At 71.2% G+C, this 108311-nt stretch carries 115 protein-coding genes, 2 tRNA genes, 3 pseudogenes and 1 riboswitch (1 of these 121 running past the window's edge); of the genes and pseudogenes, 81 read left to right on the forward strand and 39 right to left on the reverse strand.

All coding sequences use genetic code 11. The features are described 5' to 3' along the window. Positions 1-184: 184 nt before the first annotated feature. Positions 185-1531 carry a UDP-N-acetylglucosamine 1-carboxyvinyltransferase gene (murA, locus tag ACF1DX_RS00250; protein WP_391789014.1) on the reverse strand — a complete coding sequence of 449 codons (1347 nt, stop codon included), beginning with the start codon at positions 1529-1531 and terminating at the stop codon, positions 185-187. Between the two features lie 254 nt (positions 1532-1785). On the opposite strand from murA, the gene ACF1DX_RS00255 reads away from it, so the two are divergent. The 10 genes from ACF1DX_RS00255 to ACF1DX_RS00300 all read left to right on the forward strand — a co-directional run bounded on the left by ACF1DX_RS00255 (position 1786) and on the right by ACF1DX_RS00300 (position 14766). Next, positions 1786-2358, forward strand: a complete 573-nt coding sequence (locus ACF1DX_RS00255) for a YqgE/AlgH family protein (protein WP_391789015.1) — start codon at positions 1786-1788, stop codon at positions 2356-2358. A gap of 30 nt (positions 2359-2388) precedes the next feature. Next, positions 2389-2670, forward strand: coding sequence for a DUF3039 domain-containing protein (locus tag ACF1DX_RS00260; RefSeq protein ID WP_073931595.1), 282 nt, complete (start codon positions 2389-2391; stop codon positions 2668-2670). A gap of 225 nt (positions 2671-2895) precedes the next feature. After that, entirely contained in the window at positions 2896-4188 is a 1293-nt protein-coding gene (locus tag ACF1DX_RS00265) for an extracellular solute-binding protein (RefSeq protein ID WP_391789016.1), read from the forward strand. Then, positions 4185-5171: a carbohydrate ABC transporter permease gene (locus ACF1DX_RS00270; protein WP_391789017.1), complete on the forward strand. Its 987-nt coding sequence runs from the start codon at positions 4185-4187 to the stop codon at positions 5169-5171. The genes ACF1DX_RS00265 and ACF1DX_RS00270 overlap by 4 nt, the downstream gene beginning before the upstream one ends. A 29-nt stretch (positions 5172-5200) precedes the next feature. Further along, positions 5201-6046, forward strand: a complete 846-nt coding sequence (locus tag ACF1DX_RS00275) for a carbohydrate ABC transporter permease (RefSeq protein ID WP_391789018.1) — start codon at positions 5201-5203, stop codon at positions 6044-6046. A 1-nt stretch (position 6047) separates the two neighbouring features. Then, a complete protein-coding gene (locus tag ACF1DX_RS00280; RefSeq protein WP_391789019.1) occupies positions 6048-7706 on the forward strand; it encodes a beta-N-acetylhexosaminidase in 1659 nt (552 codons plus the stop codon). A 321-nt stretch (positions 7707-8027) separates the two neighbouring features. After that, complete coding sequence (locus ACF1DX_RS00285; protein ID WP_391789020.1) at positions 8028-8921, forward strand: FAD binding domain-containing protein; 894 nt, start codon at positions 8028-8030, stop codon at positions 8919-8921. Continuing rightward, positions 8918-11047, forward strand: coding sequence for a 2Fe-2S iron-sulfur cluster-binding protein (locus ACF1DX_RS00290; protein WP_391789021.1), 2130 nt, complete (start codon positions 8918-8920; stop codon positions 11045-11047). Before ACF1DX_RS00285 ends, ACF1DX_RS00290 begins: the two co-directional genes overlap by 4 nt. Then, entirely contained in the window at positions 11044-13362 is a 2319-nt protein-coding gene (locus ACF1DX_RS00295; RefSeq protein ID WP_391789022.1) for a xanthine dehydrogenase family protein molybdopterin-binding subunit, read from the forward strand. The genes ACF1DX_RS00290 and ACF1DX_RS00295 overlap by 4 nt, the downstream gene beginning before the upstream one ends. A gap of 228 nt (positions 13363-13590) precedes the next feature. Further along, positions 13591-14766, forward strand: a complete 1176-nt coding sequence (locus ACF1DX_RS00300) for an SUKH-4 family immunity protein (RefSeq protein ID WP_391789023.1) — start codon at positions 13591-13593, stop codon at positions 14764-14766. 161 nt (positions 14767-14927) lie between these two features. Here the strand turns inward: ACF1DX_RS00300 and ACF1DX_RS00305 are convergent. Next, positions 14928-14999 (reverse strand) — tRNA-Cys (locus ACF1DX_RS00305). Positions 15000-15220: 221 nt separating this feature from the next. Between ACF1DX_RS00305 and ACF1DX_RS00310 the strand changes: the two genes are divergently transcribed. The 6 genes from ACF1DX_RS00310 to ACF1DX_RS00335 all read left to right on the forward strand — a co-directional run bounded on the left by ACF1DX_RS00310 (position 15221) and on the right by ACF1DX_RS00335 (position 20996). Further along, entirely contained in the window at positions 15221-16672 is a 1452-nt protein-coding gene (locus tag ACF1DX_RS00310) for an MFS transporter (RefSeq protein ID WP_391789024.1), read from the forward strand. A gap of 48 nt (positions 16673-16720) precedes the next feature. After that, on the forward strand, positions 16721-16921 hold the full coding sequence (locus ACF1DX_RS00315) for a hypothetical protein (protein WP_391789025.1): 201 nt from the start codon (positions 16721-16723) through the stop codon (positions 16919-16921). Beyond that, on the forward strand, positions 16918-17292 hold the full coding sequence (locus ACF1DX_RS00320; RefSeq protein ID WP_391789026.1) for a type II toxin-antitoxin system death-on-curing family toxin: 375 nt from the start codon (positions 16918-16920) through the stop codon (positions 17290-17292). Before ACF1DX_RS00315 ends, ACF1DX_RS00320 begins: the two co-directional genes overlap by 4 nt. Positions 17293-17410: 118 nt before the next feature. Then, complete coding sequence (locus ACF1DX_RS00325) at positions 17411-19204, forward strand: DEAD/DEAH box helicase (protein ID WP_391789027.1); 1794 nt, start codon at positions 17411-17413, stop codon at positions 19202-19204. Positions 19205-19480: 276 nt separating this feature from the next. Further along, the gene (locus ACF1DX_RS00330) at positions 19481-20122 is read left to right on the forward strand and encodes an IclR family transcriptional regulator (protein ID WP_391789028.1); all 642 of its coding nucleotides are present in this window, start codon (positions 19481-19483) and stop codon (positions 20120-20122) included. Positions 20123-20204: 82 nt separating this feature from the next. Further along, entirely contained in the window at positions 20205-20996 is a 792-nt protein-coding gene (locus ACF1DX_RS00335; RefSeq protein ID WP_391789029.1) for a S16 family serine protease, read from the forward strand. Here the strand turns inward: ACF1DX_RS00335 and ACF1DX_RS00340 are convergent. Genes ACF1DX_RS00340 through ACF1DX_RS00360 form a run of 5 tightly spaced genes read right to left on the reverse strand, consistent with a single transcriptional unit; the run spans position 20993 to position 25284 of the window. Further along, positions 20993-21961, reverse strand: coding sequence for a glycine betaine ABC transporter substrate-binding protein (locus ACF1DX_RS00340; RefSeq protein WP_391789030.1), 969 nt, complete (start codon positions 21959-21961; stop codon positions 20993-20995). The genes ACF1DX_RS00335 and ACF1DX_RS00340 overlap by 4 nt on opposite strands. Next, positions 21958-22851: an ABC transporter permease gene (locus ACF1DX_RS00345; RefSeq protein ID WP_391789031.1), complete on the reverse strand. Its 894-nt coding sequence runs from the start codon at positions 22849-22851 to the stop codon at positions 21958-21960. Before ACF1DX_RS00345 ends, ACF1DX_RS00340 begins: the two co-directional genes overlap by 4 nt. After that, a complete protein-coding gene (locus ACF1DX_RS00350) occupies positions 22848-24116 on the reverse strand; it encodes a betaine/proline/choline family ABC transporter ATP-binding protein (RefSeq protein ID WP_391789705.1) in 1269 nt (422 codons plus the stop codon). The genes ACF1DX_RS00345 and ACF1DX_RS00350 overlap by 4 nt, the downstream gene beginning before the upstream one ends. A 19-nt stretch (positions 24117-24135) precedes the next feature. Further along, positions 24136-24783 (reverse strand): ABC transporter permease, encoded by a 648-nt coding sequence (locus ACF1DX_RS00355; protein WP_391789032.1) that lies wholly within the window; start codon positions 24781-24783, stop codon positions 24136-24138. Between the two features lie 30 nt (positions 24784-24813). Beyond that, on the reverse strand, positions 24814-25284 hold the full coding sequence (locus tag ACF1DX_RS00360) for an Lrp/AsnC family transcriptional regulator (RefSeq protein WP_344559271.1): 471 nt from the start codon (positions 25282-25284) through the stop codon (positions 24814-24816). 122 nt (positions 25285-25406) lie between these two features. Here ACF1DX_RS00360 and hppD point away from each other — a divergent pair, with 122 nt between their 5' ends. Next, on the forward strand, positions 25407-26555 hold the full coding sequence (gene hppD, locus ACF1DX_RS00365) for a 4-hydroxyphenylpyruvate dioxygenase (RefSeq protein WP_391789033.1): 1149 nt from the start codon (positions 25407-25409) through the stop codon (positions 26553-26555). Between the two features lie 494 nt (positions 26556-27049). Here the strand turns inward: hppD and ACF1DX_RS00370 are convergent, their stop codons facing one another. Then, positions 27050-28462 carry a tetratricopeptide repeat protein gene (locus ACF1DX_RS00370; RefSeq protein ID WP_391789034.1) on the reverse strand — a complete coding sequence of 471 codons (1413 nt, stop codon included), beginning with the start codon at positions 28460-28462 and terminating at the stop codon, positions 27050-27052. A 103-nt stretch (positions 28463-28565) separates the two neighbouring features. On the opposite strand from ACF1DX_RS00370, the gene ACF1DX_RS00375 reads away from it, so the two are divergent. From ACF1DX_RS00375 to ACF1DX_RS00385, 3 genes are all read left to right on the forward strand, one after another. Next, complete coding sequence (locus ACF1DX_RS00375; RefSeq protein WP_391789035.1) at positions 28566-29981, forward strand: FAD-binding oxidoreductase; 1416 nt, start codon at positions 28566-28568, stop codon at positions 29979-29981. A 115-nt stretch (positions 29982-30096) separates the two neighbouring features. Then, the gene (locus ACF1DX_RS00380) at positions 30097-31611 is read left to right on the forward strand and encodes an RDD family protein (protein ID WP_391789036.1); all 1515 of its coding nucleotides are present in this window, start codon (positions 30097-30099) and stop codon (positions 31609-31611) included. Positions 31612-31698: 87 nt separating this feature from the next. Continuing rightward, a complete protein-coding gene (locus ACF1DX_RS00385) occupies positions 31699-32385 on the forward strand; it encodes an RDD family protein (RefSeq protein ID WP_391789037.1) in 687 nt (228 codons plus the stop codon). Between the two features lie 3 nt (positions 32386-32388). Here ACF1DX_RS00385 and ACF1DX_RS00390 read toward each other — a convergent pair whose 3' ends face one another. Then, positions 32389-32706, reverse strand: coding sequence for a hypothetical protein (locus ACF1DX_RS00390; protein WP_391789038.1), 318 nt, complete (start codon positions 32704-32706; stop codon positions 32389-32391). A gap of 389 nt (positions 32707-33095) precedes the next feature. Between ACF1DX_RS00390 and ACF1DX_RS00395 the strand changes: the two genes are divergently transcribed. Together ACF1DX_RS00395 and ACF1DX_RS00400 are read left to right on the forward strand one after the other, a co-directional pair. After that, positions 33096-35453 (forward strand): immune inhibitor A domain-containing protein, encoded by a 2358-nt coding sequence (locus ACF1DX_RS00395; protein WP_391789039.1) that lies wholly within the window; start codon positions 33096-33098, stop codon positions 35451-35453. A gap of 122 nt (positions 35454-35575) precedes the next feature. Beyond that, the gene (locus ACF1DX_RS00400) at positions 35576-35905 is read left to right on the forward strand and encodes a hypothetical protein (RefSeq protein WP_391789040.1); all 330 of its coding nucleotides are present in this window, start codon (positions 35576-35578) and stop codon (positions 35903-35905) included. 168 nt (positions 35906-36073) lie between these two features. On the opposite strand, the gene ACF1DX_RS00405 is transcribed toward ACF1DX_RS00400, so the two are convergent. After that, the gene (locus tag ACF1DX_RS00405) at positions 36074-36667 is read right to left on the reverse strand and encodes a nicotinamidase (protein ID WP_391789041.1); all 594 of its coding nucleotides are present in this window, start codon (positions 36665-36667) and stop codon (positions 36074-36076) included. A gap of 171 nt (positions 36668-36838) precedes the next feature. Beyond that, positions 36839-38185, reverse strand: coding sequence for a nicotinate phosphoribosyltransferase (locus ACF1DX_RS00410; protein ID WP_391789042.1), 1347 nt, complete (start codon positions 38183-38185; stop codon positions 36839-36841). Between the two features lie 109 nt (positions 38186-38294). On the opposite strand from ACF1DX_RS00410, the gene clpS reads away from it, so the two are divergent. The 7 genes from clpS to ACF1DX_RS00445 all read left to right on the forward strand — a co-directional run bounded on the left by clpS (position 38295) and on the right by ACF1DX_RS00445 (position 43214). Continuing rightward, positions 38295-38612: an ATP-dependent Clp protease adapter ClpS gene (gene clpS, locus ACF1DX_RS00415; protein WP_073931623.1), complete on the forward strand. Its 318-nt coding sequence runs from the start codon at positions 38295-38297 to the stop codon at positions 38610-38612. A gap of 71 nt (positions 38613-38683) precedes the next feature. Beyond that, a complete protein-coding gene (locus ACF1DX_RS00420) occupies positions 38684-39286 on the forward strand; it encodes a DUF2017 domain-containing protein (protein WP_391789706.1) in 603 nt (200 codons plus the stop codon). A 400-nt stretch (positions 39287-39686) separates the two neighbouring features. After that, entirely contained in the window at positions 39687-41111 is a 1425-nt protein-coding gene (locus ACF1DX_RS00425; protein WP_391789043.1) for an amino acid permease, read from the forward strand. Between the two features lie 132 nt (positions 41112-41243). After that, the gene (locus ACF1DX_RS00430; protein WP_391789044.1) at positions 41244-41666 is read left to right on the forward strand and encodes a Mov34/MPN/PAD-1 family protein; all 423 of its coding nucleotides are present in this window, start codon (positions 41244-41246) and stop codon (positions 41664-41666) included. 113 nt (positions 41667-41779) lie between these two features. Then, on the forward strand, positions 41780-41875 hold the full coding sequence (locus ACF1DX_RS00435; RefSeq protein WP_324617155.1) for a putative leader peptide: 96 nt from the start codon (positions 41780-41782) through the stop codon (positions 41873-41875). Positions 41876-41978: 103 nt separating this feature from the next. Further along, positions 41979-42257: a MoaD/ThiS family protein gene (locus ACF1DX_RS00440; RefSeq protein ID WP_073931626.1), complete on the forward strand. Its 279-nt coding sequence runs from the start codon at positions 41979-41981 to the stop codon at positions 42255-42257. Positions 42258-42263: 6 nt separating this feature from the next. After that, positions 42264-43214 carry a PLP-dependent cysteine synthase family protein gene (locus ACF1DX_RS00445; protein WP_030868663.1) on the forward strand — a complete coding sequence of 317 codons (951 nt, stop codon included), beginning with the start codon at positions 42264-42266 and terminating at the stop codon, positions 43212-43214. Between the two features lie 64 nt (positions 43215-43278). Here the strand turns inward: ACF1DX_RS00445 and ACF1DX_RS00450 are convergent, their stop codons facing one another. After that, entirely contained in the window at positions 43279-43416 is a 138-nt protein-coding gene (locus ACF1DX_RS00450) for a hypothetical protein (protein WP_391789739.1), read from the reverse strand. A gap of 202 nt (positions 43417-43618) precedes the next feature. Here ACF1DX_RS00450 and ACF1DX_RS00455 point away from each other — a divergent pair, with 202 nt between their 5' ends. Continuing rightward, positions 43619-44371 (forward strand): MBL fold metallo-hydrolase, encoded by a 753-nt coding sequence (locus ACF1DX_RS00455; RefSeq protein ID WP_391789045.1) that lies wholly within the window; start codon positions 43619-43621, stop codon positions 44369-44371. A gap of 73 nt (positions 44372-44444) precedes the next feature. On the opposite strand, the gene ACF1DX_RS00460 is transcribed toward ACF1DX_RS00455, so the two are convergent. Both ACF1DX_RS00460 and ACF1DX_RS00465 read right to left on the reverse strand, forming a co-directional pair. After that, positions 44445-45695: a PTS transporter subunit EIIC gene (locus ACF1DX_RS00460; RefSeq protein ID WP_391789046.1), complete on the reverse strand. Its 1251-nt coding sequence runs from the start codon at positions 45693-45695 to the stop codon at positions 44445-44447. 209 nt (positions 45696-45904) lie between these two features. After that, the gene (locus ACF1DX_RS00465; protein ID WP_391789047.1) at positions 45905-47218 is read right to left on the reverse strand and encodes a PTS transporter subunit EIIC; all 1314 of its coding nucleotides are present in this window, start codon (positions 47216-47218) and stop codon (positions 45905-45907) included. Between the two features lie 185 nt (positions 47219-47403). Between ACF1DX_RS00465 and ACF1DX_RS00470 the strand changes: the two genes are divergently transcribed. From ACF1DX_RS00470 to rdgB, 4 genes are all read left to right on the forward strand, one after another. Beyond that, positions 47404-47637: a glucose PTS transporter subunit EIIB gene (locus tag ACF1DX_RS00470; protein ID WP_010039992.1), complete on the forward strand. Its 234-nt coding sequence runs from the start codon at positions 47404-47406 to the stop codon at positions 47635-47637. A 76-nt stretch (positions 47638-47713) separates the two neighbouring features. Then, entirely contained in the window at positions 47714-48451 is a 738-nt protein-coding gene (gene rph, locus ACF1DX_RS00475) for a ribonuclease PH (protein ID WP_391789048.1), read from the forward strand. Between the two features lie 144 nt (positions 48452-48595). Continuing rightward, on the forward strand, positions 48596-48994 hold the full coding sequence (locus ACF1DX_RS00480; protein ID WP_391789049.1) for a hypothetical protein: 399 nt from the start codon (positions 48596-48598) through the stop codon (positions 48992-48994). A gap of 33 nt (positions 48995-49027) precedes the next feature. Next, on the forward strand, positions 49028-49630 hold the full coding sequence (gene rdgB / locus ACF1DX_RS00485) for an RdgB/HAM1 family non-canonical purine NTP pyrophosphatase (protein WP_391789050.1): 603 nt from the start codon (positions 49028-49030) through the stop codon (positions 49628-49630). Between the two features lie 41 nt (positions 49631-49671). Here rdgB and ACF1DX_RS00490 read toward each other — a convergent pair. The 4 genes from ACF1DX_RS00490 to bcp all read right to left on the reverse strand — a co-directional run bounded on the left by ACF1DX_RS00490 (position 49672) and on the right by bcp (position 51659). Continuing rightward, positions 49672-49754, reverse strand: a tRNA-Leu gene (locus ACF1DX_RS00490). 13 nt (positions 49755-49767) lie between these two features. Further along, on the reverse strand, positions 49768-50436 hold the full coding sequence (locus tag ACF1DX_RS00495) for an HNH endonuclease (protein WP_391789051.1): 669 nt from the start codon (positions 50434-50436) through the stop codon (positions 49768-49770). Then, positions 50433-51056 carry an HNH endonuclease signature motif containing protein gene (locus ACF1DX_RS00500; RefSeq protein WP_391789052.1) on the reverse strand — a complete coding sequence of 208 codons (624 nt, stop codon included), beginning with the start codon at positions 51054-51056 and terminating at the stop codon, positions 50433-50435. Before ACF1DX_RS00500 ends, ACF1DX_RS00495 begins: the two co-directional genes overlap by 4 nt. 135 nt (positions 51057-51191) lie before the next feature. Next, on the reverse strand, positions 51192-51659 hold the full coding sequence (gene bcp, locus ACF1DX_RS00505; RefSeq protein ID WP_391789053.1) for a thioredoxin-dependent thiol peroxidase: 468 nt from the start codon (positions 51657-51659) through the stop codon (positions 51192-51194). A gap of 155 nt (positions 51660-51814) precedes the next feature. Here bcp and ACF1DX_RS00510 point away from each other — a divergent pair, with 155 nt between their 5' ends. The 3 genes from ACF1DX_RS00510 to ACF1DX_RS00520 all read left to right on the forward strand — a co-directional run bounded on the left by ACF1DX_RS00510 (position 51815) and on the right by ACF1DX_RS00520 (position 53029). Next, entirely contained in the window at positions 51815-52144 is a 330-nt protein-coding gene (locus tag ACF1DX_RS00510) for a DUF3618 domain-containing protein (protein ID WP_391789707.1), read from the forward strand. A gap of 45 nt (positions 52145-52189) precedes the next feature. Further along, the gene (locus ACF1DX_RS00515) at positions 52190-52546 is read left to right on the forward strand and encodes a GroES family chaperonin (RefSeq protein WP_391789054.1); all 357 of its coding nucleotides are present in this window, start codon (positions 52190-52192) and stop codon (positions 52544-52546) included. Between the two features lie 66 nt (positions 52547-52612). Then, positions 52613-52674, forward strand: a riboswitch (guanidine-III (ykkC-III) riboswitch). A 34-nt stretch (positions 52675-52708) separates the two neighbouring features. Continuing rightward, on the forward strand, positions 52709-53029 hold the full coding sequence (locus ACF1DX_RS00520) for a DMT family transporter (protein WP_390815125.1): 321 nt from the start codon (positions 52709-52711) through the stop codon (positions 53027-53029). Positions 53030-53045: 16 nt separating this feature from the next. Here ACF1DX_RS00520 and ACF1DX_RS00525 read toward each other — a convergent pair whose 3' ends face one another. Beyond that, entirely contained in the window at positions 53046-55394 is a 2349-nt protein-coding gene (locus ACF1DX_RS00525; RefSeq protein WP_391789055.1) for a transglycosylase domain-containing protein, read from the reverse strand. Between the two features lie 223 nt (positions 55395-55617). Here ACF1DX_RS00525 and ACF1DX_RS00530 point away from each other — a divergent pair, with 223 nt between their 5' ends. The 4 genes from ACF1DX_RS00530 to ACF1DX_RS00545 all read left to right on the forward strand — a co-directional run bounded on the left by ACF1DX_RS00530 (position 55618) and on the right by ACF1DX_RS00545 (position 59066). After that, positions 55618-56418 carry an ABC transporter permease gene (locus ACF1DX_RS00530; RefSeq protein WP_391789056.1) on the forward strand — a complete coding sequence of 267 codons (801 nt, stop codon included), beginning with the start codon at positions 55618-55620 and terminating at the stop codon, positions 56416-56418. A 49-nt stretch (positions 56419-56467) separates the two neighbouring features. Then, positions 56468-57232, forward strand: a complete 765-nt coding sequence (locus tag ACF1DX_RS00535) for an ABC transporter permease (protein WP_391789708.1) — start codon at positions 56468-56470, stop codon at positions 57230-57232. Between the two features lie 6 nt (positions 57233-57238). Continuing rightward, positions 57239-58216: an ATP-binding cassette domain-containing protein gene (locus ACF1DX_RS00540; RefSeq protein ID WP_391789057.1), complete on the forward strand. Its 978-nt coding sequence runs from the start codon at positions 57239-57241 to the stop codon at positions 58214-58216. A 73-nt stretch (positions 58217-58289) separates the two neighbouring features. Then, the gene (locus tag ACF1DX_RS00545) at positions 58290-59066 is read left to right on the forward strand and encodes a DUF1707 domain-containing protein (RefSeq protein ID WP_391789058.1); all 777 of its coding nucleotides are present in this window, start codon (positions 58290-58292) and stop codon (positions 59064-59066) included. 156 nt (positions 59067-59222) lie between these two features. Here the strand turns inward: ACF1DX_RS00545 and ACF1DX_RS00550 are convergent, their stop codons facing one another. Continuing rightward, positions 59223-60596, reverse strand: coding sequence for an SGNH/GDSL hydrolase family protein (locus tag ACF1DX_RS00550; RefSeq protein WP_391789059.1), 1374 nt, complete (start codon positions 60594-60596; stop codon positions 59223-59225). A gap of 232 nt (positions 60597-60828) precedes the next feature. Between ACF1DX_RS00550 and ACF1DX_RS00555 the strand changes: the two genes are divergently transcribed. Next, positions 60829-62211: a DUF445 domain-containing protein gene (locus ACF1DX_RS00555; RefSeq protein ID WP_391789060.1), complete on the forward strand. Its 1383-nt coding sequence runs from the start codon at positions 60829-60831 to the stop codon at positions 62209-62211. A 306-nt stretch (positions 62212-62517) separates the two neighbouring features. Next, entirely contained in the window at positions 62518-64035 is a 1518-nt protein-coding gene (locus ACF1DX_RS00560) for an MFS transporter (protein ID WP_391789061.1), read from the forward strand. Positions 64036-64059: 24 nt separating this feature from the next. Here the strand turns inward: ACF1DX_RS00560 and ACF1DX_RS00565 are convergent, their stop codons facing one another. Further along, on the reverse strand, positions 64060-64362 hold the full coding sequence (locus ACF1DX_RS00565; protein WP_391789062.1) for a hypothetical protein: 303 nt from the start codon (positions 64360-64362) through the stop codon (positions 64060-64062). A gap of 215 nt (positions 64363-64577) precedes the next feature. On the opposite strand from ACF1DX_RS00565, the gene ACF1DX_RS00570 reads away from it, so the two are divergent. From ACF1DX_RS00570 to ACF1DX_RS00590, 5 genes are all read left to right on the forward strand, one after another. Continuing rightward, complete coding sequence (locus tag ACF1DX_RS00570) at positions 64578-65006, forward strand: Hsp20/alpha crystallin family protein (RefSeq protein WP_391789709.1); 429 nt, start codon at positions 64578-64580, stop codon at positions 65004-65006. A gap of 180 nt (positions 65007-65186) precedes the next feature. Next, positions 65187-65663 carry a DUF2267 domain-containing protein gene (locus ACF1DX_RS00575; protein WP_391789063.1) on the forward strand — a complete coding sequence of 159 codons (477 nt, stop codon included), beginning with the start codon at positions 65187-65189 and terminating at the stop codon, positions 65661-65663. 192 nt (positions 65664-65855) lie between these two features. After that, positions 65856-66230, forward strand: coding sequence for a VOC family protein (locus ACF1DX_RS00580; RefSeq protein ID WP_391789064.1), 375 nt, complete (start codon positions 65856-65858; stop codon positions 66228-66230). A gap of 59 nt (positions 66231-66289) precedes the next feature. Continuing rightward, complete coding sequence (locus ACF1DX_RS00585; RefSeq protein WP_391789065.1) at positions 66290-66874, forward strand: sugar O-acetyltransferase; 585 nt, start codon at positions 66290-66292, stop codon at positions 66872-66874. Between the two features lie 15 nt (positions 66875-66889). Continuing rightward, positions 66890-67435, forward strand: a complete 546-nt coding sequence (locus ACF1DX_RS00590) for a TetR/AcrR family transcriptional regulator (RefSeq protein ID WP_391789066.1) — start codon at positions 66890-66892, stop codon at positions 67433-67435. 55 nt (positions 67436-67490) lie between these two features. Here the strand turns inward: ACF1DX_RS00590 and ACF1DX_RS00595 are convergent, their stop codons facing one another. Then, entirely contained in the window at positions 67491-67916 is a 426-nt protein-coding gene (locus ACF1DX_RS00595; RefSeq protein ID WP_391789067.1) for an ester cyclase, read from the reverse strand. Positions 67917-68356: 440 nt separating this feature from the next. On the opposite strand from ACF1DX_RS00595, the gene ACF1DX_RS00600 reads away from it, so the two are divergent. From ACF1DX_RS00600 to ACF1DX_RS00625, 6 genes and pseudogenes are all read left to right on the forward strand, one after another. Then, the gene (locus tag ACF1DX_RS00600) at positions 68357-69391 is read left to right on the forward strand and encodes a peptidoglycan-binding protein (protein ID WP_391789068.1); all 1035 of its coding nucleotides are present in this window, start codon (positions 68357-68359) and stop codon (positions 69389-69391) included. Between the two features lie 149 nt (positions 69392-69540). Then, complete coding sequence (locus tag ACF1DX_RS00605) at positions 69541-69669, forward strand: hypothetical protein (RefSeq protein ID WP_391789069.1); 129 nt, start codon at positions 69541-69543, stop codon at positions 69667-69669. Positions 69670-69740: 71 nt separating this feature from the next. Continuing rightward, the gene (locus tag ACF1DX_RS00610) at positions 69741-69929 is read left to right on the forward strand and encodes a hypothetical protein (protein ID WP_391789070.1); all 189 of its coding nucleotides are present in this window, start codon (positions 69741-69743) and stop codon (positions 69927-69929) included. 369 nt (positions 69930-70298) lie between these two features. Continuing rightward, a complete protein-coding gene (locus tag ACF1DX_RS00615; RefSeq protein WP_391789071.1) occupies positions 70299-70649 on the forward strand; it encodes a hypothetical protein in 351 nt (116 codons plus the stop codon). A 149-nt stretch (positions 70650-70798) separates the two neighbouring features. Next, positions 70799-71386, forward strand: coding sequence for a L,D-transpeptidase (locus tag ACF1DX_RS00620; RefSeq protein WP_391789072.1), 588 nt, complete (start codon positions 70799-70801; stop codon positions 71384-71386). Between the two features lie 43 nt (positions 71387-71429). Then, positions 71430-71672: pseudogene (locus ACF1DX_RS00625) on the forward strand (hypothetical protein); the annotation flags it as partial. A 241-nt stretch (positions 71673-71913) separates the two neighbouring features. On the opposite strand, the gene ACF1DX_RS00630 reads toward ACF1DX_RS00625, so the two are convergent. After that, on the reverse strand, positions 71914-72324 hold the full coding sequence (locus ACF1DX_RS00630; RefSeq protein WP_391789073.1) for a RidA family protein: 411 nt from the start codon (positions 72322-72324) through the stop codon (positions 71914-71916). 79 nt (positions 72325-72403) lie between these two features. Between ACF1DX_RS00630 and ACF1DX_RS00635 the strand changes: the two genes are divergently transcribed. Next, the gene (locus ACF1DX_RS00635) at positions 72404-72775 is read left to right on the forward strand and encodes a winged helix-turn-helix transcriptional regulator (RefSeq protein WP_391789074.1); all 372 of its coding nucleotides are present in this window, start codon (positions 72404-72406) and stop codon (positions 72773-72775) included. 172 nt (positions 72776-72947) lie between these two features. On the opposite strand, the gene ACF1DX_RS00640 is transcribed toward ACF1DX_RS00635, so the two are convergent. Continuing rightward, the gene (locus ACF1DX_RS00640; protein WP_391789075.1) at positions 72948-73676 is read right to left on the reverse strand and encodes an SDR family oxidoreductase; all 729 of its coding nucleotides are present in this window, start codon (positions 73674-73676) and stop codon (positions 72948-72950) included. Positions 73677-73751: 75 nt separating this feature from the next. Here ACF1DX_RS00640 and ACF1DX_RS00645 point away from each other — a divergent pair, with 75 nt between their 5' ends. Continuing rightward, positions 73752-74129, forward strand: coding sequence for a MerR family transcriptional regulator (locus ACF1DX_RS00645; RefSeq protein ID WP_391789076.1), 378 nt, complete (start codon positions 73752-73754; stop codon positions 74127-74129). Between the two features lie 123 nt (positions 74130-74252). Here the strand turns inward: ACF1DX_RS00645 and ACF1DX_RS00650 are convergent, their stop codons facing one another. Beyond that, positions 74253-75158, reverse strand: a complete 906-nt coding sequence (locus tag ACF1DX_RS00650; RefSeq protein ID WP_391789077.1) for an alpha/beta fold hydrolase — start codon at positions 75156-75158, stop codon at positions 74253-74255. Positions 75159-75243: 85 nt separating this feature from the next. Between ACF1DX_RS00650 and ACF1DX_RS00655 the strand changes: the two genes are divergently transcribed. The 9 genes from ACF1DX_RS00655 to haaN all read left to right on the forward strand — a co-directional run bounded on the left by ACF1DX_RS00655 (position 75244) and on the right by haaN (position 83358). Continuing rightward, positions 75244-75810 (forward strand): CGNR zinc finger domain-containing protein, encoded by a 567-nt coding sequence (locus ACF1DX_RS00655; RefSeq protein ID WP_391789078.1) that lies wholly within the window; start codon positions 75244-75246, stop codon positions 75808-75810. Positions 75811-75939: 129 nt separating this feature from the next. Next, a complete protein-coding gene (locus ACF1DX_RS00660) occupies positions 75940-76317 on the forward strand; it encodes a hypothetical protein (RefSeq protein WP_391789079.1) in 378 nt (125 codons plus the stop codon). Positions 76318-76515: 198 nt separating this feature from the next. Next, on the forward strand, positions 76516-77082 hold the full coding sequence (locus ACF1DX_RS00665; protein WP_391789080.1) for a DinB family protein: 567 nt from the start codon (positions 76516-76518) through the stop codon (positions 77080-77082). A gap of 63 nt (positions 77083-77145) precedes the next feature. Beyond that, positions 77146-77559 (forward strand): hypothetical protein, encoded by a 414-nt coding sequence (locus ACF1DX_RS00670; protein ID WP_391789081.1) that lies wholly within the window; start codon positions 77146-77148, stop codon positions 77557-77559. A gap of 109 nt (positions 77560-77668) precedes the next feature. After that, a complete protein-coding gene (locus tag ACF1DX_RS00675; protein ID WP_391789082.1) occupies positions 77669-78064 on the forward strand; it encodes an Imm7 family immunity protein in 396 nt (131 codons plus the stop codon). A 518-nt stretch (positions 78065-78582) separates the two neighbouring features. Further along, positions 78583-81363, forward strand: coding sequence for a cyclophane-containing RiPP biosynthesis TPR protein HaaT (gene haaT / locus ACF1DX_RS00680; RefSeq protein ID WP_391789083.1), 2781 nt, complete (start codon positions 78583-78585; stop codon positions 81361-81363). 111 nt (positions 81364-81474) lie between these two features. Beyond that, a complete protein-coding gene (gene haaA, locus ACF1DX_RS00685; protein ID WP_391789084.1) occupies positions 81475-81675 on the forward strand; it encodes a HaaA family cyclophane-containing RiPP peptide in 201 nt (66 codons plus the stop codon). Continuing rightward, positions 81672-82859, forward strand: a complete 1188-nt coding sequence (locus ACF1DX_RS00690; RefSeq protein ID WP_391789085.1) for an FxsB family cyclophane-forming radical SAM/SPASM peptide maturase — start codon at positions 81672-81674, stop codon at positions 82857-82859. The genes haaA and ACF1DX_RS00690 overlap by 4 nt, the downstream gene beginning before the upstream one ends. Next, a complete protein-coding gene (gene haaN / locus ACF1DX_RS00695; RefSeq protein WP_391789086.1) occupies positions 82846-83358 on the forward strand; it encodes a cyclophane-containing RiPP N-acetyltransferase HaaN in 513 nt (170 codons plus the stop codon). The genes ACF1DX_RS00690 and haaN overlap by 14 nt, the downstream gene beginning before the upstream one ends. Before the next feature lie 308 nt (positions 83359-83666). Here haaN and ACF1DX_RS00700 read toward each other — a convergent pair whose 3' ends face one another. Beyond that, positions 83667-84044, reverse strand: coding sequence for a nuclear transport factor 2 family protein (locus ACF1DX_RS00700; RefSeq protein WP_391789087.1), 378 nt, complete (start codon positions 84042-84044; stop codon positions 83667-83669). A gap of 140 nt (positions 84045-84184) precedes the next feature. On the opposite strand from ACF1DX_RS00700, the gene ACF1DX_RS00705 reads away from it, so the two are divergent. From ACF1DX_RS00705 to ACF1DX_RS00715, 3 genes are all read left to right on the forward strand, one after another. Next, entirely contained in the window at positions 84185-84430 is a 246-nt protein-coding gene (locus tag ACF1DX_RS00705; protein ID WP_391789088.1) for a hypothetical protein, read from the forward strand. Positions 84431-84839: 409 nt separating this feature from the next. Then, on the forward strand, positions 84840-85682 hold the full coding sequence (locus ACF1DX_RS00710; RefSeq protein WP_391789089.1) for a phosphotransferase family protein: 843 nt from the start codon (positions 84840-84842) through the stop codon (positions 85680-85682). Between the two features lie 528 nt (positions 85683-86210). Then, positions 86211-86642, forward strand: coding sequence for a hypothetical protein (locus tag ACF1DX_RS00715; RefSeq protein WP_391789090.1), 432 nt, complete (start codon positions 86211-86213; stop codon positions 86640-86642). 55 nt (positions 86643-86697) lie between these two features. Here the strand turns inward: ACF1DX_RS00715 and ACF1DX_RS00720 are convergent, their stop codons facing one another. Then, the gene (locus ACF1DX_RS00720) at positions 86698-86916 is read right to left on the reverse strand and encodes a DUF397 domain-containing protein (RefSeq protein ID WP_361740565.1); all 219 of its coding nucleotides are present in this window, start codon (positions 86914-86916) and stop codon (positions 86698-86700) included. Continuing rightward, positions 86917-87762 (reverse strand): helix-turn-helix domain-containing protein, encoded by an 846-nt coding sequence (locus tag ACF1DX_RS00725; protein WP_391789091.1) that lies wholly within the window; start codon positions 87760-87762, stop codon positions 86917-86919. It lies immediately after the preceding gene. 216 nt (positions 87763-87978) lie between these two features. Here ACF1DX_RS00725 and ACF1DX_RS00730 point away from each other — a divergent pair, with 216 nt between their 5' ends. Then, positions 87979-88599, forward strand: coding sequence for an ATP-binding protein (locus ACF1DX_RS00730; protein ID WP_391789092.1), 621 nt, complete (start codon positions 87979-87981; stop codon positions 88597-88599). Between the two features lie 96 nt (positions 88600-88695). Here the strand turns inward: ACF1DX_RS00730 and ACF1DX_RS00735 are convergent, their stop codons facing one another. From ACF1DX_RS00735 to ACF1DX_RS00755, 5 genes and pseudogenes are all read right to left on the reverse strand, one after another. Continuing rightward, positions 88696-89553 (reverse strand): DUF6551 family protein, encoded by an 858-nt coding sequence (locus ACF1DX_RS00735; RefSeq protein WP_391789093.1) that lies wholly within the window; start codon positions 89551-89553, stop codon positions 88696-88698. 561 nt (positions 89554-90114) lie between these two features. Then, positions 90115-90354 (reverse strand): hypothetical protein, encoded by a 240-nt coding sequence (locus ACF1DX_RS00740; RefSeq protein WP_391789094.1) that lies wholly within the window; start codon positions 90352-90354, stop codon positions 90115-90117. A 169-nt stretch (positions 90355-90523) separates the two neighbouring features. Beyond that, positions 90524-90826 (reverse strand): hypothetical protein, encoded by a 303-nt coding sequence (locus ACF1DX_RS00745; protein WP_391789095.1) that lies wholly within the window; start codon positions 90824-90826, stop codon positions 90524-90526. Positions 90827-90886: 60 nt separating this feature from the next. Beyond that, positions 90887-91153, reverse strand: a pseudogene (locus ACF1DX_RS00750) (transposase); the annotation flags it as partial. 280 nt (positions 91154-91433) lie between these two features. Continuing rightward, on the reverse strand, positions 91434-92348 hold the full coding sequence (locus ACF1DX_RS00755; protein ID WP_391789096.1) for an alpha/beta hydrolase: 915 nt from the start codon (positions 92346-92348) through the stop codon (positions 91434-91436). 107 nt (positions 92349-92455) lie between these two features. Between ACF1DX_RS00755 and ACF1DX_RS00760 the strand changes: the two genes are divergently transcribed. From ACF1DX_RS00760 to ACF1DX_RS00770, 3 genes are all read left to right on the forward strand, one after another. Continuing rightward, positions 92456-92902, forward strand: coding sequence for a MarR family winged helix-turn-helix transcriptional regulator (locus tag ACF1DX_RS00760; protein WP_391789097.1), 447 nt, complete (start codon positions 92456-92458; stop codon positions 92900-92902). Between the two features lie 58 nt (positions 92903-92960). Continuing rightward, a complete protein-coding gene (locus tag ACF1DX_RS00765; RefSeq protein ID WP_391789098.1) occupies positions 92961-93152 on the forward strand; it encodes a hypothetical protein in 192 nt (63 codons plus the stop codon). 96 nt (positions 93153-93248) lie between these two features. Next, positions 93249-94085 (forward strand): MBL fold metallo-hydrolase, encoded by an 837-nt coding sequence (locus ACF1DX_RS00770; protein ID WP_391789099.1) that lies wholly within the window; start codon positions 93249-93251, stop codon positions 94083-94085. A gap of 25 nt (positions 94086-94110) precedes the next feature. On the opposite strand, the gene ACF1DX_RS00775 is transcribed toward ACF1DX_RS00770, so the two are convergent. Continuing rightward, positions 94111-94569 (reverse strand): DUF3592 domain-containing protein, encoded by a 459-nt coding sequence (locus tag ACF1DX_RS00775; protein WP_391789100.1) that lies wholly within the window; start codon positions 94567-94569, stop codon positions 94111-94113. 385 nt (positions 94570-94954) lie between these two features. Between ACF1DX_RS00775 and ACF1DX_RS00780 the strand changes: the two genes are divergently transcribed. Further along, the gene (locus tag ACF1DX_RS00780) at positions 94955-96211 is read left to right on the forward strand and encodes a serine hydrolase domain-containing protein (RefSeq protein WP_391789101.1); all 1257 of its coding nucleotides are present in this window, start codon (positions 94955-94957) and stop codon (positions 96209-96211) included. 218 nt (positions 96212-96429) lie between these two features. Here the strand turns inward: ACF1DX_RS00780 and ACF1DX_RS00785 are convergent, their stop codons facing one another. Further along, positions 96430-97443 (reverse strand): SEC-C domain-containing protein, encoded by a 1014-nt coding sequence (locus tag ACF1DX_RS00785; RefSeq protein ID WP_391789102.1) that lies wholly within the window; start codon positions 97441-97443, stop codon positions 96430-96432. A gap of 130 nt (positions 97444-97573) precedes the next feature. Beyond that, entirely contained in the window at positions 97574-98995 is a 1422-nt protein-coding gene (locus ACF1DX_RS00790) for an MFS transporter (protein ID WP_391789103.1), read from the reverse strand. 143 nt (positions 98996-99138) lie between these two features. Here ACF1DX_RS00790 and ACF1DX_RS00795 point away from each other — a divergent pair, with 143 nt between their 5' ends. The 5 genes and pseudogenes from ACF1DX_RS00795 to ACF1DX_RS00815 form a co-directional block, all read left to right on the forward strand. After that, positions 99139-99675, forward strand: coding sequence for a winged helix-turn-helix transcriptional regulator (locus ACF1DX_RS00795; RefSeq protein WP_391789104.1), 537 nt, complete (start codon positions 99139-99141; stop codon positions 99673-99675). A 46-nt stretch (positions 99676-99721) separates the two neighbouring features. Next, positions 99722-100051: a DUF6412 domain-containing protein gene (locus ACF1DX_RS00800; protein WP_391789105.1), complete on the forward strand. Its 330-nt coding sequence runs from the start codon at positions 99722-99724 to the stop codon at positions 100049-100051. 96 nt (positions 100052-100147) lie between these two features. Beyond that, positions 100148-100864, forward strand: a complete 717-nt coding sequence (locus tag ACF1DX_RS00805) for a YidC/Oxa1 family membrane protein insertase (RefSeq protein WP_391789106.1) — start codon at positions 100148-100150, stop codon at positions 100862-100864. Between the two features lie 147 nt (positions 100865-101011). Beyond that, positions 101012-101869 (forward strand): fumarylacetoacetate hydrolase family protein, encoded by an 858-nt coding sequence (locus ACF1DX_RS00810; RefSeq protein ID WP_391789107.1) that lies wholly within the window; start codon positions 101012-101014, stop codon positions 101867-101869. Positions 101870-101877: 8 nt separating this feature from the next. Beyond that, positions 101878-102015 (forward strand): annotated as a pseudogene (locus tag ACF1DX_RS00815) (trypsin-like serine protease); the annotation flags it as partial. Between the two features lie 81 nt (positions 102016-102096). Here the strand turns inward: ACF1DX_RS00815 and ACF1DX_RS00820 are convergent. Next, positions 102097-102606, reverse strand: coding sequence for a heme-degrading domain-containing protein (locus ACF1DX_RS00820; protein WP_391789108.1), 510 nt, complete (start codon positions 102604-102606; stop codon positions 102097-102099). Further along, positions 102603-103670, reverse strand: coding sequence for a Gfo/Idh/MocA family oxidoreductase (locus ACF1DX_RS00825; protein WP_391789109.1), 1068 nt, complete (start codon positions 103668-103670; stop codon positions 102603-102605). Before ACF1DX_RS00825 ends, ACF1DX_RS00820 begins: the two co-directional genes overlap by 4 nt. Positions 103671-103747: 77 nt before the next feature. On the opposite strand from ACF1DX_RS00825, the gene ACF1DX_RS00830 reads away from it, so the two are divergent. Then, on the forward strand, positions 103748-104887 hold the full coding sequence (locus ACF1DX_RS00830; protein WP_391789710.1) for an ROK family protein: 1140 nt from the start codon (positions 103748-103750) through the stop codon (positions 104885-104887). A 223-nt stretch (positions 104888-105110) separates the two neighbouring features. On the opposite strand, the gene ACF1DX_RS00835 is transcribed toward ACF1DX_RS00830, so the two are convergent. After that, positions 105111-106619, reverse strand: coding sequence for a PQQ-dependent sugar dehydrogenase (locus ACF1DX_RS00835; protein WP_391789110.1), 1509 nt, complete (start codon positions 106617-106619; stop codon positions 105111-105113). A 310-nt stretch (positions 106620-106929) separates the two neighbouring features. Here ACF1DX_RS00835 and ACF1DX_RS00840 point away from each other — a divergent pair, with 310 nt between their 5' ends. After that, complete coding sequence (locus tag ACF1DX_RS00840; protein WP_391789111.1) at positions 106930-107709, forward strand: HAD-IIA family hydrolase; 780 nt, start codon at positions 106930-106932, stop codon at positions 107707-107709. Between the two features lie 90 nt (positions 107710-107799). Then, positions 107800-108311: the 5' portion of a class F sortase gene (locus tag ACF1DX_RS00845; RefSeq protein ID WP_391789112.1), read on the forward strand. 94 nt of this gene lie beyond the right edge of the window; only the first 512 of its 606 coding nucleotides appear in the window; the start codon lies at positions 107800-107802; its stop codon lies beyond the right edge, outside the window.

The raw sequence follows: 108311 nt of genomic DNA on the forward strand, positions 1-108311 counted from the left end.
GCCGGGGCGGTGTTGCCGGGGCCGGGGTGGCGTGGTGGGCGGGATCAGCCCAGGGCCTTGCCCGGGAGTTCCACCTTCGCGCCCAGTTCCACGAGCTTTTCCATGCTGTGTCCTTCCGGGGGGCGACCCCCGGACCCCCAGCCGGGGCGGTGTTGCCGGGGCCGGGGTGGCGTGGTGGGCGGGATCAGCCCAGGGCCTTGCCCGGGAGTTCCACCTTCGCGCCCAGTTCCACGAGTTTTTCCATGAAGTTCTCGTAGCCGCGGTTGATCAGGCCGATGCCGTGGACGCGGGAGGTGCCCTGGGCGGCGAGGGCGGCGATGAGGTAGGAGAAGCCGCCGCGCAGGTCGGGGATGACCAGATCCGCGCCCTGGAGCTTCGTCGGGCCCGAGACGACCGCCGAGTGGAGGAAGTTGCGCTGGCCGAAGCGGCAGTCGGAGCCGCCCAGGCACTCGCGGTAGAGCTGGATGTGCGCGCCCATCTGGTTGAGCGCGGAGGTGAAGCCCAGCCGGGACTCGTAGACCGTCTCGTGGACGATGGACAGGCCCGTCGCCTGGGTCAGCGCGACCACCAGCGGCTGCTGCCAGTCCGTCTGGAAGCCCGGGTGCACGTCCGTCTCCAGCGCGATGGACTTCAACTGCCCGCCGGGGTGCCAGAAGCGGATGCCCTGGTCGTCGATCTCGAAGGCGCCGCCGACCTTCCGGAAGGTGTTCAGGAACGTCATCATCGAGCGCTGCTGGGCGCCGCGGACGTAGATGTCGCCCTCGGTCGCCAGCGCCGCGGACGCCCAGGAGGCGGCCTCCAGGCGGTCGGGCAGGGCACGGTGGGTGTAGCCGCCGAGCTTGTCCACACCGGTGACGCGGATGGTCCGGTCGGTGTCCATCGCGATGATGGCGCCCATCTTCTGCAGGACGCAGATCAGGTCCTCGATCTCCGGCTCCACCGCCGCGTTGGACAGCACGGTGACGCCCTCCGCGAGGACCGCCGTGAGCAGCACCTGCTCGGTCGCGCCGACCGAGGGGTACGGCAGCCGGATCTTGGTGCCGCGCAGCCGCTGCGGGGCCTCCAGGTACTGGCCGTCCGCCCGCTTCTCGATCGTCGCGCCGAACTGCCGCAGTACGTCGAAGTGGAAGTCGATGGGCCGGCCGCCGATGTCGCAGCCGCCGAGGCCCGGGATGAACGCGTGCCCGAGCCGGTGCAGCAGCGGGCCGCAGAACAGGATCGGGATCCGCGAGGAACCGGCGTGGGCATCGATGTCAGCGACGTTGGCGCTCTCCACGTGCGTGGGGTCGAGCACCAGTTCGCCGGGCTCCTCGCCCGGACGGACCGTCACGCCGTGCAGTTGCAGCAGACCCCGTACGACCCGGACGTCGCGGATGTCAGGGACGTTGCCCAGGCGGCTCGGTGCGCTGCCCAGCAGCGCGGCGACCATGGCCTTCGGTACGAGGTTCTTCGCACCGCGGACACGGATCTCGCCCTCCAGCGGGGTCCCGCCGTGGACAAGCAGTACGTCATCGACGTCGTTGACGGTCATGAATCTCGCGTTCCGTGGGGAGTGGGGCAGGGGCCAGAAGGGAAAGGGTAATCGCCCCCGGCCCCCCTTCCGTAAGCCCGAGGAGGGCTCCGGAACGTCATGGGTCTGTCACAGTACGGAGGGTTCGTCGCCGGGCACGCGGGGTCACCGCCCCCGCCGTGCGCCGGGCGTGCTCCGGTCCGCCCTGAGCTGCGTTCACTCGCGTACCCCCGTTGCCTCCCCACGCGGGAGCGAGATGCGGGATCATGTCTGGCATGACCGAGGTGTCCTCGCTCACAGGGCGGCTGCTCGTGGCCACTCCCGCCCTGGCGGACCCGAACTTCGACCGCGCGGTGGTGCTCCTCCTCGACCACGACGAGGAGGGCTCCCTCGGTGTCGTCCTCAACCGTCCGACGCCGGTGGACGTGGGCGACATCCTGGAGGGCTGGGCGGACCTGGCCGGCGAACCGGGTGTCGTCTTCCAGGGCGGTCCGGTGTCGCTGGACTCGGCCCTCGGGGTCGCCGTCGTTCCCGGCGGTACGGCCGCGGAGGCCGCGCCGCTGGGCTGGCGCCGGGTGCACGGCGCGATCGGGCTGGTCGACCTGGAGGCCCCGCCGGAGCTGCTCGCCTCCGTCCTCGGCTCGCTGCGCATCTTCGCCGGGTACGCCGGCTGGGGTCCCGGCCAGCTCGAGGACGAGCTGGTGGACGGTGCCTGGTACGTCGTGGAGTCGGAGCCCGGTGACGTCTCCTCCCCGTCCCCGGAGCGGCTCTGGCGCGAGGTGCTGCGCCGCCAGCGCAACGAGCTGGCGATGGTGGCCACGTATCCGGACGACCCGTCGCTCAACTGATGCGTGCGGGCTTCAGTACCCTTGGCAGTTATGAGCACTCTTGAGCCCGAGCGCGGGACTGGTACGGGGACCCTCGTCGAGCCGACGCCGCAGACCTCCCACGGCGACGGTGACCACGAGCGCTTCGCCCACTACGTCCAGAAGGACAAGATCATGGCGAGTGCCCTCGACGGGACCCCCGTCGTGGCGCTGTGCGGCAAGGTGTGGGTGCCCGGCCGCGACCCGAAGAAGTACCCGGTGTGTCCCATGTGCAAGGAGATCTACGAGTCCATGGGCGCCGGCGGCGACGACAAGGGCAAGGGCGACAAGTAGTCCGTCCCCTCCCCTCCGTCGGTCCGGTCCTCTCAGGCCCCCGGGGTGCGCTTTGCGTGCCCTGGGGGCCTTTGCGCTGTCCGCGCGTTGCGCAGGGTGCGTCCGCCGGTCACGGAGTGGTGGAGACCTCTTGTGGCGCGGTTCACCCAGTCCCTAACCTCCGGTGTGTTGTGCACAGCGAAACCGCCATTGCGTATGTTGCAACGCGCTCGGAGGAGCAACTCCATGAAGCTGTCCGCCCGCCTGGTCGCCGTCGCGGCCGTCCTCGCCACCGCCGCCTGCGCACCCCAGACCTCCGGCACCTCCTCCTCCGACAAGGACGAGAAGACCGGCACGCTCCGCGTCTGGCTCTTCCAGGAGGTCAACAACAAGCCCAAGGAACAGGTCGTCGACTCCGTCCTCACCGCGTTCGAGAAGGCACACGACGACACCGACGTCACCGTCGAGTACATCCCCGTCGAGACCCGCGCCCAGCGCATCAAGGCCGCCTTCAACGACCCGAAGTCCGCGCCCGACCTCATCGAGTACGGCAACACCGACACCGCCGGTTACGTGAAGGACGGCGGACTCGCCGACATCACCGAGGAGTTCGGCGCCTGGGACGAGGCCAAGGACACCGACCCGACCGCCAGACAGTCGGTCACCGTCGACGGCAAGGTCTACGGAGCCCCGTACTTCGTCGGCGTCCGCGCGCTCTACTACCGCACCGACGTCTTCGACGAACTCGGCCTCGACGTCCCGAGGACCCAGGCCGAACTGATCTCCACCGCGAAGGAGATCCACACCGCCAGGCCCGGGCTGTACGGCATCGCGGTCGGCGGCGCCTACACCTACGGCGCGATGCCCTTCATCTGGGCCCACGGCGGCGAACTCGCCACCGGCAAGGAGGGCTCGTACGCCTCCGCCATCGACAGCGCCGCATCCCGCAAGGGCATCGAGGCGTACGCCTCCCTCTTCGGCGACGACAACTGCCCGGCCGCCAAGTGCGCCGGGATGGGCGGCAACGACACGGTGACCGCCTTCGCCGCGGGCAAGGCGGCCATGGCGATCGGCGGCGACTTCAGCCACGCGGCCGTCGAGGCCGGGAAGGTCAAGGGCAAGTACGCCGTCGTGCCGCTGCCGGGCGTCGAGGCCGGGTCCATCGCCCCCGCGTTCGCCGGCGGGAACAACCTCGGCGTGCTGAAGTCCACCTCGCACCGCACCCTCGCCGTCGACCTGATGAAGCGGCTCGCGTCGAAGGAGGCGCAGGGCGCGCTCTTCGAGGGCATGGGGTTCCTGCCCACCTTCTCCGACGTGCGGGAGCAGGTGGCCGCGAAGGAGGCCTTCGTGAAGCCGTTCGTCGAGACGCTGGCGGCCGACACGAAGTTCGTGCCGGCTTCGGCGGCGTGGGCGCGGATCGACTCGTCGCTGGTGCTGCCGACGATGTTCCAGGAGGTCGTGAGCGGTAGGAAGAGCGTGGCCGCCGCCTCGGCGGACGCGGCGAAGAAGATGAACGAGGCGTTCGGATCCGCCGGATGACCGTGCCTACGAGTTCGAGGGCTGTGAAGCCCGGGCGGGTGCGGGTGGTCCGTGGTTCCTCGCGCCCACGCGGCGGCAGCCGCGGATCCAGTACAGCCCCGCGCCCCTTTCGGGGCTCCAGCACCCCTTGGCTCTATCTCGCGCCCGCTCTGGTCGTCCTCGGGGGGCTGCTCGCCTACCCCGTCTATCAACTCGGGCTGATCTCGCTCTTCCACTACACCCAGGCGCAGGTCAGCGGTGGGGAGCCGACCACCTTCGAGGGGTTCGGGAACTACGCCGAGCTCTTCGGGGACGCGCGGTTCTGGGAGGTGCTGCTGGCCACCGTGGTGTTCGCGGCGGCCTGCGTGGCCGGCACGCTGGCCGTGGGGTGCGCGCTCGCCGTGCTGCTCACCCGCGTGCGGGCCGTGCCGCGGCTGGCGTTGATGCTGGCCGCGCTCGGCGCGTGGGCGACCCCGGCGATCACCGGGTCCACGGTCTGGCTGTTCCTCTTCGACGCCGACTTCGGGCCGGTCAACCGGGTGCTGGGGCTCGGCGACCACTCGTGGACGTACGGGCGGTTCAGCGCCTTCTTCCTCGTCCTGCTCGAAGTGGTCTGGTGCTCCTTCCCGTTCGTGATGGTGACGGTCTACGCCGGGATCCGCGCCGTACCCTCCGAAGTGCTGGAGGCCGCCTCCCTGGACGGGGCCTCGCAGTGGCGGATCTGGCGCTCGGTGCTCGCGCCGATGCTCCGGCCGATCCTGGTCGTCGTCACCATCCAGTCGGTCATCTGGGACTTCAAGGTCTTCACCCAGATCTACGTCATGACGAACGGCGGGGGCATCGCCGGCCAGAACCTGGTCCTGAACGTCTACGCCTACCAGCAGGCGTTCGCGTCCTCGCAGTACAGCCTCGGCGCGGCGATCGGCGTGGTGATGCTGCTGATCCTGCTCGCCGTGACGCTGGTGTACCTGCGGCTGCTGCGCCGCCAGGGGGAGGAACTGTGAGCCTTGTGAGCAGGAACGGGAAACCCCGGGTGAATCCTGTGCGCCGGTCCGTACGGCGTCCGGGGCGGCTGGCGGCCGAGTCCGCGGCGCTGCTGACCGCCGCCGTGGTGGCCTTCCCGCTGTACTGGATGGTGCTGAGCGCCTTCAAACCGGCCGGGGAGATCGAGTCGGCCGAGCCGCGGCCCTGGACGCTCGCGCCCACACTGGACTCGTTCCGGCGGGTGTTCGGACAGCAGGAATTCGGCCGGTACTTCCTCAACAGCGTCGTCGTCGCTCTCGCCGTGGTGATCGCCTCCGCGCTGATCGCCTTTCTCGCCGCGACCGCCGTGACGCGATTCCGGTTCCGGCTGCGGACCACCTTGCTGATCATGTTTCTGGTGGCCCAGATGGTGCCCGTGGAGGCGCTGACCATCCCGTTGTTCTTCGTCATGCGGGACTTCGGCCAGTTGAACACGCTGTGGTCGCTGATCCTGCCGCACATCGCGTTCTCCCTGCCCTTCGCGATCTGGATGCTGCGGGGGTTCGTGAAGGCCGTTCCACAGGCGCTGGAGGAGGCCGCCTACATCGACGGGGCGAGCCGCGCCCGCTTTCTCCGGCAGATCCTTTTCCCGCTCGTCCTGCCGGGCCTCGTGGCCACCAGCGTGTTTTCGTTCATCTCCACCTGGAACGACTTCCTGTTCGCCAAGTCCTTCATCATCAGCGACATCTCGCAGTCGACCCTGCCGATGGCGCTGCTGGTCTTCTACAAACCCGACGAGCCGGACTGGGGCGGGGTCATGGCGGCGTCCACGGTGATGACGATTCCGGTACTGGTCTTCTTCGTACTCGTACAGCGACGTCTGGTCTCCGGACTGGGCGGCGCGGTAAAGGACTGACATGACCGACGTGACCTCGACCACTGACCTCGTCCCCGCGCCCCGGGCCGTGGAGGGGCCGATGCGCTGCGGTGTCGAACTGACCCCCGCCACCACCCTGTGGGCCGGGCCCGGTACGGAAACCACCGAACGCTGGCTGCGCTCCACACTCGGACCCGCCCTGGGGCTGCCGCTGCGGCCGGGCCCCGAGGACACCCGCGACAGCCTGCGGCTGCGCGTCGACGACACGCTCGACCCCGAGGCCTACCGCCTCGCCGTCGTCACCGACTGGGGCATCGAGATCACCGGCGGGAGCGCCGCCGGTGTCTTCTGGGGCGCCCAGAGCCTGCGCCAGCTGCTCGGGCCGGACGCCTTCCGCAAGGCGCCCGTGCGGCCCGGCATCACCCGTGGAATCCCGCACCAGATCATCGACGACGCGCCCCGCTTCCGCTGGCGCGGACTCATGCTCGACGTCGCCCGGCACTTCATGCCCAAGGAAGGCGTGCTGCGCTATCTCGATCTGATGGCGGCGCACAAACTCAACGTCCTCCACTTCCACCTGACGGACGACCAGGGCTGGCGCATCGAGATCCAGCGGTATCCGAAGCTCACCGGGACCGGATCCTGGCGCGCCCGGACGAAAATCGGCCACCGCGCCTCACCGCTGTGGGACGACAGGCCGCACGGCGGTCACTACACCCGGGACGACATCCGCGAGATCGTCGCCTACGCCGCCGAGCGGCATATCAGCGTGGTCCCGGAAATCGACGTACCCGGCCACTCGCAGGCCGCCATCGCCGCGTATCCGGAACTCGGCAACTCCGATGTCATCGACACCGCCTCCCTGACCGTCTGGGACACCTGGGGGATCAATCCGAACGTACTCGCCCCCACTGACAACACCCTGCGCTTCTACGAAGGGGTGCTCGAGGAAGTCCTGGAACTCTTCCCCGCGGACGCCGGCCCGTTCTCGCCGTTCGTGCACATCGGCGGCGACGAATGCCTCAAGGACCAGTGGCGCGCGTCGGACGCCGCGCAGAAACAGATCGGCAACCTCGGACTGCCGGACGAGGACGCGCTCCAGTCCTGGTTCATCGGGCACTTCGACAAGTGGCTCGCCGCGCGGGGGCGGCGGCTGATCGGCTGGGACGAGATCCTGGAGGGCGGCCTGGCACCGGGCGCCGCGGTGTCGTCCTGGCGCGGCTACTCCGGCGGGGTCGCCGCCGCCCGCGCGGGGCACGACGTGGTCATGTGCCCCCAGCAGTACGTGTACCTGGACTACCGTCAGGACGCGGGCCCCGACGAGCCGGTGCCGATCGGGTACGTGCGCACCCTGGAGGACGTCTACCGGTTCGAGCCCGTGCCGTCGGAGCTGACCGGCGAGGAGGCCGCGCGGGTGCTGGGCACCCAGGCCAACGTGTGGACCGAGGTGATGGAGGACCCGGGGCGGGTCGACTACCAGACGTTCCCCCGGCTCGCCGCGCTCTGTGAGGTCGCCTGGAGCGATCTGCCCGCCCCCGCCGACCGGGACTTCGCCGGCTTCGAGCGGCGGATGACCGCCCACTACCGGCGCCTGGACGCCCTCGGGGTCGCCTACCGGCCGCCCACCGGACCGCTGCCCTGGCAGCGGCGTCCGGGCATCCTGGGGCGCCCGATCGACGGCCCGCCGCCGGGCCTGTAGCCGGCCCGTTCCGGGTTCCCGGCGCGGGGCGGCCCGCCCGGCGCCGGGAACCCGAACGGGGTGTGCGCACCTGTTCGGCCCGTGCCGAACGGGTCATGCGAAACGGGTGGAAAAGTCACCGAAGAGTGTCGATCCCGAGCGCATCGGTGATGTGGGGCGAAATCGACCACGTCCGGGGTGAGGTGGGCGAATGCCTCCTAGCGGACCCCCGTCCTCGGCACCTGCCAAGATGTGCCAGAGTTGCCACGTCCGCCCTGTCAGGCCGTACGGTACGGCAGCACAGGTGGGACCAGGTGGGGCAGCGGGAAGGGGCAGCCGGACTTGAGTACGCACGCACCGCAGGCGGCGCAGGCCGTGACGCTGCCCACGACACTCGACGAGGCCGTGGCGGCCCTCACGGCGATGCCCGCCGCCGTGCCCGTCGCGGGCGGCACCGACCTGATGGCCGCCGTCAACTCCGGGCAGCTCAGGCCCGCCGCGCTGGTCGGCCTCGGCAAGATCAGCGAGATCCGCGGCTGGCAGTACCTGGACGGGCACGCGCTGCTCGGCGCCGGTCTCACCCACGCGCGCATGGGCCGCCCCGACTTCGCCGCCCTCATCCCGGCGCTCGCCGCCTCCGCGCGGGCGGCCGGACCGCCGCACATCCGCAACGCGGGCACGCTGGGCGGCAACATCGCCTCCGCCGCCCCCACCGGGGACGCGCTGCCGGTGCTGGCCGCGCTGGAGGCGACGCTGATCATCGCGGGCCCGGGCGGAGTCCGCCGCGAACTCCCGGTGTCGCACCTGCTGGCCGGAATGGACCTGCTGCGCCCCGGCGAACTCATCGGCTACGTGCGCGTGCCGCTGCTGCACGCCCCCCAGGTCTTCCTGAAGGCGACCGGCCGCACCGGCCCCGGCCGCGCGGTCGCCTCCGTCGCCCTCGTGCTCGACCCGGCCCGCCGCGGCGTGCGCTGCGCGGTGGGCGCCATAGCGCCGATGCCGCTGCGGCCCCTGGACGCCGAGCAGTGGGTCGCGCAGCTCATCGACTGGGACAACAACCGCGCGATCGTGCCCGAGGCACTGGAGGCGTTCGGGGAGTACGTCGCCGCGGCCTGCATCCCCGACGCCGCCCCCGGCGAGGACGGCACCGTCCCACCGCTTCCGCCCGCGGTACTGCACCTGCGGCGCACCGTCGCCGCGCTGGCCCGACGAGCACTGGGGAGGGCGCTGTCGTGACCGACGACCAGCACGGACAGGGCACGCCCCCGGGCGGCAGCCGCTGGGACCCGCTGCCCCAGGGCGACTACGACGACGGCGCCACGGCCTTCGTGAACCTCCCCGAGGGCGGCATAGACGCCCTGCTGGACGCCATGGAGAGCCCGCTCGCCGCGCCCGGCCACGGCTACGTGCCGCCGCAGATCACGGTCGACCCGGCGGCCGGCGCGGGCACCGACCCGGCCGCCACCGGCTCCTGGGGAGTGCCCGGCGCGCCCGTCGACGGCGCCCAGTGGCACGACCCGCAGGCTCCCGGGGCGGGCGCGGCACCGGGGGACCGGTTCACGTACAACCCCGGCGCGACCGGGCAGTGGGCCTTCGAGGAGCCGGCCGCGGAGAACCAGGCGCCGGGGCACGACGTCACCGGCCAGTGGTCGATCCCCGTGGCCGACGGCGACCTGCCGGACGAGTCGGGCGAGTTCACCACGTCCTCCCTGGTCGAGCAGTGGGGCGGCACCCCGCCGGCCACCCTGCCGGGCGGCGCCCCCGCCCCCTGGGCGCCCACGGAGGCCATCGGCCGCCCGTGGGGGCCCGGCGTGCCCGGGGTCCCGCAGGACGAGGACCAGGAGCCGCGGGGCGGCGAACACGCCCCCGCGCGGGACCCGCGGGAACCCGGTCCCCGGCCCCACACCGACGCCCCCCAGCAGCCGCCCGGCGCGGTCGCGTACGGCGGACAGCCCCTGCCCGCCGCCGAACCACTGCCGTACGCCGAGCCCGGCAACCGGGACGAGGCCCCCGCGGCCCAGGACGTGTACGGCGGGACGCCGGCCCAGGGCACGCCCGTACAGCCGTACGCCGAGCCCGGCAACCGGGACGAGACCCCCGCGGGCCAGGACGTGTACGGCGGGACGCCGGCCCAGGGCACGCCCGTACAGCCGGCCGGCGAGCACACGCCGGAGCGGCCCGGAGCGGATGCCGCTCACGGGCGGCCGGACGCCGGCCCCGCGCCGGAGCCCCCGGGCACGCCCGCTCACACCGCGGAGTTCCACGGCGAGCCCGGCGGCCGGGGCGACGGTCCCGCGCCCCGGCAGCCGTCCGGGCACGCCGGTGTTCCCCAGCCGTTCGCCGCCGGGGGGTACGCGGAGCCGCGGTGGCAGTCCGGAGCGGAGGCCGCCGAGGGCGCCTCGGCCGGACCCCGGGAGCACCCGCACCCCGGCGTCCAGGACGCCCCGGAGCCCGCTCCCGGGGCCGGTGAGGGCTCCGAGGCCGCCGAGGACACCCACGGGGCCCCCGAGGCCGCCGAGGGCCCGTCGGAGCCCTCCGCGGGCCCCGCCGAGCCCGCTCCGGACGCGGAACCGGCGACAGGGCCCGCCGACCCCGGGTCCCCGGACACCGGCACGGCACCCGGCGCTTCGGACGCCCCGGACACTCCGGACGCCCCGGACACTCCGGACACTCCGGACGCCCCGGACGGCCGGGGCGAGCCGGTCGCACCGCACGACGACCACCCCCTCGCCTCCTACGTGCTCCGCGTCAACGGCACCGACCGGCCCGTCACCGGCGCCTGGATCGGCGAGTCGCTGCTCTACGTGCTGCGCGAACGGCTCGGTCTCGCCGGTGCCAAGGACGGCTGCTCCCAGGGCGAGTGCGGGGCCTGCAACGTGCAGGTCGACGGCCGGCTCGTGGCGTCCTGCCTGGTCCCGGCCGTCACCGCGGCCGGCAGCGAGGTCCGTACCGTCGAGGGACTGGCCCGGGACGGCCATCCCTCGGACGTGCAGCGGGCGCTCGCGCGGTGTGGCGCCGTGCAGTGCGGCTTCTGCGTGCCGGGCATGGCGATGACCGTGCACGACCTGCTGGAGGGCAACCCGGCGCCCACCGAGCTGGAGACCCGCCAGGCCCTGTGCGGCAACCTCTGCCGCTGCTCCGGCTACCGGGGCGTGGTGAACGCCGTCCAGGAGGTCGTCGCCGAACGCGAGGCGTACGCCGCCTCCGACGAGGACGACTCCGACGACGAGGCGGAACCGCCCCGCATCCCGCACCAGGCGGGCCCCGGCGCCGGCGGCGTCAACCCCGCCGCGTTCGGCACCCCCGGACCCGACGAGCAGCCCCATGACCAGCCGTACGGCGAGGACGGAGGCCAGGCGTGACCGACGAAGCAGCCACCGCGCAGGCCGTACGGGCCGCGGAGGCCGCCCCCGAGCCGGAACCGCTCCCGCACGGGCTCGGCGTCTCCCTCCCGGCCGCCGACACCCGCGCCAAGACCGAGGGCACCTTCCCGTACGCCGCCGACCTGTGGGCCGAGGGCCTGCTGTGGGCGGCCGTGCTGCGCTCGCCGCACCCGCACGCGCGCATCGTGTCCATCGACACCACCCACGCGCGGGAGATGCCCGGCGTCCGCGCGGTGGTCACGCACGAGGACGTCCCCGGCGACCCGCTGCACGGCCGCGGCACGGCCGACCGCCCGGTCTTCGCCTCCGAGGTCGTACGCCACCACGGCGAGCCCATCGCGGCCGTCGCCGCCGACCACCCCGACACCGCGCGGATGGCCGCCGCCGCCGTCATCGTCGAGTACGAGGTGCTCGACCCGGTGACCGACCCCGAGCAGGCGTTCGAGGCCGAACCGCTGCACCCCGACGGCAACCTGATCCGGCACATCCCGCTGCGCCACGGCGACCCCGACGCGGCCGGCGAGATCGTCGTCGAGGGCCTGTACCGCATCGGCCGCCAGGACCCCGCCCCCATCGGCGCCGAGGCCGGTCTCGCCGTGCCCCGCCCGGACGGCGGCGTCGAGCTGTACCTGGCCTCCACCGACCCGCACGGCGACCGGGACACCGCCGCCGCCGCGTTCGGCCTGGCACCCGACCGGGTGAAGGTCGTCGTCACCGGGGTGCCCGGCGCCACCGCCGACCGCGAGGACCGCGGCTTCCAGCTCCCGCTCGGCCTGCTGGCGCTGAAGACCGGCCTCCCGGTGAAACTCGCCGCCACGCGCGAGGAGTCCTTCCTCGGCCACACCCACCGCCACCCCACGCTGCTGCGCTACCGCCACCACGCCGACGCCGAGGGCAGGCTGGTGAAGGTCGAGGCGCAGATCCTGCTCGACGCGGGCGCCTACGCCGACACCTCCTCCGACGCCCTGGCCGCCGCCGTCGCCTTCGCCTGCGGTCCGTACGTCGTGCCCAACGCCTTCATCGAGGGCTGGGCCGTGCGCACCAACAACCCGCCCTCCGGCCATGTGCGCGGCGAGGGCGCGATGCAGGTGTGCGCCGCCTACGAGGCGCAGATGGACAAGCTGGCCAAGAAGCTCGGCGTCGACCCGGCGGAGCTGCGGCTGCGCAACGTGATGGCCACCGGCGACGTCCTGCCCACCGGCCAGACGGTGACCTGCCCGGCCCCGGTCGCGGAACTCCTGGAGGCGGTCCGGGACTTCCCGCTGCCGCCGCTGCCCAAGGACACCCCCGAGGACGAGTGGCTGCTGCCCGGCGGCCCCGAGGGCGCGGGCGAACCGGGCGCGGTGCGCCGGGGCGTGGGCTACGGCCTCGGCATGGTGCACATGCTCGGCGCGGAGGGCGCGGACGAGGTGTCCACGGCCACCGTGCGGGTCCAGGGCGGCGTGGCGACGGTGCTGTGCGCGGCCGTGGAGAGCGGCCAGGGCTTCTCGACGCTGGCCCGGCAGATCGTCCAGGAGACCCTCGGCGTCGACGAGGTGCACGTGGTGCCCGTCGACACCGACCAGCCCCCGGCGGGACCGGGCTGCCGGGGCCGGCACACGTGGGTGTCGGGCGGCGCGGTGGAGCGCGCGGCGAAGATGGTCCGCACCCAGCTCCTCCAGCCCCTCGCGCACAAGTTCGGCATGTCCACCGAGCTGCTCCAGATCACCGACGGCAAGATCACCTCGTACGACGGTGTGCTGTCCACGACCGTGGCCGAGGAGCTGCACGGCAAGGAGCTGTGGGCCACCGCCCAGTGCCGCCCGCACCCGACGGAGCCGCTGGACGCCTCCGGTCAGGGCGACGCCTTCGTCGGCATGTCCTTCTGCGCCATCCGCGCGGTGGTCGACGTCGACATCGAGCTCGGCTCGGTACGGGTCGTGGAGCTGGCGGTCGCCCAGGACGTGGGCCGGGTGCTGAACCCGGCGCAGCTGGCCGCCCGGATCGAGGCGGGCGTGACCCAGGGCCTGGGCGCCGCGCTCACCGAGAACCTGCGCACGCCGCGCGGGTTGGTCCGCCACCCCGACCTGACCGGTTACGCCCTCCCGACGGCGCTGGACGCGCCGGACGTCCACATCGTGAAGCTGGTCGAGGAGCGGGACGTGGTCGCGCCGTTCGGCGCGAAGGCGGTCAGCGCGGTGCCGGTGGTGACCTCGCCGGCGGCGATCGCGTCCGCCGTGCGGGCCGCCACGGGCCGCCCGGTGAACCGGCTGCCGATCCGGCCGCAGGCCGCGGTGGTGACGGCCGGGGGCTGAGCGTCGTTCCGGGTGATTCTCCCGGGGGAGGCAACGCGAACGGTCATTCAGGCGTCTTGTGTGACGGGGGCGTCGCGTCCGCCGCCCTCGGTCCGGGGCGTTGTCAGTGGTGCCGCGTAGTGTTCCGAGAAGTGGGGGACGGCTGACGGGTCCGGAAGGGCCGGGCCGTCCTGCCCGGGGCGGTACGTTCGCGGGCCCGGGACCGAGCACACGTATCGCGGGGGAATCATGAGCACGACCGACACCGCTGTCGCGACGGCGATCACACTCACCGGCGCCGGCCTCGATCCCTTCATCACGCACGCGCCCACGCGCGACTGGCTGACCGGTCCCGGACTGCCCTCCGACAGCGGCCTGTTCGGTTTCGCGGAGCTGGCGCGGCCCGGCGGCCCGCGCACGGTGGGCGACTCGACGGACGGCCCCGGCGGCCGGCTCTCCGCGGAGCTGCGGGACCAGCTGGTCATTGGCGGACTGCTGGGCCCGGCCGCTCTGGAGACGGAGTCGGTGCTGCTCGACGGGGCGACCGGCGAGGTGTCCACGACGTTCCTCCTCCCCGACCGCCCCGACCTGATGGACCGCCGCCCGCTCGCCCCGTCCCTGCCGACGCTGGTGCGGTTCGCGGCGGCGACGGACGAACTGGCCGGCCTGCGCGGTCAGTTCGCCGCCTACGCGGGCCGGTACGGCACCAAGGCGGTCGCGGAGGCCTCCCGGCAGCTCCTGGCGGTCTTCGAGGAGGGCACGGACGGCGAGCCGGCGCCGTTCTGGCGGATGGCCGCGCTGATCAGGCCGCTGGCCCTGGTGGCGGGCCCCGGCACGGCCTCGGGCCTCGCCCTGGACCTCCCCCTGCGCCTGCTGGACGACGAGTTCGGCCGGGGCGGAGTGGTCCGCTTCGAGGAGGTCGACTTCCCCGCGACGCTCGCGCACGAGCCGACCCGCCGCTTCCTGCGCGAGACGGGCCTGCCGGAGGACGGCTTCCTCTTCCAGCTGGACACCGACCTGCCGCTGCGCACCCTCGCGGAGTACTACGCGGACGAACGCGAGCCGGCCGACGCGCTGCCGCCCGCGCGCGCCGGGCACCTGATACGCCTGGGGTATCTGATCGAGGACACCGCGCTGGTCGTCGACGGAGCGACGGGAGCGGTCCTCAGCTGGAGCGAGACGGACTGCGTCCTGTCGCCGCTGAACACGGACATCTCCACGCTCGCCTTCACGCTGTGGCTGCTCCACCGCGAGCACGCCATCGACGAGGCGTCGGGGCATGCGCTGACCAGCGATACGTACGACCAGCTGGCGTTGACCATGTTGCAGGTGCTGTCGTCCATCGACCCGACGGGGACGACGCCCGACACGGACTGGCACTACTGGACGGAGCTGTTCCAGGACGAGGCGGGCGGTGTGCTGTAGCGCTCCGCTTCGGGGGCGGTCGTTGTGCCGTTGGTCGGCTGCGGTGCCGTCGTGGCGGGTCGCGCCCGCGCGGCGGAGCCGCATGTCGACACAGCCCCGCGCCCCTGAGGGTGCTGACGCGGAGGGGCGGGGTGCTCTGGAGAGCACCCCGCCCCGTGGGGAGGCCGTGGCGGGAATTGAACCCGCGTACCTCGCTTTGCAGGCGAGTCCCTGGGCCACTCGGGCACACGGCCGTGTCGGTGGCCGGGCGCCGCGTGGGGCGCCTCGCCGTTCCGAACCGGTGTGATGACCGTACGGGGGGCCGGGCGTGGCGGGGAAGGGAAGGCCGGGGGCCGCAATGCGACCGCCACACGCCGTTCATGAATGACGGCGCCGGTCCTACGACCAAGGTCCCGGTGCCGGCCCCGACCCCCGACAGGGGTCAAACCGTGCCGTGGCCCTTACGCTGGCGGTCATGACCGCCCCGAACCCGCGTGACACCGATGTCACCGAGCCCGCCGCCCCCTCTCCGGCCGCCGCCCCCGACGAGACCGTGCTGAGCGGCCCCTACCGGGCGCTGAGCATCGGCATCGTCTCCGTGGTGCTGCTGATCGCCTTCGAGGCGACGGCGGTGGGCACGGCGATGCCGGTGGCGGCGCGGGAGCTGGACGGGGTGCCGCTGTACGCGTTCGCGTTCTCGGGGTACTTCACGACCAGCCTCTTCGGCATGGTGCTGTCCGGCCAGTGGTCCGACCGCCGGGGCCCGCTCGCACCGCTGACCTGGGGCATCGCCTCCTTCGCGGCCGGGCTGCTGCTCGCCGGGACGGCCGGGGCGATGTGGCTGTTCATCCTGGGGCGGGCCGTGCAGGGACTCGGCGGCGGACTGGTGATCGTCGCGCTGTACGTGATCGTCGGACGGGCCTACCCGGAGCGGCTGCGGCCTGCGATCATGGCGGCGTTCGCGGCGAGCTGGGTGGTGCCGTCGATCGTCGGCCCGCTGGCCTCCGGCGCGGTGACGGAGCACATCGGCTGGCGCTGGGTGTTCCTCGGCATCCCGGTGCTCGTGGTGTTCCCGCTGGCGCTCGCGCTGCCGCAGATACGGCGCCTGGCGTCCGGCCCGGTGAACGGGGACGCGGACGAGCCCGCCTCCTTCGACGGCCGCCGCATCCGGCTGGCCCTGGCGATCTCGCTGGGCGCGGGCCTGCTCCAGTACGCCGCCCAGGACCTGCGCTGGATGTCCCTGCTGCCGGGCGCGCTGGGGGTGGCCCTGCTGGTCCCGGCCGTGCTCGGCCTCCTCCCGCACGGCACCTACCGCGCGGCGCGCGGGCTGCCCTCGGTCGTCCTGCTGCGCGGGGTCGCCGCCGGCTCCTTCATCGCGGCGGAGTCCTTCGTCCCGCTGATGCTGGTCACCCAGCGCGGCCTCAGCCCCACCCTCGCCGGCTTCTCCCTCGCGGCGGGCGGCGGCACCTGGGCGCTGGGCTCCTGGGTCCAGTCCCGGCCCCGTCTGGAGTCGTACCGGGAACGCCTGATGGCCCTCGGCATGGTGCTGGTGGCGGCGGCGATCGCGGCGGCCCCCAGCGTGCTGATCGAGGCCGTGCCCGCCTGGACGGTCGCGGTCGCCTGGGCCTTCGGCTGCTTCGGCATGGGCCTGGTGATCTCCTCCACCAGCGTCATGCTGCTCAAGCTCTCCGCCCCCGAGGAGGCCGGCACCAACTCCGCCGCCCTCCAGATCTCCGACGGCCTGTCCAACGTCCTTCTGCTGGCCGCGGGAGGCGCCGCCTTCGCGGCCCTCGGCGGCGGCACGGTCAGTCACGCGGCGACGGAGGCCACCGGCTCCCACCCGGCCGCCTTCGCGGCGGTGTTCCTGCCGATGGCGGCGGTGGCGCTGGCGGGGGTGTGGGTGGCTGTGCGGGTGCGGGAGCGTTGATCCGCAAACCGGTCGTCACCAGGTGATCGCCGACAGTAGTCTCCTGCCATGTCCGAACTGGCTCTCCGTCTCGACCCCGATGTGCACCAAGCTCTCCACGACCTCGCGGACGCACAGGACCGCGCCCCGGAGGAGATCGCACGGGAAGCGCTGCGCCGCCACCTGCACGAGGAGGGCAGGCTGGTACGTGCCGTCGCCGAGCGCATCGCGCGGGAGCACGCCGAGCTGCTGAGGAGGCTCGGCGAATGACCCGGCACCTCACAGTCGACGAGGTCACCGCCATCGCCGAGGTCGCCTTCGGCGGGCAGCCGCCCGAGACCCGGGCGCCGGGGCTGCTCGCCTCGGCGGTGCACCGCCCACGCGCCCGCATGTTCGGCACCACGGCGTACGGGGACCTGTACGAGCAGGCCGCGGCGCTCCTCCACGCCATCGCGACGAACCACCCGTTCGTCGACGGCAACAAACGCACCGCCTGGCTGGCCACCGCCACCTTCCTCGCGGTGAACGGCGTCGACCTCGTCGGCGTGGACCAGGACACGGCGTACACGCTGGTCGTCGATGTGGCCTCCGGGGCGGCGAGCGATGTGAGGGGGATCGCAGAGCGGCTGGGACGGTTGTGATGTGGGTCCCACCCTCGGGTGGTGCGGTCGTGTAGCGGCGTCGGCACCTCCGGGCCATCGGTAGGGTGGCCCGGTTGTCATACGCAGCCGCGTCACCCGAGCCACCCCACCGGAGATCGTGACTACCACCGCCGGCACCGCCTCGCACCACCTGTCCCCGGCCTTTCCCGGACGTGCCCCCTGGGGCACCGCCGGCAAGCTGCGCGCCTGGCAGCAGGGGGCGATGGAGAAGTACATCCAGACGCAGCCCCGGGACTTCCTGGCGGTCGCCACCCCCGGCGCCGGCAAGACGACCTTCGCGCTGACGCTGGCGTCCTGGCTGTTGCACCACCACGTCGTGCAGCAGGTGACCGTCGTCGCGCCCACCGAGCACCTGAAGAAGCAGTGGGCCGAGGCCGCCGCGCGGATAGGCATCAAGCTCGACCCCGAGTACAGCGCGGGCCCGCTCGGCAAGGAGTACGACGGCGTCGCCGTCACGTACGCCGGTGTCGGAGTGCGCCCCATGCTGCACCGCAACCGCGTCGAGCAGCGCAAGACCCTCGTCATCCTCGACGAGATCCACCACGCCGGTGACTCCAAGTCGTGGGGCGAGGCCTGCCTGGAGGCGTTCGAGCCGGCCACCCGGCGGCTCGCGCTCACCGGTACGCCGTTCCGCTCCGACACCAACCCCATCCCCTTCGTGACGTACGAGGAGGGTGACGACGGCATCCGGCGCTCGTCCGCCGACTACACCTACGGCTACGGCTCCGCCCTCGCCGACAACGTCGTCCGCCCCGTCATCTTCATGTCGTACAGCGGCAACATGCGCTGGCGCACCAAGGCGGGCGACGAGATCGCCGCCCGCCTCGGCGAGCCCATGACCAAGGACGCCGTCAGCCAGGCCTGGCGCACCGCGCTGGACCCGCGCGGCGAGTGGATGCCGGCCGTGCTGCGCGCCGCCGACCAGCGCCTCACCGAGGTCCGCAAGGCCATCCCGGACGCCGGCGGCCTCGTCATCGCCGCCGACCAGGACTCCGCGCGGGCCTACGCCAAGCTGATCCGCGAGATCACCGGCAGCAAGGCCACCGTCGTCCTGTCCGACGACGCCGGCGCGTCGAAGAACATCGACACGTTCAGCGCCGGCACCGACCGCTGGATGGTCGCCGTCCGCATGGTGTCCGAGGGCGTCGACGTCCCCCGCCTCGCGGTCGGCGTGTACGCCACCACCATCTCCACCCCGCTGTTCTTCGCCCAGGCCGTCGGCCGTTTCGTACGGTCACGGCGGCGCGGCGAGACCGCGTCCGTGTTCCTGCCGACCATCCCGGACCTGCTCGGCTTCGCCAACGAGATGGAGCGCGAGCGCGACCACGTCCTCGACAAGCCCAAGAAGGAGGGTGAGGAGGACCCCTACGCCGAGTCCGAGAAGGAGATGGAGGAGGCGAACCGGGAGCAGGACGAGGACACCGGCGAGCAGGACATGCTGCCCTTCGAGGCGCTGGAGTCCGATGCCGTCTTCGACCGGGTGATGTACAACGGCGCCGAGTTCGGCATGCAGGCCCACCCCGGCAGCGACGAGGAGCAGGACTACCTCGGCATCCCCGGACTCCTCGAACCCGACCAGGTGCAGCTACTGCTCCAGAAGCGGCAGGCCCGGCAGATCGCGCACAGCCGCAAGAAGCCGGACACCGAGGCGGATCTGCTCGAACTGCCCGCCGAGCGGCGGCCCGTGGTCTCCCACAAGGAGATGATGGAGCTGCGCAAGCGGCTCAACAACCTCGTCGGCGCGTACGTCCACCAGAGCGGCAAACCGCACGGCGTGATCCACACCGAGCTGCGCCGGGTCTGCGGCGGCCCGCCCTCGGCCGAGGCCACGGCGGGACAGCTGCGCCAGCGGATCGAAAAGGTACAGGAGTGGGCTACGCGCATGCGATGACACCGTGTGCACGTATGAGGACAAACGGAACCACTTCTCTGTGAGAATGACCGGATTCTGGACGGAGCCTTCCGCTGACCGAACCGGCTCGCTACTGTCACGCTACGCACACGCCCCGTGGCAGCGCCGCCGCGGAGCGCAGCCGTGAAGCGACTGTGCCCGGATCACGTCCGGGCCGCCGGCCGATCGGCGGCCTCTGAAGCGCGTGACCGACGGGACTCGGTGACGCCTCTGCCGCGAGGGGGCCGCCGACCTCACCACTAAGGAGTGGGCGTCGTGACCGCGGAGACCTCTCAGACGCTCGACAGGGGACTGCGTGTCCTCAAGCTGCTGGCCGATACGGACCACGGGCTGACCGTCACCGAGCTATCCCACAAACTGGGCGTGAACCGGACTGTTGTCTACCGGTTGCTCGCCACGCTGGAGCAGCACGCTCTCGTACGCCGTGACCTGGGCGGACGGGCCCGGGTCGGGCTGGGTGTGCTGAGGCTGGGCCGGCAGGTGCACCCGCTGGTGCGGGAGGCGGCGATGCCGGCCCTGCGGTCGCTGGCGGAGGACATCGGCGCGACCGCGCACCTGACGCTGGTCGACGGCGCGGAGGCGCTGGCGGTGGCCGTGGTGGAGCCGTCGTGGACGGACTACCACGTGGCGTACCGGGCCGGCTTCCGGCATCCGCTGGAACGGGGGGCCGCCGGGAAGGCGATCCTCGCCGCCCGGCAGCGGACGGCGGACGAGCCGGGGTACACGCTGACGCACGGGGAGCTGGAGGCGGGCGCGTGCGGGGCGGCGGCGCCGCTGCTGGGGGTGACGGGGGTCGAGGGCAGCGTGGGCGTGGTGATGCTGGCGGAGGCCGTCCCGGAACGGGTGGGCACACGGGTGATGGACGCGGCCCGGGAAGTGGCGGAGGCGCTGCGCTGACGTGGCTGCGGGCGGTCGTGCCGCTGGGGCGGCACGTCAGGCGGCACGGATGCCCATAGCTGCAGCACGTTAGATTGACTTCGTGCTCTCCCGCCTCACGCGTCCCCAAGCCCTCGCCGCCCTGGCCGCCCCCGTCGTCGCCCTGCTGGCCACCGCCGCGTTCGCCCCGCTGCCCTTCTCCATCGCGCAGCCCGGGCTGACCGCCGACGTGCTCGGGGAGAACAAGGGGACGCAGGTCATCACGATCGACGGCACCCCCGTCCGCAGGACCAGCGGGCAGTTGCGGATGACGACGATCGAGGCGACCTCCCCGGACACCCGCGTCGGCCTCCCGGACGTCATCGACAGCTGGTTCAGCACCGACCAGGCGGTCATGCCCCGCGACTCCGTCTACCCCAGCGGTGACAGCGTCAAGGAGATCGAGCGGTACAACCGCGAGCAGATGAAGGAGTCCCAGGACGAGGCCACCCGGGCCGCCCTGAACTACCTGAACCGCGAGGACGACGACATCGAGGTCGGTCTCGAGCTCGCCGACGTCGGCGGCCCCAGTGCCGGCCTGCTGTTCTCCCTCGGCATCGTCGACAAGCTGAACGGCGACGGCAGCGGCGGCGACCTCACCGGCGGCCGGGTCGTCGCCGGTACGGGCACGATCGACGCGGACGGCACCGTCGGCGCGGTCGGCGGCGTACCCCTGAAGACGCAGGCGGCCAGGCGGGACGGCGCCACCGTCTTCCTGGTCCCGAAGGCCGAGTGCTCCGACGCGCGGGCCGAACTCCCCGAGGGACTGCGCCTGGTCCCGGTCACCACCCTCAAGAGCGCCGTCGACGCCCTGATCGCCCTGGAGAAGGCCCCCGGCAAGGTCCCCGCCTGCTAGCCCTCCTTGACGAACCCTTCCTCCACCATCCAGTCCAGCGCCACCTGGTGCGGGTCCTCCCCGTCGACGTCCACCCTCGCGTTGAGGTCCTGCGCCACCGTGTTGTCGAGCTTCGCCGTCACCGGGGCGAGCACCTCCGCGATGGCCGGCCACTTCTCGAACGTCTCGGTGTTGACCGTCGGCGCCGCGTTGTAGTTGGGGAAGAACTTCCTGTCGTCCTCCATCACCACCAGGTTCATGGACTTGATCCGCCCGTCGGTGGTGAAGACCTCGCCGTACGCGCAGGCGCCCTTGGCCGTCTGGGTGTAGATGATCCCGGTGTCCATCTGCGTGACGTCGCGCGCCGGGATGTCCATGCCGTACGCCTTCTCCATGCCCGGCAGTCCGTCCGCGCGGTTGGCGAACTCGCCCTCCACGCACAGCGTCACCGCACCCGGATCGGACTTCGCCAGCTCCGCCACCTCGGAGAGGGTCCGCGTGCGGTACCTCTCGTGGTTCGCCTGGCTCATGGCGAGGGCGTAGGTGTTGTTCAGCTCCGACGGCTCCAGCCAGGTCACCCCGTTCCTCACGTCCGCGTCCCGCACCGCCTCCCACTGCTCGCGGGGGTCCGGGATCGGCCTGCTGTTGCCCTGGTACGTGATCCAGGCCGTGCCCGTGTACTCGAACCCGGCGTCCGCCTCGCCCTTGACGACCGCCTCCCGGGAGCCGACCGAGCCCTGGATCCCGGTCCGGTCGACGACCTCCGCGCCCGCCGCCTGGAAGGCGATGCCCATGATCGCGCCGAGGATGAGCTGCTCGGTGAACTCCTTCGACGTGACGGTGAGCTCCGCGCCCTCCAGCGGCCTCCCCTTGCCGATCGAGCCGGGCTCCACGTCGTCGGCCATGGGGGAGCCGCTGGTCAGCCCGCAGCCCGGGGCCGCCGCCAGCAGCGCCCCGGCCAGGAACAGACGGAGACGCCGGCTCATGGGCCCGCCTCCAGACCCCGCGGCCGCAGCAGCAGCTCCGCCAGGGAGGCCAGCCAGTCCACCAGCAGCGCGAGGACGACGGTGAGGACCGAGCCCACCACCAGCACCGGCATCCGCTGGCTGGTGATGCCGGTGGTGATCAGTACGCCGAGTCCTCCGCCCCCGCCGAAGGTGGCCAGCGTCGCCGTGCCGACGTTCAGCACGAGCGCCGTCCGCACACCCGCCAGGATGAGCGGGACGGCCAGCGGCAGCTCCACCCGCGTGAGCACGCCCAGCGGGGACATGCCGATGCCGCGCGCCGCCTCCAGCAGCGTCGGGTCGTTGGCCTTCAGCCCGGCGATGGTGTTGGACAGCACCGGCAGCACGGCGTAGGCGATGATGCCGATCAGGGCCGCCCTGCGGCCGATGCCCAGCCAGATCACCAGCAGCGCCAGCAGACCGATCGCCGGGGTCGCCTGGCCCATGTTGGCCAGCGCCATCGCCGCCGGGGTTGCTCTGCGGAACATGCGGCGGGTGAGCAGGACGCCCAGCGGGATCGCGATGACCAGCACGAAGAACGTCGAGATCACGGTGAGCTGGATGTGCTGCCACAGCGCCTTGGACACCTGCCCGTTCGACAACGCGTTCCGGGTGAGCGCGTCGAGGTCGGCCTGTTCGAACCAGAGCCAGGTCGCGAGCAGCACGGCGATCAGCACCACCGGCAGGAACGTCAGCTTCCGCCAGGTCACCCGGGGCGGCTTCACGGCCGGGGGCGGGGGAGGGGCCTCCGCCTCGTCGGGCGCTCCGCCGCCCTCGTCCCGGAAGACATGCCCCCGTACCTCGTGCTCGCCCTCGGGCCGCCGCCCGGAGGAGCCGGAGGAACCGGAGGAGCCGGAAGCCGAGGCCCTCACGCCTTCGCCTCCCCGCCGAAGCCCTCCTGCTCGGCGTGCGTCTGCGCGGACCGCTGCTCCTCGAGGTCGTGCTGGGCGTCCATCGCCTCCAGGCGGTCCGCCTCCAGCAGTTCGTGCACGGAGTTCATCAGCGTCTCCACGTCCACGACCCCCTCGTACGCGCCGCGCCGCCCGGTGACCGCGACCCGCCCCGTGTTGTCGGTGAGCACCGCCTCCAGCGCGTCCCGCAGCGTCGCGTCCCGGGTCACCGTGTCGTGCACCAGGGTGCCCGCGCGGGCCAGCGAACCCTTGGCGAGCGTCATGTCGCCGCGCCGGAGCCACTTGTAGGGGCGGCCCCGCTTGTCGAGCAGCAGGATCTCGTTGTGGCCGCTGGAGCGCAGCCGGTCGAAGATGTGCTGGATCGGGTCGTCGACGGTCACCGTCGGATAGTCGGTGATCTCCACGTCCCGCACCCGGGTCAGGTTGAGCCGCTTCAGCGCGGCCCCGGCGCCGACGAACCCCGACACGAAGTCGTCGGCGGGGTGGGTGAGGATCGCCTCCGGGGTGTCGAACTGGGCGATGTGGGAGCGTTCGCGCAGCACCGCGATCCGGTCGCCGATCTTGATCGCCTCGTCGAAGTCGTGGGTGACGAAGACGATCGTCTTGTGCAGCTCCCGCTGGAGCCGGATCAGCTCGTCCTGGAGGTGGTCCCGGGTGATCGGGTCGACCGCGCCGAACGGCTCGTCCATCAGCAGCACCGGCGGGTCCGCCGCCAGCGCCCGCGCCACGCCCACCCGCTGCTGCTGGCCGCCGGAGAGCTGGCGCGGATAGCGGCCGTGGAACTCGCCGGGGTCCAGACCGACCAGGTCCAGCATCTCCTCCACCCGCTCCCGCACCCGGGCCGCGGGCCAGCGCAGCATCCTCGGCACCAGCGCGATGTTCTGCGCCACCGTCATGTGCGGGAACAGCCCGCTCGCCTGGATCGCGTACCCGATCTTGCGGCGCAGCCGCACCGGGTCCATGTCGGTGACGTCCTCGCCGCCGATACGGATCCGGCCGCCGGTCGGCTCGATCAGCCGGTTGATCATCTTCAGGGTGGTGGACTTCCCGCAGCCCGAGGGGCCGACGAAGATCACCGTCTCGCCCGCCCTGATCTCCATGCTGACGTTGTCGACGGCCGGCAGCGCACTGCCCGGGTACCGCTTGGTCAGACCCTCCAGCTCGATGGTCGCCCCGACCGACCGGGACTCCGTCCCGGATGTCCCGGGATCAGGCGGATCAGGCAGACCGGATGAACCGGATGAATCAGGCACGGATCCCCCTGGGAATGGTCAGCCGCCCGATCAGCACGTACGCGGCGTCGAACAGCAGGGCGAGGACGATGATCCCGAGGGTGCCCGCGAGCACCTGGTTCAGCGCGTTCCTGCTGCCCAGCGAGGCGATCCCGCGGAAGATCAGGTTGCCGAGGCCGGGCCCGGAGGCGTACGCGGCGATGGCGGCGATGCCCATCAGCATCTGCGTGGAGACCCGGATCCCGGTCAGGATCGGCGGCCAGGCCAGCGGCAGCTCCACCCGCGCCAGCCGGGCCGCACGTGACATCCCGATGCCCTTGGCCGCGTCCACCAGCGACGGGTCGACCCCGCGCAGCCCCACGATCGCGTTCCGCACGATCGGCAGCAGCCCGTACAGCGTCAGCGCGATCACCGTCGGCGGCACCCCGAGTCCCACCACCGGGATCAGCAGACCGATCATGGCCAGCGCCGGGATGGTCAGCAGGGTGGCGGTGGCGGTCGTGGCCAGGTTCCCCGCCCACTCGCTGCGGTAGGTGACCACCCCGATCAGCACACCGAGCAGGGTCGCCACCACCATGCACTGGAAGACGACACTGGCGTGCTGGTAGGCGTCGACGAGCAGCTGCTGATGCCGGCTCCCCAGGTACTCCCAGAAGTTCACGTCGGCTCACCCCAGCTCCGCCAGGTCGGTTCACTCGCCGAGCGCGGCCTGCTCCACCAGCGGGATGATCCGCAGCGGAACGGGGTTCTCCATGACGATCGCCGTGGAGGCCCGGACGATGCCATCAAAACCGACGACGCGGTCGATCACCCGCTGGAGATCGGCGTTGGAGCGCGCCACGAGGCGGCACATCATGTCCCCGGTGCCGGTCGTGGTGTGCAGCTCCAGCACCTCCGGTACGGTCGTCAAGTGGGCCCGTACGTCGGCTCCTTGGCCCTGCCGGATCTGCAGCGTGGCGAACGCCGTGACCGGGTAGCCGAGGGCCGCCGGGTCCACCTGGGGGCCGAATCCGCGGATGACTCCGTTCGACTGAAGCCGGTCGAGGCGGGCCTGCACGGTCCCGCGCGCCACCCCCAGCCGCCGGGACATCTCCAGCACCCCGATGCGCGGCTCCCGCGCCAGCAGCAGGATGATCCGCCCGTCCAGATGATCGATCGCCATACGGTCCTCCCCGGTGGTCATCCTGTACAGAAAGCCCGTGAACGGGCCCGCCCGGCTGAACACATTGTCCAGCGAAAAGGCAAACTATTGCGCACCTTGCGGAGCTGGCCCACGCTGCCCCTATGACGCAGACCACACACCACACTCCCGACGTGACCGCCCGGCAGGCCGACCCCTTCCCGGTCAAGGGAATGGACGCGGTCGTCTTCGCCGTGGGCAACGCCAAGCAGGCGGCGCACTACTACTCCACCGCCTTCGGCATGAAGCTGGTCGCCTACTCCGGACCGGAGAACGGCAGCCGCGAGACCGCTGCTTACGTCCTGGAGAGCGGCTCGGCCCGCTTCGTGTTCACCTCGGTGATCAAGCAGTCCACCGAGTGGGGCGCCTTCCTCGCCGACCACGTGAGCGCGCACGGCGACGGCGTCGTCGACCTCGCCATCGAGGTCCCGGACGCCCGCGCCGCGTACGCCTACGCCGTCGAGCACGGCGCCCGCTCCGTCACCGAGCCGTACGAGCTGAAGGACGAGCACGGCACCGTCGTGCTCGCCGCGATCGCCACGTACGGCAGGACCCGCCACACGCTGGTCGAGCGGAGCGGCTACGACGGCCCCTACCTGCCCGGGTACGTCGCCGCCGACCCGATCGTCGAGCCGCCGGCCCAGCGCTCCTTCCAGGCGATCGACCACTGCGTCGGCAACGTCGAACTCGGCCGGATGAACGAGTGGGTGGAGTTCTACAACAAGGTCATGGGCTTCACGAACATGAAGGAGTTCGTGGGCGACGACATCGCCACCGAGTACAGCGCGCTGATGTCGAAGGTGGTCGCCGACGGCACGCTCAAGGTCAAGTTCCCGATCAACGAGCCCGCCATCGCCAAGAAGAAGTCCCAGATCGACGAGTACCTGGAGTTCTACGGCGGTGCCGGCGTCCAGCACATCGCGCTGAACACCAACGACATCGTGCAGACGGTGCGCCAGATGCGGGCGTCCGGCGTCCAGTTCCTGGACACTCCCGACTCGTACTACGACACGCTCGGCGAGTGGGCCGGGGAGACCCGGGTGCCGGTCGAAACCCTGCGCGAGCTGAAGATCCTCGTCGACCGCGACGAGGACGGCTACCTGCTCCAGATCTTCACCAAGCCGGTCCAGGACCGCCCGACGGTCTTCTTCGAACTCATCGAACGCCACGGCTCGATGGGCTTCGGCAAGGGCAACTTCAAGGCCCTCTTCGAGGCCATCGAACGAGAGCAGGCCAAGCGCGGCAACCTGTGAGGGCTGACGCGGGCGCCCTTGCCGCGTAGCCGCGGCCAGTTATGCCGCCCTGCGTGCCGCCGCCGCGGATAACCGCGCCGCCCTGCGTGCCGCCGCTGCGGGCAGTCGTGCCTCCCCCAGTGCCTCAAGGGCCTGGGAGGTACCCCCAGGGCGGCACGGGTGGGCGATGGGGGTCCCCCCGCTCGAGCGAAGCAGAGAGTGGGGGAGGCACCCGGCAAGCGCCGGTGAGTGAACCGGCCTCCGGCCCGCACCAGTGGACGGTGCGGGTGCGGGACAGGGGGACGTCGCGCAGCCCGGCGCTGACGAGGTGCCGTCGCGCCCACCCGTGCCGCCCTGCGGCACGACTGCCCGCGGCTGGCGGAGGTGCGGAGCACGATCCTGCGGCACGACTGCCCGCGGGAGGGGCGGCGGCCCAGCCGTGCGGCTGATCGCGGGGGGGGCCAGTCGTGTGACTGACCCCAGAACGCTCAGTCGCGTGACTGACCGCGGAACGCTCAGTCGGACTCAGGCCCCGCCTGGACGGACGGTTCGCCCAGGCGGGCCAGGGTCGTCTTCGCCTGCGGTACCCATAGCGGTGAGAACCACGGGTTGATCTGGAGCGCTTCCTTCAGGTGCCGCCGCGCGGACCCGTACCGCTCCAGTGAGCGTTCGATCATCCCCCGGTGGAACACGTACAGCGCGCTCCGCACCCCACCCCCCTCCGTCCCCTCGGTCGCCCGTACGGCGAAGGGGAGGGCCTCCTCGTCGTCGCCGGTCCGGTGCAGCGCCCAGCCCAGCGCGTCCGCCGCCTCCGTCGACGGCTGCCGCTCCCACACCTCCCGCAGCCGCCGCACGGCGGCCTCCGCATCCCCGTGATCCGCCTCGAGCCGCCCCAGCACCAACGACTCGTCACCCCCGTGCGCGGCGGCCACCCGCACCCGCTTCCGCACCACCCCGTACTGCGCCCCCGCCGCCCGCTTCAGCCCCAGCGACTCGTACAGCTCACCCAGCTCCAGCGCGTACTCCGGCCGGGGCCGCTCCGCCAGCGCCGTCCGGTACGCGTTCAGTGCCTCCGTCGTCCGCCCCAGTGCCGCCAGCGCCCTGCCCTGCCCGGCCTGTGCCGCCCGCTGGTCGGGGTCGGTCCGCACCGCCTTCCGGAAGTGCCGCAGCGCGTCCTGGCGGTCGCCGCGCTCCCAGGCGAGCTGCCCGGCCCGCTCCAGGTACGCCGCCCGCTCGGCCGGTTCCCCGGCGGCCGACGCCGCGTCCGCCAGCTTGGCCGCCGCGTCCTCCCGCCAGCCCCGGTCCCGGTACACGGCCGCCGCCCGCGCCATCACGACGGGACCGGAGCGCAGCTCCTTCAGCCTCTCCAGCAGCTTCCCCGCCTCCTCGTCGTCACCGAGCCCGGCGGACGCCTCGATCAGCAGCGGATACGTCGTCCACCGCTTCGGCTCCAGTTTCCGCGCCGCCTCGCCCCACTTCCGCGCCCCGGCGAAGTCCCGGCGGGCGTTCGCCAGCGCGGCCAGCCCCTGCAGCGCCGGGGCGTTCCCCTTCGCCCGTACCTTCAGCGAGGTGCGCAGCGCCTTCTCGGCCCGCGGCCAGTACGCCGGGTCCGCCAGCCGCAGCCCCTGCTCCACCCGGGCCGCCCCGAGCACCGCCCAGGCCTCCGCGTCCCCCGGACGCTCCCGCACCCGCCGCTCGCGCTCCCCGACCAGCGCCTCCAGGTCGGGCAGCGCGGCCGGCACCCCGCTGGTGACCGCCGCCAGCGCCCGCGCCCCAGGATCCGGCGCGGGCGGCGCCTGCTGCTCCCGGGGCAGCAGCACCAGCGCCCCGCCCAGCACCGCGCACCCGGCGGCCGAGGCGAGCAGCGCCCCCCGGCGCACCCGCCGCCGGGGTTCACGTGGCTTGTCGTCCGTGGCGCACACCGTCATGAAGCACACTGTGCGTCACACCCCGCGTACGTACGATGATCACACTCCGATGTGACGCGCGTGCCTCCGCGGGGTTCACACCGATGGCCCCCGGTGTCACGCTGTGATCATGAGCCGTATCGAAGCGCGACGCGATGAAGACACGGTGGCGGCCGGCCCCCTCGTCGACCGGCTGCTCGGCGGCCTGCCCCCCGAGGCCGTCCTCACCGACCCCGACGTCACGGCCTCCTACGCCCACGACATGGCGAGCTTCTGCCCGGCCGGCAGCCCCGCGGTGGTGGTCCTGCCGCGCACGGTCGAGCAGGTCCAGCACGTCATGCGCACCGCCACCGCACTGCGCGTCCCCGTCGTCCCGCAGGGCGCCCGCACCGGCCTGTCCGGCGGCGCCAACGCCACCGACGGCTGCGTCGTGCTCTCCCTGACCAGGATGGACCGCATCCTGGAGATCAGCCCGGTCGACCGGATCGCCGTCGTCGAACCCGGCGTCGTCAACGCCGCCCTCTCCCGCGCGGTCGGCGAGCACGGCCTCTCTTACCCCCCGGACCCCTCGAGCTGGGAGATGTGCACCATCGGCGGCAACATCGGCACCGCCTCGGGCGGGCTGTGCTGCGTGAAGTACGGCGTGACGGCCGAGTACGTCCTCGGTCTGGACGTCGTCCTCGCCGACGGCCGCCTGATGTCCACCGGCCGCCGCACCGCCAAGGGCGTCGCCGGGTACGACCTGACCCGCCTGTTCGTCGGCTCCGAGGGCTCCCTCGGCATCGTCGTCCGCGCGGTCCTCGCGCTGCGGCCGAAGCCGCCCGAGCAGCTCGTGCTGGCCGCCGAGTTCTCCTCCGGCGCCGCCGCCTGCGACGCCGTGTGCCGGATCATGGAGGGCGGTCACGTCCCCTCCCTCCTCGAACTCATGGACCGTACGACCGTCAAGGCCGTCAACGACATGACCCGCATGGGCCTGCCGGAGTCCACCGAGGCCCTGCTGCTCGCCGCCTTCGACACCACCGACCCCGCCGCCGACCTCGCCGCGCTCGGCACGCTGTGCGAGGCCGCCGGCGCCACCCAGGTCGTCCCCGCCGAGGACGCCGCCGAGTCCGAACTGCTCCTCCAGGCACGGCGGATGTCCCTGGTCGCCCTCGAAGCCGTCAAGGGCACCACGATGATCGACGACGTGTGCGTGCCCCGCTCGAAGCTCGGCGAGCTCATCGACGGCGTCGAGCGGATCTCCGGGAAGTACCGGCTCACCATCGGCGTCGTCGCCCACGCCGGCGACGGCAACACCCACCCGACGGTCTGCTTCGACGCGACGGACCCGGAGGAGTCGCGGCGGGCCCGCGAGTCCTTCGACGAGATCATGGCGCTCGGCCTGGAACTCGGCGGCACCATCACCGGCGAACACGGCGTCGGCGTGCTGAAGAAGGAGTGGCTGGCACGCGAGATCGGCCCCGTGGGACTGGAGATGCAACGGGCCGTCAAGCAGGTCTTCGACCCGCTGGGCATTCTCAACCCGGGCAAGCTGTTCTGAACGGGAAGATGCCCGAAAGGAGTGGGGTCCGGCCGGACGGGCGGTCAGGTCCCCGCCCGTCTGATAGATGTGGTTCCCCCCGACCCACCCATCGAGCAGATACGGGACGACGGACATGAGCGCCCCAACCCCGGCCCCCGGCGACGACAGGCCCCGCGAAGGGTATTACCCGGACCCGTCCATTCCTGGATATGTCCGGTACTGGAACGGTGCCTCCTGGGTGCCGGGCACGAGCCGTCCGGCGCCCAAGGACGGCGATTCGCTCGCACCACCGCCCGGCACGGGCCCGGCGCGGCCCTCCGTCGAGGAGACCGGACCGCACTTCTTCGACGAGGACCCCGTCGAGCAGCCGTCCCCGGCCGGGTCCCAGCACGGCAGCCGGCCCGAGCCCGCCTCGGCGTGGGGCGCCGACCGCTCCCACCAGACCGGCTTCGGCGGCGACCAGGACCGCAAGGTGTCCTGGGGCGCCGACCCGAGGGTGCCGCACGCGGCCCCGCCTTCCGCGCCTTCCGCGCCTTCCGCACCGTTCGTGCCCTCCGCGCCTTCCGCGCCTTCCGCACCGTCCGCGCCCTCCGCACCGTCCGCGCCCTCCGCGCCTTCCGCGCCCTCCGCGCCTTCCGCACCGGAGGCCGGGCCCGCGGGCGCGGACACCCCGGACGAGCGGGCCGCGGCCGACTCGGGCAACACCTTCGTGTTCCGCAGACCGGCTTCGGCCTCGGCGCCGAAGCCGCGGCAGGAGGCCGGGGCCCCCGGCGGGGAGCGTGCGGACGAGGGCACGATGACCTTCCGCGCCGTCACCCCGCGCACGGGACAGGACCCCTCGGGACCGCATACGGGCTCCGCCGCCCCCGGGCGGCCCGGGTTCGGGGCCGGGAAGGCGGCAGCCGCACGCGCCGCCGCCGCTGCCGCCACGGCCCCGTCCGGACCCCAGCGGACCACCGCCCCGGCCACGCCTCCCCAGGCCGTACCCCCGCAAGCCGTACCCCCGCAGGCCGCGGGCGCGCCCCTGACGAGCGGCGCCGGCGGGGGCCAGTCCTCCTGGGTGCAGCAGGTGCACCGGCTGGCCGGCGGTGAGGAGCCGCCCGTCGCGCCCTGGAAGCCGCCCGTCGAGGACGTGTTCCAGGCCGCCGCCCGGCGCCAGGCCGCGGCCCGCCCCGCCGCGCTCGGCAGGCGGCTGGCCGCCCGGCTGCTGGACACCGTCGTCCTCGGCGCCGTCACCGCCGTGGCCGCCGTGCCGCTCGGCATGAAGGCGCTGGACCACATCGACGCGAAGATCGAGGCGGCCAAGCTGTCCGGCGAGACCGTCACCGTCTGGCTGCTCGACGGCACCACCTCCGTCCACCTCGGCATCGTCCTCGCCGTCCTCCTCCTCGCCGGTGTCCTCCTGGAGGTGCTGCCGACCGTCAAGTGGGGCCGCACCCTGGGCAAGAGGCTGCTGGGCGTCGAGGTGCGGGACATCGAGGCGCACGAGGCGCCGTCCTTCGGCGCGGCCCTGCGCCGCTGGCTCGTCTACAGCGTGCCCGGACTGCTCGTCGTCGGGGTCGTCGGCGTCCTGTGGTGCCTGTTCGACAAGCCCTGGCGCCAGTGCTGGCACGACAAGGCCGCGCACACGTTCGTCGCCGCCGGCTGAGCCCCCGTCACCCGTATCGCCGCCGCCGCTGCTCCGGACGGCCGCTCGCCGGATGCGGGGCCGGGGGGTTCACGGTCGACTCGGGGCATGACCACCGAACCGCCCCCCGGCTCCGGTCGGCAGCCGCCGGACGACGACCCGTTCAGAAAGCACCCCCCGCCGGGCGGACCCGACACCCCGGGACCGGGCTCCCCGTACGACACCCCCGGCGGCCCGCCACCGCCGACCGGCGGCGGTGATCCCTACGGCGGTGGCGGCGGCCCTTACGGCGGTGGCGGTGGCGGCCCCTACGGCGGTCCCCCCGGTCCCTCCGACCCCCTCGCCGGCATGCCCCCGCTCGCCGACAGCGGCAGGCGCACGCTCGCCCGCATCATCGACATGATCCTCGTCGGCATCGTCGTCTGGCTGCTCACCTGGCCGTTCGGGGTCAGCGAGTACGACGTCGACGGCAACGACATCAACATTGGCAACTCCCTCGCGCAGTCCGTCGTCGCCGCGGTCCTCTACATCGCCTACGACACCTTCATGACCGCCCGGGGCGGCCAGACCCTGGGCAAGAAGTGGCTGCGCATGCGGGTGGCCGACCTCGCCGACGGCTCGACCCCCTCCGTGCAGACCGCGCTGATCCGCGCCCTCGTGCTGTGGCTGCCGTTCGCGTTCTGCTGCGCCTGCGTGTGGACCGTGATCGCGGGCGGCTGGAGCTTCTTCGACCGGCCCTACAAACAGGGCCTGCACGACAAGGCGGCCAAGACCGTGGTGGTCAGCACCGGATGAGGGTCAGGACGCCGCACGCTCCCGCACCGGCTCACGGGCCGGAGGGGCGACGGTGGCCCGTACCGACTGGACCGGCCGGCCCGGCTCCGGGGCCGCGGGCCGGTCCGCCACGGCGGGCCGTACCACCGCGACGGGCCGCCGGGGTCCGGGAAGCGGGACCGTCATGGCCACCAGCAGTCCGAGGGCGAGGGCCGAGACGGCGACGACCGCGACGCCCACGACCGAACTCGCTCCGGACAACAGCAGCATGACGAACGTCGAAAAGATCACGGTGCACGAACCGTAAGCGAGCTGAGCGACAGTCGGACGGGGCATGGCCATCGTGTCCTCGGGAGTCGGAGGCTGTCCGCCTGGCTTTCCGCCGGTTCAGGGCGGTTTCGCCAGACGACTCTAACCGCGAGCGTGCCCGAGGGGAACGGACAGTAAGCGTGACCTGACCGACAGGGCCGGTGCACAGGGGGCGCACGGATTCATGGCGTCCATCAGGTGGACGGTTGTACGCGCCCGCTCGGGTTCGCGCCGATGTGTCCGGAAAGCGGACCACGGCTCCGCATAGTGCAGTTGAACTGTTCAAGTCAAGGTCTGTTTTTTCTGGCGAACCTCTAGTCAAATGTCGTCACTTGACTACACGCGTTGATCACGTGCGTGCGGGACCTTCCACAGACGGAACCTCCTTCGGCCGCGCGTACGCACGCGGGAGGGGATCTCAAGTGATTAGTAGACCCTGGACGTTCAGAGCGGCCGCGACGGGCGTGGCCCTCGCGGCGGTCACCGCCACCTGCTCTGCGTTCACCGTGGCCCAGGCCGACTCGGCTGACAAGGCCGAGCGTCCCAGCGCCGTGGACCGGCACGACCCGGCGGAGCACAATCACGTCGAGCACGACCTCGAGGGGCCGCTCTCCAAGACGCAGGAGGCCCAGCGGGAAGAGGCACTCAACCAGGTCATATCCGGTAAGGCCTCGGTCAAGAATCGTGACGGTTCGAAGGTCGTCCAGCTCAAGAGCAAGAAGGGCGACAGCAAGTACGTAGAGCTCGGCCGTGAGAAGACCGACAAGATCTTCACGATCCTGGTCGAGTTCGGCGACCAGGTCGACAGCCGCTACGGCGGCGACGCCGGCCCGCTGCACAATCAAATAGCCGAGCCGGACCGCAAGGTGGACAACTCCACCGCCTGGCAGGAGGACTACGACCAGCGGCACTTCGAAGACCTGTACTTCGGGTCCGGCAAGGGCGTCGACTCGGTCAAGACCTACTACGAGAAGCAGTCCTCCGGCCGCTACTCGGTCGACGGCGAGGTCTCCGACTGGGTCAAGGTCCCCTACAACGAGGCCCGTTACGGCAACAACGCCTGCGGCGACACCAACTGCCCGAGCGTGTGGAACGTCGTCAGCGACGGCCTGAACGCCTGGGTCGCCCAGCAGAAGGCGGCCGGCCGCACCGACGCCCAGATCAAGGCGGACGTCACCCGCTTCGATGAGTGGGACCGCTACGACTTCGACGGCGACGGCGACTTCAACGAGCCCGACGGCTACATCGACCACTTCCAGATCGTGCACGCCGGTGAGGACGAGTCCGCGGGCGGCGGCGCCCAGGGCACCGACGCGATCTGGGCCCACCGCTGGTACGCCTTCGGCACCGACGCCGGCGCCACCGGCCCCGAGCAGAACCGTCTCGGCGGCGCGCAGATCGGCTCCACCGGCATCTGGGTCGGCGACTACACCGTCCAGCCGGAGAACGGCGGACTCGGCGTCTTCGCCCACGAGTACGGCCACGACCTCGGTCTGCCGGACCTCTACGACACCGCCGGCGGCGAGAACTCCACCGGTTTCTGGACACTGATGTCCTCCGGTTCCTGGCTCGGCACCGGGAAGAAGGAGATCGGCGACCTGCCCGGCGACATGACCGCCTGGGACAAGCTCCAGCTCGGCTGGCTGAACTACGACAAGGCCAAGGCCGGCGTCGACTCCTGGCACAAGCTGGGCGTCGCCGAGTACAACACCAAGCACAAGCAGGCGCTGGTCGTCGATCTGCCGAAGAAGGCCGTCACCACCGAGATCATCCCGCCGGCCGAGGGCCAGACCCAGTGGTGGAGCGGCAGCGGTGACAACCTCAAGAACACGCTGAGCCGTTCGGTCGACCTGACCGGCAAGTCCTCCGCCGAGCTCACCTTCGACGGCTGGTACGAGATCGAGGCCAACTACGACTACCTCTACACCGAGGTGTCCACCGACGGCGGCGCCAACTGGACCGCCCTCGACGGCACGGTCGACGGTCAGGCCATCCCGCGCGACGGCAGCGACAAGCCGGCCCTGCACGGCACGCTCGACGGCTACGAGAAGTTCGCGTACTCCCTCGACGCCTACGCCGGCCAGAAGGTCGACCTGCGCTTCCGCTACCAGTCCGACGGCGGCGTGGCCCTCAAGGGCTTCACGGCCGACGCGATCACCGTGACGGCGGACGGCGCCCCGGTCTTCTCCGACAACGCCGAGAGCGCGGACGCCGCCTGGACGGCGACCGGCTTCTCCCGCGTCGGCGCGTCCTTCACCAAGGACTACGCGCAGTACTACATCGCCGAGAACCGCCAGTACGTGTCGTACGACAAGACCCTCGAGGTCGGCCCGTACAACTTCGGCTACACGTCCCGCCCGGACTGGGTCGAGCACTACGCGTACCAGAACGGCCTGCTGATCTGGAAGTGGGACACCTCCCAGGCGGACAACAACACCAGCGAGCACCCGGGCACCGGTCTGATCCTCCCGATCGACTCGCACCCGACCGCGCTGAAGTGGTCCGACGGCACGCTGATGCGCAACCGCATCCAGACCTACGACGCGACGTTCAGCAAGTTCCGCACCGAGGGCATGACGCTCCACAAGGCGGACGTGGCGAAGTGGATCCCGTCGTCGAAGGGCGTGTCGGTCTTCAACGACCGCACGAACACCTACTACGACCCGGAGAACCCGGGCGGCGGTGTCCAGGTCACTGACACCAACACGAAGATCAAGATCACCAAGGAGGCCAAGGACGGCTCGACGATCGAGCTCGAGGTCGGCCCCGCGGGTAGGTAAATAGCATCTTTGCAGGTCAGAGCATGATCGGCGGTGACCCCCTGGCGGGTCACCGCCGATCCGTGTTTAGGTGCCTCCTGTGGCTCTCTTATTGACACCAGTGGACACGGGGGTATGACCGCATGGCCGCAGGAGGTTTCTGCAAGCTGCCGAACGGCACGGTGGTGGTGGCACTGAACCTGCCCAGCCCCGCCGTCGGCGCGCCCGCCGGGGTCCGCGTCCTCGTCCACGCCCAGAACCGCGCCCGGGCCCTGACCAGGCTCCGCAACCTGGGCCTGCGCTCCATCTACCTGCGAGGCAACGCCGCCCCGCCCACCCCCGACGAGATCACCGCGGTCCTCCACCACCCCGACGGCCTCATATGGCGCACAGCCCCCGACGCCACCGCCCTGACGGTAGAACTCTGGCACCCGATAAGAGCCCTGCTCAGACGCCCAGCGACCCCCGCGTGACTGCGGGCGCCCCTGCCGCCCGACTGCGGGCAGTCGTGCCTCCCCCAGTGCCTTAAGGGCCTGGGAGGTGCCCCCAGCGGCACGGGTGGGCAGGGGGTACCCCCTCTGGGGGAGGCACCCCGTAAGCGCCGGGCCGCGCAACACCCCCCGGCCCACCCCCACGAACCCTCACTGCACGACGGGCTTCCCCGACAACTCCACCCCCGCCGAGCGCAGCTCCTCCAGCGCCCGCTCGGTGGTCTCCGCCGCCACCCCGGCCGTGAGATCAAGCAGCACCTGGGTGCGAAAACCCTCGCGGGCAGCGTCCAGCGCGGTCGCCCGCACACAGTGATCCGTGGCGATCCCCACCACGTCCACCTCGTCGACCGCCCGCTCCCGCAGCCACTCCGCCAGCGGCGTCCCGTTCTCGTCGGCCCCCTCGAACCCGCTGTAAGCGGCCGAGTACGCCCCCTTGTCGAACACGGCGTCGATCGCCCCCGAGGTCACCGCGGGGGCGAAGTTCGGGTGGAAGCCGACGCCCTCCGTCCCGGCGACGCAGTGCGCGGGCCAGGACCGTACGAAGTCGGGGTTGTCGGCGAAGTGGCCGCCGGGCGCGATGTGGTGGTCGCGGGTGGCCACCACGTGCCGGTAGCCGCCGGCCGAGGCGGCCTGGCCGATCAGCTCGGTGATGGCGGCGGCCACGTCCGCCCCGCCGGCCACGGCGAGGCTGCCCCCCTCGCAGAAGTCGTTCTGCACGTCGACGACGATCAGTGCGCGGCGCATGGTCGGTGTCCTTCGGCTGTGGGATCGGGTGGGGTCGGGTGGGGGCGGGCCCGGCCGGGTGAACCTCCGAGCCTATGGAATCGAGGACGGCGCGGACAGGGGTACGACAGGGCGGCCGGAAGCCCCCGCCCGCGCAACGGGAGCCCCGCCCCGCGCAGAGGGGGCACGCTTTCACCTACCCGACGGCCCGTGCGCGTACTCCGTCGGAAGGACGGGTTCCCCCCGGGAGAGCTGGGTGGCGGACAGCGGCAGGCCCGCGCGGGCCGCCGCGTGCCGGTCGCGGACCACGTCCAGCGGCTCGCGGGCGATCACCTCGCCGCCCTCGACCAGCGGCACCAGCAACTGCCGCCCGGCCAGCTCGTCGGGCACCGGGCCGGTGCCGACCACCTCGGCCTCGGCGACGCCGTACGCGTCCAGCCGCCGCGCCGCCCACTTGCGGCCGCCGATGGAGGTCTTCCCGCCGCTGGACCTCTTCGCCACCGGCACCAGCGGCGCCTTCGGATCGGCGGACTCCGCGCGGGCGACCAGCTTGTACACCATGGACGCCGTCGGGTGCCCGGAGCCGGTCACGAGCTGGGTCCCCACCCCGTACGCGTCCACGGGCGCCGCCGCCAGCGAGGCGATGGCGTACTCGTCCAGGTCCGAGGTCACGATGATCTTCGTACCGGTGGCGCCCAGCTCGTCCAGCTGCTGCCGTACCCGGTGCGCCACCAGCAGCAGGTCCCCGGAGTCGATCCGTACGGCGCCCAGTTCCGGACCGGCGATCTCCACGGCCGTACGGACCGCCTCGGCCACGTCGTAGGTGTCCACCAGCAGCGTCGTACCGCCGCCGAGGGAGTCGACCTGGGCCCGGAAGGCGTCCCGCTCGCTGTCGTGGAGCAGGGTGAAGGCGTGGGCGGAGGTGCCCACGGTGGGGATGTTGTAGCGGAAGCCGGCGGCCAGGTCGGAGGTGGAGGCGAAGCCGCCGACGTAGGCGGCCCGGGAGGCGGCCACCGCGGCCAGCTCGTGGGTGCGCCGGGCGCCCATCTCGATCAGCGGCCGGTCCCCGGCGGCGGACGACATCCGGGAGGCGGCGGCGGCGATCGCCGAGTCGTGGTTGAGGATCGACAGGATCACCGTCTCCAGCAGCACGCACTCCGCGAAGCTGCCCTCGACCCGCATGATCGGTGAGCCCGGGAAGTACACCTCGCCCTCGGGGTAGCCCCAGATGTCACCGGAGAAGCGGTAGCCGGACAGCCAGTCCAGGGTCTCCTCGTCGACGATGTCCTTCTCGCGCAGGAACCGCAGGACGCCCGGGTCGAAGCGGAAGTTCTCCACCGCGTCCAGCACCCGCCCGGTGCCGGCCACCACGCCGTAGCGGCGGCCGTCCGGCAGCCGCCGGGTGAAGACCTCGAACACGCTGCGCCGCCCGGCCGTACCGGCCTTCAGCGCGGCCCGCAGCATCGTCAGCTCGTACTGGTCAGTGAAGAGTGCCGTCGACGGAACATCCACCGGCAGCCCAAGGTCCGCTGTGTTCATGGCAGGGATGCTACCCCCATTTCGTCAGTTTGACGATTTCAGTCCGCGCATCGATCCGCGCACCGGAACAGCGGGCCGGTTTGTGCGACCACCCCCCTGCGGTGGCAGCATGGGCTGTGTGACGTCACCCGCACCCCTGGAGATCGAACGCACCGAGTCGGCGGAGGAGGCCTTCGCCGTACCCGAGCCCGACGTCCCGTGGGTCACCATCGTCCACAACGACCCGGTCAACCTCATGAGCTACGTGACGTACGTCTTCCAGTCGTACTTCGGCTACAGCAAGGACAAGGCCACCAAGCTCATGCTCGACGTCCACCACAAGGGCCGGGCGGTCGTCTCCAGCGGCACCCGCGAGGAGATGGAACGCGACGTCCAGGCCATGCACGGCTACGGCCTGTGGGCCACCCTCCAGCACGACCGGAAGTGACCGATCCGGACATGACCGAACCGGACATGACCCGCCCCCGCCCGCAGGACCGGAAGCAGCGAATCGCCGCCATGCCAGGAACCTTCGAACCGCTCCCCGGCGGCGGCGCGGCCGTCGCCCTCGACGACGTCGAGATCTCCATCATCCGGTCCCTGGCCGTGCAGCTCATGGAGCTCATCGGCCCCGGCCCGTCCGAGGACGCCTCCGCCGACCCGCTCGCCGAACTCTTCGCCGAGGGCCCGAGCGAACCCCCCTCCGACCCCGTGCTGCGCCGCCTCTTCCCGGACGCCTACAGCGACCCCGAGGGCACCCCGGGAGTCAAGGAGGCCGAGGAACAGCGGGCCCACTCCGCCGAGTTCCGCCGCTACACCGAGAACGACCTGCGGGCCGGCAAGCGCGACAACGCCCTCGCGGTGATCCGCTCCCTGGACGCGCTCACCCCGGCCGGCGAGGGCGGCGCGGTGCTGAAGCTGTCGCCGGACGAGTCCCGCCGGTGGCTCGGCGCCCTCAACGACCTGCGCCTCGCCATCGGCTCCCGCCTGGAGATCAGCGACGAGGACGACAGCGACCTCCTCTTCCACCTCCCCGACGAGGACCCGCGCAAGCCGATGGTGATGGCGTACCTGTGGCTCGGCGGACTCCAGGAGACCCTCGTCACCACCCTCATGCCGTGACCTCACGGTGGGACCCGCGGTGTGACCCCATGCCGTGAGTCGACACCGGATGTCCGGAAAAGTCCACTGACGCGTTCGCTCAGAGGACACTCAAATCCGGATAACGATCGCGTCAAAGAGCCCGTCGCCTATGGGCCCTTCAGGTGCCTTTTGTCCACTTCTCCCTGTGAAGCACGCCACAAACCGGCCGTGTGATCAGTATGGCGGCCGTGATAAATCTTCACGACCGCCCGGCGAACACCACCCGTATGTTCCGCCGGGTGCGCCACCGAGCCGGCGACCGCCGGCCAGGCACGGGCGGACTCCCAGAGCCCGCCCAGCTCCATCAGTCCGGGGGGATCGAGACCCGATCCGAGGCCGCCAGCGGCCCGGGTCGGCATGGAGAAAGGCGCACCACGACATGGCCTCACCGCAGGTCGACACGGAGTCCGTACCCGAAGAGGGGTACGAGCGCGGCCTCAACAGCCGCCAGGTCCAGATGATCGCGATCGGCGGCGCCATCGGCGTCGGGCTCTTCCTGGGAGCCGGCGCGAACATCGCCAAGGCCGGACCGAGCCTGATCGTCATGTACGCCCTCGCCGGCGTCATCATCTTCTTCATCATGCGGGCCCTCGGCGAGCTCCTGCTCTACCGCCCCGTCTCGGGCTCGTTCGCCGAGTACTCGCGCGAATTCCTCGGCCCGTTCTTCGGCTACTTCACCGGCTGGACGTACTGGCTGATGTGGGTGGTCACCGGCATGGCCGAGCTGACCGCCGCCGCCATCTACATCAACTTCTGGTTCCCGGCCATCCCGCAGTGGACGTCGGCCCTGGTCTTCCTGGTCATCCTGTTCGGCGCCAACCTGATCTCGGTGAAGCTCTTCGGCGAGATCGAGTTCTGGTTCTCCATGGTCAAGGTCACCGCCATCATCGGCATGATCGTGATCGGCCTCGGCGTGCTCACCCTCGGCTTCAGCCAGGCCGGCGACACCGCCGCCGTCTCCAACCTCTGGGCCTTCGACGGCTTCTTCCCCAAGGGCATCGGCTCGTCCCTGATGACCCTCCAGGGCGTCATGTTCGCCTACCTCGCCGTCGAACTCGTCGGCGTCACCGCCGGCGAGTCCGAGAACCCCGAGAAGACCCTGCCCAAGGCGATCAACACCCTGCCCTGGCGCATCGCCCTCTTCTACGTCGGCGCCCTCACCGTCATCCTGTGCGTGGTCAAGTGGACCGAGTTCTCCGACGGGGTCAGCCCCTTCGTGAAGGCGTTCGCGGTCATCGGCATCCCGGCCGGCGCCGGCATCGTCAACTTCGTCGTCCTCACCGCCGCCCTGTCCTCCTGCAACTCCGGCATGTACTCCACCGGCCGCATGCTGCGCAACCTCGCCGACAACGGCGAGGCCCCGAAGGTCTTCAAGAAGCTGTCCTCCACCAAGACCCCGGCGCTCGGCATCTTCACCTCGGTGATCTTCATGGGCATCGGCGTCGTCCTGAACTACACCGTCCCGGAGAAGGCCTTCGGCTACGTCACCTCCGTCGCCACCGCCGCCGGCATCTGGACCTGGCTGATGATCCTGATCAGCCACGTCCTCTACCGCCGCCAGGTCGTCGCGGGCCGCCTGCCCGCCTCCTCCTTCCCGGCACCCGGCGGCTCGGTCTGCTCCTACATCGCCATCGCGTTCCTGCTCTTCGTCACCGCCCTGATCGCGATCGACGCGGACTCCAGGATCTGCCTGTACGTCATGGCCGGCTGGGCCGTCGCCCTCGGCATCGGCTGGGCCGTCCTCAAGACCCGCAACCCGCAGGTCACCCAGCGCGACGAAGGCCACTTCGAGAAGGTGGGCTGACCTCCACCCAGGACGCCGGGGGCAGGGAGTACTCGTGGCACCCCCTGCCCCCTCCGCTCAAGGCGTCCGGCATGCGGGCCGTTCCGTACCACCCCTCGGTACGGAACGGCCCGTCTGCTTATCCTGAGCCCCATGCTGACCATCACCCAGGCCCTGTACGACCGGATCGTCGCCCACGCCCGCGAGGACCACCCCGACGAGGCGTGCGGCGTGGTGGCGGGCCCGGTGGGCGCCGGCCGCCCCGAGCGCTTCATCCCCATGCTGAACGCGGCCCGCTCACCCACCTTCTACGAGTTCGACTCCCAGGACCTGCTGAAGCTCTACCGCGAGATGGACGACAACGACGAGGAGCCGGTGGTCATCTACCACTCCCACACCGCCACCGAGGCCTACCCCTCCCGCACCGACATCTCCTACGCCAACGAGCCCGGCGCCCACTACGTCCTGGTCTCCACCGCCGACACCGACGGCGCCGGCGAGTTCCAGTTCCGCTCCTTCCGCATCCTGGAAGGCGAGGTCACGGAAGAGGAGGTCAAGGTCGTGGACACCTACTGAACCGGCCCCGGCGAACCGGCGAACACGGCCCCGATCCCACATCCCGGAAGAACGGTGTCCGAAGCATGAGATTACACTCCGGAGACCGGTCCGGGAATCGATACGATGACCCCATGGTTCTCCACGACGTGAGCGAAAAAGCGCCGGGCACACTGCTCGTGGCGCGGCTGCACGTCGACCTGTGCAGGCTGAACAGCGCCATCTGTTGATCTTCCGCTGACGCCGTGGGCCCGTGAGCCGCGGCGAACTGCCGCGCGCCACCGCGCGCCCCGACGAACCCACGACAGACACTTCCGACAGGAGCCCTCAGCCATGGCCATCGAGGTCCGCATCCCCACCATCCTCCGCCAGTACACCGACGGTCAGAAGGCGGTGGAGGGCACCGGGGACACCCTCGCCGAGCTCTTCACCGACCTCGAGACCCGGCACACGGGCATCCATGCCCGCATCGTGGACGGCGAGCAGCTGCGCCGCTTCGTCAACGTCTACCTCAACGACGAGGACGTCCGCTTCCTCGACGGCATCAACACCAAGCTGTCCGACGGCGACAACGTCACGATCCTGCCGGCCGTCGCCGGCGGCATGGCCTGACCGGCGATGCGTTACGACTCCCCGCTGGCCGCGGTGGGCAACACCCCCCTGGTGCGCCTGCCGCGGCTGTCGCCGTCCGCCGACGTCCGGATCTGGGCCAAGCTGGAGGACCGCAACCCCACCGGCTCCATCAAGGACCGCCCCGCCCTGTTCATGATCGAACAGGCGGAGAAGGACGGCCGCCTCACCCCCGGCTGCACCATCCTCGAGCCGACCTCCGGCAACACCGGCATTTCCCTCGCCATGGCCGCCAAGCTCAAGGGCTACCGCATGGTCTGCGTGATGCCCGAGAACACCTCGCAGGAACGCCGCGACCTGCTCGGCATGTGGGGCGCCGAGATCATCTCCTCCCCGGCCGCCGGCGGCTCCAACACCGCCGTACGCGTCGCCAAGGAGCTCTCCGCCGAACACCCCGACTGGGTGATGCTCTACCAGTACGGCAACCCGGACAACGCCGGCGCCCACTACGCCACCACCGGCCCCGAGATCCTCGCCGACCTCCCCTCCCTCACCCACTTCGTGGCCGGCCTCGGCACCACCGGCACCCTCATGGGCGTCGGCCGCTACCTGCGCGAGCACAAGCCCGACGTCAAGATCGTCGCCGCCGAACCGCGCTACGACGACCTCGTCTACGGCCTGCGCAACCTCGACGAGGGCTTCGTCCCCGAGCTGTACGACGCCTCCGTCCTCACCACCCGCTTCTCCGTCGGCTCCGCCGACGCCGTCACCCGCACCCGCGAACTCCTCCAGCAGGAGGGCATCTTCGCCGGCGTCTCCACCGGTGCCGCCCTGCACGCGGCGATCGGCGTCGCCAACAAGGCCCTCAAGGCCGGCGAGAGCGCCGACGTGGTCTTCGTCGTCGCCGACGGCGGCTGGAAGTACCTCTCGACCGGCGTCTACACCGCCGCCACCACCGAAGAGGCCATCGCCACCCTCCAAGGCCAGCTCTGGGCATAGCCCCACAGCCACGACAAGGGGCCGGAGCCCGACTCCGGCCCCTTTCGCATGCCCCCGCAGGAGATCACTCCCGCCGGCCTTCACCCCTCCCGGACCCCCGCCGCCTCCGGGACCGGTGCCCCCGCCCCCACCCGTCGACGAGCGCGGTGACGAGCGCGAGCAGTACCACCGCGACGAGGGCGAGCCACCAGGCCGTGTCCATGCCCCGACCGTACCGGCGCGAGCCCCCGCCCCGCGCCCCTCCCGGTCCCGCCGTGCGCCGCTTCCAGCCGAACCGGTGACACCACAGGTGAGTTCGCCCACAACGACCCCTGGCGGAGGAGCGACCACAGGTTTTGCGCCTTACGCTCGACAAACCGCACGACCCCCGTCTCTCCACACCCGCCAGCGGAGGTTTCTGCTTCATGAAGCTCACCGTCGTCGGCTGCTCGGGGTCGTTCCCGTCCGCGGAATCGGCCTGCTCGAGCTACCTCGTCGAGGCCGACGGCTTCCGGCTGCTCCTCGACATGGGCAACGGCGCCCTGGGCGAGCTGCAGCGCCACTGCGGTCTCTACGACCTCGACGCGATCTTCCTCAGCCACCTGCACGCCGACCACTGCATCGACATGTGCGCCTACTTCGTGGCGCGCTACTACCGGCACGACGGCGGCCGCTGCGCCCCCCTGCCGGTCTACGGCCCCGAGGGCACCGAGCACCGGCTCACCACCGCCTACGCCGACACCCCCTCGGCCTCCTCCATGAGCGAGGTCTTCGACTTCCACACCGTCAAGCCGTCCACCTTCGAGATCGGCCCGTTCCTCGTCCACACCGAGCGCGTCGCGCACCCGGTCGAGGCGTACGGCATCCGCATCGAACACGGCGGCAGGACACTGACGTACTCCGGTGACACGGGCGTCAGCCCCGCACTCGACGACCTCGCCCGCGACGCCGACCTCTTCCTGTGCGAGGCCGCCTTCACGCACGGCAAGGAGGACATCCCCGACCTGCACCTCAACGGCCGCGAGGCGGGTGAGACGGCGGCCCGCGCGGGCGCCCGCCGCCTGATCCTCACCCACATCCCCCCGTGGACCGACCCGCAGGTCAACCTCACCGACGCCCGCGCGGCGTACGACGGCCCGGTGGGGCTGGCCGCGCCGGGGGCGACGTACGAGATCTGAGCACGCCCGGCGCGAAGGGGAGGGCCCCGGAACCGAGTCGGTTCCGGGGCCCTCCCCTTCGCACGGAGACCGCTCACGCCTTGGTGAGGTCCTCGACCTCCTCCTCGGGCTCACGGCCCGGGGTGGTCAGGTTGAACTTGACGATGGCGAAGCGGAAGACCACGTAGTAGATCGCCGCGAAGACCAGACCGATCGGGATGATCAGCCAGGGCTTGGTGTCCAGCTTCCAGTAGAGCGCGTAGTCGATCAGACCGGCGGAGAAGTTGAAGCCCGCATGCACGCCCAGAGCCCACGTCACCGCGAGGGACACCGCGGTGAGCACCGCGTGGATCACGTACAGGAGCGGCGCGATGAACATGAACGAGAACTCGATCGGCTCGGTCACACCGGTGACGAAGGAGGTCAGGGCCAGCGACGTCATCATGCCCAGCACGGCCTTGCGGCGCTCGGGGCGAGCGGTGTGCGCCATGGCGAGCGCGGCGGCGGGCAGACCGAACATCATGATCGGGAAGAAACCGGACATGAACATACCGGCGGACGGGTCGCCGGCCAGGAAGCGGCCGTAGTCGCCGTGGACGACCTCACCGGCGGCGTTGGTGAAGTCACCGAGCTGGAACCACGCCACGGTGTTCACGAACTGGTGCATGCCGATCGGGATGAGCGCGCGGTTGATGGCGCCGAAGAGCCCGGCACCGAGCGCACCGAGGCTGGTCATCCACTCACCGAAGGAGCTGATGCCCTCACCGATCGGCTCCCACACCAGACCGAAGAAGACACCGACGAAGACACCGACGAAGGCCATGATGATCGGCACGAGGCGGCGGCCGTTGAAGAAGCCGAGCCAGTCCACCAGCTTCTTGCGGTGGTACCGCTGCCAGAGGACCGCCGACAGCAGACCCATGATGATGCCGCCGAGGACACCGGGGTTGTTGTAGGTCGCGGCTATGTCCGCGCCGTCCTGGATCTTGGCCTCGGTGACCGGGAAGGCCTCGAGGACCTTGCTGTAGACCAGGAAGCCCACGAGCGCGGCGAGCGCCGTGGAACCGTCCGCCTTCTTGGCGAAGCCGATGGCGACGCCGATGCAGAAGAGCATCGGCAGGTTGCCGGTGATGGCGCCGCCCGCGTTCGCGAAGACGGCCGCGACCTTGTCCCAGCCGAGGCCGTCGGCCCCGAAGACGTCCGGCTGTCCGAGCCGAACCATGAGACCCGCCGCCGGCAGCACGGCGATCGGGAGCTGAAGGCTGCGGCCGACCTTCTGCAGGCCCTGGAACAGGCCGGATCCCCGCTTCTTCGCGGGGGCCGCCGAGGCGGTGGCGGTGCTCATACTTCCTCCATCGGTGGTGGTCTACACCACTAGTGGTGTAGACCTGTTGTAGCACGATGAAGGCCGCATAAGGAACCCACGATTCCTGCTACCGCCGGGCTACACACGGTGCCCGCCCAGGACCTCTAAACGGAACCCCCGCAGGCACACCGAAAAGCCCCCGGACCACAACGTCCGAGGGCTCGAACAGCCACCTCCAGCCTACGAGATCACGCCTTCGTCGCGTCCTCCACCTCCTCCTCCGGCTCCCGCCCCGGAGTCCTCAGATCGAACCGCGCGATCGCGAAGCGGAAGATCACGTAGTACACCGCCGCGAGACACAACCCGATCGGGATGATCAGCCACGGCCTGGTCGCCAGATTCCAGTTGATGACGTAGTCGATCAGGCCCGCCGAGAAACTGAACCCGTCCTTCACCCCCAGCCCCCACGTCACCGCCATCGACACCCCCGTCAGCACCGCGTGGAGCGCGTACAGCACCGGCGCGATGAAGAGGAAGGAGTACTCCAGCGGCTCGGTGATGCCGGTCACGAACGACGTCAGCCCCACCGACAGCATCAGACCGCCCACCTCCTTGCGGCGGTGCGGCTTCGCGCAGTGCGTGATCGCCAGCGCGGCGGCCGGCAGGGCGAACATCATGATCGGGAAGAAACCGGTGGTGAACTGGCCCGCGGTCGGGTCACCCGCCAGGAACATGTTGATGTCGCCGTGTACCACCGTGCCGTCCGGCCTGGTGTAACTGCCGAACTGGAACCACATCGGCACGTTCAGGAACTGGTGCAGCCCGATCACCAGCAACGCCCGGTTGGCCACGCCGAACACGCCCGCGCCCCACGCGCCCAGACCGTTGAGCCAGTCGCTGAAACCCTCCAGCGCGCCGCCGATCGGCGGCCAGATCCACAGGCACAGCGCCGCGAACAGGATCGCCACGAACGCCATGATGATCGGCACCAGCCGGCGGCCGTTGAAGAAGCCCAGCCAGTCCACCAGCCTGGTGCGGTGGAACCGCTGCCAGAAGTACGCCGCCAGCAGCCCCATGACGATGCCGCCGAAGACCCCCGGATTCTGGTACGTGAACGACGTCACCGTCCTCGCCCCGTCGGTCAACTGGCACCCGACCTGCGGCACCGCCTCCGACCCCTCCGGACAGTCCTCCGGGAACTGCCGCAGCACGTTGAAGTAGACGAGGAACCCTGCCACCGCCGCCAGCGCCGTCGACCCGTCCGACTTCTTCGCCATCCCGATGGCCACACCCACACAGAACAGCAGCGGCAGCCCCAGCGAACCGTCCAGCAGCGCGCCGCCCGCGCCCACCATCACCTTGGAGACGTTCGTCCAGCCCAGACCCTCGTCCCCGAACACGTCCGGCTGCCCCAGCCGGTTCAGGATGCCCGCCGCCGGCAGCACCGCGATCGGCAGCTGCAGACTCCGCCCCATCTTCTGCAGACCCTGGAACAACCGGTTCCAGCGCTCCCGCGCGGGAGAGACCGCACTCCCGGCGCCGGCGGCACTCTCGGCACTCATCCGGTCCCCCTCGACGAAAGCGGTGACGACGGGTTTGGCGGCAGTCCACCCGGTGGTGTAGACCAGTCCGAGGGACGGTTCCGCTGTCGTGACGCCATCATCCGGCACCCACGACAGGACCGCTCGCAAAGATGGGCCAACTGTGGGTTACTGCGACAAAGCGGTTCGGATCAGGGAGAACGAACATGGCCACCAAGGCTGAGAAGATCGTTGCCGGGCTCGGCGGCATCGACAACATCGAAGAGGTCGAAGGCTGCATCACCCGCCTCCGCACCGAGGTCGTGGACCCCGCCAAGGTCGACGAAACCGCCCTCAAGGCCGCCGGCGCCCACGGGGTCGTCAAGATGGGCAGCGCCATCCAGGTCGTCATCGGCACCGACGCCGACCCCATCGCGGCGGAGATCGAAGACATGATGTGAGCCGCGGCCACACCTTCGGGGCCCCTCCCGCACCTGCGGAAGGGGCCCCTTCCCCTGTACGGCTAGGCTCAGCGCCATGTCTCGAATCGACGGCCGCACCCCCGAACAACTCCGCCCGGTCACCATCGAACGCGGCTGGAGCAAGCACGCCGAAGGCTCCGTCCTTGTCTCCTTCGGCGACACCAAGGTCCTCTGCACCGCCTCCGTCACCGAAGGCGTCCCCCGCTGGCGCAAGGGCAGCGGCGAGGGCTGGGTCACCGCCGAATACGCGATGCTGCCCCGCGCCACCAACACCCGCGGCGACCGCGAATCCGTCCGCGGCCGCATCGGCGGCCGCACCCACGAGATCAGCCGCCTCATCGGCCGCTCCCTGCGCGCCGTCATCGACTACAAGGCCCTCGGCGAGAACACCATCGTCCTCGACTGCGACGTCCTCCAGGCCGACGGCGGCACCCGCACCGCCGCCATCACCGGCTCCTACGTCGCCCTCGCCGACGCCGTCGCCTGGGCCCAGGGCAAGAAACTCATCAAGGCGAACCGCCAGCCCCTCACCGGCACCGTCAGCGCCGTATCCGTCGGCATCGTCGGCGGAGTCCCCCTCCTCGACCTCCGCTACGAGGAAGACGTCAAGGCCGACACCGACATGAACGTCGTCTGCACCGGCGACGGCCGCTTCGTCGAGGTCCAGGGCACCGCGGAGGCCGAGCCCTTCGCCCGCGAGGAACTCAACGCCCTCCTCGACCTCGCCGTCACCGGCTGCACCGAACTCGCCGCCGCCCAGCGCGCCGCGCTCGACACCGTCCTCGAAAGGTAAAAGAAACACCAAGGCAGTCGGCCGACGCGGGCAACCGCGCCGGCCGCCGCCGCGTCTGAAGGAGTACGGGCGCACGGATCGACCCCGGGCGCCCGGCCAACGACCAGGGCCGCCGCGCGGCCCGACAAGGGGAGGGACCGTTCCATGGCCGCGAGCCGCCGACGCCGCACCGCAGCCGTCGCCGCCACCCTGGCGGCCGTCGCGCTGACCGCCGGACTCACCACCGGCTGCGACGCCGTCGACAAGGCACTGGACTGCGTCCAGACCGCCGACGCCATCGCCGACAGCGTCACCGACATGCAGCAGGCCGTCGAGAACGCCGGCAACGACGTCACCCAGCTCGAGGAATCCCTCGAGTCCATAGACAAGAACCTCGCCGACCTCGGCGACAAGACCGACAACGCCGACGTCGGCAAGGCCGTCGACGACCTCGAGAAGGCCGTGCAGAACGTCCGCACCTCCGTCGAGAACGGCGACGAGACCCCCGACATCAGCCCGGTCACCGACGCGGCCGGCGAACTCACCAAGGTCTGCACGCCGTAAGGACCCGCGCATGGGCCCGGGGATACTGGGCCCATGACCCGCCTGATCCTCGCCACCCGCAACGCCGGGAAGATCACCGAACTGCGCGCGATCCTCGCCGACGAGGGCCTGCCCCACGAACTCGTCGGCGCAGACGCCTACCCCGACATCCCCGACGTCAAGGAAACCGGCGTCACCTTCGCCGAGAACGCCCTGCTCAAGGCCCACGCCCTGGCCCGGGCCACCGGCCTCCCCGCCGTCGCCGACGACTCCGGCCTCTGCGTGGACGTCCTGGGCGGCGCCCCCGGCATCTTCTCCGCCCGCTGGTCCGGCATCCACGGCGACGACAAGGCCAACCTGGACCTGCTCCTGGCCCAGCTCTCGGACATCGCCGACGAACACCGGGGCGCCTTCTTCGCCTGCGCGGCGGCCCTGGCCCTCCCCGACGGCACGGAGCGGGTGGTCGAGGGCCGCCTGATGGGCACCCTCCGCCACACCCCCGCCGGCACGAACGGCTTCGGCTACGACCCGATCCTCCAGCCGGAGGGCGAAACCCGCACCTGCGCGGAACTGTCCCCGTCCGAGAAGAACGCGATCAGCCACCGAGGCAAGGCGTTCCGAGCACTGGTACCGGTGGTCCGGGAACTGCTGGGCTGAGCACGGGAGAGGGGTCGCCTATACGGCGACCCCTCTGCGGGTGCGGCCGATGGGAGTCGAACCCACATGGGCAAATGCCCCGAGGCATCTAAAACCTCTGCTTATACCATTCAGCAACGGCCGCGTGCCAGGCCATGCTACCCGGGCTGAGCTGATCGTTTACGCCGGTTCCCGCCTCTACACCAGGTGCTGGTAATAGCATGACAGTTCGGGCACAACAACCGCAGATTCTCGCGCCGGTCGTCACTCCAGTTCCCATTGATGTGGTCGACCTCCAACGTCATGGGCCTGCCGAGCCACTCGGGGGCGGTGCCGCACATGGCGCACCGTTCCGGTACGCCGATCTCGCGGAGCGCACGACGCAACTGCGGAGTCCTCGTCCGTTGCTTGCCACTGTGCTGGACGAGGATGTCATCAGCGCACTTGGGCGGGTTCGGGCTTGGCTTTCCTCGCTGATGCGCCTGGCCCAGGAAGTGCGCGATCGAGAGATGATCCTCGGCGATCCACCGTCGCAGCATTGCGCGTTGGCCACCGTTGTCGGGCCGGCCCAAGTGGCGAAGTGCTCCCGCTATCGATGCCGACTCGGCGACCGCCGTGCGCAGCTCATCGGTCGTAGGACGTGGCAGCCTGCCGCGGAGGCCGAAGTGCGAGATGTCGATCCCGAAGTGAGCGAAGCGCCTCATGAGGTAGCGATCGAGATTCGGGTAAGGCCGAGTGCCGAAGAATGCGATGACCTCATCGATGTCGGCACACTTCTCGGCTGCTTCGGCCAGCCGTTCGCGTGCGTATCGCATGCCGCTGGTCATGAGGCACGCCCTTTGCCTCGGCCACGGTAACTGTCGGTTGTGGAGTGGCAGTTGGGGCAGATCAGCCGCAGATTCTCGATTCGGTTGTTCCGCCAGTTGCCATCGATGTGGTCGACCTCAAGTGGCAGCGGCTCTCCCAGCCAGACTGCCTCAATGCCGCACAGGGCGCAGCGCTCTTGCACTCCGTGCTTGAGCATGGCTCGCTTGAGGCGATCGCTTGGAATGCGTCGGGCGGTGGCGGGTGCTTGCTCGATGAGCAGCCCCTGTGACCTACGGCGCTGGTTCGGCACTTGGAAGTGCGACGTGTCGATGCCGTGCGCCTTGATCCTGCGACTGATGTGCGTGTGATGCCCACCGACCATGTCGAGGCCGAGATGACGCAGCACCTCGCACATGTTCGTCGAAGCTGACACCGCAGCTTGAAGGGCCTCCCTTGTCCATTTCACGCCGTCGCGCTCGAAGTGGGAGGTGCCGACACCGAGTTTCCTCATCCGCTCTCTGATGTAGGGCCGCGTCGAACTCCTCGGATCCACCCCCAACCGCACCAACGCCTCCGTCAGCGTCCGCGCCCCCCGAGCCGCCTCTTCCAGCCGCTCCTTGGTGTATGCACTGGCCCCCATCGAGCCCCTCCGTCTCCCGGCCGCCCGTTCGTGGCCTCGTACGGAGTAACGAACCGGATATCGGACGGTCACGTACGAAAAACGGAACGGCCCGTACCGGCAATCCGGTACGGGCCGTTCCGCAGGTGGGCGGGGTCAGATGCCCAGATCCTTGATGATCTTGGCCACGTGGCCCGTCGCGCGGACGTTGTAGAGGGCGCGTTCGACCTTGCCCTGCTCGTCGACGACGATCGTGGAGCGGATGACGCCCATGTAGGTCTTGCCGTAGTTCTTCTTCTCGCCGTAGGCGCCGTACGCGTCCAGGACCGTCTTCTCCGGGTCGGCGAGGAGGGTGACCTTCAACGACTCCGCCTCGCGGAACTTGGCGAGCTTCTCCGGCTTGTCGGGGGAGATGCCGATGACGTCGTAGCCGGCGCCGGCCAGCAGCTCCAGGTTGTCGGTGAAGTCGCAGGCCTGCTTGGTGCAGCCGGGGGTGAGGGCGGCGGGGTAGAAGTAGACGATGACCTTGCGGCCCTTGTGGTCGGCCAGGGACACCTCGTTGCCGTCGGCGTCGGGCAGGGTGAAGGCGGGGGCCTCGTCCCCGGGCTGGAGGCGGTCGCTCATCGGTCTGGTCTCCTCGTACGTACGCGCTGCGCGGATCGGGTGCCGGGATCGAGGGTAACCGGGGGTCCTGGCCGTGCGCGGCGGCGTGGAGCTGACAGACTGTCCGGCACAGGTACACAGGTACACGGGTATCAGTGGATTTCGGAGGCGGCACGGTGGCGGACACGGCGGACCCCAGGACCCCGGCGCAGATCGAGGCGGACATCAGGCACCGTCGTGCGGTGCTGGCCGAGACCCTGGACGAGATCGGTGTGCGGGTGCATCCGAAGACGATCGTGGGGGATGCCAGGGCCCGGGTCGTCTCGAACGTCGATCACACGTTGGGGCGGGCGTACGTCCGGGTCAACGGTGTGGTGAGTGACGTCAAGGCGCAGTTCGTGGACGAGGAGGGTGCGCCGCGGCTGGAGCGGGTGGTTCCGGTGGCGGTGCTGGTGGTGGGGGTCGTGGGGCTGCTGGCCCTGGGGTCCCGTCGGCGCAGGCGATGACCCCGACCGCGTGCGTTCGGGGCGGATGCAGGTAGGTTTCAGGACGTGAGCGCCAAGAGACACGAGCAGGGTTCCCAGGACGACAAGCTGCCCATCCGGATGCTGCACGATCGCGTGCTCGTGCGGCAGGACACGAGTGAGGGCGAGCGGCGTTCGGGGGGCGGCATTCTGATTCCCGCGACGGCGGCGGTGGGTCGTCGGCTGGCCTGGGCCGAAGTGGTCGCGGTGGGGCAGAACGTACGGACCGTGGAGCCGGGTGACCGGGTGCTGTACGACCCGGAGGACCGGGCGGAGGTCGAGGTGCGGGGGACGGCGTACGTGCTGATGCGGGAGCGTGATCTGCACGCGGTGGCCGCGGACCGTTTCGAGGGTTCCGAGGATTCGACCGGCCTGTACCTGTAGATCGGTGGTGGGAAGGGGCTGGTGGCTGTGGTCACCAGCTCTTTTCTTGTTTTCGGGCTAGGGTGGGGGGACCCGTGAGGGCCCCGACGAGACGCGCCGTACCGGGGTGAAGGCAAAGACGACGCACCCCCGTTTCCCGTTCGTGTCCCGGAGGTGCCTGTCGTGGCGTGGGTTCTGTTGGTGGTCGCCGGTCTGCTGGAGGTCGGCTGGTCGGTGGGGATGAAGTACACCGACGGTTTCACCCGGTTGGTGCCCAGTGTGCTGACGGGTGCGGGGATCGTGGCGAGCATGCTGTTGCTGTCGTATGCGGCTCGTACGCTGCCGATCGGTACGGCGTACGGGGTGTGGGTGGGGATCGGTGCGGCCGGAGCGGCGGTGCTGGGCATGCTGGTGCTGGGTGAGCCGGTGACGGCCGCGCGGATCTTCTTCATCTGTCTGTTGCTGGTGGCCGTGGTGGGGTTGAAGGCGACGTCCGGGCACTGAGGGGTGGGCCGGCCGGTCAGTTCCAGCGGCTGTTCTGGATGAGTGCGCCGGTCAGGCCGTCCGGGACGGGGCTGTCGTCCCCGTTGGCGTCGCCTTCGTCGGTGTCCCCGGTATCCCCGGTGTCGTCGGTGGTCGTTCCGCCGTCGGTCGTTCCGTCGTCGGTCCCGGTGTCGCCGCCGTCGGTCTGTTCCTGGGGTTGTTCCGCTGTGTCCTGGCCGGTGGGTTCCTCGGCCGGTGCCTCGTCGCTGCCGCTGCCGTCGCCGTTCGGGTCGCTGGGGGAGGACGGTCCGGTGCTGGAGTCGCCGGGGGGTGGCTGGGTCTTCCAGGCGCCGGGCTGGAGGCGGAGGGTGAAGGGGGTGGCGGGTACGTCCTTGAGGGCTTCGTGGGTGTACTGGCCCCAGATCTCGGCGGGGGCGCCGCCGCCGTTGATGCGGGGCAGGCCCATGGCGCCGTAGAGGGGTTTGTGGCCGGCGGTGACGGGGTCCTGGCCCATGACGGCGACGACGGTGGCGAGGTCGGGGGTGTAGCCGGCGAACCAGGCGGCGGTGTCCTCCTCGGCGGTGCCGGTCTTGCCGGCGGCGGGGCGGCCTGCGGTCTGGGCGGCGGTGGCGGTGCCGCTCTCGACGACGCCGCGCAGGACGGAGGTGGTGGTGTCGGCGGCCTGGCGGGTGACGGCCTGGCGGGTGTGGCGGTCGGGCAGGTCGATGGTGCGTCCGTTCTGGGTGACCTTCTCGATCATCGTGTAGTCGCCGTGTTTGCCGTGGTTGGCGAGGGTGGCGTAGGCCTTGGCCATGTCGAGGACGCTGGCGGTGGCGACGCCGAGGGCGATGGAGGGTCCGGCGTCGGAGAGGCTGGGGGTGTCCTCGGACAGGCCGAGGTCGATGGCGGTCTGCCGGACCTTGTCGGGGCCGACGTCGACGGCCATCTGGGCGTAGACGGCGTTGACGGATTTGTCGGTGGCTTCGCGGACGGTGATGTCGCCGTAGTCGCGGTGGTCCTCGTTCTCGGGGGCGTAGCGGTCGCCGGGCCAGCCCTGGACGGGGCGTTCGCTGGTGCCGTCGTAGAGGGTGTTGGGGGTGATGGGGTGGCCGTCGCGGGTGCGGGAGCCGTTTTCGACGGCGGCGGTGAAGACGAAGGGTTTGAAGCTGGAGCCGACCTGGAAGTCCCGGCGGGTGGCGTTGGGGGTGTACTGCTTGACGTAGTCGATCCCGTTGTACAGGGCGACGATCTTGCCGGTCTTGACGTCGATGGAGGCGCCGCCGGCGCGGACGTAGGTGTCGACCTCGCGGTTCTTCTTGTCGAGGCGGTCCATGAGTTTGTCGTTGACGGCGTCGACGAAGGCGTCCTGTTTGTCCTTCTGGAGGGTGGTGGTGATGCGGTAGCCGCCGGCGTCGAGGGTGTTCTCGTCGACGATGTCGTTCTGGACGAGCTGGTTTCTGACGATGTTGACGATGTAGCCGCGCTGTCCGGACAGGCTGGTGGAGACGGTGGTCCGCTGGGGCGTGGGGAAGGTCAGGCGGGCGCGTTCGGAGGGGGTGAGCCAGCCTTCGTCGACCATGCCGTCGAGGACGTAGTTCCAGCGGTCTTCGACGGTGTCGCGGTTCTCGGGGTGGGTGATGACGTCGTACTGGCTGGGGGCGTTGACGAGGGCGGCGAGGTAGGCGGCGCGTGCGGCGTCGAGTTCGGAGGCGTCGATGCCGTAGTAGGCGTGGGCGGCGGACTGGATGCCGTAGGCGCCGCGGCCGAAGAAGCTGGTGTTGAGGTAGCCCTCGAGGATCTGGTCCTTGGTCTGTTCGCGGTCGAGTTTGACGGCGATGAAGAACTCCTTCACCTTGCGGGTGACGGTCTGTTCCTGGCGGAGGTAGTAGTTCTTCACGTACTGCTGGGTGATGGTGGAGCCGGACTGTCTGCCCTTGCCGGTGAGGGTGTTCCAGGCGCCGCGGACCATGGCCTGGGGGTCGATGGCGGATTCGGTGTAGAAGTTTCGGTCCTCGGCGGCGAGGACGGCGTGCCGGGCGTCCTCGGAGATCTGGGAGAGGGTGACGTTCTCGCGGTTGACCTCGCCGTCGCGGGCGATGACGGAGCCGTCGGCGTAGAGGTAGACGTTGGCCTGCTGGGTGGCGAGGGCGTTGGCGGCGGGGATCTGTACGAGGTGGTAGCCGAGGAAGAAGCCGCCGGTGACGACCGCGGCGGCGATGAGGAGGCCGCCGAGGAGCATGCGCCAGGTGGGGAGCAGCCGGCGCCATCCGGTGCGTTCGGGTCTCCTGGTGGCGGCGGCCGTCCGGGGCTTTCTCGGTGCCCAGCCCTTCCCGGACTGCTCTCCGGGCTGTTTCCCGGGTGGCTGCGGCTGCGGCTCGTCGCTCATGTCGTGCACGGACTCCTGTTTCGCCTGGCTTGTTCCACTACGCCGTGGTGTGTGCCTCTTATTCAAGACTGTCCCATCCGGCGGCGCGTCTCCGCCGACGCCGCGCGTGGCGCGCGTACGCGGCTTGTCACACACATGGCCCCAACGAAAATGCGTGGCCGGGGGTGTGGCGGGCGCACTAAGCTCCTGCGCTTCGGTGCCGGATGCGGGAGGAGGGCGGGGCGTGGGCTCGGCGCGCTTGTATCTGGCGGTCGCGGTGGGGGGTTTCCGGCGGTACGCGTCGTACCGGGTGGCGACGGCGGCCGGGGTGTTCACGAACACGGTGTTCGGGCTGATCCTCGTGTACACGTATCTGGCGCTGTGGGAGGAGCGGCCGGGTCTCGGCGGGTACGACCAGGCGCAGGCGGTGACGTATGTGTGGCTGGGGCAGTGTCTGTACGCGACGCTGGCGATCCAGGGCGGGGGCGCCGAGAAGGATCTGATGGAGCGCATCCGTACGGGTGAGGTCGCCGTCGATCTGTACCGGCCGGTGGATCTGCAGGTGTGGTGGCTGGCGGGTGACGTGGGCCGGGCGGCGTTCCAGTTGCTGGGGCGGGGGGTGGTGCCGTTCGTGTTCGGTTCGCTGTTCTTCACGATGGCGCTGCCCGCGGGGGTGGTGCCGTGGCTGGCGTTCGCGGTGACGCTGCTGCTGGCGGCGGTGGTGAGTTTCGCGATCCGCTATCTGGCGGCGCTGAGTGTGTTCTGGCTGATGGACGGCATGGGTGTCAACCAGGTGCTGATGATCACGGGGGTGTTCTTCTCGGGCATGGTGCTGCCGCTGAACGCCTTCCCGGGCGGGCTGGGTGACGTCGTGCGGGTGTTGCCGTGGGCGGCGCAGATCCAGGTGCCGGCGGATGTGCTGATGGGGGAGCGGGATCCGTGGGGGGCGTTCGCGTTCCAGGCGGTGTGGGCGGTGGTGCTGCTGGCGGCGGGGCGGCTGCTGCAGTCGGTGGCGACGCGGCGGGTGGTGGTGCAGGGTGGGTGAGCGGGGCGCGGTCGTGGAGGGGCTGCGGGCCTACGGGCTGATCGCCGGGATGTGGGTGCGGTCCGGGATGACCTACCGCGCGTCGTTCGTCTTCACGGTGTTCGGGAACCTGCTGATGACGGGCCTGGACTTCGTGGCGATCCTGCTGATGTTCTCGCAGGTCGACTCGTTGGGCGGCTGGTCGCTGCCGGAGATCGCCCTGCTGTACGGGCTGTCGGTGACGGCGTTCGGGATCGCCGACCTGCTGCTGGGCTCGATGAATGTGCTGGGCGGGCGGATGCGGGACGGTTCGTTCGACGTGCTGCTGGTGCGTCCGGTGCCGGTGCTGGCGCAGGTCGGCGCGGACCGTTTCGCGCTGCGCCGGCTGGGCCGGGTCACGCAGGGCGCGGTGGTGCTGGGCTGGGCGCTGGCCGCGGTCGACGTCGACTGGAGCGTGGTGAAGGTGCTGCTGGTGCCGGTGATGGTGGTCAGCGGTGCGGCGATCTTCTCGGCGGTGTTCGTGGCGGGCGCGGCGTTCCAGATCTTCGCGCAGGACGCGGCGGAGGTGCAGAACGCGTTCACGTACGGGGGGACGACGCTGCTGCAGTATCCGCCGAGCGTGTTCGGGAAGGATCTGGTGCGCGGGGTGACGTTCGTGCTGCCGCTGGCCTTCGTCAACTGGGTGCCGGCCGCCTATGTGCTGGAGCGGCCGTATCCGGTCGGTCTGCCGGGCTGGGCGGTTTTCGTGTCGCCGCTGGTGGCGGTGGGCTGTTGTGTGCTGGCGGGTCTGGCGTGGCGGACGGGTCTCAGGTCGTACCGGAGCACGGGGAGTTAGCGGGACATGGACGACGCTTTCATCGAACTCGACGGTGTGGAGAAGGTCTTCGACGTCCACAGGAAGACCGGTTTCCTGAGGCGGGAGCGGCACCGGGTGCGGGCGGTCGACTCGATCTCGTTCACGGTGGCGCGGGGGGAGATGGTCGGCTACATCGGTCCGAACGGTGCCGGGAAGTCGACGACGATCAAGATGCTGACGGGGATCCTCACGCCGAGCGGTGGCCGGCTGCGGGTCGCCGGGATCGACCCGTCCCGCGAGCGGACCCGGCTGGCGCACCGTATCGGGGTGGTGTTCGGGCAGCGTACGACCCTGTGGTGGGACCTTCCGCTGATCGACTCGTACCGGCTGATGCACCGCATGTACCGCATCCCGGACGCCCGGTACCGGGAGAACCTCGGCCGGCTGACCGAACTCCTGGACCTGGGGGAGCTGTTGGACGTGCCGGTGCGTCAGCTCTCGCTCGGGCAGCGGATGCGCGGGGACATCGCGGCGGCGCTGCTGCACGATCCGGAGGTGCTCTACCTCGACGAGCCGACGATCGGCCTGGACGTCGTCTCCAAGACCAGGGTGCGGGACTTCCTGCGGCAGTTGAACGCCGAGCGGGCCACGACGGTGCTGCTGACCACCCACGACCTGCAGGACATCGAGCAGTTGTGCTCACGGGTGATGGTCATCGACCACGGCCGGCTGGTGTACGACGGTCCGCTCACCGGGTTGCACGAGGTGGGGGAGAGCGAGCGGACGCTGGTGGTGGACCTGGAGCGGGAACTCCCGCCGATCGAGGTGCCGCCGCCCGCGCGGGTGGTGCGGGTGGAGGGGCCCCGGCAGTGGCTGGCGTTCCCGGCGTCGGCGTCGGCGGCCGAGCTGGTGGCGCGGGTCGCGGAGCGGTATCCGCTGGTGGACCTGTCGGTACGGGAACCGGACATCGAGGCGGTGATCGCGAGAATGTACGAGGAGCGGGCCGGGCGGGCCCTCTCGTAGCCATGCGGGCTCTCTCGTAGCCATGCGGGTCCTCTCGTAGCCGGGCGGCGGAGACAACTCGTAGGCTGCTGGTATGACCGATGACGCAGCCGTCCCGGACCTCCGCGCCTCCGACGCCGACCGTGAACAGGTCGCCGAGATCCTGCGGGACGCCCTCGCGGAGGGCCGCCTCGACATGGAGGAGTTCGAGGAGCGGCTGGACGCGACGTACAAGGCGCGCACGTACGGGGACCTGACGCCGATCACCCGCGACCTGCCGGACCAGGGGACGTCCGTCCCGGCCGTGTCCCTCACCAAGCAGCCGGAGCGGAGCGGCACTTGGGGGGACCGGATCGTCGGGGGCGACGACGCGGGCACGTCGTCGTGGGCCGTGGCCGTGATGTCGGGCTTCCAGCGCAAGGGCCGCTGGACGGCGCCGCGCCGCTTCAACTGCTTCGCCTTCTGGGGCGGCGGGGAGATCGACCTGCGGGAGGCGTACTTCGCGGACCGTGAGATCGTCATCAACGCGGTCGCGATCATGGGCGGGGTGGAGGTCGTCGTCCCGCCCGGTGTCGAGGTCGTCGTGCGCGGCATCGGCGTCATGGGCGGCTTCGACCACCGCGAGGAGGGCGTACCGGGCGAGCCGGGCGCCCCGCGCGTGATCGTCACGGGCTTCGCCTTCTGGGGCGGGGTGGGCGTGGACCGCAAACTCCCCCGCGCGGAGAAGCAGCGCCTGCGCGAGGAACGCCGCAGGGAGAAACTGGAACGCAGGCAGGAACGCCGCCGGGAACTGGAGGGCTCCCACCGGGACCACCTGAACCTCCACTCCCGCCGGGAGGAACACGAGCCACACGGCCGCGACGACCGCTGAGCCGGCCTGTCGGGCGCTGAGCCGGCCCGTCGGGCTTTCCCGGCTCGTCCGGCAGAAACTCAGCCCCTCCGGCGTTTGAGGAGCGGGGTCCGGGGCGGAGCCCCGGGGTCGGGACGGGAAGGGGCGGCGGGGGTGAAAAACCCACCCCCCGGCCCCCTACAACCGCGCCGGAGCCCCACCCTTCAGATCGTCCAGGTCGAACACCTCCGCCATCCGGGCGTACCCCCGGTCACTCGGATGAAGATGATCCCCGGAGTCGTACTCCGAAAGGAGCCGGCGCGGATCGTACGGATCCCGAACCGCCTCGTCGAAGTCGACGACCGCGTCGAACACCCGCCCCGCCCGGATCTCCGCATTGATCACCCGCCGCACGTCCTCCCGCGCGTCGGTGTACCCCCGGTGCCCACGGAACGGCATGAGTGTCGCCCCCACGACCTTCACCCCCCGTGCGTGCCCCCGCGCGACCAGCTCCTCCAGCCCCGCGACGATCGCGTCCGGATCGGCCGCCCCCGGCTGACGCAGGATGTCGTTGATCCCGAGCGCGACGACGACGACCTCGACGTTCGTCCGCCCCAGCACGTCCCGCTCGAACCGGTTCAGCCCACTGGGATTCTCCGCGGGCCGCCCCAGCCCGTCCGTGAGCACCCGGTTCCCGCTGATCCCCTCGTTGACGACGCTGTACCGCGGCACGTCCCGTCCGTCGGCGGCAGCCGACCGCAGCCGGTCGGACAGCACGTCCGGCCACCGGTTGTTCGCCCCGGTCGTCGAGGTGACGCCGTCCGTCAGTGAGTCACCGAGGACGACGACCGTCCCGTCCGCCTCGTTGCTCAGCACGTCCAGCGCGGTCACGTACCGCCAGAACGTGCTCTGCCCGGTGTACGCGGTCCCGGTCGCGTCCCGGGTGTGCTCACCGTCGGCGACGTACGAGATCTGGCGCGCGTGCGGGTGATAGGTGACCGGCCCGGAGGGGGTGGGGGAGTACGTCGTGATCAGGACGTCCCCGTCGTGCGGGACGGCGATGCGGACGACGTCGCTGACCACCTGCCCGCCCGCCGGGATGACGACCGTCGGACTCCCGGTGAAGGTCAGCGGCCGCACGGTCTCCGCGAGCGCCGCCGCCGTGTCCGGGTCCGCGGACACCGCGATCGAGGCGTGCGTGAGGGTCAGCGGTGACTGGCCGTACAGGTTGGACAGCGTGACGCGGGCGCTCGTACCGCCGGCGCTGGTGTGGACGACGTTGCGCACCGAGCGGCCCGCGAGGCCCGTCATCTCGGTGCCGGGCTCGCCCCCGACCGGGGAGGTGGCCCAGGAGCCGACCCAGGTGCCGGTGGAGGCGGGCGCGGCCGGGCCGTTCTGCGTACCACGGCCACCGGCGACGGTGCCGCGCTCCCGCGTACCGTCGCCGTCTCCGATGCCGGCACCGGTGTAGATGGCGGCGGAGACCGCCAGGACCGCGGCGACGACCGCGGCGAGCAGGGCACGCTGCTTGGCGGGAGGCGCCTGCGTGCCCCCGTCACGACCCCGGGTCATGCTGTTCTGTTCTCCTCGGACGACGGGAGCGGGAGGCTCCGATCTGATGAACCCATGATGATCCACGGGCGGGGAAGGCTGACACGAGGGACCGCTGCGGAACCCCTGGGTGATCCCCCTGGGTGACCCCCTGGACAAACCCCCTCCGGAGGGACGCCGGGAACTCCTGCCGCGTTCCAGGAGTCGGTCAGGAAGGGACAATGTGTGAGGGATCACCGGACGGGTGGAGCGGATGGAACGGACCGGAACGACAGAAGAAGCGAAAGCGGCGAAAGCGGCGGTAACGGCGGAAAGCGGCGGCCGGAGCGCCGAAGGCCAGCATGCCCGCACCGGAGCCTTCACCAACCGCGCGATGAACACGTTCAGCCCAGCGGACGAGGAGAAGCGGCGCGGGGTGCGCCGGATGAAGCTCACCGCCACCGGCCTGCTGCTGTTCGTCGCCGTCGTCTACGTCCTCGCCAAGTGGGCCTCCCACCAGGGCGCCGGCCCCTGGGCGGGCTATGTCGCCGCCGCGGCCGAGGCCGGCATGGTCGGCGCGCTCGCCGACTGGTTCGCCGTCACCGCCCTCTTCCGCCACCCCCTCGGCCTGCGCATCCCGCACACCGCGATCATCCCCACCAAGAAGGACCAGCTCGGCGTCTCCCTCGGTGAGTTCGTCGGTGAGAACTTCCTCTCCGAGGACGTCGTACGGCAGCGGCTGCGCGCCGTCGGCATCGGCAGCCGGCTCGGCGCCTGGCTCTCCGTCCCGGAGCACGCCGACCGGGTCACCGCCGAACTGTCGGCGGCCCTGCGCGGCGCGCTGACCGTGCTGCGCGACTCCGACGTCCAGGCGGTGGTCGGCGAGGCCATCACCCGCCGCGCCGACGCCCAGGAGATCGCGCCCGGCACGGGCAAGCTGCTGGAGCGGATCGTCGCCGACGGCGGCCACAAACGGGCCGTGGACGTCATCGTCAGCCGCGCGCACGACTGGCTGGTGCTGCACGGCGACACCGTGATGGACGCCGTCCACGGGGGCGCGCCCGGCTGGACCCCCAGATTCGTCGACCGCAAGGTCGGCGAGCGCGTCTACAAGGAGCTGCTGCGCTTCGTCACCGAGATGCGCGACATGCCCACCCACCCCGCGCGCGGTGCCCTGGACCGCTTCCTCACCGACTTCGCCTCCGACCTCCAGTCCGACACCGACACCCGCGCCCGCGTCGAACGCCTCAAGAGCGAGATCCTCGGCCGGGGCGAGGTGCAGGACCTGATCGCCTCCGTGTGGACGGCCGTACGATCCATGATCGTCTCGGCGGCGGAGGACGAGCGCAGCGAACTGCGCCTGCGCGTGCGTGCCTCGCTGCTCTCGCTCGGTGCCCGGATGTCGCTCGACCCCAAGGTGCAGGGCAAGGTCGACGGCTGGCTGGAGAGCGCGGCGGTGTACGTGGTCACCACCTACCGCAAGGAGATCACGTCCCTGATCACGGACACGGTGGCGAGCTGGGACGCCGAGCACACCACGAAGAAGATCGAGGCCAACATCGGCCGTGACCTCCAGTTCATCCGCATCAACGGCACGGTGGTCGGCTCCCTCGCCGGCCTGCTGATCTACACGGTGTCACGGGTCCTGGGCGCGTAGCGGTTGCCCGCGCAGTTCCCCACGCCTCTGGGAAGCGCCCCCACCGTGGGTTCCCCCGTCCCCCTCACGTTCCCGGCCAACGGCGACCGCAACGCCCCCAAGGGGCGCGGGGAACTGCGCGATCAACCACAACGCACCCGCAGGAACCCACGGCGGGACGCCCCCCAAGGGGCGCGGGGAACTGCGCGATCAACCACAACGCACCCGCAGCGGCACCACGCACCGCACGCCCCGGCGTAAAAGCGGGCGGCGTGAAAACCCCCACCCAGGGGCATACGGAGGTTCGCTTCGTCAGGGAGGGAGCCCATGACCACCGTGCACCCCGGGACCGGACAACGCACCATCACCACCCGCATCCCCGCCCGTCTGGACCGCCTCCCGTGGTCCCGCTGGCACTGGACCGTCGTCATCGGCCTCGGCACCGTGTGGATCCTCGACGGCCTGGAGGTCACGGTCGTCGGCAACATCGCGAGCCGCCTGTCCGAACCGGGCAGCGGACTGCCCATCACCTCCGGTGAGGTCACCGGCATCGCCGCCGCCCTCTACGTCGCCGGCGCCTGCGCGGGCGCCCTGTTCTGGGGCCGTCTGACCGACGTCTGGGGCCGCAAGAAACTCTTCATGATCACCCTCGCGGTCTACCTCGGTGCCACCGCCCTCACCGCGGTCGCCTTCGACACCTGGTGGTTCTTCCTCTTCCGCTTCCTCACCGGCTTCGGCATCGGCGGCGAGTACGCGGCCATCAACTCCGCGATCGACGAGCTGATCCCGGCGAAGTACCGGGGCCGTGTCGACCTGCTGATCAACGGCAGCTTCTGGCTGGGCGCGGTCGGCGGCTCCCTGCTGTCGATCCTGGCCCTGAACACCGACGTCTTCCCGGCGAACGTCGGCTGGCGCCTGACCTTCGCCCTCGGCGCCGTCCTCTCCCTGGTCATCCTCCTCGTACGCCGTCACGTCCCCGAGAGCCCGCGCTGGCTGCTGATCCACGGCCGCGACGAGGAGGCGGAACGCATCGTCGGCGACATCGAGCGCCAAGTCGAGGCCGAGCGGAACGAGCCGCTGCCCCGCGCGGAGGGCGAGCTGACGATCCACCAGCGCGAGAACGTCACGTTCACCGAGATCGCCCGCACCGTCTTCGCCGAGTACCGCAAGCGCTCCGTCCTCGGCTTCTCCCTCTTCATCGGCCAGGCGTTCCTCTACAACGCCATCACCTTCGGCTTCGGCGCGATCCTGACCACGTTCTTCGACGTCCCGTCCGGCAGCACCGGCTACTACTTCGCCGTCATCGCGGCCGGCAACTTCCTGGGCCCGCTGCTGCTCGGCAGGCTCTTCGACACGGTCGGCCGCCGGGTGATGATCTCCGGCACGTACCTGCTCTCGGGCCTGCTCCTCTTCGGCACGGCCTGGCTGTTCGACCGCGGCTCGCTCAGCGCCGCCACGATGACGGCCTGCTGGTGCGCGGTGCTGTTCTTCGCCTCGGCCGGCGCGTCCAGCGCCTACCTCACGGTCTCCGAGGTCTTCCCGATGGAGACCAGGGCCATGTCCATCGCCTTCTTCTACGCCCTCGGCACCGCCGCCGGCGGCATCAGCGGCCCCCTGCTGTTCGCGAAGCTCACGGAATCGGGCGTGGTCGGCGACACGGTCCTCGCCTTCCAGATCGGCGCAGGGCTGATGTGCGCGGCGGGCCTGGTCGCCGTGTTCCTCGCGGTGAAGGCGGAAGGCCGCTCCCTGGAGGACATCGCCAGGCCGCTCGCGGCGGCGGCGTCCAAGGCAAAGGCCAAAACCCCCACGGACCCCGGCCAGGGCCCGCAGCCGACGACACCGTGAGCCGGGCGGTGGCGAACCGGTGCCTCAGCCCCGCCGGTCCGCCACCGCCCACGAGGCGAGCGCCACGGCACCGGCCACCCCGAACACGGCGGGCCAGGCGCCCACCTTCTTCGCCAGCGGGTGCGACCCGGCGAACGCGGCGACGTACGCCACCGACAGCGCCCCGGCCGCCCGGCCCCCGGCCCGCTCCCGCCACTGCTGCGCGGCGGCGGCCCCGGCGGCGGCGAGGACGACCCCGCCGAGCTGCCGCTTCCGGGTCCAGCGGGCCACGCCGTACCCGCCGACGAGTCCACTCGCGGCCACCACGGAACTGGGAACCTTCGTCATGCCTGCTGCCTCCTGCCACTGCCCCCGGCCCACCGGGCCGGGGTCGTCCGGACTCCGAGGCTAGCGCTCCCGGAGGCGGTCCCCGCGCCCAGGTCCGCAGCCACTCGTGTGACACAACCTGAGTCCGGGCTTGTCAACTTTCCTCCCCCGAGCTATATAAGAAGGCAAGACCGTAAGGGCATCGCAGAGGACACCCACGGAAGGAGATGACCGTGATGCTCATGCGTACCGACCCGTTCCGCGAATTCGACCGACTCGCGCAGCAGGTCTTCGGTGCCACCGCCACCGGCCGCCCCACGGCGATGCCGATGGACGCCTACCGGGCGGGGGACGACTTCATCGTCCACTTCGACCTCCCCGGCATCGACCCCGAGACGATCGACCTCGACGTCGAGCGCAACGTCCTCAACGTGCGCGCCGAGCGCCGCTCCCCGGCTCCCGAGGGCGCGGAGACCGTGGTCGCCGAGCGGCCCACCGGCACCTTCACCCGCCAGCTCTTCCTCGGCGACACCCTGGACACGGAGCGCATCGACGCCTCGTACGAGTCCGGTGTCCTGACCCTGCGCATCCCGGTCGCCGAACAGGCCAAGCCGCGCCGCATCCAGATCACCGGCGGCGACAGCCGCAAGCAGATCGGCGGCTGACACCCCCTCGCGGGGCCCGCGCACCCCGCTCACCCCACGCGTCCCGCGGACCCGCACGGTCCGCGGGACGCGCCCCCGCGCACATCCGACCCGCAGGGCGGCACATGCCCGGGAAGAACCGGGGCACTGGAGAACCGGAGACCGGGGCACTGGAGAACCGGAGAAGGAGAGAAACACCGGATGACCACGCTGACACCGCAGAAGCCCGCGACCTCGAAGCCGGCCGGAGGCGTCCCGGCCCCGGCCGCAGCGCCCCGGAACGACAGCTGGCATCAACTGATCGACGCGGTGAAGGAGTCGGGCCAGTACCCGACACGCTCGCAGGCGGAGAGCGTCACCCGGGTCGTCCTCTCCGCCCTCGGCGGCCACGTCGTCGGCGACGAGCGCGTCGACCTGGCCCGCGCCCTGCCCGAGGAGGCGGCCAGAGTGATCGCCTCGCAGATCCCGGTGAACCGCAGACTGACCGCCGCGGAGTTCGTCGACTCGGTGGCCGCCCGCATCGAGGGCGCGACCCCGGCGACCGCCCGCTGGGACGTCAGCTCGGTCCTGAGCGTCCTGCCAGGACTGGTCGGCGACGCCCTGGTCACCCGCGTCCTGGCCCAGCTGCCGCCGGGCTACGCCCTGCTCTTCGGCCGCGCGGAGCTGTCCCCGGCGTGACCGCCGGGCCACGGCCCCCGCACACCCCCGCACAGGAGAAGACCGCCCGACGTGAGCCGGCCCCGGACCCATGTCCGGGGCCGGCTCACGTCCGGATCCCGCCACCGCCCGCAAAACGGTTCGACGCCGCCCCTCCCCGCCCGCCACCCTGTGGGCCGGACATCACACCGACCGACCGTCCCCGGAGGACCGTTGAACCCCACCATCCGTCACGTCACCTTCGACTGCGCCGGTGACCCCTACGACCTCGCCACGTTCTGGAGCACGATGCTGGGCAACCCGCTCGCCGACGACGACAAGCCCGGTGACCCGGAGGCCCTGATCGCGGACCCGTCCGGCGGACCCGGCCTGCTCTTCGTGCGCGTACCGGAGGGCAAGACCGCCAAGAACCGCCTCCACTTCGACCTCAGGCCGACCGGCCGTACCCGCGCGGAGGAGGTCGCCCGCGCCATCGGGCTCGGCGCCCGTCAACTGGCCGACCACACCCGCCCCGACGGCGGAGGCTGGGTCACCCTGGCCGACCCCGAGGGAAACGAGTTCTGCGTGGAACGCGGCGACCTGGACTGAACCGGGGGCCCGACGGCCGAAGCGTACGTTCGTACATCCGAGAGTGTACGATCGTACGCATGCCGACGGACGACTACTTCGCGAACGATCCGCGCACGAATCTGGAGCGCATGCTCGCGGGCGACCTCTACATCGCCGACGACCCGGAGATCGCCCACCGCCAGCAGCGCGCGATGCGGCTCGCGGCCCGCTACCAGGCCGCCTACCCCGAGAACCCCACCGAGGCGAGGCCGATCCTGACCGAGCTCCTCGCCTCGGTGGGCGAGGGCGTCGAGGTACGCCCCCCGCTGTACGTCGACTACGGCAGCAACATCAGCATCGGCGCCCGTACCTTCGTCAACTACAACCTGACCGCCCTGGACGTCGCGCGGATCACCATCGGCGAGGACTGCCAGATCGGCCCGAACGTCCAGCTCCTGACGCCCACCCACCCCGTGGAGCCGCGGCCCCGCCGGGACAAGCTGGAGGCGGCCCTGCCCATCACCATCGGCGACAACGTCTGGCTCGGCGGCGGCGCGATCATCTGCCCCGGCGTGACCATCGGGGACAACTCCGTCATCGGCGCGGGCGCGGTGGTCACCAAGGACATCCCCGCGAACGTCGTGGCCGTCGGCAACCCGGCCCGCCCGGTCCGCACCGTCTGAGCCCCACCACGAGCCATGGCCACCGGACACACCGACCCCCGCCGCCGCGAGCGCATCCTCGCGGCGGCGCTCGACCTGATCGCCGAGGAGGGCGTGGCGGGCGTCTCCCACCGCAAGATCGCCGCCCGCGCGAAGGTGCCGCTGGGCTCGATGACGTACCACTTCACCGGCATCGACGACCTGCTGCTCCAGGCCTTCACCGGCTACGCCGACCACGTGGTGGCCCTCTTCGAGCACCACCTCACCGGCGCCACCACCCCCGACCGGGCCCGGGAAGCGGTCACCGACCTGATCCACACCCTCTCCGAGGGCCCCCGCCGCGACCTGATCCTCGTCCAGGAGCTCTACACCCTGGCCGCCCGCCACGAGCCGTACCGCGCCCTGTGCGCCCGCTGGATGCGCCGCAGCCGCACCCTCCTGGAACAGCACTTCGACGCCGCCACGGCCCGCCGACTGGACGCCCTCATCGAGGGCCTGACCCTCCACCAGGCCCTGGACGACACCCCGCCCGACCGCGCACTGACCCGCGAGGCGGTCTCCCGTATCACCGCGGACACGTAACCGGCTTCCGGCCGGGGGCCGCCCCTACGGACGAGCCCCCGGGCCCCGGGCCCCGTCAGGACGGGAGGGCGCCGAGCTGACGCAGTTGCGTGAGGACGTCGACGACCCCCCGGAGCTCGGTGATCCGCCCGTCCGCGAAGCGGAAGATGAAGATCTCGCCGTAGACGACGGACTTCCCGGTGGGCGGCAGCCCCCGGTACTCGCCTCGATGGGTCCCGGTCACCGTGTTCCTGCAGACGACCTTGTCCCCCTCCGCGATCGTCTCCTCGACGGCGACATGGAGGTCGGGGAACGCCCGCAACAGCACCTCCCACACCCGCTTCAGCGCTTCCGCACCCGTCACGCCCATCGGTACCGGCGCGTGGAAGAGCAGGTCGGGCGCGACGAGTTCGTCGACGGCCTTCGCGATGACCTCCGGATCGCCGCTGTTCACGGCGGAGTGGAAACGGTCGAGCACCGCCGCGTTGCTCGCTGCCGGCATACGGACTCACCCCTGTTCTCTGCTGGACACTGCCTCAGCGATACGACGACACGGCCGCCGCACATGTGACACGACGCGCGGGACGACACCGGATCGTCCTCCCCGCCGCTGCACGGCCGTCCTCCCTGTGGGTGAGCGGCGGGTGCCGCACCGGCACACGTCCGGGTGAACGCGTACGCTCCGTGCCGGTGTTCGGCGCGGCTCCCCGCAGGGGCCGTGGGCAGCCCTGTCGCGGAGCCGCGGAACGTCCGACGGCCGCGCGGAGCCGCGGACGGCCCGCGGCGGAGGTGCCGGACGCTTCGCCCGGCATCGCTACGATCTGCGCCGCTGTGGGCCGATGCCTCCGCACTCACCGCCATGCACGCGATCGACCTGCCGTTATGCAGCGATGCAGGCGGCGTGGACGCCCGGCCGTTCCGCACGACCACGGGGAGAGACACATGGCGCACGAGCCGGAGGTCCAGGACCAGGGGCAACGGCCGGGGGAGCGGCTGGCGCGACTGCTGCGACGCTGGTGGGAGGAGGCCGGGAGCACCGCGCCCGGCGGCACACGGCCCACACAGCAGGCACTGGCCTCGAAACTGGGCATCGACCAGACGACGCTCTCCCGCTACCTCAACCCGAAGCACGCGTCGACCGCGCCACCGAGGGTGGTGGAGGCGCTCCACACCCACCTGCGCGCCCCGGCGGCGGAGCTGGAACAGGCACGGGAGCTGTGCAGGGCGGTGCTGGAGGAGAGCAGCGGCCAGGCGGCGGCCGTCGGCAACGGCCCGGAGCCCGCCGACGCGGCCGGTGCCGCGGACGGCACGGGCGGGCGCGGCACCCCGGGCCGGCCGGGACGGTCCCGGTGGGCGCTGCCGGCCCTGGTGGCCGCAGTGACGGTGCTGGCCTTCGTCGCCGGGGCGGTCGTGCGCGACCAGTACGCCCCCCGCCCCGGGACCGCGGCCGACAGCGTGGCGGCCGGCGCCGTCCCGGTGAGCGGCGCGCCGCTGGAGTGGCCGCTGCTGAAGAAGCGGAAGGAGGACCACTTCACCCCCGGCCGCGCCCTGCAGCACCTGCTGAGGGCACACGGCTACGAGGTGAGGACGGACGGGTTCTTCGGGGACGAGACCCAGGACGCCGTCATGGACTTCCAGCGCAGGAACAACCTGTCGTCCGACGGCAAGGTGGGCAAGGACACCTGGCCCGAACTGGTGATCCCCCTCGGGCGCGGAGCCGACGGGCACGCGGTCCTGGCCCTCCAGGAACTCCTGCACAACACGGGCCAGGGAGGCACGGAGGTGTCGGGGGAGTTCACCGCGGCGACCGCCGAGGACCTGAAGTACTTCCAGCGCCACCACAGCCACCACGGCCTGCGGCCGAGCGGCAGGGCGGACGTCGACACCTGGCTGGCCCTGCTGGTGTTCCAGCGCCCGCCGTCCGCCGCCCCCACCTACCAGAGCCCTACGAGCCCGCCACCGTCCACACCGGCGTGAGCGAACCGGGCGGCCCGCCCGCGTGAGTCGTCCTTACGGGAGGCGGCCCGCACGCCCGCCGTCCACTTCTCCGACGGGGGATTCAACCGGGAACCCGGGGCACGTTGAACTCCATCGAGTACACCTTCTGGCCCCTCGGGAGACCATGCATGCTCGCTCTGATCCAAGTCGCCGGTGACCGGCCCGACGGGCCGTCCTGGTCGCCTTATCTGGCCATCGGCTTGTTCGTCGCAGCCATGATCTTCGTCGGTGTCATGTACGCCAAGCGGCGGCGCTGACCGGTCGACCACACGGGTGGAGGTCTCTCCGTCGGAGAGGCCTCCACCGCTGACAGTCAGGAGATGCCGGTATGACCATCGTCGTGGGTGTTCTCATCGCCTTGTTCGGGCTGGCCCTGGCTCTCGTGGGCCCGCGCGTGGCGAGCACGCTCAGCGGGCGGTCCAGCGGCCGGTTCGAGGCATCGAACGTGCTCGCCTTCCGTCTGGTCGGGACGGTCCTGGTGATCCTGGGACTGCTCTACGCCACGGTGGGCGGATGAAGCGGAGGAAAGCGAGACAGGCGGACGCCCCGGACCGTCGTGGGGGGCAGTGACCGCGCCTTGGGTCCGGACCCGGGGCGGACGGTCCGCATGCACGCAGCCCGCCCCCGTGCCGCATGATGCGCGACTTCCTCTCCCGACCGTCATAACGGCAGGTCAGACTCCCTTCCCAGGCGCTGCACGGAGCCTGCATGGATGCGCCTGTGCAGACCCCCCGGAATGTCTTCCCGCACCCCGTTCCCACGGTCAGTCTGGTTGCTGTGCCCGGCGCTCCCCGGCCACCCCGATCCGCCCTCGTCGGCGGACGGCGTGCCCGGGGCGTGGCGCCGGTGCGCTTCCTGACCACTCTCCACCTGAAGGGGTACCTCCATGTCCGCTGTCCGCAAGTCCGTCATGTCCGCGCTCTCGACGATCGTCCTCGCCGGTGGGCTCGCCTTCGGCGCCGCCGGCACGGCGAGCGCCGCCACCTGCCCGTCCACGGCGTCCCCGAAGATCGACGGCGCGATCGCCAGCTGGTCCCTGAGCTGCACGGGCGGCGGCGTACGGGTGTCCGGCTGGCTCGAGGACACCCGCATGGACAACAAGTGCGCCATGGTCCGCATCGTCGGCGGCAACGGCGAGTACCGCACGAAGCAGGCCTGCGGCTCCGGTGTCCGCGAGCAGTTCGACTTCACCTTCGCCGGGACGGACTCGGCCCAGGTGCGCCTGGCCATCGCCTGAACCCCGCTCCGGGGCGGGCGGTGACGCCCGCCCCGGAACGTCCGGGGGTGCGCACCCGCCCGGCGGGGGAGCCCGGGCGGGCGCGCACCCCGTCCCTGCACGACCGGCGGAACCGGCCGCGAGGAAAGAACGAGGAACGAGGCAGGCACGTGAACGCGGACAAGGGCTCCCTGCGCGACCTCCTCACGGCGTGGACGGTGATGACCGCCCTGGCCCTCACCCCGCCCGCCCTCGCGGGCACCCCCGCCGGAACCGGAGCCGGAGCCGAGCCCGGAGCGGCGGCGCCGGCGACCACCCTGGTCTTCGACAAGAACCCCGACGGCCCCACCGACTCGACGCTCTCGGTCCACCGGGGCGGCAGACTCCAGGCCACCTACCGGGCCGGATCGGGCCTCGGCGTCCAGGACGACTGCGCCCGCGCCAAGGGTTGGCTGCCGGACGGGAACTGGGAGATCCGCTCCCGCACCCGCACCTACGACGGCGACCTCATCAAGGGATACGCCGTCCGTCTCCAGGACATGACGTGCTCCCGGGGCACGGTGACGCGCACGGAGCTGTTCATCCACTCCGAGACGAACCGCGACGGCGGCGAGGGCACGTCCGAAGCCCGCCGCTGGGACGGCCCGGACGACTACGCGTCCAACGGCTGCGTGAAGCTGGACCCGACGGACATCGAGGAACTGTTCCGCCTCCTCGACCGCATCGGCTGGCCGACCCACCTGCGCGTGGTGCCCTGACCCGGGCGGAGCGGCCCGGCACACCGGACGGACCATCCGCCCGCGGCACGACCCGCGTGCGGCGCCGCACGTACAGGGCGGTGACGTGTGATCGTCCGCCGTCGCCGAGGGCGAGGCCGAGAACTCCGGCATCACGGCGGTTCCCGGTGACGCGGTCGGCCGTGAGTTCCTCGGCATGCTCCCGGAATCCGCGAGACCCGAGGACGAGGAGGCGTTCCCGGAACGGCTGGTCGCCGAACGCCCAGGGGCCGCCACCGGTAGGGGGTGGCGGCCCGGGGACGGCTGAAGTGCGGCTCCTCGTCCGCTCCGTCACCTCCGGCGGCCCCGGCCGCCGGAGGGCTTCGGCAACGGCTGGTCGGGCGCCGCAAGGGCGCTCCACCGATGGGGCGGGTCTCCGGGAGACGAACCGGGAGAACGGAACCGGACGTCCTCGCCCGGCCGGGGCACGCGCAGTCCACGAACGCGCGCCGCCGAAGAGCGCGAGCCCTTCACCTGCCCCGGGCGGACGGGCCTGTGCGAGCGGGCGGTCAGTCGACGAGGGCGGTGGCCTCGATTTCGACGAGGACGCCCGGCTCGAAGAGGCAGTCGACGCCGATGAGCGACGAGGGGGGAAGGGGCTGCGGCAGCCCGATCTCGTCCGCGACGCTCTCGACGCCCGCCATGAAGGCGGTTATCTTCTCCGGCTCCCACTGGGTGACGTAGATCGTCAGCCGCACCACGTCGTCGAACGTCGCCCCGGCCCCGGCGAGACCGCGTGCGGTGTTCCGCAGCGCCTGTGCGACCTGTCCGGAGAGATCTCCTGCCGCGACGGGTGTCCCGTCCGCGACACTGGAGGTCTGCCCACTGACGTAGACATGCCTACTTCCGGTGCCGACGGCTACGTGATGGTAAGGCGCGGGCTGCAACAAGCCCTCAGGGGTGAAACGTTGGACGGGCACGGTGATCTCCTGCCGGTGACGGACTTGGTATAGCTTTGATACCTAGGAGACGCAGGACACTTCAACGAGACCAGGTTTCATGACCGATACCGCCGCTCCCCGTGACGACGAGCTGAGCATCCCGGCGCCGCACCGTGAACTGCTCGACCAAGTGCTGGACAAGTGGTCGCTGAGCGTGCTCAGCGAGCTGTGCGAGGGACCGCGCCGGTTCAACGAGCTGCGCCGCGCCATCCCCTCGGTCACACAGAAGTCACTGACCGCCACCCTGCGCAGGCTGGAGCGCAACGGCATCATCGAACGCGAGGTCGTGAGCTCCAGGCCCGTCGCGGTGGAGTACCGGATCACTCCCCTGGGGAAGACCATGCGCCCTCCCGTCGATGTCCTCCTGGACTGGGTACGGACGTACATGCCCCGGATCGAAGAGGCACGGGAGGCCTTCGACGCCGAGTGAGAAGCGGAACGGGAAGCCCACCCGCGCTCCGCCGCACGCTCCGGCCGTCACCGACAAGGAGACGTACCTCTCCACCCTTCCTCCGGTGAACCTGCCGGACCCGTCATCGGTTCCTCGGAACCGGCCTGCCCGGCCCAGGTACCGAAGTACACGCTCCTGCCGGCAGGTTCCGTCAGGCCGCCGTCAGCGCCGCCAGGGCACGGCCCATCGCGGCGTTGAACTCCTCCGGCGTCAGCGGCAGCCGGGACTTGACGTCCCGGCTCCACTGGTCGGCGAGGACCTCGGCGGAGCCCGCCTCGACACCGTCGAGCGCCGCGTCGGCCAGGTCCGACGGCGCGATCTTGTCCACGGGCCAGCCCGCGGCCATGTCGGTGTCGGCCAGGCCGAGGTGGACCGCCGTGACGAGCGTGCCCTGCTCGGCCAGCTCCAGGCGGACGCCGTTGGTCATGGCCCACGCGGCGGCCTTGGTCAGGTGGTAGGCGCCCGCGCCTCTGCCCCCGAACCACGACATGGCGGAGAGGACGTTGACGATCGCGCCCCCGCCGTTCCCGGCGAGCGCCGGCGCGAACTCCCGGATCATTCCCAGGTGGCCGAACACGTTGGTCTCCATCTCGTGCCGCACCGCGGCCGGCGAACCGGTCACCAGGTCGGTCCCCGTACTGATCCCCGCGTTGTTGACGAGCAGCGAGACGTCCGGGGCCGCCTCGGCGGCGGCCCGCACGGATGCGGGATCGGTGATGTCGAGGGGCAGCACCTCGACCCCGGGCAGGTCCACGGACTCCGGTCGGCGGGCCGTCGCGTAGACCTTGCGGGCGCCCCGTTCGAGCAGGCGCTGAGCGAAGGCGCGGCCCAGGCCGCGATTGGCTCCGGTGACAAGGGCGACTGAGTTGTTGATGTCCATGCCCGGTACGCTAAAAGTTGACGTCAACGTCAAAGGCAAGTGCTGATCGTCAGGACCGGGGTGGGAGGCGTCACCATGACCGTCACGGAGACCGGGGCCGATCGGCTCGTCCGCATCGGCGAGGTGGCGCGGGCCGCCGGTGTCTCGACACGCGCCGTGCGCTACTACGAGCAGCAGGGGCTGCTCATCTCGGAGCGCAGCCCCTCCGGCCAGCGCCTCTACCGGCAGGACGCCGTCACCCTGGTGCGCTTCTTCCAGCAGATGTTCGCCGCCGGCCTGACCAGCCGAAGGATCGCGGAACTCCTTCCGTGCTGGGACTCCGGGCACACCGACGCCGACCAACGAGCCATGCTGCGCGCCGAGCGCGACCGCATCCAGGCCAAGGTCGACGACCTGCAGGCCGCCCTGGACCGCCTCGACGAGGTCATCGCGATCACGGACACGCACCCGTAGGCGACCGCGTCGAGGTCCGTCCCCGCGTCGGGACGGGAAGGCGCCGCACGCTCCGGTGGGCGGTGATGGGCGAACCGGTCCGGTCCCGGGCCCGATTCGCTGTGCGGGGGTCACTCCGGGCCCTCACCCCAGCAGGGGGACGGCGGGATCGCCGGTGCTCCAGGTGCGGTCGAGGAAGTCGGCGATCAGCGGGGCGATCTCGGGCAGGTGTGTTTCCAGGGCGAAGTGGCCGGTGTCGAACAGGTGGAGCTCGGCGTCGGGGAGGTCGCGCGGATAGGCCCGGGCGCCGGCCTCGGTGAAGAACGGGTCGCCGACGCCCCAGGTGATGAGGGCGGGCGGGGTGTGCGTACGCAGCCAGGACTGCCACCGGTCGTAGCGTTCGAGGTTGGACCGGTAGTCGAAGGCCAGCGCCACCTGAGCGTCCTTGCGGCCGGGGAGGTCCAGGAAATGCTGGTCGAGGGTCCAGCCGTCGGGGGCCAGCAGCTCCGGGACGGGGACCCCGGTCTCGTACTGGCCGCGGGTGCCGGGCAAGGTGAGCAGGTCGCGGACGGTCTTCTCGGCACCGGGGGTCTCGGGGCGCAGCGCGATGAAGTCGCGGGCCGCGTCCGACAGGCCCTCCTGGTAGGCGTTGCCGTTCTGCACGACCAGGCCGGCGATCCGCTCGGGAAGCCGCTCGGCGAGGCGGAAGCCGACCGGGGCGCCGAAGTCGAACATGTACAGGGTGAAGCGGGTCAGGCCGAGCCGCCGTACGAAGCCTTCGGTGATGTCGGCGAGACGGTCGAAGGTGTGGACGAAGTCGTGCGGGGCCTGGGTGTGACCGAAGCCGGGGTAGTCGGGGGCGACCAGGCGGTAGCGGGAGCCGAGGACGTCGATCAGCCGGCGGAACTGGTGCGAGGCCGACGGGAAGCCGTGCAGCAGCAGAAGCACGGGGGCGTCCGGACGCTCGGGAACCGACTCGCGGTAGAAGACGCGGACGCCGTCGACCTCGAGATGACGGTGAACGATGCGGGCCACCGGTAAGCGAACCATGACTAACTCCTTCTCTGGCTGATGACATGTTAGATGTACCGTCCGACTGGCTAACGTGTCAAACGTTGCCGGTACCATTAGGAACATGAGTGGTCCCGTCCCCCTGACCGGGGAGCCGCTGGCTCTGGACCTGGTCAACACCCATCCGTCCGTCGGCGACCTGCTGACCGGCCCGGACGACCTGCGCGCCTGGCTGCTCCTGCAGGCCGGCCGGTCCCCCGAAGCGCGGGAGTTCGCCGCCGCCGAACTCACCGACGCCGACCTGGAGGCCGTGCGTGAGGTCCGCGCACATGCGGCCCGCGCGCTCGACCGTGCCCGCGTCGGCGAACGGCCCCCACCGGAAGCGCTGGACGCCCTCACCCGAGCCCAGGGCGCCGCGCCCGCCGTCCGCGAACTGGACTGGAACGGCACGGCCGTCACCGCCACTCCCCGCCGCACCGGCCCGACCGCCGCGCGGCTGGCGGCCTGGCTGGCCGAAGCCGCCACCGACCTGCTCACCGACCCGGCGATCACCACGGTCCGCCCCTGCGCGGCCGAGGACTGCTCCCTGCTGTTCCTGCCGGCCCACCCCCGCCGCCGCTGGTGCTCGGCCGCCCGCTGCGGCAACCGCGCCCGCGTCGCCCGCCACTACCAGCGCCACCGCACCACCTGACACCCCGTACCGGCCAGCGGGATCACGTCGAGGCGGCTCCCGACCGGCCGGGGAGGCCGAAAAGCGATGCTTGACGTTTCAACATGTTTGTTGTGAGCATGCAGTGACGTCCTGAGATCGGAGTCCTCCATGCGTCTGAAGTCCCTCGCCTTCGCCGCGATACCCGCGGCCTTCCTCGGTGTCATGGCATCCGCGCCCAGCGCGTCGGCGTGGTCCACCGGGAACTGCGAGACGGGTACGTTCTGCGTCTGGCCCGAGTACTGGTACGGCGACACGGACATGGAGCCGTCGCTGGTGACCGACGACGAATGGTCCGGCAGCGCTCTCGGCCACATCTTCTACAACAGGACGTCCCAGGACGTCACGATGACGTACGTCATCGTCGGCCACGAGGATCAGGGGCCCCAGACCTCATGCGTCTCCAGCAACCACGGCAGCTACTTCACGATGCCCATGTACGTCACGGACATCGCCTGGCGTGAGGACGACGGCAGTCCCTGCTGGTGACCGCCCCGAGCGAGGCGTCGTTTCCGGCGGCACCGGAGCGGGACGGGTGTCCCCGGCCCACGGCTGGTGGCGTCTCCGGGGAGAGCCTCCACCGCTGACGGCCAGGAGACGCCGGTACGGCCGTCCCTCGGACTCCGTCACCCGGAAGGCCCGTTTATTCGATTCCCGGCGGCACCGATGGTGTGCGAGGGTCGGCCCGTGTCCGTCTCCCGAAACGAACCCGCCTCGCGGTACGCCCTCGACCTGCTGCGCCGGCAGTTCGACCTGACGTGGTCGCTGTTCGAGTACCACCTGGAAAGGCTCGAACCCGACGACTTCCTGTGGGAGCCCGTCGGCACCTGCTGGACGGTGCGCCGGGCCGACGACGGGACGTGGACGCCGGACTGGGCGGAGAGCGAGCCCGACCCGGTTCCCGTACCGACGATCGGCTGGCTGAGCTGGCACATCGGCTGGTGGTGGAGCGTGGCCATCGACCACGCCCGGAGCAGGACGCCCCGGGAGCGGGGCGACATCACCTGGCCGGGTGCGGGCGAGCCGACCGCCGAGTGGCTGCGCGGTCTGCGCGCCGACTGGCTGGAGGCACTGGACCGGCTCACCGACGCCGACCTGGACTCGGCCGCCCCGTTCCCGTGGCGGAACGACCCCCGGTACACCGTCGCGGACATGGTCGCCTGGGTGAACGCCGAACTGATGAAGAACGTCGCGGAAATCGGCCAACTCCGCCTCCAGCGGGCAGCCGACCGCCCGCCGGCCGGCACGAGCTGACAGCCGGCCCCCGCACGGCCGCCCCCCGTACGCCCGGCCGGGCCGGTGCCCTACGGTGGCTCCATGGGGAACGAGCGACGTGTCCGCCGCCTCGTGGCGAACGGGACGGTCTGGCACTGGACGGTCCGACAGCGGGTGCGACCCGACTACCCCGACTGCCGGGTGACCCTCTCCCTCTTCCCGGAGGCGCCGGCGCACGGCGTGCGACGCCGGCTGTCCCTGGTCTTCGCCCCGGGCCCGGACAGGGTCATCTCGAACGCGTACTTCGAGGCGGGTACGGTCGTACGCCTCTCCGACCGTGCCTGGCTCAACCTCTACGAACCTGGAACGGTCCGGCGCCTGCTCGACGCCGCGGCGCCGGTCCTGGAGAGCTCGCCGTCGGTGCGGGATCTCGAAGTGGACGGCTGGACCTGCTTCACCGAAGCCGTGGACCGCGCCGCCCCCGGGACACCGCTCGCCGGCCGGCCGTCCGCCTGAAGGCGGACTGGCCGTACGGGACGGCGCTCGACATCGAGGGCCAAGGAGTGTCCGGCGGACCGTGCTGCCGCCGGGGCGGTGAAGCGGGCCGTCTCACTACGATCGTGGGATGTTCGAGTACCACGGATGGATCACGGTCAGGGAGACCGCGGCCGGTGACGACGACGAGCCCCGACTGCGGCGGATCGTCGACGAGTTACGTCTTCACATCGCCCGGATGGACAGCCCGTACCTGCTTGACCTCAGGTGGATGAACGGCGAGCCGTTCATCCACCTCGGCGGCTGTTCCAATCACCGATCGTTGCCTGACGTGGCCGAACTGTTCGAGCACGTGGCCGCGGTGGCCCCTGGTTCCTACGGACTCCTGCACATACGCGACGACGAGGAACAGGGTCACGAGAACGACGTGCGCGTGCTGAAGCTGGTACGAGGCACGGTCACGCAGCACACGGAGGCGCTGTTGTCCCCCTGCATCCCGACGGTGGAAGACCCCTTCACAGGCTGAGTGTCGTCGGCACATCACGTTCGCGGCCGAAGCAGGGGCTCGGTTACCGGGACAATGCCATGACGGACGCAGGTCCGTTTGCCGAAGCGGGTGGCGACGGCGCGGTAGTTCTTCAGGCGGTTGATCATCCGTTCGACCTGCCCGACCCCACGAACACCGTCACCGCGTGCGGGAGAACCGTCGTGCTGCGAGACCGCGCAGATGATCAACGTGCCTGCTGCGAGCCGGCCAGGCGCTCCCGGCCTGTGCCGGGACGGGCCGGGAGCACAGGTACAGGTCCAGCGGCTGTGTGAAGCCGCACCCCACGGCCATGGATTCCTCGAACACATCGCCTGGCCGGCCCCCTTGCGGGTGATGTCCTGACCGGGCCGAGACACTTCCAGCAGCATGGCGCGATGGCGACCTTGACCCGTCTCCGTATTGCCTGATGCTCTGGGCCCGTTGGGCGCTGGAAATCGGGGGAAACAGGTGATCGCAAAGCTGTCCGGGCCGGGCGCGGACGTGTGGACGGCCCGCGGATGAGGGCGCGGCGCGGGGCGGTGATCGCCGTCGTCGCCGCCGGCGGTGCCGTGACGACGATGCTCGTGGGGCTCGTGACCAACGCGGTGTCCGAGTCGCAGTGGCCGGGCTGGCTCGGATGGCTGCAGGAGCACGCCTGGTTGTCGTTCGTCGTACTCGGCGCTGCCATGGTCGGGTTGTCCGTGCTCCTGGCGGCCCTCTCGGAGACCGGCACACCCACAGGAGCACCACGCGCTCCCTCACCAGGACCGGACGACGGAACACAGCCCCCGGGAGCAGCCCTGGTCCTGCGCTCATTGCCGCGCGACACGGCGGCCTTCACCGACCGCGGTGCCGAACTGGACGCACTGGTGCGATCCGTACGGGAGTCCCAGGACAACGGCACCGCCCTGCCCGTCCATGTGATCGACGGGATGCCCGGCGTCGGCAAGACGACCTTCGCCGTCCACGCGGGGCACGTGCTGTCCGAGCGCTTCCCGGACGGGCAGCTCTTCGTGAACCTCAACGGGCACACGACAGGCCGCGCTCCGGTGCAGGCCACCGAGGCCCTGGCCTCGCTGCTGGCGGCGACCGGCGTGCCGTCGCAGCAGATCCCCGTGGGCGACGACGAGGGCGCGGTCACCGAGGCACGGGCCGCGATGTGGCGCAGCCGCCTCGCCGGAAGGAAAGCACTGCTCATCCTGGACAACGCGGTCAGCTACCGCCAGCTGGAACCGCTGCTCCCCGGAGGCCGTGACTGTCTCGTCCTGGTGACCAGCCGGAAACGGCTGGCGGCGTACGAGGAAGTGGTCGTGTCGGTGGACGCCCTGCCGCCGGACCACGCGGTCGACCTCTTCGTACGGCTCAGCGGCCGGCCGCCGGAATCACTCGACCGCGTGGTGCTCCAGGAGCTGGCCGCGCAGTGCGGACACCTCCCCCTCGGCATCTCGCTGCTCGCGGCGCGACTGCGTCACCACCCGTCGTGGAGTGTGCGGGACCTGCGCTCACGGCTGGTGGCCGCCGGTGACCGGCTGGGCGAGTTCAGGGCTGGGGAACGCGGCATCGCGGCCACCTTCGAGCTGTCGTACCGGGACCTGGAACCGGGACGGCAGCACTTCTTCCGCTGCCTCGGCTGCTATCCCGGAACCGACCTCGACGCCCCTACGGGGGCGGCACTCGCGGCGGTCCCGGTGAGCACCGCACGGGAGCACCTCGATGCCCTGTACGACGCCCACCTGATCGACGAACACCCCGGAAACCGTCACCGGCTGCACGATCTGCTGCGCGACTACGCCCGCGCTCTCGCCGACGAGGAAGGCACCATGGAACACACCGAGGCAGTGCGGCGTGTGGGGACCTACTACCTGACCGCCCTCGCCGCGGCCAACCGGCACATCCTGCGGGGCGGCGCCCCCGCACCCACGGTCCCCGACGGCGGCGCCCGCCTGGAGACGCCGCCTCTGACGTCCCGCTCCGAGGCACTGGGCTGGCTGGAGGACGAGCGGGCCAATGTCCTGGCCTGCATCCGCCGTGCGAACGGGCTGGGACTGCACGAACTGGTGGTCCGCATGGCCGCGGCCATGGCACCGTTCCTGCGGCAGGCCGGACCGTGGGACCAGGCCGTCGGCCTCCACCGAACGGCAGCGGAGGCCGCCCGGCAGACCGGTGACCGCCGTGCACTGGCGGCGGCGCTCACCGAGTCGGGCGTCATCCGGCGCTTCATGGCCGCCTACCCCGAAGCGATCGAAGCCCTGGAGCAGGCGATCACCGAGTACGAGGCGGTGGGCGAGAAACGCGGCAAGGCCGAAGCCCTCAACCAGCTCGGCATCGTCCGGTACATGATCGCCGACAACGAGGCGGCGGCCGAGGCGCAGACCGAGTCCCTCAGCCTCTACCGTGAGGCCGGCGACCGGCTCGGTCAGGCGAACGCCCTCGCCGACCTCGGTATGGTGCACCGGCAGAGCAGCCGCTTCGACGCGGCCGTGGAGGCACAGAGCGAAGCCCTGACGCTCTACCGCGAGCTGGGCGACCGCTACGGAGAAGCCAACTCGCTGCGCGACCTCGGCATCGTGCACGGCCTGATGGGCGACTACGCGGCGGCGGCGCGCTGCCAGCACGAGGCGCTGGAGATCTACCGCTCCCTCGACGACCGCGTCCACCAGGCCTACGCCCTCAACGAACTCGGCGTCGTACACCGGCTCACCGGCGACTTCGCCCAGGCACGCCTGATGCACGCCCGGGCCCTGGAGTACTACACGGAGCTCGGAGAACGCTTCGGCCACGCGAACAGCGTCCGCCACCTCGGGACACTCGACCGGGCGGAGGGCAGGGCCACCGAGGCCGTCACCCTGCTCGAACGGGCACTGGACGCCTACCGCGAACTCGGCAGCCGCGGCGGAGAGGCAGCCACCCTGGGAGAACTGGGGGCAGCACGCGCGCTGGCAGGAGAGGAAGAAGGCGCCGCCACGGCGTTCGGGCAGAGCCTTGTGATCCTGCGCGCCCTCGGTGACCGCTGCGGTGAGGCCCAGGTCCTGAACCACTACGGAGACCTGCTGCGCGCCTCCGGCGACCCGACGGCCGCCCGCAGCCACTACACGGACGCCTTACGCCTGGCCAGGGAGGTCCGCTGTCCCCTCGAGGAAGGGCGGGCGCTGGAAGGCGTGGGCCGCTGCGACCGCATGACCGAGGGACCCGCGTGTGCTGCGGAATCACTGCGCCAGGCACTGGAGATCTTCCGGCGCCTGGGCGCGGACACCGCGGCCGACACCGTACAGGCGCTGCTTACCGCGCAAACGGGCTGACCGGGAACCATGGCCGGATTCTCCGTGCCCCGGACATCCCCGCCGCTGCTACCTTTCGAGCTGATACCGCCCTTCGCCACCCACCGGTGGTCACGCCCCGAGGAGCGCCGTATGCCGCCAGCGTCCGCCCCGCACGCCGCGACATCACCGGACGGCGACCCCCCGCAGGGAAGTGCCGTTCTGGCCCGTGTCGAGTCCCGTGTGCGGCAGCGGCTCGAAACGGAGCGGGCCGCCGCAGCCGCACGGACGGCCGACAGCGGCCACGCCGCCTCCCTCACCCGACCGTGGCCCGCTGCGAGCACACCCGCTTGAAGGCTCACAGCGAAGACGCCGCGCCTTTCACGGCCTTCATCCTCAAGGTCGCCAACCGCTGCAACATCGACTGCGACTACTGCTACGTCTTCAACTCCGCCGACCAGGCATGGCGGCACCTGCCCGCCCGGATGAGCACGGCCGTGGCCCGGTCCGCCGCCCACCGGATCGGCGAACACGCCGCAGCGCACAGCCTGTCCGCCGTACACGTGATCCTGCACGGCGGCGAACCCTTACTGGCCGGCCCCCGCCATACGGCCGCCCTGCTCGCCGCCGTACGGGAGGGCATCCCCACCGCCACGACGGTTCACTTCGAGCTCCAGACCAACGGGACACTGATCACGGAGGAGTGGCTCGATCTCTTCGAGGAGTACGGGGTCGTCGTGGGCGTCAGCCTGGACGGGCCGCAGGCCGCCAACGACCGCCACCGGCTGACGCGTTCACAGCGTTCGAGCGCCTCCTCCGCCGTACGCGGCATTGAGCTGCTGCGCTCCCGCCCGCACCTGTTCGCGGGCCTGCTGGCCGTCGTCGACCTGGCCAACGAACCGGGCGAGGTCCATGACCACCTGGCCTCCTTCGAGCCTCCGGTGATCGACTTCAACCTGCCGCACGCCACCCACGACGAACCGCCGCACCGCAACGATCCGGGCCTGCCCGAGTACGGGATCTGGATGAGCCGCGTGTACGACGCCTGGCTGGCCGGTGACGGGAACCGGCACAGCGTCCGGATGCTGGAGGACATCGTGGCCCTGAGCTCCGGGGTGCGGAGCTCGGTGGAGACCCTCGGGCTGGCCCCGTCGGCGAGCGTCGTCATCGAGTCCGACGGAACCATCGAGGACGTCGACACCCTGAGGTCCGTCGAGGAAGGCGCCTCCCGGCTCGACGCCGACGTGCACCGGCACTCCTTCGACGCGGTACGCCGGCACTCGAAGCTCGCACACCGCAGGACCGGAACGGCCACGCTCGCCGAGAAGTGCCGGGCGTGCCCACTGCTGGAGGTGTGCGGCGGCGGCTACCTCCCGCACCGCTTCAGCACGGCCCGCGGCTACCGCAACCCGTCGGTCTACTGCGCGGACCTCGAGTACCTCATCCGCCATGTCCAGGGCTCCCTGCGGCACCATGGCTGGCACCTGAGCCCGGACCGTGCCACCGTGCCGGAACCATCCGTGGATGCGGGCGAATGAAGAGACCGAGGAACAGGAGCTGTCGATGACCGTGACGATCCGCCCCGCCGACAAGCGGGACGTCGAGGCCTTGGCCGAACTGATCGAGGAGATCGAGCGGTTCTACGGATCCACCGACATCCAGCCGCTGGAGGAACGCCGGACACAGGTGGAGGAGGCGCTGTTCGGCTCGCCGCCCCTCGCGTCCGCACTGGTGGTGGAGGACGCGGCCGGTGAACTGGTCGGCCTCGCCGCCTACTCCTTCCTCTGGCCGGCCGCGGGCTCCTCCCACTCACTGTTCCTGAAGGAGCTCTACGTCCGTGACACGCTCCGCCGCCAGGGTGTCGGCTCCCGCCTCATGAACGAACTCCGCGCCCTGGCGGCGGCCCGGCCCGGGTGCAGCCGGGTCGAGTGGATGACGGACCGGGACAATCCCCACGCCCGCGCCTTCTACCGGACGCTGGGCTTCACCGAGTTCGACGGGAAGATCGTGTACCGGGTGGACGCCGGGGCGGTGTGACGCGACCGTTCCTGCTCTTCGCGGGCTCCGTCAGCCGGCGCCGCCTCTCCTGCCCCCCTCGCTCACCGGGCAGCCCGCATGGTGACGGCCGCCATCACACCGCTCACGCGCGTGGATCCTCCTGCTTCAGCCGTGCCGCCAGGTTGGCGGCGCCGACGCGTGGGCCTCCGCACGATGGCCCGACGTGCCGTTTCCCTGGGTTCCGGAGGACGCGGAGCGCATGGTGGAGTAGACGCCCGGGCGCCGCCGGCGATCAGTGCGGCCGAGGGCCGCCCTTGCGGACAGGAGCGGACCGGGCCGAGGACGGCTCAGGACGCGGAGGGCCCGATCTCTCCCGCGAAGACGATGACCTGGTCGATGAGGCTCCGCCTCAGATGGACGACGTCCGTTCCCGCCAGGCGGGGGCCACCGTCCGGAGTGGTGAAGACCCACTGGTACCGGGCCCACTCGTCCGGCATGTCCACCGCCGAGCAGCGCACCATCGTGCCGGTGCCCGCCGGGTGCCGCCGGATGTCCAGCACGAACCGCTCGACCGCCTCGATCCCCTCACTGCGCCCCAACGGCCCCCAGAAGACGACGTCCGAGGTCAGCGCCTGGGAGAGCAGCCCCGTCACATAGCTGTCGTCCGAGGCGTTGAACGCGGAGAGGAACGTGTCGATCGCGGACTGCGCGGTCTCTTCATGCATGTGCCAGTCATACCAGTCCGTCCGCGGCGAAGTCCGTCCTACGGCCCCTTTTCCGGAAACGCGGGACCCTCCCGGTCACGGCACCGGCTTCCACCCGGCGAACCGGGAACCGGGGACCGGGGACCGTAGGGCCGGGTCTCATGCACAGCACCCTGACGGAGCACGCCCGGTGCCTCTACGGCGACGAGCACCGCCCCGCACCGGAGTGCGACCTCGACCACCACGAGCGCCACTTCGCCGAGGAACTGGCCTTCGCCGACGCGGACGCGATCCTCACCATGCTGCACGCACTCTGCCCCACCTCGTCGACGGCCACCCGCCCGTCCGGATCCGCGACCTCGCCCACCGACCGGCGCCGCCGCAACGCCCCGACGACGCGCCCCTGATGCGCGAGGCCGCCGAGAGCCTGCGGCTGCACGGTCCGGACCGGGACCACATCGCGGCGGACCTGACGAGACGCGCGGACGCCCCGCAAACGCACTGCTCAGGCCCTGACGCGTAGGCGGAGCCGAGGGAAGGCCGTACGGATCACGACGGGGACGACCGACTCCGCGGAGCAGCCCTGGTCCCGCGCTCATCACCGCGTGACACGGCGGCCTTCACCGACCGCGGTGCCGAACTGGACGCACTGATGCGACCCGTACGGGAGTCCCAGGACAACGGCACTGCCCTGCCCGTCCACACACCGCATGCGGTGCCCCAGGCGCCCGGTCGGCCCAAAAGGCGTTGCCGGGGCCCGCCGGGCCGGAGGAAGATCTCCCGCGGAAACGCGAGAGGGCTCACGAGGGGGACCGGATGGAACCGCTGGAACTCCGCCGAGCTGTTGAAGCGGCACGGGCTACGGCGTCGGACCTGGGCCTCGCGGTCGACGACGTGGTCGTCATCCACAACTCGGACCGCGTCGCACTGCGCCTGCTCCCTTGTGACGCCCTGGCCCGGGTCGCACCCCCGGGACATCTGGCCGACTCCGAGTTCGAGGTGGAGGTCGCCCGCCGCCTCACCGGAACCGGCGCTCCGGTGGCCGAACTCGACCCCCGCGTCGCCCCGAGGGTCCACGTACGCGACACCTTCGCCGTCTCCCTCTGGACCTACTACGAACCCATGGGACCGGAGATCGCGCCGGCCGCCTACGCGGCCGCGTTCCTACGGCACCACGCCGCCCTGCGCCGCACCGATCTGGACGCACCGCACTTCACCGACCGGGTCACCGCGGCACTGAGAGCGGTGAACGACCGCGAGCAGTCCCCCGACCTGCCCGACCCCGACCGCACACTCCTCAGCGACACCCTCACCGACCTGAGCGCCGCCATCAGCTCCGACACGGTCGCCGACCAGCTGCTGCACGGCGAACCCCATCCGGGCAATCTCCTGAACACAAGGCGAGGCCCCCTCTTCGTGGACCTCGCCACATGCTGCCGCGGCCCGATCGAATTCGACCTGGCCCACGCGCCCGAAGAAGTGGCGACCCACTACCCGGGAGCCGACCAGACCCTGATCCACCGCTGCCGCGCCCTGAACTGGGCGATGTTCTCAGCCTGGCGCTGGCGCGCAGCCGACCAGATGCCCGACCGATCCCACTGGCGAGTCGAGGGCCTCAACCACGTACGCACCGCCCTTGGCCGTTGCGGACCGGGCTGACCTGAGCACGTTGTCCAACTCCGCACGTCACCCGACCTGCTGAGATCTTCCGCTTCGGAGAACGCTTCGGCCACGCGACCAGCGTCCGCCACCTCGGCACACTCGACCGGGCGGAGGGCAGGGCCGCCGAGGCCGTGCCGTCGATAGGGCATGACCTGCGAATATCTCCGAAATCGTTGCGATATAAAGTACCTCTCGGGAGAAACGGCCCCACCGGGAGCCGTGACCATGGTCCGGCCCGGGGAGAACCGAGTGGCGAGAAAACGCAGGACCCCCGTGTCGGTACGCGGCCACAAGCGCCGCCTGCCCAACGGGAGAACGACGTACGTACGTCGGCACACCCGGACCTACTGGACCGGGCGGAAGCCCCCACTCGCCGTGCGCAGGCCGGAACGCTCCACAGGATCGGCACGACGCGTTCCGACGCGATCCCCCTCACCGAAAGCTTCGACGACCACATCGGCCAAGCCGACGGAGGCAAACGCGGCCTGTGGCGCGTGGGGGTGCTTCGGCATTCTCGCCACCGCCATGATTCTCGCCTCGCTGATATCGGAGAACGGCGAGCAGCCGTACCTGTCCGTCATCGTTTCGGTTTTCGTCGTGGCGGTGGTCACGGGCTGGCTGTGCGGTCGCGCCTTCTCACCCAGCACGGTCCAGGGACGGAGGCGGCTGGCGACAGCCAGGCGGATCGCGCTGGCCGCGGGCATCTCCATCGCGGTAGTGCCGATGCTGGTGTGGGAGGCGGTGTCCGACACTGCGGAACTGATGCCCCTGTGGCTCAACATCATCCGAAATCTCGGCATGGGCTTCCTCCTGGCCTGGGCGGCCGGCGCGCGAAGGGGAGTCCGCCGTGCCGCTTCGGCGCAGAGCACGTCGCCCGAGTCATGCGCGCCACAGCATGAGGCTGTTCGGAATGATCGGACCGCCGACCCGGAGGGACACACCACCCCGTCCCACTAGGGATGAAGGGCCGTAGGCACGACACGAGGATGAGACGGGTAAGGGGTCGGGAGCATCACGCGGGCACGGTCGGCTGCTGCCGTCTCAACCCCTCCACGAAGAAACGCCACGCACCGGCTTCAACGGAGACGACAGAGCCGTCCGCGTTCTTGGAGTCGCGTATGAGCACGCCGTGCGTGACATGGGCGCACTCCACGCACTCGGTCGTGTTCGCGCCGCTGTAAGACGACTTGAACCAGGCCAGCTCACGAGGGACAAGAGAACGGGCGGGCATCTACAGCTCCTTGCGTGCGCGATGGATCAAGGCGGAGGAAGCCTCCATGTCCAACGCTTGTGCGCGGAGGTACTCGAACGCAAGTCTGTATCGCTCCAACTCCTCGTCCTTCTCCAGGAAGAGGGAGCCGGTGTGGAAGTCCACATAGACCACGTCGAGGGCTGACTCCGTACCGCCGATGATCACGAAGCTGCCGAGAGCGGCGCCATGGGCTCCGTTCGAGAACGGCAGCACTTGCAGTGTGATGTGTGGTGACTCGTTGACTTCGAGAAGCCGCCCGAGCTGCTCCTTCATGATCTCCGGCGAGCCCACGACCCGGCGGATCACGGACTCATCGAGGATGGCCCACAGCCGGAAGAGCTTCGGCCGGGTGAGGATCTCCTGGCGCTTCATGCGGATGTCCACCAGCCGCTCGATCTCGGCTGGTTCCAGCGGGATCTCGTTGGCCTTCTGCAGAGCGGTGCTGTAGGCGCGCGTCTGGAGAAGGCCAGGCACGTAGACGCAGGAGAAGTGGTCCTCGCGTACGGCCTCGTCCTCAAGGGTGAGCAGCAGGTTCATGCTCTCCGGGATGGAGTCGGCGAACGAACTCCACCACCCCTGCTGCTTGGCGTCTTTCGCCAGGCGCACCACGGTTTCCCGCTCGGCATCCGTGGCTCCGTACTCACGGCACAGCGCGTCCACGACGATCCACTTCACCGGCCCCGCCTGTGTCTCGTACCGGCTGACCGTCGCCTTCGATACGCCGACCAGGCCGCCGGCCTCCTCCAGGGTCATCCCTTTGCGAGCACGCAACTTGCGCAGCATCGCGCCGAGTTGGCGACGACGTGTGGTGGTCCGTACGGACATGGAACTCCTCAGGCGATCACCCGGGCAGGCGCTCGGGGTGTGAACAGGCTAGGTAGCGCGGCAGTCGGCTCACTATGCGATTCACTCGATCGAGGCTCATGAGAAGTTACACGGCGAGAGTTCTCTGTGTCATTCTCGGTGACGGACAGCTACGCAATGCAGCCGTTCGGATACGGCAGGCGCAGCATGCGCGTGGCACGGGAGGGAGAACCGCTTATGCCTGGGACCGGCATCAAGGACCGTCAGCGCCGCTGTGTCCTGCCTTTCGAGGCACTGCCGACGGAAGTACGCCTGCTGCGGCGGGCCGCCGCCACGCAGCTCGGCCAGTGGGGCGTGCCGACCGCCTGCGACGCGACGCAGCTCGTCGTGACGGAGCTGGCGACGAACGTCATCAAGCACGTGGGTGAGGGCTCGCCGGCGACCCTCATCCTGGAGTGGAAGCGCGAGCGTCTGCGCGTCGAGATGCACGACAAGAGCAGCTCGCTGCCCGCACTGCGTACCGCCGGCTGCGAGGCGGAGTGCGGCCGCGGCCTGCACATGCTCGCCGCCATGGCCGTGGACTGGGGGACCGCCGTCACGGCGCTGGGCAAGGCGGTGTGGTGCGAGATCGAGCTGGGCTCGGACGCCGTGTGCCTGCGCATGGAGCGGGCCATCGAAGCGCTGGAGGGCTACCGGGAGCGCGGCGGGTCCGTCCTGCACGGGCGGTGCGAAACCGCCCTGGAGGAGTCAGCGGTCGAGCTGATCGCCGACCTGCTGCACTGGACGTCCGCACGAGGCCTGGACCCGGATGACCTGCTGGACCGGGCGCAGATGCACTACGAGGCCGAGGCCGCGTAAGCGTTGCCCCGTAGATTTCTATGGGGCAACGCTTAACAAAAGAGGGTGGAGTGCCCCGCGTTGCGGTAAGGCGCGGGGCACTGCGCGTTCCTGTGGCTACTCGAAGATATTCGGGACGGGGATACGGTTGGTGCGGCGATGAGCGTTCCAAGCGGAGGCAACCGCCAAGTGAGCGGCCTTGAGGCGGCCCTTCGTGCCATCGTGACGTGTGTTGTTGTTGGTGGCGGTGGTCTGGATCTTGGCCCTGAAGGACGTGGGATCACCCTGGCGCTTGAGTTTCTGCGCCAACTCCTGGGGATTCACCACATCGGAGTGCTTGGACATCACCGTGGCAATACCTCCGATAGTGACGGAGTGCCAGGTGTCGGGGGTCCGGCCCCAGGCGTCCTCGGCGATGGTGAGCGACAGGTCCAAGATGTCGGGTCCGTGATCCATGACGATGCTGAGGATCCCCTTGATGCCACGCACACCGTTGACGCTGCTGCTGCCAACCTTAAGCTGGTGCTTCTCCAGGACGGTGTTGGTGTCCTGGAAGAGCGGGTGCCCAGCCAACACACCGATCCTGAACTCGTCGTTCGGGCCGACCTTCGAGGACTCCTTGTTCTTGATGATGAACAGCGACGCCTCGTTAGCCATCGAGAGGCCGGAGTGGACCTCGCAGGTGATGGTCTGGATAGCCTCGCGGACGTCCTCCGAGACCGAGACCTTCCCAGCCAGGATGAGCTGGCAGGCGTAGACGCGGTGCATGCCGTCCACCGCGTACAAACCGTCCTCACGCTGCGAGATGATCGGAGTTCCGAGGGCGGTCGGAACCAGCTTTTCGGCGATGGTCTGCGCACGGGCCTTGTTGAGGTTGCGCTGCGCACGATGGTCGAACTTAATAGTCCTCGGATCCACCTTGACGTACTCAATCGAGTGGTCCGGAATGTCGTAGCTGTAGTTCTTGCTGGGCAAGACATCTCCTCTTGTGTCAGCACCCCAGTGGGGGCGACGGCGACACATGTCAGCTCCCGAATGCGGGAGACGGCGACTGGGCGATGATCACACTATCGGACAACTGGTTCACTTGGGGAGCGAGTTGTCAAAGTGAGACACACGCCCTTGAGTTGAGGGTTTAACGAGGCCGGAATCATTAAAAATGAGAACCTTTGTCCAAGTTTGAGTGAAAGTGTGGGTTTTTTAGGTGTCTTGGGTGTTGTGAACCATGTGCTATTTGGACGGGAGCGAGCCGTTCGTAGCGGTGGAGTTCACTGCCTTCGTTGGTTGTAGACCAATCCCATGGGCTGGGCGTCGGAGATGCTGTGGCTTGTAGGTGCTGGCCTTCTCGCCACCGGGTGCGACGAGAAGGCCGCTGCCGCGTTGTGGAAGTGAAACTTTCCGTGTGGTGACCGGGGTGTTCGCCCCCTCTGGGGAAGTGAAGGGGTGGCTGGCCGCCCACTCAAGAGTTGACGCGGTATTGATTTGGAAGGTGAGGTGTTGCGCTTCAGCCTGGAGTGTGAGCGCCTTAGGGGAGGGTCAGCGGGTGATGCCGGGGAAGGCCTCGGTGATGATGTCGATCAATGTGCGGGCGCCTTCGGCGTCAAGCTGAACACTCTGACTGATCTTGTTAGGGATTGCGCGGTCAGTGGATCCGTAGGTGTCTAGCTGAAGGATGCGGTGGCCTTCGACCGTGAACGCTCGGTAACCGCATGTAACCGGACCGTGAATCCTCTGGGAGTCGGAGGGAACCTGCTGGAACTCTGTGATCAAAGCCATGCGCACACCCTGCCATGTGCCTAGAAAGGCTTCAACTGTCGCGTCTGCGCTGTGTATCTGAGGTTGTCGCGCTGATTCGTAGTCCTTAGTGAGGTGTCGCCCCTTCCGATGCTGAACTTGGACTCGTGATGTCGACCCAGACTTTCGCCCTGCCGCTAGAACGGCTGCTCTACGATCCCGTGCTTGCCATGTGTGAGGCGACGAGCGCTACGAAGTGTTGGAGGACAGCGAACGGCAGCGTTTGAGTTGCGTCGAAGTAGACCTCTGCTGGTTTCTCCTCCTCGGGCGCGTAGGCAATCACCGTCACCGCTGTCGGTCCTGGAACCGGTGGAACGGGCGTAGAAGAGGCTCCACCGGGTCCCATGCGGGCCTCGCTGAGCTCGAAATGTGTCATCCGTCCCTCGCCGGCACCTGTCTCGGTGGTGAGGGCGCAGAACAGATCGCCGTCGTAGTCCCAGGTCAGCAAAGACATGTCGATGATGCTGCCATGCCTGGCGCCGTCAGCGGTTGGGTATTTGCGTCACCGCGTCCGTCAGGGGCTGGATCTATCCCTCAGGCCGGTGCCGACGAGACAGCCATCGACCACATCGGGGCGGTACTGGATCTGCTTGAGTCGGCGTTTCACCGTCTGGGTGATTTGGCCGAGGTCGGCCGCAGTGAGGTTGTCGATGTCGCGCTTGGCCAGCGGCCAAAGGCCCTCCTGTGGATTCAGATCGGGAGCGCGGGTAGGCAACTGAAACATGGTGAGCCACTCGGCGCTTGCCTCGATGAACTCCCTCATGTCGGCGGTCAGGTGGAGGTGGGTGTTGTCCTAGACCAGCACGATCGGTCCGCCGAGCTGGATGCGAGCACGGATTACCAGGTTGCGGAAGTCTTGCCAGCCGAAGCCCTTCGGGTCGTCCTTACGGCACATATCGGCGAGTTCACCGCGGCGGCGCGGTCGGCCCTGGACGACGTCGGGGACTGAGGTCCTGCGCTGTCGGTCCCATGGGGACAGGGGCCGCACGGATACGGGGATGGGACGCGTGATGTCGGCGGCGCCGCCGCCGACATCCGTGCGGAGGTCGTCGGGGCCGGTGTCAGTGGGCCGGTTCGGGGTGGTCGGCGTTCAGGTGGGTGGTGAGGAAGCGAGCGGCGCGGTCGAGGGCGGCGTCCGCCTCGTCGAGGTGGCCGTAGTGGTGCTGGAAGACGTGGGGGAGGCCGGGGCCGATCTCGAGGGTGACCTCGACGTCGGCGGCGCCCGCGCGGCCGGCCAGCCGGACCGCGTCGTCGAGCAGGACCTCGTTCGCCCCGGCCTGGACGAGGAGCGGGGGCAGTCCGGTGAGGTCGGCGAAGAGCGGGCTGGCCAGGGGGTGCGTCCGGTCGCCCGGGCCGGCGTAGAGATCGGCGTAGGCGCGTATGTCGGCCTCGGTGAAGAGGGGGTCGGCGTCCTCCTTGGAGCGGATGCTCTCTCCGGAGAGGGTGAGGTCGGTCCAGGGGGAGAAGACGACCACGGCGGCCGGCTGCGGCAGTCCGGCCTCCCGGGCCGCGAGCAGCGTGGCGAGGGTCAGGCCACCGCCGGCGGAGTCGCCGGCTATGACGAGGTCCCGTGGGTCGGTGCCCGCCGCCAGCAGTGCGCGGTAGGCGGCGAGCCCGTCGTCGACGGCCGCGGGGAAGGGGTGCTCGGGCGCCAGCCGGTAGTCCACCGACAGCGCTCGCAACCCGGCACGGCGGGCCAGTTCGCCGACCAGGCCCGCGTGGGTGTCCGGTGAGCCGACGACGTAGCCGCCGCCGTGCAGGTAGAGCAGTCGGCCGCGGCCGGAGGCTTCGGCCGGCTCCAGTTCCAGGGCCGGCCGCCCGCCCAGGACGGTCTCGCGGGTGATCACGCCCTCCGGCGCGGGGCGGGTGAGTGCCGCGTTGAAATCGTCGCGCTGCTCCTCGGGGGTGGGACGCGTCTCGCCGCGAGGGGCGGAACGGAGTACGGCGTCCAGGGCCTTGCGCTGCTGTCGGGACATGCGGGCCTCCACGGGTCGGATGCGAGGATGGATTCCTGGGAATCCATCTGTCCGACCCCAACCAGATTCCGAGGAAGATGATTCCCAGGAATCCATTGGAGGTTGGTATGAGCCACGTCACTTCTGCCTTCGTCGATCTCGTCCGTGTCGAGACCCGGCTCTACAACGCGGTGAACGCCCGGCTGCGCGCCGAACGGGGCCTGGGGCTCGGGCAGTTCGAGTTCCTGGAGGTCATCGACCGCGTGCCGGGGTGTCGCGTGCTCGACCTCGTCGGCGAGCTGGCGATCACCGTGGGGGCCGTCAGCAAGGCGGTCGACCGGCTGGTGGCCGCGGGCTGGTGCCTGCGGGTCGCGCACCCCCGGGACCGCCGCTCGTCCGTCCTCCGCCTCACACCCGAGGGCGAGGAGCAGTTGGCCGCTTCCCGCCCCGTCGTCGAGAGCGCACTCGCCTCGCTGACCGGGGCGGTGCCCCCTGACGACCTGGCCCGCGTCGCCTCGACCCTGGCCACCCTGCGCGCGGCCCTCGAGGCGGGCTCCCACGGACAGCCGGGCTGAGGGGCGCGAGGCCGGCCACGTTGCGGGAGGGGGTGCGGCGGCAGGGGAGAATGAGGGCATGGCGATGTGCAAGAAGTGCGGTGCGCGCAAGCGCAGTTGGCCCCGTTCCTGCTCCCGGTGCCGCTCGGGGAGGGACTGGACGGAGCCCGCCGCGGATGCCGCTGACCTCGCTTCGGCGGCAGGGCTGTTCGGCTGGCTCTGGCGAGGGGTCAAGGGGATCGTGCGGCTGGTGCTGCGCGCGGGCGACTGACCGGGCCCGGAGGACCGCACGCCCCGGGAGGTGTAGAACCGCCCCCACCGCTCACCCGGCCCCCACGGGACCCGTGAACGACGGAGGGAGCCGGCCGTGCGGCAGCATCCGCCCGAGGGCACCGCGGAGATCCTCTTCATCGGCAACGCCACCCTGCTGATCCGCTACGGAGAGCTGACGCTGCTGACCGATCCGAACTTCCTGCACCGCGGGCAGTTCGCCCACCTCGGCTACGGGCTCCGCTCGCGCCGGCTGACCGAGCCCGCCGTCGGCGTGGCGGAGCTCCCTCACGAGGACCTGGACGCGGTCGTGCTCTCGCACCTGCACGGCGACCACTTCGACCGGGTGGCCCGGCGCGGGCTGGACCGGGGCCTGCCGTTCGTCACCACCCCGCACGGTGCCCGCCTGCTGAAGGGGCTGTACGGGTTCCGCCGCGCCACCGGGCTGCGCACCTGGCAGAGCCGCACCCTGCGGCACGGGGACTCCTCCGTGCGCGTCACCTCGCTGCCCGGCCGCCACGCGCCCGGCCCGCTGCGGGTCCTGCTGCCGCCCGTGATGGGCAGCCTGCTGGAGTTCGGCGACCGTTCGGGGGAGGTCCGGCTGGTTCTCTACCTGTCCGGCGACACCCTGATGTACGACGGGCTGCGCGAGATCGCCGTGCGGTACCCGGACATCCACCTGGCGGTCCTGCACCTCGGCGGTACGACCCTGCCCGGGGGTCTGGTGGTCACCATGGACGCCGGGCAGGGCGCCGACCTGCTCGACCTGCTGCGCCCGCGACGCGCGCTGCCCGTGCACCACAGCGACTACACGGTCTTCCGTTCCCCGCTGGAGGACTTCCTCGCGGAGGCGGGGCGCCGGGGCCACGGGGCGCGTCTGGTGCGGTGCGCCCCGGGTGAGCGGGTGACCGTCGGCGACCGGGCGGTGGCCTGACCGCACGCCCCCTCGGTCGCCGTCGCTAGAGGAACGCTGCCACCCCCATGCCCATCCCGAACAGCACGAAGAAGATCCCCCAGGTCATGTTGGCGGTCGCCGAGTACGACACCTTCCCCGGCCGTCCGTCCTTGGTGTGGACGACCACCACCCTGCGCGGGTCCCTCGGGTCGTAGCGGAGCACGACCGGGACGCCGGCGTGGAGGGGGTGGGACTCGTGGTTGAGGGGGGTGCGGCGGTAGGTCTGGGTGGGCGGGGCGTCGAGGTTGTTCACGGGCGGGGCCTGGTAGCGGACCTGAGGGGGGTGGACGACCGGGCCCTCGCGGCGGGCGCCGCGGGCGACCTCACCGTGGGTGCGGACGCCCCGGACGCCGAGGCGGTGCAGGGCCCGGCGCTGCCGCAGGGCGTCGCGCAGGATCGCGACGCCCAGGGCCAGCGCGCCGGCGGCCATGATGAGCATGATCGTGAGCCACGGCTGGTCCATGTGGCCTCCCCCGGGGCCGACTTCAGGTCTTCACGGAGACGAATGCGGTCGTGCGGCGGTTCCCGTGGTGCTCTCCGGGCGCTCCGGCGGGAGGGGGACGCCGGACGAGGCCGCCGGTGCCGGGCCGGTGCCCACCGGTCCGGCGGGTCCGGCGTGTACGGCTGACTGTGCCGTTTCATGACATCGGTTTCCTGTGGGGGGGCCTGGCGGGCGTAGGACGCGAGGCGATACTCACCATCACGCGTTGCTGCTTCTCGCCGGCACGATCAGCAGGGGGTGCGGCGAGGAGGGCGGTGGCCGCCGGGTGGTAGGGGTGTCAGCACCACCCCCGTCCGGGGAGCCAGCCGGATGGTCCGCGGGGCCGGCCCTCCGTAGCGTTCTGGCCATGGAGATGACGAAGAGTGCGCGGTGGGGCCGGTCCGGACGGTGGCGGGCGGGGCTGGCCGTGGCCGGGTTCGCCGTGATCGGGACCACATCGCTTCTCGGGCCGGGCACCACGGCCGAGGCCATGGGCGCCGGCGGCGGGGACGCATGGTCGCGGCTGCAGCGGGACGCGGACGCGGTACGGGACACGGGAGCCACCGGGCTGACGGTGCTCGCCCGGGACTCGGCCGGGCGCGAGACGCAGGCCCGGTCCGGCACCGCGAGCCTGAAGGACGGGGGCCGGGTGCCCTTCGACGCCTACTACCGCATCGGCAGCGACACCAAGACCTTCACGGCCGTGGCCGCGCTCCAGCTCGTCGGCGAGGGCACGCTGAGCCTGGACGACACCGTCGAGCAGTGGCTGCCCGGGGTGGTCGCCGGCAACGGCAACGACGGCAGCCGCATCACCCTGCGCAACCTGCTCCAGCACACCAGCGGCCTGGCCAATTACACGGACGTCGCCTTCGAGGACCCGGCGGAGCTGACGCCCGAGCGCTTCCACGCACAGCGGTTCCGCTCGCAGACCCCCGAGGAGCAGGTCGCCCTGGCGATGAAGCGCGCCCCCGGCTGGCTGCCGGACGCGGACGATCCGGGCGCCGAGACACAGTGGGCGTACTCCAACACCAATTACGTGCTGCTCGGGATGATCATCGAGAAGGCCACCGGCAACACCTGGGCGCAGGAGGTGCACGACCGGATCATCGAGCCGCTGAGGCTGCGCCACACGCTGATACCGGGCACCTCGCCGTACGTGCCGATGCCGACGGCCGCCGGGTACACGCAGTTCCCCGGCCGGGACGACCTCACCGACACCACGCTGGCCGTGGGCGGCGGCGCGGACGGCGGCATCATCAGCACCACCCGCGACATGAACACCTTCCTGCGCGCCCTGATGGGCGGCCGGCTGCTGCCGCCGGAGCAGCTGGAGCAGATGCGCACCACCGTCCCGGCGCCCGGCTACGCCACCGACGGCAGGGCCCGCTACGGGCTCGGCCTCGCCTGGCGCCCGGCCGAGGGCTGCGGGGGCGGGATCTGGTACCACGGCGGCACGTCCTTCGGCACCGCCTCCGAGACCGCCGTCACGCCCGACGGCCGGGTGTCGGCCGCGGCCGCTGTCTTCACCACGCGCTTCGGTGACGAGAAGCGCTTCCTCGAGCAGACGGAGGCCGCGGTCCGCCTGCTGGACCGGGCGGTGTGCGGAGACCGGAAGCGCGGGTGACCAGGGGCGCACACCCGTAGAAGACACCGCTTGATCTCTTCGACAGGAGTCGCGTGGTCGGGAGCGTGGGCCCACAACAGGTCCACTCGACCGGTTTTCGGACGTCGCGGGCTCGCCTCCGGCGATTCGCGTACCGCGGCACGGAGGGCGGTCAGGGCCCGTGTCCCGCCGGCGGCGAGGGTGTCGACGAGCCGGGAGACGGCCGGGGAGTGCCCCGGCTAATCCGCGCCGTGGCACTCCCCGTACGCCCGTCCCGAGCCGCACCAGCACGCCGCCGGCCGCTCCGGGGGCCACGCCACCGCCCGGCCCCGGGCCGCCAGGATCGTGGCGTACTGCGGGAGGAGGGCCGGGTCGGTGGGGGAGGCGAGCTCCGAGGCGGCGAAGGCCTCGTACGAGGGGACCGTGCCCGTCACGACGCCCAGGTTCGGGGTGCCGGACGCGGCCAGTTCGCGCAGGGCCGCCTCTATCGAGGCCAGGTGCTCCTCGTGCGACGGGTACTCCTCCGCCAGCGTCGGGTACGCCGACAGCAGTTCCGCCAGCTCACCGGCCGGCCAGTGCAGCACCGCCACCGGGAACGGGCGGGACAGCGCCTCCCGGTACGCGCCCAGTTCCGCGCGCAGGCGGACGATCTCCGCCTCCAGCTCCACCGGGTTCTCCGAGCCGAGCGACCACACCCGCTTGGGGTCGTGGAGCTCGTCCAGGGTGATCGGGAGGGTGTGGACGGTGTCCGCGAGCGCGTCCCACTCGTCGTGCGCCGCGCCGAGCATCCTGCGCACGCGGTGGCGGCCGAAGAGGAGCGGGTGGGTGGCGCGCGGGGGCTTCTCGACACCGGTCAGGAGGAGGCGTACCGCCTCCGTGAACGTCTCGTGCGCCTGTTCCAGCTCGTCGTGCGCCTCCAGGGACTCCGCGACGATCACCCAGGGGGCCGCGTCGCGCGGGGCCGCGGTGCGGATGCCGGTGATGATCGCGCGGGCCTCCGCCTCGTGGCCGTACTCCCAGAGGTTCGACGCCTTGAGGGCCCGTACCAGGTACGGATCGTCCAGCTCCTGGGAGGAGGCCAGCAGGCGGTCGTAGAGGGCGGTCGCGGCGGGGCGGTCGCCGGAGAGCTCGCGGTGGGCGGCGGCCCGCAGCAGCAGGGCCTCGGCGTCCTCGGGGTAGCGGTCGGCGGTCCGCTCCAGGCGGGCGGCTTCGGTGGTGTGGTCGACGTTTTCGGCAGGCGTGTCGGGGCGCATGGGGGACACCGTACTGCCGGTGGGTGACAAAGGTGAGACGGCCACCGGCCGTGGGGCGCCCCGGGGCCCGAAGCCGGCGTCAAGGGGGAGTGGCCGGAACGGGTGCGGCCGGGAACGCCCCTCCGTTCCGTCACTCCCGTTCCCGCAGGCCCACGACCGCCACCGCCGCCACCAGCGCCAGGACCGCCGAGACGGCCATCGCGATGTCCGTGCCCCGGGCCGGACCGCCGCTCGACGAGGTCGCGACGGCGATGGTCAGGGAGACGCCGGCGCAGGAGCCGATGTACCGGAAGGTCTGCTGGGCGCCGGAGCCCATCGCGGCCCGGGCCGGCGGGACCGACGCGACGGCGAGCAGCGGGAGCGCCGCGTTGAGCAGGCCGCTGCCGACCCCGGCGATGATCATGCCCGGGACGAAGCGGGCCGTGGAGCCCGCGCCGACCGCGCCCAGCATCGTCAGGACGCCGACCGCGTGGAGGACGAAGGCGATCGCCAGCTGGACGCGGGTGGGGACGCGGCCGGCCAGGCGGCGGGCCTGCAAGGCGACGACGAAGGCGAGGCCCGCCCACAGCAGGGTCAGCCAGGCCGTGTCCATCGCGGACATGCCGAGGCTGCGCTGGAGCACCGCGGGCAGGAAGCTGAACAGGCCGATCACGGACAGGCCCGTGAACAGGCCGCCGACGGAGGAGGCCAGGAAGCCGGGGCGGCGCAGCAGGGACAGGTCGATCATGGGGGTGGCCGTCCGGCGCTCCACCAGGGCGAACGCGGCCAGGAGCACGACGGTCGCCGCGAGCAGCAGCCACACCGGTGCGCGCAGCCAGCCGTCCCGGCCCAGGGTGAGGGCCGCGACCAGGGAGACGAGGGCCAGGCCGAAGGCGACGGCCCCGGCGAAGTCCGGACGTCCGCCGCGCGGGGAGCGGGACTCGGTGAGGGCGCGCGTGCCGAGGACGGCGGCGATCAGCGCGGCGGCGCCGAGGACGCCGTACACCGCGCGCCAGTCGGGTATCCCCGCGGCGAGCAGCGGGCCCACCGCGGTGCCGCCGGTGACGAACGCGCCCCACACCCCCGTCGCCCGCACCCGGCCGGCCGGTGTCGGGAAGGCGTGCACGATCAGGCCGAGGCTGCTGGCCAGGAGGGCCGCGCTGGCCGCGCCCTGGGCGACGCGGGCCAGGGTGAACAGCCAGGTGGTGGTGGCGAGGGCGCCGAGCGCCGTGGTGATGCCGAGGGCGAGCGTGCCGGAGACGAAGATCCGGCGGCGGCCGTAGTCGTCGGCGAGGCTGCCGGCGACCAGGAGCAGGGCGGCGAGGCCCAGCGGGGTGCCGTTGAGCAGCCAGGCCTGGGCGGACAGCGGGGTGTGCAGGGCGGCCGCGGTGTCGGGGAGCGTGATGATCGGCGCGGTGTACGTCATCAGCGCCACGGCGGTGGCGACGCTGGTCAGCGCGAGGGTGGCGCCGGGGCGCGGGACGGACGGGTCCCGGCGGGGGGCCGCTTTCGGCCGTACGGCGGTGAGGGCGGTGGTTTCCGCGGTCGCGGGGGAGGGGTCGGTGCCGGTCATGTCGGTCAGGGGTCCTCTGCGGGATCGGCTCGCCGGGACGAGGGCTTCCGGGTCGAGTGGGTTCGTTCATTGAACCTAAGTGGACGGCTCACCGTAGCACCGTGAGTTCGGTCATTGAACCAATAGCGGGGAAAGTGGTTACAGTGGACGGCATGGCACTGGGCAAGGACTACGCGGCACAGGAGTGCTCGATCGCGAGCGCCCTCGAGGTCATCGGGGAACGCTGGACCCTGCTCGTGATCCGCGACGCCTTCTACGGCGTGCGGCGCTACAACGACTTCCTCGTCCACCTCGGCATCCCGCGCGCGGTGCTCGCCGCCCGCCTCCGGGCGCTGACCGAGCAGGGGATCCTGGAGAAGCGCCGGTACCAGGAGTCGCCGCCCCGGGACGAGTACGTCCTCACCGACCGCGGGATCGCGCTGTGGCCCACCGTGCGGGCGCTCGGCCTGTGGGGGCGCGAACACATCACGCGGGTCCAACTCCGCGTCTTCCGGCACGCCGGCTGCGGCACCGAGCTCGGCCCGTACGGCGAATGCGCGGCCTGCGGAACCATCGTGCCCGTGCCGGACGTTGAGGTACTGCCGGGGCCCGGACTCAATTTGGACCCGGCGGATCCGGTCAGCCGGGCGCTGCTCAAGCCGAAGCGGCTGCTCCAGCCCGTCGAGGTCGATCCGGTATGACTCCGGTACGGGCAGGGGCGAGGGGACGAGAAGGAGGGGGCGGCGAGTGATCCGTCATCGGGCGACCGCGCGGTCCGCCTTCGCCGTGCTCCTGCCGCTGCTCCAGGCCGTCCTGCTCCTGTTCCTCCTGCCGGCCGCCGGCGGGCTCTCCCTGGCCGACGTCGCGCTCGCCGCGACCGCCGCGGCCGGTGCCGCGCTCACCGTCTGCGTGCTCCTCGCCGCCCGCTGCGCGCCCGCCGTGGCGCCCACGCGGGTGCGCACGGCGATACGCGACCGTGACCGGCGTACGGCCTTCCTGCCCCAGCGCGACCCCGACGCCAAGGGGCGCACCAGACCCCGGGCACCGGGACACGCCCTCACGGCGACCGCTGCGTAGGGCACTCCTTCCGTACGTTCACCACGCCCCGCCGCGGGTCGTCATGCCGCCTTTTCCGTACTTCCGGCACGACGAGACCCCCCGGAGGGCTCACCCATGTCCGTCTTCGCCAGCCTGGTCGAGCACCTGGCCGACCTGCTCCAGCCGCTGTTCGGCGCCTTCGCGGCGGCCGCCGCGATCGTCCTGTTCACCGCCTTCGTACGACTCCTCGTCCACCCCCTGTCCCGGGCCGCCGCGCGGGGACAGAAGGCGCGGGCGGCGCTCCAGCCGCGCATCGCCGAGCTGCGGCGCAAGCACCGCCGCGACCCCGAGAAGCTGCAACGGGCCGTGATGGAACTGCACGCGCGGGAGAAGGTGTCACCGCTGTCCGGGTGCCTGCCCGGCCTGCTCCAACTGCCCGCGTTCTTCCTGCTGTACCACCTCTTCTCCAGCGAGACGATCGGCGGACGGGCCAACGAACTGCTCGGACACCGGCTGTTCGAGGCGCCGCTCGGCGACCGGTGGGCGGACGCGCTCGGGAACGGCGGGGTGTTCGGCGGGCCCGGACTCGTGTACGTCGGGCTGTTCGCGGTCGTCACCGTGGTCGCCTGGTTCGGGTACCGGCTGTCCCGGCGGATGATGGCAGCCAACCCCGCGGTGCCCGCGGCCGGTGAGGGGGAGCAGGTGCCGGGACTGGGGGCGGTGACCCGGGTGATGCCGTTCATGTCCTTCCTCACGCTCGTCACCGTCGCCGTCATGCCGCTGGCGGCCGCGCTGTACATGGTGACCAGCACGACGTGGAGCGTGGTGGAGCGGTCCGTGCTGTACCGCTAGCGCGGGGCGGGCGCGGTCCAGTACGTGAACCGGGTCTTGCGGAGGGGAGCGCGGGCTTGGAGGATCGACCAGTCCTCCGATGGCTGCGCCCCGCCGCAACCGGGCCGCGCCCGTCGGACGGGCCCGCGATCGAGGGAGACGGGAATCATGAAGCTGCTGCGAGTCGGTACGGCGGGACGGGAGCGGCCCGCGCTGCTCGACGACGAGGGGGTCCTGCGGGACCTGTCGGGTCTCGTCGCCGACATCGACGGGACGCTGCTCGCCGACGAGGCCGCGCTCGGCCGGATCCGGGCCGCCGCCGACAGCGGGGAGCTGCCCGCGCTGGACGGGGAGGGACTGCGGGTCGGGCCGCCGGTGGCGAGGATCGGGAAGATCGTCTGCATCGGGCTGAACTACCACGACCACGCCCGCGAGACGGGGGCCGAGCCGCCCGCCGAGCCGGTGATCTTCTTCAAGGCGGCGGACACGGTCGTCGGGCCCGACGACACGGTGCTGGTGCCGCGCGGGTCGGTGAAGACCGACTGGGAGGTCGAACTGGCGGTCGTGATCGGGCGTACGGCCCGGTACCTGGAGACGGCGGAGGAAGGACTCGCGCACGTCGCCGGGTACGCCGTCGCGCACGACGTCTCCGAGCGGGAGTTCCAGATCGAGCGGGGCGGGACCTGGGACAAGGGGAAGAACTGCGAGACGTTCAACCCGCTGGGACCGTGGCTGGTGACGGCGGACGAGGTCGGCGATCCGCAGGACCTGTCGCTGCGCCTGTGGGTCAACGGGGAGCTGAAGCAGGACGGGACGACCGCCGAGCAGATCTTCCCGGTGGGGGAGGTCGTGCGGTACGTCAGCCGGTTCATGACGCTGTATCCCGGCGACGTCATCAACACCGGGACGCCGGCGGGGGTGGCGATGGGGCGGCCCGAGCCGAAGCCGTATCTGCGGGCGGGGGACGTGGTCGAGCTGGAGATCACCGGACTCGGGCGGCAGCGGCAGGAGCTGAAGGACGCGTAGCGCTTCGCCGGGGCGGCGACTCCGGCGGCCCGATGACGGCGAACGGCGTCCGGGCGGGCGTCGCCTCCGCCGGCGACCGCCGGGCGACCACGGCGTACACCGACGTGACGGCGTACCGCTCCTGGATCCAGCCGGTCGCCGGCGTCCGAGCCGTCCCCGTCCCGGGCGGACACCGGGACCGGGCCCTCGCCGCGTCGCGGCGAGGGCCCTTCACGGCAGGGCGGGCCTCAGCCCGACGCGGCGGACCCGCGGTCGGCCAGGAACCGCTCCAGGGCCTCCACCACCAGTTCGTGGTCCCGGAGCTGGGGAAGGCCCGAGACCGTCACCGCGCCGATGACGCCCACGCCCTCCACCGTGAGGGGGAAGGAGCCGCCGTGGGCCGCGTAGGTGTCGGGGTCCAGGCGGGAGGACGCCTCGAACGTCGTGCCCTTGGCGCGGTGGCGGGCGCCCACCAGGTAGGACGCGGAGCCGTAGCGCTCGACCACCCGGCGCTTGCGGGCGATCCAGGCGTCGTTGTCGGGGGCGGAGCCGGGCAGGGCGGCGTGGAAGAGCTGCTGGCCCGCGCGGTGGATGTCGATGGCGACCGGGGCCTGGCGCTCGCGCGCCATCTCCACCAGCAGGGAGCCGAGCGCCCACGCGTCGTCGTACGTGAACCGCTCGAAGACCAGGCGGCGTTCCTGCGCCTCCAGCTCCTCCACGCTCGGGGTGAGTTCCGGGGACTGCTTCGGGGTGGTCACAGCGTCACCGTCACCTTCTCCAGGGCCGAGCGCCGCGCGGCCTCCAGTACGTCCAGGGCGGCGGCCGCCTCCCGCGCGGTCACCGGGTTGGGGGCGCCGGCCAGCAGGGCCTCCGCCACGGCCGCGTAGTAGGCGGGGTAGTCGCCCGGGAGGGTCGGTACGGGGCTGCCGCCGCCGGTCACCGGGGACTCGCCGGCGCCGATGCGGCCCCACAGCTCCTCGGGTTCCAGGCCCCAGCCGGCACCGGGGCGCAGGCCGTCGCGCAGGGCGGCCTCCTGGGGGTCGAGGCCGTGCTTGACGTAGCCGGCCTTCGAGCCCAGGACGCGGAAGCGGGGGCCGAGCTGGGCCGTGGTCGCCGAGACGTAGAGGTGGGAGCGGACGCCGTTCGCGTGCGTCAGCGCGATGAACGTGTCGTCGTCGGTCCGCGCCCCCTCGCGCCGGACGTCCGCCTCGGCGTGGACGGTGGTCACCGGGCCGAAGAGGACCAGCGCCTGGTCGACGACATGGCTGCCGAGGTCGTAGAGCAGACCTCCGATCTCTGCGGGGTCGCCGGACTCCCGCCAGCCGCCCTTGAGCTGCGGGCGCCAGCGCTCGAAGCGGGACTCGAAGCGGTACACGTCGCCGAGCTCGCCGTCGTCGATCAGCTTGCGCAGGGTGAGGAAGTCGTTGTCCCAGCGGCGGTTCTGGAAGACGGACAGGAGCAGGCCGCGCTCCTCGGCGAGGTCCGCCAGCCCGCGCGCCTCGGCCGCCGTGCCGGAGAGCGGCTTGTCGACGACGACCGGCAGACCGGCCTTGAGGGCGGCCGTGGCGAGCGGGACGTGCGTCTTGTTCGGGGACGCGATGACGACCAGGTCCAGTTCGCCGGCGCGGGCGAACAGCTCGTCCGGGGCCGCGGCGACGCGTACGTCCGGGAACTCGGCGCGGGCCTGCCGCTGCCGCTCGGGGTTCGAGGTGACCACCGTGTCGAGCGCGAGGCCCTCGGTCGCGGCGATCAGCGGGGCGTGGAACACGGAGCCCGCGAGGCCGTAGCCGACGAGGCCGACGCGGAGAGGGGTGCCAGTCATGCCCCCTACTTTCGCAACGCTGTTGCCAAAGTGCAAGCAGCGGAGAGAATGGGCGGGTGAAGAGGACGAACGACGGCATCGGCGGGGCGTACGGAGCGCACGGTGCGTACGGCGCGCACGGGGCCCCGCTGGGAGCGAACCTGCTCGCCCTGCGCAGCCACAACACCGCGCTCGTGCTCGACCTGCTGCGGACCGCGGGGACGGAGGGGATCAGCCGGCTGGAACTCGCCGAACGGACCGGGCTCACCCCGCAGGCGGTCAGCAAGATCACGGCCCGGCTGCGGGCGGACGGGCTCGCGGCCGAGGCGGGGCGCCGGGCGTCCACGGGCGGAAAGCCGCGCACGGTACTGCGGTTGGTCCCGGAGGCGGGCCACGCGGTGGGCGTCCACCTGGACCGGGACGAGCTGCGGGCGGTGCTGGTCGACCTGGACGGTGCGGTGGTGGACCGCAGGCGGGCCCCGCTGGACCTGGGCGCGGGGGAGGAGGCGGTACTGGCCCGGGTGGCCGGGGTCGTCGAGGCGCTCCGGGTGCCGGGGGCGGCCGGGACGGACCGGGCCCCGCTCGGGGTGGGGGTCGCGCTGCCCGGACCGCTCGACCACGAGAAGGGCGTGCTGCACCGGGTCACCGGTTTCCCCGAATGGGACGGCTTCCCGCTCCGGGACGCGCTGGCGCGGCGGCTCGGCGTGCCGGTGGTCGTCGACAAGGACACCAACGCGGCGGCGCTGGGACTGGCGGTCGGCGGCGAGGGGGGTTCCTTCGCCTATCTGCACCTCGGTACGGGGCTGGGGGCCGGGTTGGTGATCGGCGGGAGCGTGTACCGGGGGGCCAGGACCGGCGCCGGCGAGTTCGGGCACCAGGTCGTCCAACTGGACGGGCGGCCGTGCACCTGCGGGGCCCGCGGGTGCGTCGAGGTGCTGTGCCTGGACGCCGTCGCCCGTGGTGATCTCGCCGAGGCGGCCAGGGTGCTGGGGGCGGGGGCGGCGAACCTCGTCGGACTGCTCGACATCGACCTGGTGCTCCTCGGGGGGCGCACCGTGGCCGCCGCGCCCGAGGAGTTCGTACGGGGGGTCGGTGCGGTTCTCGCCGCGCGGGCCCGGCGTGAGGGAGGGGGCGACGGGGGTGTGCCGGTGCGGGTCGCGCCCGGCGGGGTGCAGGGGGTCGCGGAGGGGGCGGCCCAGTTGCTCCTCGCCCCGCTGTTCGGGCGGGGGGATGCCTGACCGGAGGGAGCTTCGGCCCCCTCCGGTATCAGGCTCGGTGCGGCCTTCGTACCGCCGGCGGGCGGAGGTTTCCCTCACCGGCGTTCGCGGGGCGCCTCCCCCGCCCTCGACTTCGCTCGCGCGGAGGCCCTCAGGTCCTTGAGGCCCTGGGGAGGGAGGCGCGATCGCCCGCGGCTACGCAGGTGCGGTCGCCCGTAAGTCGCGCGGGCGTGGTCGTGACGCGTCAGCGGCCCACCGCGCAGGCGTCCCCGTTCAGCATGAACCTCGGCGGTGGTGTCGTGTCGCCCTCGTGTTCCGCCAGGTAGCCCAGGGTGATGCTCGCGCCCGGTGCGATCGTGGCGTTGTGCGTGGCGTCGGACGCCCTGACCACATTGCTCAACTGGGTCAGGTTCGTGTTCCAGTCGGAGACGATCGTCTGGTCGAGGGTCAGCGGGAACTCCAGGGTCCAGCCGTTCACCGGGGTGCCGCCGGTGTTGGTGACGGTGAGGTCGACCGTCATGCCGGTGCCCCAGGCCGTCACCGTACGGTCCACCCGGCAGGTGGGTTCCTCCCGCGCGAAGGACACCTTGTGCAGGCCGCCGGGCAGGTCGTTGACCATGTAGAACTCCCCGTCGACGGTCGTGCCGACCGACGTCACCTGCGTGGGCGTCCTGCCGATCTCGGCCTGCTCGTAGCCGCCCCGCCCGTCGGGCCGCAGCGCCCAGACCGTGGAGGAGCAGTAGTCGGTGGCGATGTACGTGCCGCCCACCAGGCCGGCGTACTGCCGGCCCCGGTACACGTGCCCGCCGATGACCGAACAGCCGCCGGTGTAGGGGGAGTAGGTGAAGACCGGCTCGGTGTACTCCTCGCCGGGCCCGCAGTCCCCGTCCGTGAACTTCTCCAGGCCCTCGTAGCAGGACCAGCCGAGGTTCAGTCCGCCCGCGCCGGGGGCGAGGTGGTCGATCTCCTCCCAGTGGCCCTGGCCGACGTCGCCGATCCACATCGAGCCGTCGGCCCGGTCGAAGGAGAACCGCCACGGGTTGCGCAGCCCGTACAGCCAGATCTCCGCGCGGGCGCCGGGCGTGTCCACGAAGGGGTTGTCGGAGGGGACGCAGTACGCGAGCGGGGCGCACGCGCGGCTCACGTCGATCCGCATGATCTTACCCAGCAGGGTGTCCAGCCGCTGCCCGGACTTGAAGGGGTCCCCGGAGCCGCCGCCGTCGCCGATGCTCCAGTACAGGTTGCCGTCGGGGCCGAAGGCGAGCTGGCCGCCGTTGTGGTTGCTGTACTCGGCGTGCTCCTGGGAGAGCAGGGGCTCCAGACGGGAGTCGTCGAGCCGGTAGCGGGCGAGGGTGACCGCGCCGTCGGGCAGCGCCGTGTACGCCAGGTACAGGTCCTGGCTGTCGGCGAAGTCGGACGGCAGTGCGATGCCGAGCAGACCGCGCTCGTTGCCCGACTCGTCGACGGACGCGGTGATGTCGATCAGCGGGGTCCGCTCCAGGCCGGTGTCCGGGTGGTAGACGCGGACGGTGCCGGACTTCTCGGTGATGAACAGCCGGTCCGTGCCGTCGTCGGGGGCGACGACGGCGGTGGGCCGCCTCAGCCCGGAGGCGACCTGGGTGGTGGTCGCGCCGATCGAGGGCAGGGGGACGGTGGACGCGCCCTCCTCCTCCGTCGCCGCGGTGGCGGACGGGACGAGGGCCGGCAGCACCGCGAGCAGCGCGCACAGAACGAACGCCAGACGGAACCGCACCCTAAGGGCATGTATATGACAAGCCACGATCTCCTTCTTTCCGTGTGCTGTCGACGGCCGGTGAGCGGGGCTGTGGGAGCACAGGAGGTCGTGGGAGCGCTCCCGCCACCTCAGGCTGCGACGCACACGACACAGCGGCAACACGTGTTTGCGCCACTTTCGCGCCGCCTGGCGCGAACACCGCCCCCGCCCCGCCGCCACCGAACCGCCCGTTCGCCCGCGAGCCGAGCCGTATCCGGCATTCCCTCAAGATCCGGGCCTGTTTAGGCTGAGGCGCACGCAGGACCGCGTACGGCAGGAGATCCCGCACATGGCAGACCGCAAGCCGATCGAATCGTGGCTCACCGACATGGACGGGGTGCTGATCCACGAGGGCGTACCGATCCCCGGCGCCGACGCCTTCATCAAGAAGCTGCGCGACTCCGGGAAGCCCTTCCTGGTCCTCACCAACAACTCGATCTACACCGGGCGCGACCTGCACGCCCGGCTGCGCCGCATGGGCCTGGAGGTGCCGATCGAGAACATCTGGACCTCCGCCCTCGCCACCGCCAAGTTCCTGGACGACCAGCGTCCCAGCGGCTCGGCGTACGTCATCGGCGAGGCCGGTCTGACCACCGCGCTGCACGACATCGGCTACATCCTCACCGACCACGAGCCCGATTACGTGGTTCTCGGGGAGACCCGGACCTACTCCTTCGAGGCCATGACGAAGGCGGTCCGCCTGATCAACGACGGCGCCCGCTTCATCTGCACCAACCCCGACGAGACCGGCCCCTCCGCCGAGGGCCCGCTCCCGGCGACCGGCGCGGTGGCCGCGCTCATCACCAAGGCGACCGGCAAGCAGCCCTACTTCGCGGGCAAGCCGAACCCGCTGATGATGCGCACGGGGCTCAACACCATCGGGGCCCACTCCGAGAGCAGCGCGATGATCGGCGACCGGATGGACACCGACGTGCTGGCCGGCATCGAGGCCGGGATGCAGACGTTCCTGGTGCTCACCGGGCTGACCCGGACCGAGCAGGTCGAGAACTGGCCGTACCGGCCGTCCAAGGTCGTGGACTCCATCGCGGACCTCGTCGACCTGATCTGACGTCGTTCACCCGTACGGAGCAGTCGCCGTGGCCGCGGGGATGCGGCGCCGGGACCCGCGCGGGACCCTCCACATGTCTGGAGGTGCACGATGGGTTCCGACGAGGAACGCTGCCCGTCCGGCACCGGGCGGCTGCTCGCCGGTGTGGCCTGGGTGGTGCTGCTGCTCGGGCTGTGGCTGTGGGGCGGCGAGCGGACCGGCGTGCCCTCCGGGACGTCCGGGACCGCGACCGGCGACATGGCGGCGGCCGGACGGCCGCCCAGGGGCGGACTGCCACCCGCGCACAGCCCGTTGCCCGCCGCGGAGCCGAAGCGCCTCCACATCCCCGCCCTCGGCCTCCATCTGCCGGTGGCCGCCGGACGCGAGGGGCCGGACACGGCCGCCTGGTCCGTGGACGGGGTGACGCCGGGCGAACCCGGCACCGCGCTGATGACGGTACCCGTCCCGCTCCCGGACGTGGAGACGCTCCGGCCCGGCCTGACGCTCCAGGTGCAGCGCGCGGACGCCCCGACCGCCGAGTTCACCGTGGAGGACGTCCGGGCCGTCACCGCCGAACGGCCCGGCGTACAGCGGGTCCACGAGCGGCCGGGCCCTGCCGGACG

It is taken from the genome of Streptomyces sp. NPDC014676, assembly GCF_043084105.1.
In the GTDB taxonomy this organism is placed as follows: domain Bacteria; phylum Actinomycetota; class Actinomycetes; order Streptomycetales; family Streptomycetaceae; genus Streptomyces.

What these genes read in the sequence shown, in the direction of transcription:
- ACF1DX_RS00525 (WP_391789055.1), bottom strand. Translation starts at nt 55,394, where the DNA reads ATGAGCGACGAGCCGCAGCCGCAGCCACCCGGGAAACAGCCCGGAGAG.
- ACF1DX_RS00705 (WP_391789088.1), top strand. Translation starts at nt 84,185, where the DNA reads ATGCACAGCACCCTGACGGAGCACGCCCGGTGCCTCTACGGCGACGAG.
- hppD (WP_391789033.1), top strand. Translation starts at nt 25,407, where the DNA reads ATGACGCAGACCACACACCACACTCCCGACGTGACCGCCCGGCAGGCC.
- ACF1DX_RS00710 (WP_391789089.1), top strand. Translation starts at nt 84,840, where the DNA reads ATGGAACCGCTGGAACTCCGCCGAGCTGTTGAAGCGGCACGGGCTACG.
- ACF1DX_RS00600 (WP_391789068.1), top strand. Translation starts at nt 68,357, where the DNA reads ATGGCGCACGAGCCGGAGGTCCAGGACCAGGGGCAACGGCCGGGGGAG.
- ACF1DX_RS00265 (WP_391789016.1), top strand. Translation starts at nt 2,896, where the DNA reads ATGAAGCTGTCCGCCCGCCTGGTCGCCGTCGCGGCCGTCCTCGCCACC.
- ACF1DX_RS00500 (WP_391789052.1), bottom strand. Translation starts at nt 51,056, where the DNA reads ATGGGGGCCAGTGCATACACCAAGGAGCGGCTGGAAGAGGCGGCTCGG.
- ACF1DX_RS00575 (WP_391789063.1), top strand. Translation starts at nt 65,187, where the DNA reads ATGACCACGCTGACACCGCAGAAGCCCGCGACCTCGAAGCCGGCCGGA.
- ACF1DX_RS00640 (WP_391789075.1), bottom strand. Translation starts at nt 73,676, where the DNA reads ATGGACATCAACAACTCAGTCGCCCTTGTCACCGGAGCCAATCGCGGC.
- ACF1DX_RS00550 (WP_391789059.1), bottom strand. Translation starts at nt 60,596, where the DNA reads ATGACCCGGGGTCGTGACGGGGGCACGCAGGCGCCTCCCGCCAAGCAG.
- ACF1DX_RS00745 (WP_391789095.1), bottom strand. Translation starts at nt 90,826, where the DNA reads ATGTCTTTGCTGACCTGGGACTACGACGGCGATCTGTTCTGCGCCCTC.
- ACF1DX_RS00570 (WP_391789709.1), top strand. Translation starts at nt 64,578, where the DNA reads ATGCTCATGCGTACCGACCCGTTCCGCGAATTCGACCGACTCGCGCAG.
- ACF1DX_RS00725 (WP_391789091.1), bottom strand. Translation starts at nt 87,762, where the DNA reads ATGTCCGTACGGACCACCACACGTCGTCGCCAACTCGGCGCGATGCTG.
- ACF1DX_RS00535 (WP_391789708.1), top strand. Translation starts at nt 56,468, where the DNA reads ATGTGGGTGCGGTCCGGGATGACCTACCGCGCGTCGTTCGTCTTCACG.
- ACF1DX_RS00300 (WP_391789023.1), top strand. Translation starts at nt 13,591, where the DNA reads ATGAGCACGACCGACACCGCTGTCGCGACGGCGATCACACTCACCGGC.
- ACF1DX_RS00360 (WP_344559271.1), bottom strand. Translation starts at nt 25,284, where the DNA reads ATGGCGATCGATCATCTGGACGGGCGGATCATCCTGCTGCTGGCGCGG.
- ACF1DX_RS00760 (WP_391789097.1), top strand. Translation starts at nt 92,456, where the DNA reads ATGAGCCACGTCACTTCTGCCTTCGTCGATCTCGTCCGTGTCGAGACC.
- ACF1DX_RS00615 (WP_391789071.1), top strand. Translation starts at nt 70,299, where the DNA reads ATGTCCGCTGTCCGCAAGTCCGTCATGTCCGCGCTCTCGACGATCGTC.
- ACF1DX_RS00790 (WP_391789103.1), bottom strand. Translation starts at nt 98,995, where the DNA reads ATGACCGGCACCGACCCCTCCCCCGCGACCGCGGAAACCACCGCCCTC.
- ACF1DX_RS00315 (WP_391789025.1), top strand. Translation starts at nt 16,721, where the DNA reads ATGTCCGAACTGGCTCTCCGTCTCGACCCCGATGTGCACCAAGCTCTC.
- ACF1DX_RS00720 (WP_361740565.1), bottom strand. Translation starts at nt 86,916, where the DNA reads ATGCCCGCCCGTTCTCTTGTCCCTCGTGAGCTGGCCTGGTTCAAGTCG.
- ACF1DX_RS00560 (WP_391789061.1), top strand. Translation starts at nt 62,518, where the DNA reads ATGACCACCGTGCACCCCGGGACCGGACAACGCACCATCACCACCCGC.
- haaN (WP_391789086.1), top strand. Translation starts at nt 82,846, where the DNA reads ATGCGGGCGAATGAAGAGACCGAGGAACAGGAGCTGTCGATGACCGTG.
- ACF1DX_RS00765 (WP_391789098.1), top strand. Translation starts at nt 92,961, where the DNA reads ATGGCGATGTGCAAGAAGTGCGGTGCGCGCAAGCGCAGTTGGCCCCGT.
- ACF1DX_RS00390 (WP_391789038.1), bottom strand. Translation starts at nt 32,706, where the DNA reads ATGGCCATGCCCCGTCCGACTGTCGCTCAGCTCGCTTACGGTTCGTGC.
- ACF1DX_RS00610 (WP_391789070.1), top strand. Translation starts at nt 69,741, where the DNA reads ATGACCATCGTCGTGGGTGTTCTCATCGCCTTGTTCGGGCTGGCCCTG.
- ACF1DX_RS00310 (WP_391789024.1), top strand. Translation starts at nt 15,221, where the DNA reads ATGACCGCCCCGAACCCGCGTGACACCGATGTCACCGAGCCCGCCGCC.
- ACF1DX_RS00780 (WP_391789101.1), top strand. Translation starts at nt 94,955, where the DNA reads ATGGAGATGACGAAGAGTGCGCGGTGGGGCCGGTCCGGACGGTGGCGG.
- ACF1DX_RS00715 (WP_391789090.1), top strand. Translation starts at nt 86,211, where the DNA reads ATGATTCTCGCCTCGCTGATATCGGAGAACGGCGAGCAGCCGTACCTG.
- ACF1DX_RS00545 (WP_391789058.1), top strand. Translation starts at nt 58,290, where the DNA reads ATGACCGATGACGCAGCCGTCCCGGACCTCCGCGCCTCCGACGCCGAC.
- ACF1DX_RS00635 (WP_391789074.1), top strand. Translation starts at nt 72,404, where the DNA reads ATGACCGATACCGCCGCTCCCCGTGACGACGAGCTGAGCATCCCGGCG.
- ACF1DX_RS00670 (WP_391789081.1), top strand. Translation starts at nt 77,146, where the DNA reads ATGGGGAACGAGCGACGTGTCCGCCGCCTCGTGGCGAACGGGACGGTC.
- rdgB (WP_391789050.1), top strand. Translation starts at nt 49,028, where the DNA reads ATGACCCGCCTGATCCTCGCCACCCGCAACGCCGGGAAGATCACCGAA.
- ACF1DX_RS00590 (WP_391789066.1), top strand. Translation starts at nt 66,890, where the DNA reads ATGGCCACCGGACACACCGACCCCCGCCGCCGCGAGCGCATCCTCGCG.
- ACF1DX_RS00655 (WP_391789078.1), top strand. Translation starts at nt 75,244, where the DNA reads ATGAGTGGTCCCGTCCCCCTGACCGGGGAGCCGCTGGCTCTGGACCTG.
- ACF1DX_RS00650 (WP_391789077.1), bottom strand. Translation starts at nt 75,158, where the DNA reads ATGGTTCGCTTACCGGTGGCCCGCATCGTTCACCGTCATCTCGAGGTC.
- ACF1DX_RS00465 (WP_391789047.1), bottom strand. Translation starts at nt 47,218, where the DNA reads ATGAGTGCCGAGAGTGCCGCCGGCGCCGGGAGTGCGGTCTCTCCCGCG.
- ACF1DX_RS00420 (WP_391789706.1), top strand. Translation starts at nt 38,684, where the DNA reads ATGCCAGGAACCTTCGAACCGCTCCCCGGCGGCGGCGCGGCCGTCGCC.
- ACF1DX_RS00435 (WP_324617155.1), top strand. Translation starts at nt 41,780, where the DNA reads ATGGTTCTCCACGACGTGAGCGAAAAAGCGCCGGGCACACTGCTCGTG.
- ACF1DX_RS00270 (WP_391789017.1), top strand. Translation starts at nt 4,185, where the DNA reads ATGACCGTGCCTACGAGTTCGAGGGCTGTGAAGCCCGGGCGGGTGCGG.
- ACF1DX_RS00320 (WP_391789026.1), top strand. Translation starts at nt 16,918, where the DNA reads ATGACCCGGCACCTCACAGTCGACGAGGTCACCGCCATCGCCGAGGTC.
- ACF1DX_RS00405 (WP_391789041.1), bottom strand. Translation starts at nt 36,667, where the DNA reads ATGCGCCGCGCACTGATCGTCGTCGACGTGCAGAACGACTTCTGCGAG.
- ACF1DX_RS00675 (WP_391789082.1), top strand. Translation starts at nt 77,669, where the DNA reads ATGTTCGAGTACCACGGATGGATCACGGTCAGGGAGACCGCGGCCGGT.
- ACF1DX_RS00740 (WP_391789094.1), bottom strand. Translation starts at nt 90,354, where the DNA reads ATGGCTTTGATCACAGAGTTCCAGCAGGTTCCCTCCGACTCCCAGAGG.
- ACF1DX_RS00370 (WP_391789034.1), bottom strand. Translation starts at nt 28,462, where the DNA reads ATGACGGTGTGCGCCACGGACGACAAGCCACGTGAACCCCGGCGGCGG.
- ACF1DX_RS00470 (WP_010039992.1), top strand. Translation starts at nt 47,404, where the DNA reads ATGGCCACCAAGGCTGAGAAGATCGTTGCCGGGCTCGGCGGCATCGAC.
- ACF1DX_RS00385 (WP_391789037.1), top strand. Translation starts at nt 31,699, where the DNA reads ATGACCACCGAACCGCCCCCCGGCTCCGGTCGGCAGCCGCCGGACGAC.
- ACF1DX_RS00555 (WP_391789060.1), top strand. Translation starts at nt 60,829, where the DNA reads ATGGAACGGACCGGAACGACAGAAGAAGCGAAAGCGGCGAAAGCGGCG.
- ACF1DX_RS00660 (WP_391789079.1), top strand. Translation starts at nt 75,940, where the DNA reads ATGCGTCTGAAGTCCCTCGCCTTCGCCGCGATACCCGCGGCCTTCCTC.
- ACF1DX_RS00585 (WP_391789065.1), top strand. Translation starts at nt 66,290, where the DNA reads ATGCCGACGGACGACTACTTCGCGAACGATCCGCGCACGAATCTGGAG.
- ACF1DX_RS00410 (WP_391789042.1), bottom strand. Translation starts at nt 38,185, where the DNA reads ATGAACACAGCGGACCTTGGGCTGCCGGTGGATGTTCCGTCGACGGCA.
- ACF1DX_RS00430 (WP_391789044.1), top strand. Translation starts at nt 41,244, where the DNA reads ATGCTGACCATCACCCAGGCCCTGTACGACCGGATCGTCGCCCACGCC.
- ACF1DX_RS00805 (WP_391789106.1), top strand. Translation starts at nt 100,148, where the DNA reads ATGTCCGTCTTCGCCAGCCTGGTCGAGCACCTGGCCGACCTGCTCCAG.
- ACF1DX_RS00455 (WP_391789045.1), top strand. Translation starts at nt 43,619, where the DNA reads ATGAAGCTCACCGTCGTCGGCTGCTCGGGGTCGTTCCCGTCCGCGGAA.
- ACF1DX_RS00840 (WP_391789111.1), top strand. Translation starts at nt 106,930, where the DNA reads ATGGCAGACCGCAAGCCGATCGAATCGTGGCTCACCGACATGGACGGG.
- ACF1DX_RS00595 (WP_391789067.1), bottom strand. Translation starts at nt 67,916, where the DNA reads ATGCCGGCAGCGAGCAACGCGGCGGTGCTCGACCGTTTCCACTCCGCC.
- ACF1DX_RS00700 (WP_391789087.1), bottom strand. Translation starts at nt 84,044, where the DNA reads ATGCATGAAGAGACCGCGCAGTCCGCGATCGACACGTTCCTCTCCGCG.
- ACF1DX_RS00440 (WP_073931626.1), top strand. Translation starts at nt 41,979, where the DNA reads ATGGCCATCGAGGTCCGCATCCCCACCATCCTCCGCCAGTACACCGAC.
- ACF1DX_RS00605 (WP_391789069.1), top strand. Translation starts at nt 69,541, where the DNA reads ATGCTCGCTCTGATCCAAGTCGCCGGTGACCGGCCCGACGGGCCGTCC.
- ACF1DX_RS00255 (WP_391789015.1), top strand. Translation starts at nt 1,786, where the DNA reads ATGACCGAGGTGTCCTCGCTCACAGGGCGGCTGCTCGTGGCCACTCCC.
- ACF1DX_RS00730 (WP_391789092.1), top strand. Translation starts at nt 87,979, where the DNA reads ATGCCTGGGACCGGCATCAAGGACCGTCAGCGCCGCTGTGTCCTGCCT.
- rph (WP_391789048.1), top strand. Translation starts at nt 47,714, where the DNA reads ATGTCTCGAATCGACGGCCGCACCCCCGAACAACTCCGCCCGGTCACC.
- ACF1DX_RS00645 (WP_391789076.1), top strand. Translation starts at nt 73,752, where the DNA reads ATGACCGTCACGGAGACCGGGGCCGATCGGCTCGTCCGCATCGGCGAG.
- ACF1DX_RS00460 (WP_391789046.1), bottom strand. Translation starts at nt 45,695, where the DNA reads ATGAGCACCGCCACCGCCTCGGCGGCCCCCGCGAAGAAGCGGGGATCC.
- murA (WP_391789014.1), bottom strand. Translation starts at nt 1,531, where the DNA reads ATGACCGTCAACGACGTCGATGACGTACTGCTTGTCCACGGCGGGACC.
- ACF1DX_RS00340 (WP_391789030.1), bottom strand. Translation starts at nt 21,961, where the DNA reads ATGAGCCGGCGTCTCCGTCTGTTCCTGGCCGGGGCGCTGCTGGCGGCG.
- clpS (WP_073931623.1), top strand. Translation starts at nt 38,295, where the DNA reads ATGGGCTGTGTGACGTCACCCGCACCCCTGGAGATCGAACGCACCGAG.
- ACF1DX_RS00260 (WP_073931595.1), top strand. Translation starts at nt 2,389, where the DNA reads ATGAGCACTCTTGAGCCCGAGCGCGGGACTGGTACGGGGACCCTCGTC.
- bcp (WP_391789053.1), bottom strand. Translation starts at nt 51,659, where the DNA reads ATGAGCGACCGCCTCCAGCCCGGGGACGAGGCCCCCGCCTTCACCCTG.
- ACF1DX_RS00450 (WP_391789739.1), bottom strand. Translation starts at nt 43,416, where the DNA reads ATGGACACGGCCTGGTGGCTCGCCCTCGTCGCGGTGGTACTGCTCGCG.
- ACF1DX_RS00380 (WP_391789036.1), top strand. Translation starts at nt 30,097, where the DNA reads ATGAGCGCCCCAACCCCGGCCCCCGGCGACGACAGGCCCCGCGAAGGG.
- ACF1DX_RS00755 (WP_391789096.1), bottom strand. Translation starts at nt 92,348, where the DNA reads ATGTCCCGACAGCAGCGCAAGGCCCTGGACGCCGTACTCCGTTCCGCC.
- ACF1DX_RS00775 (WP_391789100.1), bottom strand. Translation starts at nt 94,569, where the DNA reads ATGGACCAGCCGTGGCTCACGATCATGCTCATCATGGCCGCCGGCGCG.
- ACF1DX_RS00540 (WP_391789057.1), top strand. Translation starts at nt 57,239, where the DNA reads ATGGACGACGCTTTCATCGAACTCGACGGTGTGGAGAAGGTCTTCGAC.
- ACF1DX_RS00280 (WP_391789019.1), top strand. Translation starts at nt 6,048, where the DNA reads ATGACCGACGTGACCTCGACCACTGACCTCGTCCCCGCGCCCCGGGCC.
- ACF1DX_RS00810 (WP_391789107.1), top strand. Translation starts at nt 101,012, where the DNA reads ATGAAGCTGCTGCGAGTCGGTACGGCGGGACGGGAGCGGCCCGCGCTG.
- haaA (WP_391789084.1), top strand. Translation starts at nt 81,475, where the DNA reads ATGCCGCCAGCGTCCGCCCCGCACGCCGCGACATCACCGGACGGCGAC.
- ACF1DX_RS00565 (WP_391789062.1), bottom strand. Translation starts at nt 64,362, where the DNA reads ATGACGAAGGTTCCCAGTTCCGTGGTGGCCGCGAGTGGACTCGTCGGC.
- ACF1DX_RS00445 (WP_030868663.1), top strand. Translation starts at nt 42,264, where the DNA reads ATGCGTTACGACTCCCCGCTGGCCGCGGTGGGCAACACCCCCCTGGTG.
- ACF1DX_RS00425 (WP_391789043.1), top strand. Translation starts at nt 39,687, where the DNA reads ATGGCCTCACCGCAGGTCGACACGGAGTCCGTACCCGAAGAGGGGTAC.
- ACF1DX_RS00785 (WP_391789102.1), bottom strand. Translation starts at nt 97,443, where the DNA reads ATGCGCCCCGACACGCCTGCCGAAAACGTCGACCACACCACCGAAGCC.
- ACF1DX_RS00825 (WP_391789109.1), bottom strand. Translation starts at nt 103,670, where the DNA reads ATGACTGGCACCCCTCTCCGCGTCGGCCTCGTCGGCTACGGCCTCGCG.
- ACF1DX_RS00480 (WP_391789049.1), top strand. Translation starts at nt 48,596, where the DNA reads ATGGCCGCGAGCCGCCGACGCCGCACCGCAGCCGTCGCCGCCACCCTG.
- ACF1DX_RS00400 (WP_391789040.1), top strand. Translation starts at nt 35,576, where the DNA reads ATGGCCGCAGGAGGTTTCTGCAAGCTGCCGAACGGCACGGTGGTGGTG.
- ACF1DX_RS00495 (WP_391789051.1), bottom strand. Translation starts at nt 50,436, where the DNA reads ATGACCAGCGGCATGCGATACGCACGCGAACGGCTGGCCGAAGCAGCC.
- haaT (WP_391789083.1), top strand. Translation starts at nt 78,583, where the DNA reads ATGAGGGCGCGGCGCGGGGCGGTGATCGCCGTCGTCGCCGCCGGCGGT.